This is a genomic window from uncultured Sphingomonas sp. (assembly GCF_902806265.1).
Lineage (GTDB): Bacteria > Pseudomonadota > Alphaproteobacteria > Sphingomonadales > Sphingomonadaceae > Sphingomicrobium.
Map to the genome: position 1 here is coordinate 1 of NZ_CADCVZ010000015.1, position 111,747 is coordinate 111,747.

The window sequence follows — 111,747 nt, forward strand, 5'->3', positions numbered from 1 at the left end:
TCAAGGGCAGCGCTGCCATGCACGCTGGGATTGATCTCGCCGGTCCGGTCGGAACCCCGATCTACGCCACCGCCGACGGCACCGTCAGCGACGCTGCCTGGAACTCGGGCGGCTACGGCAACCTCGTTAAGCTTCACCACGGCCGCGGCATCGAAACCCGCTACGGCCACCTCTCGCAGATCCTGGTCCGCCCGGGCCAGCGGGTGAAGCGTGGCGACATGATCGCCCGCATGGGCTCGACCGGCCGCTCGACCGGCTCTCATCTCCACTATGAAGTCCGGATCGACGGCCGCGCGGTGAATCCGATCCCCTTCATGAAGTCGACCGACTACCTGCTCGCCATCCGCAGCCGCGGCACCGGCCCCTCGATGGACCAGGTCGCGCTCGGCGGCCCCACTGCCGGTAAGAAGTAAGCTGAAGCGACCGAGCGCGGCGCTAGGATTGCTTCGGCAATCCTGAGCAGCGCGGAGAGAGCGCTTTGGCCGGGCGGCCTGCGCCGGTCAGGCGATAGGACCGACGGCTAGGATTCAATCCGTGCCGGCTCTTCAACTTGTCGAGACGCCACTCGGACCTTACCTCTTTCAAGGTGACCGTTACCCTGACCAACAGCGCTGCCAAGCGCGTCGCAGCGATCGCGCAGCGCCAGGGCAAGTCCCCCATGCTGCGCCTGTCCGTTGACGGCGGCGGCTGCGCCGGCTTCACCTACAGGTTCGCGCTGGCGGAAGGGGTCGACGGTGACGACACGGTCGCCGAGACTGATGGCGTGAAGCTCGTCGTCGACCCGATGAGCCTGGAATTGGTGCAAGGCTCCGCGGTCGACTTCGTTGAGGATCTGGGCGGCGCCGCCTTCAAAGTTCAGAATCCCAACGCGGCCAGCGGCTGCGGCTGCGGCTCAAGCTTCTCGATCTAGCGTCATCTCCGCAGGCCGGGACTTCTGGCGTCCCGCTAATCTCGCGGAACCCGCCTTGCGCCGGGATGACGACTTCCCCCGTGCGCGCTAAGCGCACCCGATGAAACTCGCCACCTTCAACATCAATGGCGTCCGCGCGCGCCTGCCGCGCCTGCTCGAATGGCTGGAGCGCGAACAGCCCGACATCGCTTGCCTGCAGGAGCTCAAGTGCGCCGATGAGGCGTTGCCGGTCGCCGACATTGAGGCGGCGGGCTACGGCGCGGTCTGGCACGGGCAGAAGGGGTTCAACGGCGTCGCCATGCTTGCGCGCGGCCGCACGCCCGACCTTCGCCGGATCGGCCTGCCCGGCGATCCCGACGATACCCACAGCCGCTACATTGAGGCGGAAGTTGACGGTTTGATCGTCGCCAGCCTCTACCTGCCCAACGGCAATCCGGTCGGGACGGAGAAGTTCAGCTACAAGCTCGCCTGGATGGAGCGCCTCCGCGCCCACGCCGCCGAACTGCTGAAGGAGGAGCGGGCGGTGGTCCTCGCCGGCGACTGGAACGTGCTGCCCGAGGACCGCGACGTCTTCTCCGCCAAGGCTGCCGCAAACGACGCCCTGATCCAACCCGAGACCCGCGCAGCCTGGCGCCGCATCCTCTACCAGGGCTGGACGGAGGCCCTACGCGCGCTCCACCCCGCCGAAGACCGGCTTTATACCTTTTGGGATTACACCGCCGGCTGCTGGCAGCGCGACGCCGGTTTCCGCATCGACCATCTGCTGCTGTCGCCGATTGCCGCCGATCGCCTGGAAGCGGCCGGCGTCCACCGCTGGGCGCGCGGCGAGGAGAAAGCCTCGGACCACGCCCCGACCTGGATCAGCTTACGGGAGCCGGCCTGAAGCGGAGCAGCGGCTAGTGCGCTGATCTCTGCTCCACACCGACTCCCGTACGCCCGTCGAAACGGGTGGCTTTGGCTGTTTTACAGGACCAAGCCGGTCAGGTTGTGCACTCCGGTCACCGCCACGGTGAAGTCGGCCAGCCCGTCGCCGTTCACGTCGCCTGCGATGAAGCTATTGGTCCCGTCGTTGTAGACCCGCAGCTGCCCTGCGACCTTCGTGAAGGCGCCCGCACCGACGTTGGTGAAGCCCTGATCGCCGGTGACGAGTTCATTGGCGTCGATTTGGCTGAAGTCCAGCACGTCGCCGCTGCGCCAATCAGTGACACGGTCGTTACGCGCGTTGGCAGCCGAGTCGAAGATGAAGCGGTCGTTGCCGCTGCCGCCGGTCAGTAGGTCGGCCCCGCCGCGTCCGTTGAGCAGGTCGTTTCCACCCTGGCCGAGTAGCGCATTCCCGACCGCATCGCCGGACATCCGGTCGCCATAGGCGCTTCCGGAAACACGCTCGATCCCGATCAGCGTGTCGCCGCTAGCCTCGCCGTAAAGCTGCGTCGTCCGGGTCAGGTCGACGTCCACTGCCGCCCCGGACCATTTGTAATTGACGGTGTCCCGGCCGAGGCCGCCGCACAACACGTCCGTCCCACCTGATCCGACCAGCGTGTCGTTGCCCTCGCGAGCGTCGACCCGATCGTTGCGGGGCGTTCCCCTTAGCGTGTCGTCGCCGGCCGTGCCGACCAGCGTTGGCGCGCTGATAGTTGTCGGTGGCGGCAGCGGCGGCGGCGGCGGCGGCGGCGGGGGCGGCGGCGGCGGGACGGGCGTCTGGGTTGCGGTCGGCGTCACGCCGGGGATCGAATTATGTACCCCGTCAAGCGTGACCGTGAAGTCCGCATTGCCGTCGCCGTCAAGGTCGCCAGCGATGAAGGTTCTGGTCCCATCGTTGAACACCCGGAGCTGGCCGGCGACCTTGGTGAAGGCCTCCGAACCGATCGCGGTGAAGCCCTGCACTCCCGCGACCAGGCTGTTTGCGTCGACCGCGGTGAAGTCGAGGATGTCCCCTGCCTCCCAATCGGTGATCCGGTCGCCGTCAGCGTGGATCGCCGAGCCGAACACGAAGCGGTCGGTGCCGGTGCCGCCCGTCAGGACGTCGGCTCCGCCGCGCCCTTCGAGCACATCGTTGCCGGCCAGCCCCTTGAGGACGTTGGTGCCGGCGTCGCCCCGCAGCTTGTCCGCCTTCGCGCTCCCCGTGAGGTTCTCAACGGTGCGCAGAGTGTCGCCGGAGGCATCGCCGTTCACCTGGGTCGCCCGGGTCAGGTCCACGTCGACCCCTGCGCCGGACCAGTGGTAGCTCACGGTATCGACGCCATTGCCGCCGATCATGAGGTCCGCGCCGCCGGTGCCGTTCAGTACGTCGTTGCCGTCGCCACCATCCATGGTGTCGCTCCCCGACGTCCCGTTCAGCACGTCGTCGCCCGACGGGGCCGGCGGCGGTGGCGGTGGCGGCGGCGGTGGCGGCGGCGGCGGCGGCGGGGGCGGCGGTGCGACCTCGAAGCCGTCGACCATGTACTTCTGGAGCAGGTCGAAGAAGTTGGATTCACCCTTGGTCGGGCTGCCCATGAACATGGAGTAGGTCGCCGGCCACCAGAAGCCGCCGCCCCACGCGGTACCCGACACGCCGTTCGCCTCCATATACTGGATGGCGCGCTCCTGCACTTCCAGCCAGCGGGCATCGTTGCTCGGTACGCCGAATTCGCCGATGAAGCCCTTGAGATTGTTGGCCTTGAGCCAGTCGAAGAATGGCTTCAGCTTGTCCACCCCAACGTTCGCGTAGGCGCCTTCCTGGTCGTAGCTGCCGACATAGGTGCCGGACGAGTTCCGATCGAAATACTGGTGCGCTTCGTAGATGATGTTGTTGGCCGGATCGCGCAGGATGAAGTCGCGATTGATCGACATCCAGCTATGAGCGCCAGACCAGCCGTCGCCGTTGGCGTAGATCGCTTGGGTCGCGTCAACGGTCCGGATCGCGTCCACCGCCGCCTGGGCCGCGGCTTTCCAGATGCCGGCGCCGCCCATGTTGTGCGGCTCGTTCATGATGCCATAGCCGACCAGCGCGGGCGAATCCTTGATGGCGCCCGCGAGCTTCTGCCAGAAATCGGCGAACTGCGCGTTCGACACGCTGGCCGAGCCGATCGTCTGGTCGTTGTACCGGCCGTAATTATGCAGGTCGACGATGACCTTGACGCCAAGCGTCTGGGCATCGGCCAGGAACTGCTTCAGCCGCGCCAGCTCGGTCGGGTCGAGTGGGCCGCCCAGGGTGGGCTGCATCCGCTCCCAGCCGAACGGCAGACGGATGAGCTCAACACCACGGTCGGCGTAGTACTTGATCTCGTCGAAGTTCGGGTAATGATAGTCACGGCCATAAACATTCCCGTAACCGAATTCGGCCCCCGATAAATTAATGCCGATCATAGTATCCCCCCCGGGATGTTCTTGAGACAAGATACAAAACAATCATTTGTGTAGTCGCTAGGCGCTACCCATGAGTCAGTTCTACGTTGAAAGTGTTACTCGGTTCTTAGCGCGGCATTGCCCCGCAGGGCGGAAGGTTCAGCGAGCTGCCCTGGGAACTAAGATCACTAGCGATATTCTTGCGCTCATCGCGCAGTAGACGCGTCCGCAGGCCTACCGGAGCGCTTTCTCGTACACCCGGTAAACCTTGTTGATTCTGGCGCCGGGCAGCTGGGCGATGCTGATCATCCCGTCATTGTCGTCCAGCACCCACCCGATCTCCCCACGCGACGCACCATAGCTCTCGATGCACACGGCCCGCGTTCGCTCGATCATCATAAAAGCCAGCTGCCCCGCTAGCCGGCTGCCCTGGAGCGCCTTCGCCACCCCCATCAGCGGCACCCGTATCCGGCGCACCCGCGGCCGTCGGAGCCGCCACAGCAGCTTGGCCCAGCCGAACGGGAACAACCTCCCATCAAGATCGCGAATAAGCTCGTTGATGTCGGGGATGGTGATCATGAAGCCGCGCGCGACCCCGTCCACCTCCGCCACATAAACCAGATCTTCGAAGATGATCGGCTTCAGCTTCTTGCCCGCATAGGCGATCTCCGCCTCCGTTAGCGGAACAAAGCCCCAGTTGTCCGACCAGGCGTCGTTGAGCAGCCCAAGAATCAGCGGCGCTTCCTCGTCGAACCGCCGCTTGTTCACCCGCCGCACCCGGATTCGCCCGTTGCGCTGTCCGCTTTCCACCAGCCGCTGGATCAGCGGCGGCATCTCCACCCGGATGTCGAGCTCATAAGTATAAAGGTCCTTAACCCCGTGGTAGCCGGCCGCCTCCAGCCATCCGCGATATCCCCGCCGATGGTGGCCCATCATCGCGGTCGGTGGCTCGTCGAAGCCCTCGACCAGCAGCCCCGGCTGGTCCCAGATCGACAGGCTGATCGGCCCCAGCGCCCGGTTCATCCCCGCCGCCCGCAGCCAGTCCTCCGCAGTCCCGAGCAGCGCCGCCGCGGCCTCGGCGTCCAGCGCCTCCAACATGCCGATGAGCCCGGTACCCGCACCCATCTGCTCCAGCACCAGCGCGTCCACCTGCGCGCTGATCCGGCCGACCGCGCGCCCGTCGCGCTCCGCTAACCAGAAGGCGGCGCGGGCATGTTCGAACCACGGGTTCTTGCCCGGGGTGATCAGCGCCAGCTCCTCGCTCTTCAGCGGCGGCACCCACTGCGGATCCTCGCGGTAGACGTCCCACAGCAGGTCAACGAAGCGGCGGCGATCTGCCTTGGTGCTGACGGGGCGGATGACGAGGCTCATGGCAGGGGAGGGCTAGCCCCAAAGCTGACCCCGCGCCACCGCCCGCTACAATCCTCGCACCATCGGCCTGCCGCCGCCGCCCAGCATTAGCTCGGACAGCGCCCACACCATCGCGTCCGCCCGGTACGGCGACCCGCGGGCAGTATAGCCGCCGGGCGTGAAGCCGGTCAGCTCGTCCTCCAGTTCGGGGAAGAAGCCGGCCAGCCAACAGCGCCCGGACTCGAACAGCGCCGCCACCGGCTCCGCCCGGGCCGCCTTGCCGCGGGTGGCGTGCACCTTACGCACGGCCAGCATCGGCGCCGCGCCCTTCAATACGCTTAGCACCATGTCGCCGCCGTTGTTGGCCTCCGCCACCACCCGTTCGGCGCCCCAGCTGTCGGCCGCGGCGACGACCTTGCGGGCCCAGCGGTCCGGCCGCTCGCCGCGGCAGCTCGCATCCGCCAGCACCACCCCGCGCCCGTCCCGGGTCAGCCCGCACACCAGGATGCCGCAGGCGTCGCCTTCCGCGGTGGCGGGCGGGTCCACCCCGACCACCACCCGGACGCAGCCAAGCGGTCCGGGCATCAACCGCCGCGCTTCCAGCAGGTCGCGCGTCCACAGCGCGCCGTCCGCTTCCTCCAGCAGCTCGCCGTCCAGCTCCTGCCGGCCGAGGCGCGTCCCGGCATAAGCCGCTTCGATCGCCTGGATAAAGGCGGGCGGCAGGTCGACATTCTCCCGGGTTCGTCCGCCGCGCACCGCGACTCCGGGCAGCGCCTTGATCCGCTTGAGCAGGCCGGTGTTGCCCGGCGTGGTGGTGACCAGCACCCGCGGCTGCGGGCCCAGCCGCATCCCCATCATGAGGTTGTCCCAACTATTGTCGGCGTCGCGCCATTTGCCCAGCTCGTCGGCCCAGGCGAAATGATGCTGGGGGCCGCGCAGCCGCTCCCCATCGGCGCCCGAGAAAGCGTGGGCGACCGCCCCGGACTCGAACCGCAAGCTCGCTCCGGCTGGCCGACCATTTCAGCTTCTCGCCCGGTGGGTTGCAGCACAGCAGGCCGCTTTCTCCTTCCACCATCACCCGCGCGACTTCCTCCAGCGTCGCCCCGACCAGCGCGATGCGCGCGCCGGGATGACGGCGGGCCTGTTCCAGGATCCATTCGGAACCGCTGCGGGTTTTGCCGAACCCGCGCCCCGCCAGCAGGGGCCATACCCGCCAGTCGCCTTCCGGCTCCCACTGGTTCGTGCCTGCCGCGGCATCCCACGTCCAGGCAAAGGCACGCACGTCCGCAGGCGACAGGGCGGCCCAGACGCGGCTCTTGATCTCGTCCAGTTCCCGCGACAGCCGCCGCAGCAGCGTCAGGTAGCGCTTCACGCCTCCGTGCCCTGTCCCGGCTCCTTGCCCTCGAGAGGGACGTCGGTGAGCAGCTTCATGCGCCGCATCACCTCAAGCCGCTTGGTCGCCTCAGAAAGGTCCGATCGCTTGGGCAGGACGTCGCCGGGCGCTTGCCCCATGCTCTGGCGATGCCGTTGCAACATCGCGTGGGCCAGCTTGGCGTCCATGCCGCTCATGCGCGCGGTCGCGTCATCGTCCGTTTCGATTCCGTCCAGCAGTTCGCGCGCGCGCCGGACCAGGTCGGCCTCCAGCGCCGCATAGCCCTGCTCCTGGGCGGCCACCCAGGCGTCCTGAAAAGCTTTGCTCCGCCGCCGCAGCCGGTACACGGTGGTGGTGTCCACCCCAGCCGTCTATGCCGACATCCGCACGTTGCAGGTCGACGCGAAACAATCGAGGAACGCCTTTCGCTTGACCGCGCTGAATGCACGCCCCGGTGCCTTCCGCGCCTGCAACAGCCGTCCCTTGCCCCGCGCTGATCGCCGGCTCCGCTTCTTTGCCCATCTGGTCCCCTCCCGCTCGTGCAACGAAAAGGTGATTACGTTTTGTCAAATACGTAATTCCCAACGAAAAAGCCGTAGGGCCCCCGGCCCACGGCTTTACGAACTCCAACGTGCAAGTAAGTACCGAAACAGCGTTACGCTGTCAAGCCAAAACTAACCAAAAAGGTTCATGTAGGTTCAGCGCGAGGGCGGCCCGGCTGCGCCCTCGCTCCTGGACTTCCTAAAGCACCAGCCCCGTCAGGTTGTGCAGGCCCGCAACCGTGACGGTGAAGTCCGCTACGCCATCGCCGTTCACGTCGCCGGCGATGAAGCTGTTGGTGCCATCTTCATAGACCCGCAGCTGCCCTGCGACCTTGGTGAAGGAACCCGACCCAATGTCGATAAAAGCCTGGTTGCCCGTCACCCGTTCGTTGGCATCGATCCGGCTGAAGTCGAGCAGGTCGCCTCCGCGCCAATCGACTACCCGATCGCCATTGGCGCTGCCTGTCGAATCGAAGATGAAGCGATAGCTGCCGCTGCCGCCGATCAGGACGTCTTTGCCGCCCCGACCGTTGAGCGTGTCGTTGCCGCCGTTTCCGTTGAGCGAGTTCGCGCCGGCGTCGCCGCTCAGCAGGTCGCTCTTCGCGCTGCCTGCAACGGACTCGATCCCGATCAGTGTGTCGCCGGAGGCATCACCATTCCGCTGGGTCGCCCGGGTCAGGTCGACATTCACTCCGGCGCCGGACCAATGATAGCTGACGGTGTCGATGCCCGAACCTCCGGCCATCACGTCCGCGCGCCCGGTTCCCACCAGCACGTCGTTGCCTTCGCGGCCGTCGATGCGGTCGGCGTTCGGCGTTCCGCTCAGCCGGTCGTCTCCCGCCGTGCCGACCCGGGTCGGATTGCTGATGGTGGTGGTCGGCGGCGGTGGCGGCGGCGGCGTGGTTACGTCGTCAGTGTCGTTGTCACTGCCGCCGTCTGCGCCGCCGTCATTGTCGTTGTCGGTCCCGCCGTCATTGTCGTTGTCACTGCCGCCGTCATTGTCGTTGTCGGTGTCGCGGTCACCGTCGTCGCCACTGTCGCCGTCATTGTCGTCGTCACTGTCGCCGTCACTGTCGCCGCCGCCCATGAGGTCCTTCAGTGCCTCGAAGTAGTCAGTCTCACCCTTAGTCGGGCTACCCATGAACATGGAATAGTTCTGGGACCACCAGAAGCCGCCGCCCCAGCCAGTGCCGGCAATGCCGTTTGCCTCCATGTACTCGATGGCGCGCTCCTGCACCTCCAGCCAGCGGTCGTCGTTGCTCGGTACGCCGAACTCGCCGATGAAGCCCTTGAGATTGTTGGCCTTGAGCCAATCTACGAAGGGTTTCAGTCGGTCCACCCCGACGTTCGCGTAGGCGCCTTCCTGATCGTAGCTGCCGACATAGGTGCCGGACGAGTTCCGATCGAAATACTGGTGCGCTTCGTAGATGATGTTGTTGGCCGGGTCGCGCAGGATGAAGTCCTTGTTGAACCTCAGCCAGCTGTGGGCTCCCGACCAGCCATCGCCGCTAGCGTAGATCGCTTCCGTACCGTCAACCCTGCGGATCGCGTCTACCGCGGCCTGCGCAGCGGCCTTCCAGATACCGGCGCCGCCCATGTCATGCGGCTCGTTCATGAGGCCGTAGCCGACCAGCGCGGGCGAGCCCTTAATGGCGCCCGCGAGCTTCTGCCAGAAATCGGCGAACTGCGCGTTCGACACGCTCCCCGAACCGATCGTCTTGCCATAGTACCGGCCGTAGTTGTGCAGATCGACGATGACGTTGACGCCTACGCTATGCGCATCCGCCAGAAACTGCTTCAGGCGACCAAGCTCGATCGGATTCAGGGGACCGCCGGCAGTGGGCTGCATTCGCTCCCAATCGAATGGGAGCCGGATCAGCTCCGCGCCGCGCTCGGCGTAGTACTTGATCTCGCCGATCCCCGGATAATGGTAATCACGGCCATAGGTGTTGCCGGAGCCGAACTCGGCTCCCGACAGATTGATTCCGATCATCTGGTCCCCGCCCGATTATAGGATTTAATTGCAAGGGAAAGCAGGCGCTGCCCTTTCCTCCCGCGGGCCCGCTACCTCGCAAGGTCGTCGCACAACAGCAACGATTACTAAGTTGTCGGCCAAGCGTGAGGTGGGCCGGACGAAGAGGCTTCCTGTCTTCAACAATGGTTAACAAGGTTCGCTTGTTAACAGCCGATTAGCTTGCGCGACCCGCGCCGGGAGCGGCGCTGCCGTTCTGCGCTTAGCCTCAAACACCTGGCGCTGCCTTGTTGGTGCCGGATTTCGACCCTAACTCCCCGCACAAGGACAGTAATCCATGGCAGATCTTACCTTCCATTTGGGCGGCCTCGCACGCGCTGCTAACCATCGCACTATCGGTGGGCGCGCTCGCGCGATTGCAGATGACAAGGCGATGCTGCGTGTAGCGGCCGATCTTACTCGCGACCTCAACGTCCCGAATCGGTCGTTCTACTGGTGCGATCTGGCTGGCTCGGCCGCGCTGGGGTACCTTGCGCTAGGCGTCGCAGTGGTAAGCAGGGATGCCGTTGCCCTTCTGGCAGGCGTTATCGCGATGCTAGTGCTGTACCGGGCTGGCAGCTTCATTCACGAGGTCACCCATATCAAGCATAGCCAACTGCCGGGCTTCCGCCGCGCATGGAACCTGCTGATCGGCGTTCCCCTGCTGGTGCCGTCCTTTCTCTACGAGGGAGTCCACAACCTCCACCACGCCAAGACGCGCTACGGCACCTCGGAGGACCCGGAGTATCTCCCGCTGGCCTCCATGAAGCCGTGGACGCTGCCGCTGTTCCTAGTGACCTCGGCGCTGGCCCCGATTGCCCTGTTGATCCGCTTCGCCCTGCTTGCTCCCTTGTCGCTGGTCAGCCGTTCGTTGCGCGATGCGGTTGTGGGTCGGCTGTCGGGACTGCAGATTAACCCGCACTTCCGCCGCCGTCCTCCAGAGGGTGAACTCAAGCGGCGCTGGCTGGTGCAGGAAGCCGCCTGCAGTGTCTGGGCGATCACGATCCTTGGCCTGGTCGTTTCCGGCACGCTGCCGCTGCGCGAGTTCGGGATCTTTCTCGCGATCGCAGCCGGCGTGATGTTCCTTAATCAGGTCCGGACGCTGGTGGCCCACCTGTGGGAGAATGAGGGCGAACAGATGTCGGTTACGGCCCAGTATCTCGACAGCGTCAACGTCCCCCCGCCCGCGACCCTGCCGGTTCTATGGGCGCCCGTGGGCCTGCGGTATCATGCGCTGCACCACCTACTACCCGGCGTACCCTACCACAATTTGGGCGAGGCGCATCGTCGCATCAGCGCCGCGCTCGATGGTGACAGCACGTTTCACGAGACCAATCACCGCGCGTTGTTGCCCTTGGTTCGCCGGCTCGCGTCGTCCACCCTGAGGCGCTAGCCGCTACTTGAGCGCAGCCAGCAGCTGCTCCGGGCTGCGCACATTCAAAGGCTGACCGTTGAGGCGGTAGGTCGGGGTTCCCGACACACCAGCCGCCTTGGCTGCCGCCTGGGTCTTCTGCAGCCAGCTAAGCCCGGCCGGGTCGGCAACGCAGCGGTTGGCGGCAACGGGCGTCAGGCCGTGCCGAGCCGCGAGCGTGCCCATGCCGGTGACTGCCACCACCTGCCGGTTGAACGCGCCCACGCCCTGTACCTTGGCGGCATCGAGCGCTGCGCGACGGGTCGCGTCCGCCATCGCGCCGCGCAGCCGCTCGGTGATCGCCTCGCTGTTGCGGTAATAATCTTGGATAAAGGCGAAGCGGTGGGACGTCGGAATGCAGCGCACTACCAGCGTGGCGGCGACGTCGTGCGGGAAGATGAGGTAGGGGCGGTATTCGAATTGTACCCGGCCGGTCTTCACCTGCGCCATGATCTGCTCGTCCGCCGCCTGGCTGAAGTGCGCGCAGTGCGAACAGTTGAGCGAGGCATACTCAACCAGCTTGAGCGGTGCGGCAGCTTGGCCAGTCCGCCAGCCGATCGCCGTGTTGACAACGGTGCGCGACCAGTCCCTTGGTGCCGCCGCAGTGATTGCAACGGCTATGCCGAGTAACAAAACAAGCTTCATCTGCGACTACTCCTCGCTCCGGATCAGCACGGTTTCGCCGATAAGCAAGAACAACACAAAGGGCGCCCAGGCCGCAAGCACGGGCGGGTAGGCCCCCACGTTGCCCATGGCGAGGGCGAAATTATCGGCTACGAAGAAGCCAAAGCCGAGTCCCATTCCAACTGCCGCCCGCAGCAGAACCTTTCCCGAACGGGCGAGGCCGAAGGCTGCCACTCCGGCGAGGAGCGGCATGAGCAGGGTGGACAGCGGATTGGACAGCTTGTGCCACAAGGCCGCTTCCGCCGCGGCGGTGGGTCGACCGGCAAGGCGTAACTCCTCCACCGCTTGGCGGAGCGAAAAATAGTCGGTGCCATCCGGGTCCACCTTGGCGAGGGTGAAGCGTTCGGGCTCGACGCCCTCCAGCGCGGTGAGTTCCGGTAGGCGGCGCTGAAAGTTCATGCCGCTGTCGTACAGTCGAACCCCCCCAAGGCGCCAAGCATCGCCTTGCGGCACCGCCCGGTCGGCATCGATGATCCGGACGACGCTCTCCCCCTCGCGATCGAAGACGGTAAGCCGCTCCAGCCGAGTCGCCGGGCCGCGTCCGGCCACCATCCGCACGCGCACCATGTCTTCACCGTTGACCAGCCAGACGTTGCTCAAAATTCCGCTCTCGGGCGGCAGCGGGCGATAATCGTTGTCGTCCCAGGCGCTCAGCGTCCGAGTAGCCTTGGTAACCACTAACTCGTTGAAGGCGAACGAGACTGCCGCCAGCGCGATACTGGTGACGATGAGGGGAGCGATGATCTGGTGGGCCGACAGGCCCGCGGCCTTCATCGCGATGACTTCGCTGTTCTGATTCAACGCAGCAAAGCTGATCAGGGTGCCAAGCAGAAAGGAGAAGGGAAACGCGAAGGAGATGAGCTGCGGCAGGCGCAACGACACATATCTCCACAGCTCCGGTTCGCCATTTCCCGGCACATCCAGGATCTTGCCGCTTTCCGACAGCAGGTTGAGCGTCATCAGCACCAGGCTGAGGCTCAGCAGAACGGCGAAGCTGCGGGTCAGGAACAGCTTGACCGTATAGAAGGCGAGCCGCCGCGAGGGAAAGAAGTGGAGATTGATCATGCCCCGGCTTCGGCCTCGCGACCAAATTGCGGGAGCAGCCCGCGGATTGCCTTGCCGACCTTGCCGGCGGCGCGCTCCAGACTGCCGATCGGCTGCCCCCCGGGCTTGGTCGCCAGGGTTCGGTACATCCAGACGATCAGCGCCGCGAACAGGAGGAACGGTACCCAAAGCGCGATTTCCGGCAGGATCTTGCCGCGCGTTCCCGCGCCTTCCGCCCACTGGTTGAGCTTGTGATAAGCCACCACCAGGACGATCCCGACGAAGATGCCAAGCGAAGAGGCGCTGCGTTTGGGCGGCACCGCAAGGGCCACCGCGAGCAGCGGGATGAGCAGCATCATCGCCACCTCGACCAAGCGGAAGTGAAGATTGGAGCGAGCGGCAAGCTCGGCCTCTTGGTTCTTCGCCGTTCCTCCGTAACTCTCGCTCAAGAGTTCGGGCAAGGTGCGTTCATCCACCTCGTCCTCGGCCGCTCCGCGAGCCCGGAAGCGGTCAACTTGCGGGAGGTTGATCGGCAGGTCGTAGCTCTGGAAGGACAGGGTGCGCGGCGTCTGGAACTTGGCGCTTTGCTGGATGAGGCGACCGCGATCGAGCCGGAACAGGATGGTGTCGGGATCGTCCGTCGACAGGAAGCGGCCATGCTGGGCGGTGGCCACGATGCTGGTGCCGGAGTTGTCGTCCGCCTGGACGAAGATACCATGGAGTTGGGTGCCATTGCGTTCACTGCGATCGATCCGCAGCGTGAAGCGCTTGGAGAGCGTGTTGAACTCGCCGACCTTGAGGCTGGCGCCGAGCGCACCAGACCGAAGATCGAACCGCAGCCGCTCATACCCATAATGAGTCCACGGCTGGAGCCAGCCGACGATGAACAGGTTGAGCAGCAGCAGCCCGACGGCAAAGGCGTAAGGCACCCGCAGCAGCCGCCCAAAGCCGGCGCCCACCCCGCGTAGTGCATCCAATTCGGATGAAACCGCCAGCTTGCGAAAGGCCAGCAGCACGCCCAGTAGCAGCCCGATGGGAATGCCCAAGGCGAAATACTCCGGCAGCAGATTAGCGAGCATCCGCCACACCACGCTGACCGGGCCGCCCGAATTGATCACGAAATCGAACAAGCGCAGCATCTTGTCGAGCACCAGCAGCGCCGCGGCGAGCACCAAGGTCCCGAGCAGCGGCACCAGGACGGACTTGGCGATGTAGCGATCGATCAGCGAAAGGCCGCGCACGGTTTGCGTCGCTCCCACACCATGATTTGGCCGCAAATCACAGCAACATAACAGGTGGACGGTGGCGAGCCCAACCGTCCGTGTTGCGCGTGCTTATAGCGGGATCGATGAACGAGACCATGCCAAAACATCGGTGGCCATCGAGCCGGGTGACGGTGGCGCTCACACCGGCATGTGTCGGACAGCAGCTTGGCTCCCTGGCTCCGTGTGACTGAGGGCGCCATGGCAGCAAAGCGCATCGCCCTCCTGTCGAATCCGAATTCCACCGGCAACCTGTTGCAGTTGCCTCGGATACGGTCGTTCTGTGCCGATCACCCGGACATCTTCCATTACGAAGTCGAGCATGCCGAGCAGATCGGCGAGGCCCTGAAGACCATCGCTCGGGTGCGCCCCAAGCTGCTGGTCATCAACGGCGGGGATGGCACGGTACAGGCCGCGCTGACCGAGTTGCACAATGGCGGACACTTCGGGAGCACGCGTCCTCCGGTAGCGGTGCTGCCTAACGGGAAGACGAACCTCATCGCGCTGGATCTTGGCGCGCGCGGCGATCCGGTCGACGCGCTGAAGCGGTTCATGGACATCGCCAGGAACGACCTGGGAGATCACCTCGTCGCGCGGGAGCTCATTGCGCTGCGCTGCGGCTCGGGCGAGCAGCGTCCGGTGATTGGCATGTTCCTGGGCGGGGCGGGGCTGGCCGATACCATGCTCTACTGTCGGCACCGGATCTATCCGCTGGGTTTGCCCAATGGGCTAAGCCACTTCATTACCGCCATTGCCGTGATCATGCGCGGACTGTTTGGCATCAAGGCGAGCTTCCTCCCGCCGGCGCCCGCACCGCTTCAGGTATCCGGACCCAACGGCGGCCCGATAAACGGGCGCTTTGCACTGCTCGCGGTCACCACCCTCGAGAAGCTGCTGCTGGGCAGCCAGCTGCGGGCCGGTGCGGGCGGTGGGCCCTTGAAGATGATCGCGATCGAACAGCGGCCTGGTTCGCTGCTGCGCGGGCTGATGGACGGCCTGGCCGGACGCTTTGCCAATCGGCCCCTGCGGGGCGTCCATGTGGAGGAGGCCAACGAGATCAGCATCGAGGGCGAGAGCTCGAGCGTGATCCTCGACGGCGAGACCTTTCAGGCAAGCGTCGGCCGTCCGATCCACCTGAGCCCCGCTTCCCCCTTGTCGTTCGTGCGGCTGGCAGCCTGAAGGCAAGCGATGAGTGGACTCGAGCGCCTCGTCCGCGAGGAACTACTCCAGCCGGTGGATTCCCGAGTGGAAGGGGTCGCCGCCGCGATCGCGCAGCGCCATGGCGCTGCGTCCCGCGCGGTGCTGTTCTACGGCTCGTGCCTGCGGGAACGGCAGCTCGATGGGCTGATGCTCGACTTCTACCTGATCGTTTCCGACTATCGCGCTGCGTACACTTCCGGCTGGCTAGCTCAGGCGAACCGCTTGATTCCGCCTAACGTGTTCCCATTCGCGCACAACGGTCTCGCCGCCAAATATGCGGTGCTGAGCGAGGCTGACTTCCACCGTCTGAACGGACCGGAAACGCGCAGCGTGTCGGTGTGGGCACGGTTCGCGCAGCCCTCGCGCCTTGTCTGGTCGGCAGACGAGGCTGCGGCCCGCCGTGCGGTCGCGGCAGTGGCGCGGGCCGCCCCAACCTTGCTCAGCGCGGCGCTTGCCGAACTGCCGAACGACCAGCCGCCGTTGGAGCTGTGGCGCGGAGCCTTTGCCCTGACCTACTCCGCGGAGCTTCGGGCGGAGAAGAATAGCAGGGGTGGCAGCGTGGTCGACGTCGATCCCGCGCGCTACCGGCGCTTCACCGGGCCGGCGCTTTCCGCTGCGCGGGCCGAGGGTCGGCGGCGGGCGGGCGGCTGGCGCCGCCGCCGGGTGGAAGGCAAGCTGCTGTCCGTGCTCCGGCTCGCCAAAGCGAGTACGACGTTTGCCGGCGGCGCCGAGTACATCGCCTGGAAGATCAATCGCCATGCCGGCACGGATATTCGCTTGGCGCCGTGGCAGAAGCGCTGGCCGCTGCTGGCCGCCATTACTCTTGCGCCAAGACTGATTCGCTCGAAGGCGGTCCGTTAAGGTAGCTTAGCCGACGGCTCGGCTGACTTCTGGACTATCCCGGTGAAGGGCGGTCGCGACGGCGGCCGCCAGTCCGCTTACGGTGAACGGCTTACGCAGCAATTCGTGGCCGACCATGTCACCACTATCGCCCTCGCCGACGTAACCGGTGACGAACAGTATGGCGGTATGCGGTCGTCGCGCCTTGAGCTCGCGGACAAGCTCCGGACCCGCCATCTCGGGCATGATCACGTCGCTGATGACGAGGTCGAAGTCCTGGCTATCGAACAAGGCGATCGCTTCCGCACCGGATGAGCAGGCGACCGGCCGATAGTCGAGGTCCTCCAGCGCACCGACAGTAGCGGCACGAACTCGGGGATCGTCCTCGACCAGCAGGATGCGTGCGCCAGGGACTGTTGGCTCGGTTTCGGTCCGGCGCTGCATGGCGGGATGCATCCTGATCTCGGCCGGTTCCACCTGCGTTCGCGGCAGGTAGATCGACACGGTTGTTCCAACGCCTACTTCGCTCTCGATCCCGACTTCGCCCCCCGACTGGTGCGCGAACCCGAAAATCTGCGACAAGCCGAGGCCAGTGCCCTTGCCGACTTCCTTGGTCGTGAAGAAGGGCTCAAATGCGCGCTCCAGCACCTCGGGGGTCATGCCGGTGCCGGTATCCCGCACCGAAATGCGAACGTAATCGCCCGCGCGGACATCCCCGACTTCGTTCGCGGCCAGGGTGACGTTCGCGGTGGTGATCTCCACCCTGCCTTCGCCGTCCATCGCGTCCCGCGCGTTCACCGCCAGGTTGACGATGGCATTCTCCAGCTGATGTGGGTCAACGAAGATGGGCCAGGCGCCTCCCGCGAGCCTCACGTCGACCCGGACTCGCTCGCCCAGGGTCCGATCAAGCAGCTCGGACATGCCCGAGACGAGTTCGCGCGGGTCCGTACGGATCGGCAGCAACGGTTCAGATCGAGCAAAGCTCAGCAGCCTCCGGGTGAGGGCGGCAGCGCGCGTGGCCCCTTCCATCGCATTGTTGAGGTGCGTGGTAACCTCGCGCCGCGGGCCATTCAGCCGGCGCATGGCAAGGTCGATCCCGCCGACCACCACGGCCAGCATGTTGTTGAAGTCGTGCGCGATGCCGCCCGTGAGCTGTCCGACCGCCTCCATCTTCTGGACTTGGCGAAGCTGTGCCTCGGCGGCTTCGCGCTCCTCGGCCTCCGCCTTCAGGGCGGCATTGGCGGCGGACAGCTCCTGCGTGCGCAGGGCCACTGCCCGCTCGAGCGTTTCCGCTTCCCGGCGCGATGCGCTGTTCTGCCGAAGAGCCTGGATCGACACGAAACTGAGGGTGATCGCCGCCAGGCCGACCACCACGCCAAGCCAGGACAGATAATCCGTCAAGCGGTCGGCTTCGGCCGAGAAGAACTGGGTGCGCAGCATGCTTCGGCGAAGCACTCGCCGTTCCGCGTCGGCGATCTCCACCAGCTTCTCGCGCAGGTCCGGTCCGGTTTGCGAGCGTGACGCGGCATAGAACAGCGGCGCGCCGCCCTGGCCCGCCTTGGCCAGCGCAGCACGGGCAGCGGGGGCGATCTCTTCGCCGCGGTCAAGGTAAAGCTGCTCGAGCTCGGCGACCCGGCGGAGCTGGCCGGGGTTGCGCCGGACGGCCTGCTCGAGTTGCTGGATCTGGTAGCCCGCTCGAGTCCATTGATCGCCGTAATAGCGGCCGCTTGTCTTGAGCTCCTCGTCGAGAACGAAGCGGCCGAGCGCCGCCTCCGCCCGGGACAGGGTGGCGTCGACCGTGCGTACCAGCAGGGTCACATCGTAGGCGTGGCGTTCCTGCTGCAGCGCCATGTCGCGGGCCTTGTTGGACACGGCGACGAGCAACACCATGCCGAGCAGGATCAGCGTCGCGAACAGCCCGCCGGCCGCGGCCCCGACGCGCCGCCAGTCGAAGCGATCTTCTTCACCTCCGACATACATACCGTAACTTTAGGCTGCCTACTTCGCTTCGGCTAGCCCTGTTGCGGGATCGGGTGTGGTTTGGAGGCTGGCATTCAGACCCCGTGTGCTAATCGGCCCCATGCGCTTGCCCTTGTCTATCGCTCTTCTTGCAGTTTCGCTTGCCGCAATCTCCGGCGAGGTCCGCGCGGCGGAGCCGATCCTGCAGGCTCCCAGCGCAGCTTTGGCGGCCGACGCGGCGAGCTATGCCGAGGCAATGGCTGTTCCTGCGCCCGAGGCGGAGCGCCGCCTCGCGCTCCAAGGGGCAAGCGTCGTCGTAACCGAGCGGTTGAGGGCACAATTTGGGGACCGGCTGGCCGGCCTGTTCATCGAGCATAGTCCGGAATGGCGGGTGGTCGTACTGCTCAAGGGAGAGCAACCCACAATAAGGCTGCTCATGCCTACCGGGCACCTCAAGGTTCCCGTGGAACTGCGCGGCGGCGCTGCGGCAAGCCGGGCGGAGGTACTTGGCGCAATCGACCGGCACCGCGGGCAGATCGCGGCGGTGGTCCCAGGCTCCCGCGGCATGGGGCACGATCCGCGCACGGGCGAGCTCGTGGTCATGCAGCGCATGTCGAGCGTGATCCGTCCCGCGGCCGAAGCCGAAGCGGAGCTTCGCCGGCTGACCGGCGTGCCCACTCGCCTCCGGCGATTGCAGGCGAGTTTCGAGAATGCCGGGGCGGCGGGCGGCTCGCGCGTCGAAGGCTCGGACGGCAGCGGGCGGCGCTGGTTCTGCACCACGGGTTTCCTGGTCACCGATGGTAGCCAATTGGGAGTGACCACTGCGGCGCACTGTCCCGACGCCCTGACCTACCGTGGTCCGGACGGGGAAGAGCGCCTGCTGAAGTTCACCGGGGGCTGGGGCACCGCCTACCGCGACGTTCAGGTGCATACCGGGGTGGGCCGCGCCGAGCCTTTGTTCTTCGCCGACCAGGCGCGCTCGGTCGCGCGGCCGGTCACCGGCTGGCTGACCCGGCCAATGACCCGCGCCGGCGACTGGGTGTGCAAGCGCGGGGAAGCCAGCGGAGCGAGCTGCGCCCTCGTTGAAATGACCGACTTCGCGCCGCCGGGCGAGCTGTGCGGCGGACTTTGCTCCACCAGTTGGGTGACGGTGAAGGGACCCCAATGCAACCGCGGTGACAGCGGCGCGCCCGTATTCATCGGGACCACTGCGCTGGGCGTGCTGAAGGGCGGCGCCTTTCTGACCGGCGGAGCCTGCGCCTTCTACTATTATATGTCGGTCGACTATCTGCCCGGAGACTGGCGGCTGGCGGTCAGCCGATAACGCCCGTCTTGCGGCCCGCCGCTCCGAACATGCCGAGGATCTCGCGGACCTGTTCGCCGGTATGTTCCGCGCACAACGAGCAGCGGAGCAGAGTCATGCCCTGCGGGGTCGCCGGGGGCCGTGCGAGGTTCACGTATAGGCCCTCATGCAGCAGCGCTTCCCACATCGCCGCCCCGCGCTCGAGGTCGGGCATGGTGACCGCGATGATCGCGCTCTGCGGCTCGTCGGTGCCGAGCTTGAAGCCGAGGTCCTTGAGCCCGCCATGCAGCTGGCGGCTGTTCTCCAGCAGGTGCGCGCGCTTGCTGCCGCCGTGCATCAGCTTGCGGATGGAGGTGGCGGCGGTGGCGACCACACTGGGCGGCAACGAGGCGGTGAAGACGTAGGGACGGCAGACCAGGCGGAGGATCTCGAACTTGGGGTGGTTCGATACGCAGAAGCCGCCAACGGTGCCGACCGACTTGGAGAAGGTGCCGATGATGAAGTCGACGTCGTCGATGACGCCCTGCGCTTCGGCGACGCCCCGGCCGTGTTCGCCGATGAAGCCCATCGAATGCGCCTCGTCGACCAGCACCATCGCGCCCGCGGCCTTGCAGACGGCGACCATCTCCTTGAGCGGCGCGGTGTCGCCGAGCATGGAGTAAACGCCTTCCAGTACCACCAGCTTGCCCGCGTCCGGCGGCAGGCGCTTCAGCCGCTTTTCGAGCGCTTCGACGTCGTTGTGACGGAAAGCGACGATCTGCGCGTTGCCGAGCGCGCAGCCGTCGTAGATCGACGCGTGGCTGTCGGTGTCGAGGATGATAAAGTCATCCTTGCCCGCCATAGTCGAGATGATGCCGAGGTTCGCCTGGTAGCCGGTCGAGAACACCATGGCATGGTCCATGCCGTAGAACTCGCGCAGCGCGTCCTCGCACTCGCGGTGGCCCTGGTAGGTGCCGTTCAGCACCCGGCTGCCGGTCGTGCCCGAGCCATATTCGTCCAGCGCGTGCTTACCTGCCGCGATCACGTCGGGGTCGAAGGTCATGCCCATGTAGTTGTAGGTGCCGAGCAGGATGGTGCGGCGCCCGTTGCAGATGGCGACGGTCGGGCTTTCGACCCGCTCCATCACCAGGTTGAACGGGTCGGTCAGGCCGGTCGAAAGCAGCTGCTCGCGCTGCCCGATGAGCGGGTCGAACTTGCTGAACAGGTCGCGTGCCGCCGGCCCGTCCGGAGCGCCGCCGACGGTCATCTCGATGCCGGGATCGGTCACTTGGACCCCTGTAGTTCGCCCACCGCGTCCACCAGCTGTTCGACCGTCTCGATCTCGGCCGCGCGGTTCATGGTGATCAGCACGTCGAACTCGTCCTCGACCGCAGCCACGAAGTCCATCACGGTGAGGCTGTCCCATTCGAGGTCCTGGGCGAAGCGGGTCTCCTCGGTCACCTCCACGCCCTTCTTGTTGAACTCGGTAATGAGCCGAAGGATGGTCTGCAGCCGTTCGTCGCGGTCGGTCATGGGGCAAGCGTCCTAGTGTTCGGCGGTGGCGATGACAACGAAGTGCGGCGACAGTCGGGCAGAGGCGGTTACGGAGTTGCGACCGCAGTTCTCTTGAAGGGACTGGATTGCTTCGTCGCGTCGCTCCTCGCAATGACGAGGCGATGGACGACCTTCCACCTTACGCCGGTTTATTGAAGCTGCGAACCGAAGTGGGGGCGGACGGCTCGCCGTTGTTCGTCATGCCCTTCCACGACGATGTGGTCGGCCGGCCGATGTACCTGCACGGCGGGGCCATCGCCGGCCTGCTGGAGTTTGCAGCCTATGGCACGCTGCGGCGGGCGCTGGACGGCGGCGCGGTAACGATGAAGCCGATCACGGTTACGGTGAACTTCATGCTCGGCGGGCGCGATCGGGAAACGTACGCCTCGGCGGTGGTCGAGCGGCTCGGGCGAAGCGTCGCCAATGTGGAGGCGTTCGCCTGGCAGGAAGATGCCAAGCGACCGATCGCGAGTGCGCGGATCAACTTCCTGCTGGAGCGGTGATGTGCTCCTGCGAAGCAAGAGCCCAGTGTTCTTCCAGGCTACAGCTAAAGGAACTGGGCTCCTGCCTACGCAGGAGCACTAATACCCGCTCAGCTCCGCGACCTGCCGGGCGTGGTAGCGCCAGTCACCCCATAACTGCCCGAGCACAGCTTCCCGCTTCATGTAGAGCCCAATGTCGTGCTCGTCTGTCATGCCGATGCCGCCGTGCATCTGCACCCCTTCCTGGACGGCGAGCTGGGCGGAGCGCGTGGCCTTGGCCTTGGCGACATGGACCATCAGCTCCGCCTGCGGCGCGTCACGGTCGAGCAGCTCGGCCGCCTTCCACGCCGCCGCGCGGGCGATTTCGACTTCGCTGTGGAGGTGGGCCGCGCGATGCTGCAGCACCTGGAACTCGCCGATCAGCCGGCCGAACTGGCGGCGGGCCTTGAGGTAATCGACAGTCATGTCCGACGCGCCCGCGGCGACTCCGACCAGCTCGGCGGCGGAGCCAGCCCGGCCGGCTGCAAGAGCGCGGGACAGCGGCGTCCAGCCGTCGTCGACCTCACCGACTACCGCATCGGCGTCGACCGCGACATCGTTGAAGGCGAGGCGCGCAGCCTTGCTGGAGTCGGCGAGGTTGACGTTCTCGACCTCAAGGCTGTGCGCGCCGCGTTCCACCGCAAACAGGGTGAGGCCCTCGCGCTCGCCCACCCCGCCGGCGGTCCGTGCCGCGACCAGAATCAGGTCGGCGGAGGCGCCGTGCACCACGAACTGCTTGGCGCCGTTCAGCACGAAGCCGTTGCCCTGGCGCCTGGCCTCCAGCGCGACTGCTTCGGGCGCATGGTGCTTGCCTTCGTCGATCGCCAGCGCGGCCACGGTCTCGCCCGCCAGAATGCCGGGGAACCAGCGTTCGCCCTGCGCCGTCCCTTCCAGCGCCTTCGCCGCCGCCACAGCCGTGGTCAGAAAGGGCGAGGGCGTCAGGTTGCGCCCGATCTCCTTCAGCACCAGCGCCGCCTCGGTCGCGCCAAGCCCGAGGCCGCCCTGGTCCTCGGGGATGACCACTCCGGTCAGCCCAAGCTCGGCGAATTGCTTCCACAGGCCGTGGCCGAAGCCGTCCTTGCAGCCCGTACCACGCCAGTGGCGCAGCTGCTTCTTGATGGTGCCTTCCTCGGCCAGGAAGGTCCGCGCCATGTCCTGCAGCTGCCTTTGATCGTCCGTGAGCAGGGTCATTCGTCAGGCTCCCGGCAGGCGCAGGATGTGTTTGGCGACGATGCCGAGCTGGATCTCGCTGGTGCCGCCCTCGATCGAGTTAGCCTTGGTGCGGAGCCATTCGCGCGCCGGTTTCCCACCGCGAGTGCGCTCGCTCTCCCACTCGAGCGTGTCCGAGCCGCCAGCGGCCATGACCAGCTCGTGGCGGCGCTTGTTCAGCTCGGTGCCCGAGTATTTCATCATGCTCGGCATAGCCGGGTGCGCTTCGCCAGCCTTGAGCTGATCCATGAAGTGCTCGCTCATCGCGGTGAAGGCGAGGGCGTCGATGTCGAACGCGGCCACCTCCGCGCGCAGGAACGGGTCTTCGATCTGACCAAGCTGCTTGCCCAGCAGCGCCGATCCGCCGCCGCCTAGGCCCATGCCGCTGATCATTTCGCGCTCGTGTTGGAGGAGGTATTTGGCGACGTCCCAGCCGCGGTTCACTTCGCCCACCACCTGATCCTTGGGCACCTTCACGTCATCGAAAAAGGTTTCGCAGAAAGGCGAATAGCCGCTGATCAGCAGGATCGGCTTGGTCGAGACGCCCGGCGAGTCCATGTCGAACAGGAGGAAGCTGATCCCGCCCTGCTTCGACTCGGTGCTGGTGCGGACCAGGCAGAAGATCCAGTCGGCCTGATCGGCGTAGCTGGTCCAGACCTTCTGGCCGTTGACCAGCCAATGGTCGCCCCGATCTTCGCACTTAGTTTGAAGGCCGGCGAGGTCGGACCCGGCGCCGGGCTCGGAATAGCCCTGGCACCAGCGGATCTCGCCGCGGGCGATCTCGGGGAGGAAGCGGCATTTCTGCTCCTCGGTGCCGTACTTCAGCAGCGCCGGGCCGAGCATGGAGATGCCGAAGCTGTAGAGCGGCTGACGGGCGCCGATCGCGCGCAGCTCCTCGCGGAGTATCTTCGACTCGGCCGGCGACAGGCCGCCGCCGCCGTAGTCCTTTGGCCAGTCGGGCACGGTCCAACCGCGCTCGGCCATCACCTCAAGCCACTGGCGCTGCGCATCGGAGGAGAAGGTCCACTTGCGCCCGCCCCAGCAGGCGTCGTCCTCCGACCTTGGCCGCGTTCGCATCTCGGGCGGGCAGTTCGCCTCCAGCCAGGCGCGGATCTCGCCGCGGAACTCCTCGAGGTCGGCCATCGGACTTGTCTCCCTTCGCCCCGCGTCCTAGCGCATTTTTCCGCAGCGCGAAGGAGCACAAGTGGACTTCGATCACACCGACCGCCAGGCCCACTTCCAGGGTCGCGTCCGCGAGTTTATCGACGCGCATGTCCGGCCGCGCCAAAAGGACTATTACGCGGAGATCGGCCAGGGCGACCGGTGGCAGCCGCTGCAGCTGATCGAGGAGCTGAAGGCGGTAGCGCGGCAGCAAGGGCTGTGGAACCTGTTCATGCCGCCGGGCGGCGCGCTGCAGCACGTCGACGAGAGTTTCGATTTCCAGGGCGAGCAGCTGACCAACCTCGAATATGCGCTGTGCGCCGAGGAGATGGGCCGCATCGGCTGGTCGAGCGAGGTGTTCAACTGCTCCGCGCCCGACACCGGCAACATGGAGGTGCTGCACCGCTACGGCACGCGGGCCCAAAAGGACGAGTGGCTCGCGCCCTTGATGGGGGGCGAAATCCGCTCGGCGTTCCTGATGACCGAGCCCGGAGTGGCCAGCTCGGATGCCACCAACATCCGGTGCGAGATCCGGCGCGAGGGCGGCGACTACGTGATCAATGGGCGCAAGTGGTGGTCGAGCGGGGCGGGCGACCCTCGCTGCAAGGTCTCCATCCTGATGGGCAAGACGGACACGGAGGCGCGAAAGCACCAGCAGCAGTCGATGATCCTGGTGCCGATGGACTCGGCGGGCGTGACGGTCGAGCGGGCGCTCAACGTCTACGGTTACGACGACGCGCCGCATGGGCATATGGAGATCGAGCTCAAGGAGGTGCGCGTGCCGGCGGACAACCTGCTGCTGGGCGAGGGCCGCGGGTTCGAGATCGCGCAGGGGCGGCTGGGGCCGGGGCGCATCCATCACTGCATGCGGACCATCGGGGCGGCCGAGGAAGCGCTGGGGCTGATGGTGCGGCGACTGCAGAGCCGGGTGGCGTTCGGCAAGCGCCTGTCGGAGCACTCGATCTGGGAACAGCGAGTGGCGGAAGCGCGGATCGAGATCGACTGCTCGCGGCTGCTGTGCCTCAAGGCCGCGGACCTGATGGACAAGGCCGGCAACAAGGCCGCCAAGGCCGAGATCGCGATGATCAAGGTCAAGGCGCCGCAGATGGCATTGAAGATCATCGATGACGCGGTGCAGGCGCACGGCGGTGCGGGGGTGAGCCAGGACACGCCGCTGGCGTCGAGCTGGGCGGGCATCCGCACGCTGCGGCTGGCGGACGGGCCGGACGAGGTGCACAACCGGGCGATCGCACTGATCGAGTTCGGCCGCCACGCCCCGGTCGATCCGCAGGTGCCGTGAGGCGTCATCCCGGCGCAGGGCTCCCATCAAAGTAGTACTTTGATGGGGCGCGTAGGCCGGGATCCTATTCGAGCTGCGGCACGCTATTGGCTTGAGATCCCGGCCTGCGCCGGGATGACGGAGGAAAGATGGATCAGTCCCTGTTCGACCTGACCGGCAAGGTCGCCATCGTCACCGGCTCCTCCCGGGGCATCGGCCGGGCCATCGCCGAGGGCATGGCCGAGCAGGGCGCCACCGTCGTCATCTCCAGCCGCAAGCAGGACGCCTGCGAAGAGGTAGCAGGCGAGATCAACGCCAGGCATGGCGAGGGCACCGCGGTCGCGGTCGCTGCCAGCATCTCGGACAAGCAGGCGCTGCAGAACCTCGTCGACGAGACGCGCGCGCAGCTCGGCCGCATCGACGTCCTCGTCTGCAACGCCGCGTCCAACCCCTATTTCGGCCCGATGGCCGGGATCACGGACGATCAGTTTCGCAAGATCATGGACAACAATGTGCTGGCCAACCACTGGCTGACCAGCATGGTCGCGCCCGAGATGCTAGAGCGGGGTAGCGGCTCGATCATCATCGTGTCTTCGGTCGGCGGGCTGACCAGCTCGACGGTGATCGGGGCCTACAATATCTCCAAGGCCGCGGACCTGCAGCTGGTGCGCAACCTGGCGGCGGAGTTCGGGCCCAAGGGCGTGCGGGTGAACGCCATCGCGCCGGGGTTGGTGCGGACCGACTTTGCACGGGCATTGTGGGAGAATCCGGAGATCCTCAAGCGTGTGACCTCCGTCGCGGCGCTGAAGCGCATCGGCGAGCCGCGCGAACTGGCGGGCGCGGCGGTGTTCCTGGCGAGCGACGCGGCGAGCTTCGTCACGGGGCAGACGCTGGTGGTGGACGGCGGCTCGACCTTCGGAGCGGGACTATGAGCATCGAACCCGAAGACCGTCACCACCCACGGCTGGAGGGCAAGGTCATCGTGGTGACCGGCGCCGGCTCGGGTATCGGCAAGGCGACAACCGATCTCTTTCGCGAGCATGGCGCGACCGTGATCGCCGCCGACCTACAAGGGGCTGAGCACCAGGCCGACGCGGGCAGCGAGGAGGATGTGCTCCGCCTCATCTCGATGGCGCGCGAGGAACATGGCGCGCTGCACGGCTTCTTCGCCAACGCCGGCATCTCGGGTGGGCTCGCCAGCATCTTCGAGCAATCGCCGGAAGACTGGCAAAAGATCCTGCGGGTCAACCTGATCGGGCCGTTTCTGGCGATCAAGCATGCCGCGCCGGTAATCAAGGAACAGGGCGGCGGCTCCATCATCTGCACCGCCTCGGTCGCGGGCATCCGCGCGGGGGCGGGCGGGCCGGCGTACTCGGCGTCCAAGGCCGGCGTCATCAACCTGGTCAAGGTCGCCGCGACCCAGCTTGCCGGATCGAACGTGCGGGTCAATGCGATCTGCCCGGGGCTGATCGAAACGGGCATGACCAAGCCGCTCTACGACATGGCCCGCGCCGGCGGAAAGGCGGAGCTGATCGGTCAGCTCAATCCGCTGAAGCGCGGCGGCGAGCCGCCCGAGATCGCCCGCGCGGCCCTGTTCCTCGCTTCGGACGAGTCGAGTTACGTCAACGGACATGCGCTGGTCGTGGACGGCGGGCTGTCCGTGTCGCACCCCTTCCATCGGCAAGTCTACGGACAAACCAGTTTCTAACTTCGGAGCAAGAGATGACCTCCCCCATCACCACGGAAAAGCACGGCCACGTTCTCATCATCCGCTCCAACAACCCGCCGGTGAACTCGCTCGGCCATGCGGTGCGCGAGGGGCTGGTGCGCGGGATCGAGGAAGCGGAAGCGGACGAGAGCGTCGCCGCCGCCGTGATCATCGGCGAGGGCAAGACCTTCTTCGCGGGAGCGGACATCAGTGAGTTCGGAACGCCCAAGGCGTTCGCGCAGCCCATGCTGCCGCAGGTCGTCGACATCATCGAGAACTGCTCTAAGCCGGTGGTGGCGGCGATTCATGGGACGGCGCTGGGCGGCGGGCTCGAGGTGGCGCTGGCGTGCCACTACCGGGTGGCGGTGCCCTCGGCGAAGCTGGGTGTGCCGGAGGTGAAGCTGGGCCTGCTGCCGGGCGCGGGCGGGACGCAGCGGCTGCCCCGGGTGGCTGGCGTGCGACACGCGTTGGAAATGACGACTAGCGGCACTCCGATCGGCGCCAAGGACGCATCCGACGCCGGCTTGGTCGACCGGATCATCGAGGGCGACCTGCTGCAGCATGCGGTGGCTTACGCGACGGAGGTGGCGCAGGTGCGGCCGCTGCCTCGGTCGTCGGAGCGTCAGGACAAGATTGAGGGCACCGACCCCGCGATCTTCGACGAGTTCGTGCGGGCGAACCCGCGCACCTTCAAGGGCTTTGAAGCACCCCTCAAGAACCTCGAAGCGGTGCGGGTCGCGACGAAGAAGCCCTATGCGGAAGGAGTGCAGGAAGAGCGCCGCCTGTTCATGGAGCTGATGAGCGGCACGCAGGCCAAGGCCCAGCAGTATTTCTTCTTCGCCGAGCGCAAGGCAGCCAAGATCGAGGGCGTCGGCGAGGACGTGCGCCCGCGCGAGATCAGGCGCGTCGGCGTGATCGGCGCCGGGACCATGGGGGGCGGCATTTCCATGAACTTCCTGTCGGCCGGCATCCCGGTGACCATCGTCGAGATGGCGCAGGACGCACTGGACCGCGGCACCGGCGTGATGCTCAAAAATTATCAGGCGAGCGCTGCCAAGGGGAAGCTCACCGCCGAGCAGGTCGGGACGGCGATGGGGCTGCTCAAGGCGACCTTGAACTTCGACGAGCTCGCCGACTGCGACCTCATCATCGAGGCGGTGTTCGAGCAGATGGAGATCAAAAAGGAGATCTTCTCGCGCCTGGACAAGATCGCCAAGCCGGGCGCGATCCTGGCGTCGAACACCAGCTACCTCAACGTCGACGAGATCGCCGCTGCGACCTCGCGGCCGCAGGACGTGCTCGGGCTGCACTTCTTCTCGCCGGCCAACATCATGAAGCTGTTGGAGGTGGTGCGCGGCGCCAAGACCGCGCCGGACGTGCTGGTCACCGCCATGAGCCTCTCCAAGCAGATCAGGAAGGTCGCGGTGGTGGCGGGCGTCTGCTACGGCTTCATCGGCAATCGCATGCTCATTCCGCGGCAGACGGAGGCGACCAAGCTGCTGCTGGAGGGCGCCACTCCGGCGCAGATCGACAAGGTGCATGTCGACTTCGGCATGCCGATGGGGCCGTTTCAGATGGCCGACCTCGCGGGCGTCGACATCGGCTGGCATCGCGACCCCACCCGTATCGAGAACATTCGCGATGCGCTCTGCGCGGTCGACCGTTGGGGCCAGAAGAAGGGCGCTGGCTTTTACGACTATGACGAGAAGCGGAAGCCTTCGCCCAGCCCCAAGGTACAGGAGATTATCGAGGACTTCCGCGCCAAGGCCGGGGTGCAGCCGCGGGAGATCAGCGACCAGGAGATCGTCGAGCGCACGCTCTACACCATGGTCAACGAAGGCGCGAAGATCCTGGAGGAAGGCATGGCCCAGCGCGCGTCGGACGTCGATGTGGTATGGGCCTACGGCTATGGCTGGCCGGTCTACCGGGGCGGACCGATGTTCTGGGCGGACACGGAGGGATTGCCGAAGATCGTCGAGGGCCTGCGCCGGCAGGAAGGGCGCATGGGCAGCAATTTCAGCTTCTCGCGGCTGCTGCTCGACAAGGCGGAGCGCGGCGAGAAGTTCGCCGGGCGCTGAGGGCGGTCGGGGCGGTTGCTGCAATGCACCATTTCGGCTAACGCGCCCGCGACTTTTCCAAGGACAATCTGATGAACCTTCGCAACGTGGCGATCATCGCCCACGTCGATCATGGCAAGACGACCCTCGTCGACCAGCTCTTCCGCCAGTCCGGCACCTTCCGCGACAACCAGCGGGTGGAGGAGCGGGCGATGGACTCCAACGACCTGGAGAAGGAGCGGGGGATCACCATCCTTGCCAAGTGCACTTCGGTCGAGTGGCGCGGAACCCACGTCAACATCGTCGATACGCCGGGCCACGCCGACTTCGGCGCGGAGGTCGAGCGCATCCTGTCGATGGTCGACGGCGTGATCCTGCTGGTCGACGCCGCCGAAGGGCCGATGCCGCAGACCAAGTTCGTGACCGGCAAGGCGCTGAGCCTCGGCCTCAGGCCGATCGTCGTCGTCAACAAGATCGACCGCCCCGACGCGCGCCCGGCCGAGGTGCTGGACGAGGTGTTCGAGCTGTTCCTCAACCTCGAGGCGAACGACGAGCAATTGGACTTCCCGGTGCTCTACGCCTCGGGTCGCGCGGGCTATGCCGGCGAACAGGACACGGTGCGCGAGGGTGACCTTACGCCGTTGTTCCAGAAGATCGTCGATCATGTCCCGGCCCCGGCGCTCGACCCTCAGGGCGAGTTCAAGATGCTGGTCACCCTGCTCGACCGGGACAACTTCCTGGGCCGCATCCTGACGGGCCGGATCGAGAGCGGCACGCTCAACATCAACGATCCGATCCGCGCGGTCGACGTCAACGGCAAATCGGTCGAAGACGGCCGCGTCACCAAGCTGTTTGCTTTCCAGGGATTGGAGCGGGTCGCGGTGGAAACCGCCAAGGCGGGCGACATCGTCGCGATCGCGGGCCTGATGAAGGCGACCGTGTCCAACACCATCGGTACGCCGCAGATCACCGAGCCGCTGCACGCACGCGAAATCGATCCGCCGACCCTGTCGATGACCTTTGCGGTCAACGACAGCCCGTTCGCCGGCAAGGACGGCGACAAGGTCCAGAGCCGGGTCATCCGCGAGCGGCTGGAGCGCGAGGCGGAGGGCAACGTCGCGATTCGCATCAGCGAAACGCCCGGCGGCGAGGCGTTCGAAGTGGCGGGCCGCGGCGAGCTTCAGCTCGGCGTGGTGATCGAGACCCTTCGCCGGGAGGGTTTTGAGCTCAGCATCAGCCGACCCCGGGTGTTGTTCCGCGACGGTCCGAACGGCCGCGAGGAGCCGTACGAGACGGTCGTGATCGACGTGGATGACGAGTTCGCGGGAACGGTGGTCGAGAAGATGGCGCAGCGCAAAGCCGAGATGACGGACATGCGCCCATCCGGCGGCGGCAAGACCCGGATCACCTTCTCCGCACCATCGCGCGGCCTGATCGGCTATCATGGCGAGTTCCTGTCCGACACGCGCGGCACCGGCATCATGAACCGGCTGTTCGAGAAGTACGGCGCGCACAAGGGGCCGATCAGCGGGCGCCAGAACGGCGTGCTGATCTCGATGGAGACGGGTGCGGCAGTGGCCTATTCGCTCAACATGCTGGAGGAGCGCGGGGTGCTGTTCATCTCGCCTGGCGATATGCTCTACGAAGGCATGGTCATCGGCGAGAACGCCAAGACCCAGGACCTGGAGGTCAATCCTCTGAAGTCCAAGCAGCTCACCAACTTCCGGGCTTCGGGCAAGGACGAGGGCATCCGCCTGACTCCGCCGCGGAGGATGAGCCTGGAGCAGGCGATCGCGTACATCCAGGACGACGAGCTGGTGGAGGTCACGCCCAAGGTGGTGCGGCTGCGCAAGCGCTTCCTTGACCCGCACGAGCGCAAGCGGCAGTTGCGTAAGGCCGAAGCGGCCTAGGCTTCGAGTTGCTGTTCCACTTCGGGCCAGGTTCCTTCCGCTCGTCCTGCCGAGCCAACGACTGACCCCCAGTGTGGTTGAGTTGCCGCACGCTACGGGTATCTGGGGTCCAGCGATTGAAAGCGAGGGGTTCGGCGATCCGCTGAGCCGTAGAGCGAGACGGACGCAAGGTACGGTTGCTGCCCTTCGTTGTGGGTGCACCCGATCCTTCGGCCGCCAGAGACTGAGACAGAATGACCCTTTGGACGTGGGCGCGGCGTGCGTCGGCCCTGGCCGCTGCCTGTTTGTTGGCGTTTGGCGCAGCGGATGCTGCTCAGGCGCAAGCGAGCGGGACTCCAGCTACCCCGGCGGCAGCTTCGTCAGCACCCGTGTCGATCGCGGTCCCGTCCCAAGCGCTGGGCAGCGTTGCGACCGCAGCTGCTCCAGTGACTTCGCTGAAGGCAGCTGCAGCCACTGCGGCTGCTCCCGTCGCGGTCAGCCATACCGGGCTCTGGCCGCTCGTCTGGGCCAATCTGGCGGGCTCCGCGCTCGACGAGGAGCTGTCCTGCATCGCCACCGCCGTGTACTTCGAAGCGCGCGGCGAACCGTTCGACGGGCAGCTGGCCGTGGCCCAGGTAGTGATCAACCGGGCCCGCAGCGGACGCTACCCGCCGAGCTACTGCAACGTGGTCAGGCAGCCGTGGCAATTCTCCTTTGTCCGCGGCGGACGCTTCCCGCCGGTCGATATGTCCAGCCCGAGCTGGTCCTACGCGCAGGCGATCACGCGGATCGCGAGCAACCGGCTGGCAAGTGCGCTTCCCACGGACGTTCTGTGGTACCATGCCGACTATGTCGCGCCCGTTTGGGGCCGTCGATTGAGCCGAGTCGAGAAGATCGGCGCCCACATCTTCTATCGATCCTGACCGAACGGAACTGGGACAGGCGTTAACAGCCCGGAAACCATGATCGCGCGGTGCGTTGAATGAACAACTGTTCGTTCGCACGCGAGAAACCTCCATGTTCAAGCGCCTGGCCTGTGTCGCTGCCGCCCTGCTCGCGGCGCCGGCTGCGGCAACCGGATTTGCCGAGCTGCCGCCGGCCGCGGCGGTGGCTGCCTTCACGGCGGAGCGGGGCGAGGCGCCCTTGTGGCTGCGCGATGGCCCCGACGGACCTGCCGTTCGGCGGCTAAACGCAACCCTGCGCCAAGCTCCGCTTGATGGCTTGGCGATCGGACCGCGGCTTGCCGCCGCGAGCGCAGCGGCGGTCGAGCGGGCGCGGGGCGGCGGTGCCGTGGAACGGGCGGAGGCCGAGCGGATGCTGTCGGCCGCCTGGGTGATGTACGTCCAGGCCCTGCACTGGCCGACCGCGGGCATGATCTACGCCGACAGCTCCGTTGCGCCCAAGATCCCGGCGCCCGCGGCGATCCTGGCGCAGCTTGCCTCCGCGCGATCCCTTGCCGGGCATGTCGAGCGGGTGTCGGCGGTCAACCCGCTATACGCCGACCTCCGCGCGGCGTTGGCGAAGGAAGCCGATCCGCAGCTCAGACGCACCCTCCAGGCCAATCTCGAGCGCGCGAGAGGGCTGCCGGCCGGCGGGCGCTATATCCTGGTGGATCTGGCCGCGCAGCAATTATGGATGATGGAAGACGGCCGGCCGGCGGACAGCATGAAGGTGGTCGTCGGCAAGGCGGAGATGAAGACCCCGTTGATCGCCGGAACGGTCCGAGCTGCGACGCTGAACCCTTATTGGAACGCGCCCGCCGATCTTGTTCGCCGAAGCATCGCGCCGGCTGCGGCGGCCGGTGGCGCTGCCTATCTCCAGGCCAAGGGCTATGAGCTGCTATCGGGCTGGCAGGCCGACGCTCGGCAACTGTCGCCGGCTGAAGTGGATTGGCAGGCTGTAGCCGACGGCCGGACGGAGGTGCGCGTCCGGCAGAAGCCCGGCCCGGGCAACATGATGGGCGCGGTCAAGTTCGAGTTCGCCCGGGCGCAGGGCATCTACCTCCACGATACGCCCGACAAGTCGCTGTTCGCGCGCGAGGTCCGGACGTTCAGTTCGGGCTGCATCCGGCTGGAGGATGCAGCGCGGCTGGGGCGGTGGCTGGTGGGCCGCAAGCCGGTTGCGAAGGAGGACGTGCCGGAGCAGGTGGTGAACTTGCCGCAGGCGGTGCCGGTGTACGTGACGTATCTGACCGCTCGGGTCGAGGATGGGCGGGTGGCGGTGGCGGCGGATGTTTATGGGTTGGATGGGGCGGCTGCGCAGCGGTTGGCGTCGCGCTAGTCTCGGGAGAGCCGTCGCGGAGTGGATCCGCGACGTCGATCCTGTCGCGCCTGCGGCTCGCAGGTCGGCCGGCCTTCCGCGACTCTCGGCTAAGCACCGCTATGCTGCGCAAGCCTGCGCTTAGCCTCGGCGCTGCAGGCTTGGATGCCCGACGTGGATTCGAACCACGATTGACGGAGTCAGAGTCCGTAGTCTTACCATTAGACGATCGGGCAGCGCTTGAAGGCCGCTCACCTAAGTTTCGCGCCGGTGCCTGTCAACTTGCGCGCCCTAGCAACTTCCGCTTAAGCTGGCGGCAAGTCAGCCGCTCCCCCGCATCGTACGTGAGGGGCGGTGAAGGAAAGAACAGGCGATATCCATGGCGCAGTCTGCCGCCAGCGCGCCGCTGCCTTCCTCGTCCGGAAGGGCGGACATCGACAAAACAGCCGGCCGGGCCGCCCCCAGGCACACCTATGCGGCCATCGATCTTGGCACCAACAATTGCCGGTTGCTGGTCGCTCGGCCGACGAACGACGGCTTTACCGTCGTTGACGCCTTTTCCCGGATCGTCCGCTTGGGCGAAGGTCTGGCGCAGAGCGGGCGGCTGTCGAGCGAGGCGATGGACCGGGCGGTGGACGCGCTGGCGGTATGCTCCGACAAGCTCAGACGGCGGCGGGTGTGCTTGGCGCGATCGGTCGCTACGGAGGCCTGCCGCCGCGCGGTCAACGGCCGCGAGTTCATCGACCGGGTCCGGCAGGAAACGGGACTGGCCCTGGAGATCATCCCTCCCCAAGAGGAGGCACGGCTGGCGGTGCTCGGGTGCCACAAGCTACTGGAGCCCGGCGACGGACCGGCGCTGATCTTCGACATCGGCGGCGGTTCGACCGAGCTGGTGCTGGTCGGCCCGGGCGAGGAGGACCATGCGCCCCGGATCAAGGCATGGTGGAGCGCGCCATGGGGCGTGGTTTCGCTGACCGAAAGCGAAGGGCGGGCGGCGCTCGAAGGGAGCGAGCGGGTGCCGGCCTATCGCCGCATGCGGGAGCGGACCCGCCATGCCTTTTCACGCTTCGCCGAACTGCTGCCCAAGGATGCGGCGAACATCCGGCTGCTGGGGACCAGCGGCACGGTGACGACCCTGGCGTCTGTGCACCTCGCATTGCCGAGCTACGACCGCCGGGCGGTGGACGGGCTGCACGTGCCGATCGGGGCCATGCGCGACATCAGCACCGCCATCTCGGAGATGAACTTCGCGGAACGCTCCTCCTTGCCGTGCATCGGGGCCGAGCGGGCCGACCTGGTGGTGGCGGGCTGCGCGATCCTGGAGGCGATCCTCGACATCTGGCCGGCCGAGCGACTCGGCGTCGCCGACCGCGGCATTCGCGAAGGCATCCTGCGCAGCTTGATGGCCCGCGACGGCCACGCGCTTTGAAGCGGATCAAGACGGCCAGGGGGCGCAAGGTCGGGTCGACCCGGTGGCTCGAGCGGCAGCTCAACGATCCGTACGTCAAGCGCGCGAAGGCCGAGGGCTACCGTAGCCGCGCGGCCTACAAGCTGCTCGAGCTGGACGAAAAGTTCGGCCTGCTCAAGGGCGTCCGGAGCGTCGTGGACCTCGGCATCGCACCTGGGGGATGGAGTCAGGTGGTCCGCAGGAAGGTGCCCGCGGCGAGGGTCGCGGGCATCGACCTGCTACCGACCGATCCGATCGACGGCGTGACCATCCTGCAAATGGACTTGATGGACGAGGCCGCTCCGGGAGCGTTGCGCGAAGCGCTTGGCGGCCCGGCGGACCTCGTCATGTCGGACATGGCGGCGAACACCGTCGGTCACCCGCAGACCGATCACCTGCGAACCATGGGGCTGGTCGAGGCGGGGCTGGAGTTCGCGTGCGAAGTGCTGCGACCCGGCGGCGCTTACGTCGCCAAGGTGCTCGCGGGCGGTACGGACAACCAGCTGTTGGCTGCGCTCAAGCGGCATTTCGCCAGCGTCAAGCACGCCAAGCCGCCGGCCAGCCGCAAAGATTCCAGCGAATGGTATGTAGTGGCGCAGGGCTTCAAGGAAACCGCCGAGTAGCCGCCAATCTTCTGAAGCTCAGCAGGAACCAAGCAGTGGGGCGGATCGTCACACGGCCATGCCCAACTTCACCGAGCAAGCCGACCAGATCAGCTACGATGAGGCGCCCCCGCCGCCGCAGCGCGACAGCTTCGAGCGAAAGGTGTTCCGGGCCACCGTTATCGTGCTCGCGACGCTGGCCGGAGCCTACATGCTGTGGCTGCTCGTGGATCTGCTTCTGCTGCTTTTCGCCTGCGCTCTGGTTTCGCTGATCCTGCTAACGATCACCAACGTCATCCGACGCCGCACGCGCTCGCCGTTCGGCCCGGCGCTTGGGCTCACCGTGCTCGGCCTGCTGATCCTGCTGGCGGGCGCGTTCACCTTCTTCGGCGCGACCATGCAGGGTGAATTCGCGGAGTTCGGCCAGCGCCTACCGCAGGCCTGGGCCGACGTGCAGGCGCGGCTGCAGCGCTCGGCTACGGGGGCCGCGATCCTGGAGCGGGCGCAGCAGCTGGCACCTACCGGCCAGACGCTGGTGAACGCCGCTACTGCCGCGCTCGCAGCGGTCGGCGGCGCCTTGTCGGGGCTGGCCATCGTTCTGGTGGGGGGCCTCTACCTCGCGGCGCAGCCGACGCTGTACGCAGGCGGACTGCTGCGGCTGGTGCCAACGCGCTCGCGGGCTCAGATCGCCGAAACCCTCGATGCGATCACCGTGTCCTTGCGCAATTGGCTCAAAGGGCAGGCGCTCGGCATGCTGTTCGTCGGTCTTGCGACCGGCCTTGGCCTGTGGCTGGTGGGTGTTCCGGCCGCTTGGGCGATCGGCTTGGTCGCGGGCCTGGCGGAATTCGTACCCTATCTCGGCATCTTCGTCGCCGGCATTCCGGCCGTGGTGCTCGGCTTCGGCCAAGGCACCGATACGGGCTTATGGACGATCGGCGTGCTGCTGGCAGTGCAGCAAATCCAAGGCAACCTGGTCATGCCGTTGCTGCAGAACCGGATGGTCGACCTCCCGCCGGCCGTCACGATCTTCGGCATCATCGCGGCCGGGATCCTGTTCGGCGTGGCCGGCGTGCTGCTGGCGACGCCGCTGACGATCGTCGTGCTGGTGCTGGTTCGCCGCCTGTACCTTCACGAGGAGAAGCACGAGGTGCTGGCCAGCAGCGATGCCCCGGCCGCGCCACCGCCGCTGCCAACCGCGCCGGGCAACTAGCGGGATCGAACGCGTTGCGGTGTCAGCGGGCTGCCGATCAGGCTCGCTTCGCCCGGACGTCCGCGATGGCCTGCCTCAGAACCTCGTACTCGACGGCGCCGTTGAACACCCGGTCGCCCACCACGAACAGCGGAGTTCCGCTGCCGCCCAGCGCACCGGCGATCTGGAAGTTACGCTTGAGCTCCGTGTCGATCTCGGGCGACTGCTGCGGCTGGGGTGCGATGCCGGCCGCGGTGGCGGCCTGCTGCAGCGTCTGGGGCGACGGCCGGCCAGCGGCGTAGAGTGCGTTGTGAAACTGGGCGAAGCGCCCGGCCTTGCTGGCGGTGAGCGACAGGCGCGCCGCGGCTTCGCTCTCCGGCCCGAGGATCGGGAACTCGCGATAGACGACGCGCAGCTTGGGATCTTCGCGCACCAGCCGGTCAAGGATCGGCAGGCTGGCGCGGCAGTAGCCGCAGGCATAATCGTAGAACTCGACCAGCGTCACGTCGGGGTTGGGCGAGCCTTCCCAGGAAGAGCCGAACGGCGTCTCAAGCGCGGCGCGGTGCTGCTCCACGACCGGGGCCATCTGCTTGTCGCGCAGGAGGTCGGCGGTCTGGATCAGGACCTCCGGCTGGCGAATAAGAGAGTTGCGCACCAAGCCGTCGAATAGGCCTGACTGCGCGGCGACCAGCATCGCGACCAGTGCGAGCACCGCGCCGACCACTCCTCCCAGGATCGCCGCGCCGGTTGACGATCCCGTCCGCTCTCCGCTCACCTGTTGCCCTTGCCCTTCTTCTTGGCGACTTCCGCCCGCGACACCATGGCGATGTCCTGCGCGCGAAGATAGTCGGGCGTGCCGGCCGGAATGCCCTTGAGCGCCGTCTCCGCGCTGACCAGGGCGAGCTTGGGTTCGTCCTGGAGGTTGAAGCGCTCGGCGCTGGCCAGAGCGGCACGGGCGCGGTCGCCCTTGCGGTCGTAGACGATACCGAGTTGATACCAGGCGAAGGGATTGTCGTTGTCGCGGCCGACCGCGCCCTTGAGCACCCGTTCGGCCTCGGAAAAGTTGTCCGACTTCTCTGTGGCGATCAGCGCATGGCCGAGCATGGCCGCGATCATCGGCTGGTCGGGCGCGGCGGCCACCGCCTGGCGCAAGGGAGCGATCGCCTCCTGCGGCTTGCCCGATTCGAGCAGCACCTGGCCCTTTAGTTCCAAGAAGAAAGGATCGGCAGGCGCGGTCTTGAGCAGCGCGTCGGACTCGGCCAGCGCTTTGTCGCGGAAGCCCTGGCGGTGGTAGGCGTAAGCCCGGGCATAATGGGCGGGGACAGAGCGGTTCGACTCCGGATAGTTGCGGATCACTTGCTCCGGCTGCGACAGGTAGCCGATCAGCTTGGCGCGAACCCGCTGGAAGCGCGCCTCCAGCTTGGGATCGGTCGGGCGAGTCCAGGCGGGATCGCGCTCGTACAAGCCCTTGAGCGTGGAGATGCGCTCGCCCGACAGCGGGTGGGTGCGGTCGTAGCTGTCGGTGGCGTAGATCGCCAGGCGGAACTCCTGGTTCTGCAGCTTCTTGAAGAAGTCGAGCGAACCCCGGCCGCTTACGCCGGCCTTGCTGAGGTAAGCTGCGCCCGCGAGGTCGGCGGAGCTTTCCTGCGCGCGGCTGAAGGAGAGGAAGCTGCCTTGCGCGATCTGCTGTCCGGCGGCGAGCACGCCCATGGCCGCTTCGCCCGCGCCGGCCGCCATCGCCAGCCCGCCCAGCACCAGGCTGAGGATGGAGATGGCGCTGGCCTTGCCCGCCCCTTCGTAGATGCGGATGGCGTGGCCGCCGGCGACATGGCCCAGCTCGTGCGCGATCACGCCCTGGACCTGGTTGGCGTTGTCCGACGCCATCAACAGGCCGGAATGGAGATAGACGTTCTGGCCGGTCGCAACGAAAGCGTTGATCTCGGGGTCGTTGAGCAGGACGACCTTGACCGACCGGGGGTTGAGCTGGGCGCCCTCGATCAACGGTGCCGACATGTCGGCGAACAGCTGTTCGGTCTCGCTGTCGCGCAGGATCGACTGGGCAGCCGCCGGCTGGGCGGCGGCGGCGGTCGCTGCCAGCGCAATCGCCAGCCCGCGAACGGAGGAAAACACACGTCCCATTGCGCGGCCTTCTCGTTTCCGGCCTGAACCGCAGGTGAAACGGGCGGCACCCCGGCCAAGCGACCGGGGCGCGCCTTCGCTCACCCGAACGTCCGCTGCCACCAACCGCGCCGCGGTGCCGCTTCAGCCCCGTCCTGCAGGTCGGGCACGGCGTCGTTGCTCGCTTCCGGAGTTGAGGCCGGCTGCTCGATCGCCACCGCGAGTTCCGGTTCAGCCGAAGCTTCCGTCTCGGCCGGAACGGGCTCATCCGCCGGCGCGACCTCGGGCAAAGCTGCCACTACCGGGAGCTCTTCCTGCACCGCCGCCGGCTTTCTTGCACGCGAGCGGCGCTTCGGCTTGGGCGCTTCCTCGGCCGCCTCCGCACGGGCAACGTCGGCCGGCGCCTCGGGAGCGGCGGCCTCCAGCGGCAGCGCGTCGGAGGCTTCCGGCGCGCTCTCGGACGCGGCGACCTTGCGGGCGCGTGGACGCCGCCGCGCCTTGGGCGGCTCGGCCTCCTCGGCCTCGACGCTGCCGAGCGGCTCGGTCGCGGGTTCGACCGGAGCGATCGGCGCGTCCTCCGACGGCACCGGCTCCTTCATCGGCGCGTCTTCGGGAGAGGGCGGCTGTGGTGCGTCTTCCGGTTCGGCCTGGGGCTCGCCGCCGTCTTCGCTCAGCCGCGGTTCGCCCGGCGAGCGGCGTCCGCCACGACGGCGGCGGCGGCCGCGGCGGCCTCCGTCTTCCTCGCGGCCCTCGGCCTCGACCGAGACCGTGTCGCCATCGGCCTCGCCGCCGTCGAGCGCAAGAACGGGCTCGTCGGTGCGCTGTTCGGTGTCGAAGTCTGCATCCGCTTCGACGGAGTCGCGGGACGTCCCAGCCTCGTTGCGGTTGCGCCCACGCCCACCGCGACGGCGGCGGCGGCGGCGGCGGCCGGGGGCATCGCTCTCCTCGCCGGCGAAGGAGCCGGCAACCTCGGTTTCCTCCTCCTCGTCTTCCTCTTCCTCTTCGATAAGCTCGACCTCGTCGACCTCCGGCTCGTCCTCGATCGGCGGCGCGGCGAGTTGCGGGCGGATCGGCACCACCGGGCGCGGGCCGGAGCTTTCGACGCTCATTCGCGCGCCTTCCAGGCTCTCGTCGACCAGCACCTCGACCATCACGCCGTAGCGCGCCTCAAGGTCCGCCAGCTCGGCGCGCTTCTTGTTGAGGACGTAGACCGCGGCTTCGCGGCCCGCGCGCAGGCAGACCTTGTCGCCCCGGCCGCGCGCGGCCTCGTCCTCCAGCATGCGCAGCGCCTGCAGCCCGGCGGAGGACGCGGTGCGCATCAGGCCCGTTCCCTCGCAGTGCGGGCAGGCCTTGGTGGAGGCCTCGAGCACGCCGGTGCGCAGCCGCTGGCGGCTCATTTCCATCAGGCCGAAGCTGCTGATGCGGCCGACCTGGATGCGCGCGCGGTCGTTCTTGAGCGCTTCCTTCATCGCCTTCTCGACCTTCCGCACATGGCTGGACTGTTCCATGTCGATGAAGTCGATCACGACCAGGCCGGCCATGTCGCGGAGGCGCAGCTGGCGGGCGATCTCGGCCGCCGCCTCGATGTTTGTGGCGTAGGCGGTCTGCTCGATATTGTGCTCGCGGGTCGAACGGCCCGAGTTGATGTCGATGGAGACCAGCGCCTCGGTCGGGTTGATGACCAGGTAGCCGCCCGAGCGTAGCTGCACTAGCGGCTGGTACATGGCGCCGAGCTGGTCCTCCACGCCGTAGCGCTGGAACAGCGGGGTGGCCTCGGCATGCTGCCGGACCCGGCGGACGTGGCTGGGCATCAGCAGTTTCATGAAGCCCCGGGCGGCGCGGTAGCCCTCGTCGCCCTCGATCAGCACTTCCTCGATGTCGCGGTGGTACAGGTCGCGGATGGCGCGCTTGATGAGGTCGCTGTCGCGGTAGATCAGCGCGGGCGCGGAGGAGCCGAGGGTGGTCTCGCGCACCTCGTCCCACAGGCGAGCGAGATAGTCGAAGTCGCGCTTGATCTCTACCTTGGTGCGCTGCAGCCCGGCGGTGCGGACGATCAGGCCCATCGAACTGGGCAGCTGCAGGTCGGACATGATCGACTTCAGCCGCTTGCGATCGGCACCGTTGCTGATCTTCCGGCTGATGCCGCCGCCGTGCGACGTGTTGGGCATCAGCACGCAATAACGGCCCGCGAGGCTGAGATAGGTCGTCAGCGCTGCGCCCTTGTTGCCGCGCTCTTCCTTGACGACCTGGACCAGCAGCACTTGGCGGCGCTGAATCACGTCCTGGATCTTGTAGCGGCGCCGCAGGTTCTGGCGCTTGCGGCGCAGCTCGTCGGCGGCGGCTTCATCGGCCGACGGCTTGCGGCCGCGCGAACGTGGGCGGTCATCGCCATTCTCTTCGGCGGCTTCGCGATCCTGCTCGCTGTCTTCGCTCAGTTCTTCCGGCTCTTCGGGGTGGTCGTCGTCAGAGCCGTCGTCCTCATGGTGGCCATCGAGCGGCTCGAGATCGTCGACGGCGGAGCGCAGGCGCTCCTCCTCCGCGGCATGCTCGGCTTCCTCGCGCAGCAGGGCGTCGCGGTCGGCCTTGGGGATCTGGTAATAGTCCGGGTGGATCTCGCTGAAAGCGAGAAAGCCGTGGCGATTGCCGCCATAATCGATGAACGCCGCCTGCAGCGACGGTTCGACCCGGGTTACCTTGGCGAGATAGATGTTACCCTTGAGCTGCTTGTGCTCGGCGGATTCGAAGTCAAATTCCTCGATCCGGTTTCCCTGGACGACGGCGACCCGGGTTTCCTCCGGGTGGCGCGCGTCGATCAGCATGCGCGTGGTCATTGAATAGTCTCCAGGCGCGTGAACCCGGCGGAGCCAGGCGTCGCGCACGTGCTTGATCCATGGCCGGCGCGGACGGACCGGCGGCGATGGGGATGATGATGGATTGTGCCTCTGCTGCGTGAAGCCTTCCGCCAACCTCGGGAAGAGACGCGCCGTCCGGCTCGGGTAGGAGCGCGGAGCGGGCGAACTTGGGTGTCATGCAGCGTCAACCTGTGAATGCCGGGTGCGCGCAAGTGAGCGAGCAAGCCGCGGCGGTCCGGATGGGACGATACCCAGCGAACCGTGACGGGGCGTAGCATTCACTTCGTCCGCCCGCAACATGCCGGGCTTTCGCCAGCGCGAGCTATCGGTTAGATTTCCACCGGGAGCGGGAGGCAGGAAGCGATTGCGGGGGTTCGACGGGCGACGAAAGCAGCTGCTGGCGGGTGGGGGCGCGCTCCTGCTCTGCCTGGTGGTGGCAGCGGCGCTGGAGCATGCGCGGGCCGCCGGGACGGGCTTCGGCATCGCGGGAGCAGCGCGGCAGAGAAGCACCACTTTGACGCTGCCGCCAGCGCTGGCGAACGTCGCGGTGACCGAAGCGCGCCGTCCCGGCCGCCCGCTAGTGCTGATCGATCCCGGGCACGGCGGCGGCGACCCGGGGGCGACAGGCGTGTCGGGCGCCGTTCGCGAGAAGGACCTGACCCTGATGCTCGCGCGCGAGCTGCGCGACCGGCTTGCGGCGAACGGTCGGGTGCGGGTGGCGTTGACCCGGGATGCGGACGCGAGCGTTCCGCTGGACACGCGCGCGGCGATCGCCCGCAGCCTGGGCGCCGACCTGTTCCTGTCGATCCATGCCGACAGCGCCGCGAACCCGCTGGCCCGCGGTGCAACCGTCTATTCCTTGTCGGAAGTCGCCTCCGACGCCGACGCGGCGCGCTTCGCCGCGATGCAGAGCGTGGCGGCAGGTGCTGCCGGCGCGGCGGAAGGCAGCGTTCGCGCGCTGCTCGCCGACCTGGCGGTTCGCGACGAGATGAACGCGTCGGCCGATTTCGCGGTGCGGTTGCTGGGCAAGGCGCCGGGCCGCATCGCGCTTCGTCCCGAGCCGCATCAGTTCGCCGCCTTTCGCGTGCTCCGGCGCGCCGAGGCCCCCGCGGTGCTGTTCGAGGCGGGCTACCTCAGCAATGCGGAGGACGAAGCGATGCTGCAAAACCCGGTCGTCAGGCGCGGCATGGTGAGCGCGCTGGCCGGAGCGATCGAGACCGAAATGGCGCTGGCGCAGACAAGCCGTTGACCATTCAGCTTTTCGTAAGCGCGGGGAACGGCTAAGCAGGACCGAGATGGACGCAATCTCCACCCGTCGACAACCCAATTGGGTGCACCATCACCAGCGCGTCGCGAACCGCCTTCGCGGCTGGTGGTCGCGTGCCTGGCTGCGGCGCCTGACCTACCTGCTGCTGTTCGGCTATCTCGCCTTTGTCGGGGTGTGGTTCGCCTTCGCCTCCGGCCTGCCTTCGTCGCAGTCGCTGCTCGCCTACAAGCCGCCGCTGCCGAGCAACATCCGCGGCTACGACGGGCAGCCGGTGCAGACCTTCGCCCGCGAGCGGCGGGTGGAGCTGAACTTCGACGAATACCCGCCGGTGGTGGTCAACGCGATCATCTCGGCGGAGGACAAGACCTTCTTCAGCCATGGCGGGATCGACTATCCCGGCCTGGTCGGCGCGGTGGGCGACTATGCCAAGCGCTCGGTCAGCGGCGGGCGGGCGCGCGGCGGGTCCACCATCACCCAGCAGGTGGCGAAAGCGCTGCTGCAGGACGACGAATATGCGATTAGCCGCAAGATCCGGGAGGCGATCCTGGCGTTCCGGCTGGAGAATACGCTAAGCAAGGAGCAGATCCTCGAGCTGTACCTCAACCAGATCTTCCTGGGCCGTAACGCTTACGGGATCCAGGCGGCGGCGCGCGCTTATTTCGACAAGGACGTCGCCGACCTGACGCTGCCCGAGGCCGCTTACCTCGCGGTGCTGCCCAAGGCGCCGTCCAACTACGATCCGATCCGGGCGACGCAGCGGGCCTTGGAGCGGCGCAACTATGTGCTCGGCGAGATGGTCCGCAACGGCTACATCACCGAGGCGCAGCGCTCCGCCGCAGCCGCCACCCCGCTCGGCACCATCCCCTACGGCTCCAACGTCAAGTTCCGCGAGCAGGGCGGCTACTTCACCGAGGAAGTGCGGCGCGCCCTGGTGGGCAAATATGGCGAGGATGCGAAGACCGGGCCGAACAGCGTCTACGCCGGCGGCCTGTGGGTTCGCACTTCGGTCAACCCGGTCATGCAGGACGCGGCGGCGGCTGCGCTGCGCGAAGGCTTGGCCAAGTTCGACGGTGGCCGCGGCTGGCGTGACCTGGGCCTGACCATCGACGTCAGCGATAATTGGCGGGGACAGCTCGACCGGACTCCGGTGGGCACGGGCTTTCCAGATTGGCGCAAGGCGGTGGTGCTGGAAAAGAGCGGCGGCAGTGCTGACATCGGCTTCGCCGACGGCAGCACCGGCACGCTGCCTGCGTCCGCGGCGCAGCAGCCCAAGCGCGGGGTGGGCGGATCGGCCTTCTCCCACTTGCGGCCGGGCATGATCATTATTGTCAAGCAGCTCGGCACCAGCAGCTACGCCCTGCGCTCCATCCCCGAGATCGGCGGCGGGTTCGTGGCGCAGGAGGTGCGCACGGGCCGGGTGCTGGCGATGCAGGGCGGGTTTGACGCGATCGGCTCATCCTACAACCGGGCGACCCAGGCGCTGCGCCAGCCGGGCTCGACCTTCAAGCCGCTGGTCTACGAGGCGGCGCTGGAGAACGGGATGACGCCGGCGTCGATCATCCCCGATGCGCCTTTCTGCGTGTGGCAGGGCGCGGGGCTGGGCAACAAGTGCTTCCGCAACTTCGACGGGCGCAATTACGGCGCCAAGACCATGCGCTGGGGCGTGGAGCAGTCGCGCAACCTGATGACCGTGCGCGCGGCCAGCCGGACGGGGATGGGCAAGATCACCGATGCGGCGCGTAAGCTGGGGGTGGGCGACTATCCCGATTACCTGTCGATCGCGCTGGGCGCGGGCGACACCACGGTGATGAAGCTGACCAACGCTTACGCGATTCTGGCCAACCACGGGCGCGCGCTAACTCCGACGCTGATCGACTACATCCAGGACCGCGAGGGCAAGGTCATCTTCCGCACGGATAATCGCTGCGAGTTCATGGGCAACTGCAACGCCGGCGACTGGGATGGCAGCGCGATGCCGCGGCCGCCATCGCGCTCCAAGCAGCTGCTCGACCCGCAGGCCTCGTTCCAGATGGTGCATATCCTGACGGGCGTGGTCGAGCGGGGCACGGCGACGGTGCTGCGCGACCTCAACCGGCCGCTGTTCGGCAAGACCGGCACCACCTCCGGCCCGACCAACGTATGGTTCATCGGCGGCACGCCGGACGTGGTCGCGGGCACCTACCTTGGCTACGACCAGCCCCGCTCCATGGGCGGCGGCGCACAGGGTGGGCGGCTCGCCGCGCCGATCTTCAAGCAGTTCGCCGAGGTCGCGTTCAAGAACCAGCCGCCCGTGCCGTTTGTGGCGCCGGCTGGCGTCCGCATGGTGCGGATCGACCGCAACTCGGGACGGCGGGTGTTCGGGGCCTTCCCGCTGAAGGAGGATCCCAAGTCGCCGGTGATCTGGGAAGCGTTCAAGCCTGAGACCGAGCCGCGCCGCTCGATCCGCCGCGATCATGCGTCCGCGGCTCAAGCGACTGCCGGACGGCCACGCGCGCGTGCCGCCACCGCCGCAGCGCCACCACGCCCGCGCCCTGCCGCCCGCCGTGAGGCAGCGCCGCAGCCGGCGCCGTCCGACGACTTCTTGCAGAGGCAGGGCGGCATTTATTGACGCTTGCCGTCATCCCCGCGAAAGCGGGGGCCCAGCCAACCAGGACACTCTGGGTCCCGCTTGCGCGGGAATGACGAGTGAAGAGCGAGAGTGTGAATAATGCGCGCCGAAGCGCAGGCCCATATCGACCGGATCAACGCCGCCTCCCAGCTCCTGCGCCGCTTCCTAGATTGGGATCGCGCGCTGAAGCGGCTCGACGAGCTCAACGCCAAGGTCGAGGACAGCGACCTGTGGAACGATCCCAAGGCGGCGCAGGACGTGATGCGCGAACGCCGTCGGCTGGAAGAAGCGATCGGCGCGACGCGCAAGCTGGAGACCGAGCTCGCCGACACGGTGGAGCTGATCGAGCTGGCCGAGGCCGAGGGCGACGGCGGGATGGTCGAGGACGGCGTCCGCAGCCTCGAGGACCTCGCCGAGCGCGCCGACCAGGACAAGGTGGCGGCGCTACTGGCGGGCGAGGCGGACGCCAACAACAGCTATGTCGAGGTGAACGCAGGTGCGGGCGGGACCGAAAGCCAGGATTGGGCCGGCATGCTGCAACGCATGTACTCGCGCTGGGGCGAACGGCATGGGATGAAGGTCGAGCTGGTCGACCATCATTCGGGCGAGCAGGCGGGGATCAAGTCGGCGACGCTGCTGGTCAAGGGCGAGAACGCCTATGGCAACCTGAAGACCGAAAGCGGCGTGCACAGGCTGGTGCGGATCAGCCCCTATGACGCCAACGCGCGCCGCCACACCAGCTTCGCAAGCGTTTGGGTCTATCCTGAGGTCGATGACGATATCGACATCGAGATCAACGAAAGCGAGCTGCGGATCGATACCTACCGCGCGTCCGGTGCGGGTGGGCAACACGTCAACACCACCGACAGTGCGGTGCGGATCACCCACATCCCCACCAACATCGTCGTAGCCTGCCAGAACCAGCGCAGCCAGCACAAGAACCGCGCAGAGGCGATGAAGCAGCTGAAAGCCCGGCTGTACGAAGCCGAGCTGCAGCGCCGCGAAGCCGAGGCCAACGCCGCCAATGCCGCCAAGACCGACATCGGCTGGGGCCACCAGATCCGTTCCTACGTGCTCCAGCCCTATCAGCTGGTGAAGGACCTGCGCACCGGCGTGACTTCCACCGCGCCGGGCGATGTGCTGGACGGCGATCTCGATCGATTCATGGCTGCCGCCCTGTCGCAGCGGGTCACGGGCGAAAAGGTCGAGGTGGAGGACGTGGACTGATGCAAGCTCCCTTGTCTGCGTTCGTCCCGAGCCCTCTGGCTGCCCGCCTGCGGCAGCCGCTCACGACAAACATCGTCGAGGGACGCTAGTGCATACCGTCCGTCAGCGTGCCTCGACTTTGCTCGGCACGAACGGCGTTCTTCTGCTTGTTGCGCTTCTGCTCACCGCCTGCCGGGCCGAGCCGCAACCGCGTTCGTCCTTTCCGCCATCGGGGCGCGACGTCGCGCCGATCGTGTCGGACGCTTTCTCCACCGAAGACGTTCGCGACCGCGCCGGCGAGTTCGAGCAGGTGGTGGAACTGGCCGACGTGAAGCCGGGCATGTGGGTGGCCGACATCGGCGCTGGCGAGGGCTATTATACGGTGCGGCTCGCTCCCATCGTCGGCGCACAGGGACGAGTGCTGGCGCAGGACATCATGCCTGAGACCCGCGACCTGCTGGCGCAGCGGGTCGAGCGTGAGGGGCTGGAGAATGTCGCCGTGCGCCTGGGCGAGCCTGCGGATCCCAAGCTGCCGCCGGCCAGCTTCGATCGAATCTTCCTGGTGCACATGTACCATGAGGTGACCGACCCTTACTCCTTCCTGTGGCACCTGCGGACTGGGCTGAAGCCGGCTGGCGAGGTGGTCGTGGTCGACGCTGACCGGCCCGTCAAGCGCCACGGCATCCCGCCCGCGCAGCTCAAGTGCGAGCTGGCGGCGGTCGGGCTTCAGCTGCAGCGCGTCGAGCGGCTGCCGGGAGGAGACAGCTATTTCGCCGCGTTCAGGCCCGGCGGACCGAGGCCCGAGCCGGAGGCGATCAAGCCGTGCGGGCCGGCGGCCAGCGGCCCCGCGGCTGACTAATACCTCGAACTGCTGTCAATCAGAGTCGCGTACCGTCCTGAACTCCTCGCACTCGGACGCGCTCCCGAGACTTCCCAAGCGCCGTTCGGGCGGTTAAGTCTCGGGCATGACACGGAAAATCGGCTTAGCGGCATTGCTGGTGGCGGCTCCTGTATTGAGTGGCTGCGTGGTGCAGGCCGGCTTGGCTGCGGCGGAACTGGTGCGCTACCTTCCCGAGACCGAGCGGCGCAGCAATACGCACCTCAGGCCCGCAGCGACGGAGGCATGCACGAAGCGCGCAGGGCAACATGGCTCAGTCCACATTGTCGACGTTCAGCAGCAACGCGCCGACCGGCTGGTGGTATGGGGATCGGTCACTGACGCTCAGCAGCGGCGGCGCACGTTCGAATGCCACTACACCACCGCCCTGGTGCGCTTCAGACTTCGCGAGATCGGCGCCCGTAGCTAGTAGGGCGGCTCTCAGCTCCCCTGTTTTCCACTGCGGCGGCGGTTGAAGAGCACACTCGCTCCAGCCTGCGTCCGAGCGCGCCTCCGTTTATTAGAGCAGCCCCATTCGGCGCATGCTGGTGCAGGAAAGGGGGTGAAGACCAGATGATCGATCACCGCCAGATCCAGCGCGGCCGCTGCTCCGGCCAGCTCGCGGGTTGCCCTAACAACCTCGGGATCGCGCCGGGAGCTTCGCCCCGCGTGATTGTGGGCGAGGATCAGGCCGGCACTGCCGAACAGGGCGGCGTCGCGGAGGATCGCGCCGACCGGCATCTCAGCGTGGCGATCGCCGCTATAGCTCGCGAGGTGGAGGCAGCGCGTCCGGCCGTCGACATGCGCGACCCACAGGCTCTCACGGCCGCTGTCCTGCAAGGAGGGTGCGAAGAACGCCTTGCTGGCCTCGACTCCCGTGAGGGTCGCTGGATCGTCGGCACGCTGATGCAACATGGTTGAAAGGCTATCCGCGGGAGGGTGCCCCGGCTACCGGAACAAGCTCCATTCCGGCGGCTCCGCTAATTCCGGAACGGAGGGGAGCTGGTCAGCGCTTCCGGCCTGGCTCGCGGCGGGCTAAGCTCCGACTATGCAAGCCTATCATGAATTGATGCGTTGGGTGCTGGACGAGGGCCTGCCGCAGGACGATCGGACGGGCACCGGCACCTTATCGGTGTTCGGCGCGCAGATGCGGTTCGACCTGGCGCAGGGTTTCCCCCTCCTTACGACCAAGAAGCTCCACCTGCGCTCGATCATCATTGAATTGCTGTGGTTCCTGCGGGGCGACACCAACGTGCGCTGGCTGCAGGAGCGCAAGGTCAGCATCTGGGACGAGTGGGCGGATGAGACGGGCGACCTCGGCCCCGTGTACGGCAAACAGTGGCGCGACTGGGCGACCGCGGATGGACGGCACATCGACCAGATCGCAGAGCTACTGAAGCTCATCCGCGGCGATCCGGCTTCGCGGCGGCAGATCGTGACCGCCTGGAACCCGGGCGAGCTCGGGCGGATGGCGCTGGCACCGTGCCATTGCCTGTTCCAGACCCAGGTGGCAGCCGGGCGGCTGAACCTGCAGCTCTACCAGCGCAGCGCCGACCTGTTCCTGGGCGTGCCGTTCAACATCGCCTCCTACGCGCTCCTGACCCACATGCTGGCGCGGGAGTGCGGGTTGGAGCCCGGCACGTTCGTGTGGACGGGCGGCGACGTGCATCTTTATTCCAACCACCTGGAGCAGGCGCGGCTGCAGCTGACCCGGGAGACACGGCTCTTGCCGCAGCTGCAGATCAAGGACCGCGGCCAGGACCTGTTCGGCTACGAACTCGAGGATTTCACCGTCAGCGGTTACGACCCGCACCCGCATATCGCGGCGCCGGTAGCGGTGTAGGAGAAAATAACGCACCCGTTATGGAGCCACTCCGGGGAAAGCGCGTTTGTTCAGTCGCTAGACAGGAGATTGTACCATGATGCGTAAGGTAATGACCCTGGCCCTGATCGGCGGCAGCCTCGCGATTGCGGCCTGCAACACGGTCCGCGGCGCAGCAGCAGACGTCAACTCGGCCGCCAACACGGTCGACAACGCGACCTGATCCGAGCCATGGTCATTTCGCTTTTTCAGTGGAGATGACCATGGTTCGTAAGCTTGTAACGGTGGCGTTGATCGGTGGAGCGTTGGGTCTTGCGGCCTGCAACACCGTTCGTGGAGTTGGGCAGGACCTCGGTACCGCGGCCAATTGCACGGAGAACACCATTCAGGGCACGCGCTGCTAAGCGGCACGGGCTAGCAAGCCAAAAAAGAGAGCCCCGCCGGCGATGAGCCGGCGGGGCTTTTCTTTGTCGGCCCTTTCCGAAGTGCGCCAAGGTGCACCGCCGGGAGGTGGCCCACGGGAGCCGGAGGAAGCTCGCTCCCAGCCGCCTGCTGCGCGGCCGCCTGCTCTCCCGCGGTGGGCTTCGCCACTGCGGGAGAGCAGCTAGTCGACCTACCCCTGCAGGTAGTCGCCCGCGTCGGCGTCGGTGCCGGTACCGGAGGTCACCACCTCGGCCAGGGGATCGTCGCTCATGCCCGCGGTGTCGTCACGGGGCGAACGGGCAAGTTCGGCCGCCCTTAGTTCCTCCGCCGAGTCCGGAGCAACGAGCGCGTCGGCCATTCGCCGCTGCGCCGCGCGCAGCGCCGTGTCGCGGCTGGTCGCCGCCACCCGCAGCCGGTTCATGCCCGCACCGGTCCCCGCCGGGATGAGCCGGCCGACGATCACGTTCTCCTTGAGGCCATTCAGGTTGTCGATCTTGCCCTGCACCGATGCCTCGGTGAGGACGCGCGTGGTCTCCTGGAACGATGCCGCCGAGATGAACGAACGGGTCTGGAGCGAGGCCTTGGTGATGCCCAGCAGCACCGGCTTGCCCGCCGCGGGCTTCTGGCCCTTGGTAAGCCTGGCGTTCGCCTCGTCCATTTCCTCGCGGTCCACCTGCTCTTCCTTGAGCAGCGTGGTGTCGCCGCCGTCGGTGATCTCGACCTTTTGCAGCATCTGGCGAACGATCACCTCGATGTGCTTGTCGTTGATCTTCACGCCTTGCAGTCGGTAGACCTCCTGGATCTCGCTGACGAGATACTCGGCCAGCGCAACTACGCCGAGCACTTCCAGGATGTCGTGCGGGTCCGGGGAACCGCCGACCAGATTGTCGCCGCGCTTGACGAAGTCGCCTTCCTGCACGTCGATCACCTTGGACTTGGGCACCAGATACTCGACCGGATCGCCACCGTCGTCGGGGATGATCGCGATCTTTCGCTTGGCCTTGTAGTCCTTCATGAAGTTCACGCGGCCGGAGACCTTGGCGATGATCGCGTTCTCCTTGGGCTTGCGCGCCTCGAACAGCTCGGCGACCCGCGGCAGACCGCCGGTGATGTCGCGCGTCCGCGCGGCTTCCCGCGGCATGCGCGCCAGCACCTCGCCGGCCTCGACCTGCTGGCCGTCGTCGATCGCGACGATTGCACCCGGAGCCAGGCGGTAGACGCCCGCTTCGGTGGCATCCTGACCAAGCAGGGTCAGGCGTGGACGCAGATCCTCCTTCTTCGACTTGGCCATGTCCTCGGTGACGACCCGCTGCGAGATGCCGGTCGACTCGTCGGTCTGCTCCGTCATGGTGCGGTTCTCGGTGAGGTCCTGGTACTTCACGATGCCCGCGCGCTCGGTGATCACCGGGCTGAAGCTCGGATCCCACTCGGCGATACGGTCGCCCTTGCTGACGATGTGCCCGCTTTCACACAGCAGATGTGCGCCATAGGGCAGGCGGTGGGTCGAAAGCTCGCGCCCGTCCATGTCGAGGATGGCGATCTCGCCCGAGCGAGACAGCGAGATATGCCGGCCGCGCGGATCGGTGATCGTGGGCATGTCCCTGAGCTCGATCGTGCCGTCGACCGGCGCCTCCAGGTTCGACTGCTCGTTGAGCTGGGCCGCGCCGCCGATGTGGAAGGTCCGCATCGTCAGCTGCGTCCCCGGCTCACCGATCGACTGGGCGGCGATAACGCCGACCGCCTCGCCGATGTTGACCGGCGTACCGCGGGCGAGATCGCGCCCGTAGCACTTGCCGCACACGCCCGACTTGGACGCGCACACCAGGGGCGAGCGGATCTTGATGCCCTGTAGGCTGGCCGCCTCGAGCTTGGCAACCATCGCCTCGTCGAGCAGCACGCCTTCCTTGACCAGCGTTTCGCCGGTCTTGGGATCGGCAACCTCTTCCGCCGTGGTCCGGCCCAGCACGCGATCGCCGAGCGAAGCGATCACCGCGCCACCCTGGACGATCGCCCGCATCTCCAGCGCCTGGTCGGTTCCGCAATCCTCCTCGATGATCACGGCGTCCTGGGACACGTCGACCAAGCGGCGGGTCAGGTAGCCCGAGTTCGCCGTCTTCAGCGCCGTGTCGGCCAGGCCCTTGCGGGCGCCGTGGGTCGAGTTGAAGTACTCAAGGACGGTCAGGCCTTCCTTGAAGTTGGAGATGATCGGCGTTTCGATGATCTCGCCCGAGGGCTTGGCCATCAGGCCGCGCATGCCGGCGAGCTGCTTGATCTGAGCCTGCGAACCACGCGCGCCGGAGTGCGCCATCATGTAGATGGAGTTCACCGGAGTCTCGCGGCCGTCGGCGCCCTTGGGCGTGGCCTGGATTTCCTTCATCATCTCTTGCGCGACGCGGTCGCCGCAGCGCGACCAGGCATCGATCACCTTGTTGTACTTTTCCTGCTGGGTGATCAGGCCGTCCTGGTACTGCTGCTCATAGTCCTTCACCAGCGCGCGGGTCTCCTCGACGAGGGGCTCCTTGGCGGCGGGGATGACCATGTCGTCCTTGCCGAAGCTGATCCCGGCCTTGAACGCGTGGCGGAAACCAAGCTGCATGATCGCGTCGGCGAACAGCACCGTCTCCTTCTGACCGGTGTGGCGATAGACGATGTCGATGACGTCGCCGATCTCCTTCTTGGTCAGCAGGCGGTTGACCGTCTCGAACGGCACCCGGTGGCTCTTCGGGAGGGTCTCGGCGAGCAGCATGCGGCCCGGCGTGGTCTCGAACCGCTTCATGTAGGTCTTGCCGGCCTCGTCCGTCTGCGGAACGCGGCTGACGATCTTGCTGTGCAGCGTCACCGCACCCGCGGACAGCGCGGCGTGCACTTCCTGCATGTCGGCCAGCAGCATGCCCTGGCCCGGCTCACCGTCCTTCTCGATCGAGAGATAATAGAGACCCAGCACCATGTCCTGCGAAGGCACAATGATCGGCTTGCCGTTGGCGGGGCTGAGGATGTTGTTGGTGCTCATCATCAGCACGCGCGCTTCCAGCTGCGCTTCGAGGCTCAGCGGCACGTGCACGGCCATCTGGTCGCCGTCGAAGTCGGCATTGAAGGCGGCGCAGACCAGCGGGTGCAGCTGGATCGCCTTGCCCTCAATCAGCACCGGCTCGAACGCCTGGATGCCGAGGCGGTGGAGCGTCGGCGCGCGGTTCAGCAGCACGGGATGCTCGCGGATCACCTCGTCCAGGATGTCCCAGACTTCCTTGCGCTCCTTTTCGACCCATTTCTTGGCCTGCTTGAGGGTCATGGACAGACCCTTGGCGTCCAGGCGCGAGTAGATGAACGGCTTGAACAGCTCGAGCGCCATCTTCTTGGGCAGGCCGCACTGATGGAGCTTGAGCTCCGGCCCGGTGACGATGACCGAGCGGCCCGAATAGTCGACGCGCTTGCCGAGCAGGTTCTGGCGGAAGCGGCCCTGCTTGCCCTTGAGCATGTCGGACAGCGACTTCAGCGGCCGCTTGTTGGCGCCGGTAATGGTGCGGCCGCGGCGGCCGTTGTCGAATAGCGCATCGACCGCTTCCTGCAGCATGCGCTTCTCGTTGCGGACGATGATGTCCGGCGCGCGCAGCTCCATCAGCCGCTTCAGGCGGTTGTTGCGGTTGATGACCCGGCGGTAGAGGTCGTTGAGGTCCGACGTCGCGAAGCGGCCGCCGTCCAGCGGGACCAGCGGGCGCAGCTCGGGCGGGATCACGGGAACGACGTCCAGGATCATCCACTCGGGCCGGTTGCCGGACTCAAGGAAGCTCTCGACGACCTTGAGCCGCTTGATGATCTTCTTGGGCTTGAGTTCGGACTTGGTGACCGCCAGCTCTTCCAGCAGCGCCTTGCGCTCGCCTTCGAGGTCGAGGTCCATCAGCATGATCTTAACGGCTTCCGCGCCGATCCCCGCCGAGAAGGCGTCCTCGCCATACTCGTCCTGCGCGTTCAGCAGCTCGTCCTCGGTCAGCAGCTGGAACTTCTCCAGCGGCGTCAGGCCGGGCTCGATGACGACGTAGCTCTCGAAATAGAGCACGCGCTCCAGCTGCTTCAGCTGCATGTCGAGCAGCAGGCCGATGCGGCTCGGCAGCGACTTCAGGAACCAGATGTGGGCGACAGGGGCGGCCAGCTCGATGTGGCCCATGCGCTCGCGGCGGACCTTGGATACGGTCACCTCCACGCCGCACTTCTCGCAGACGATGCCCTTGTACTTCATCCGCTTGTACTTGCCGCACAGGCATTCGTAGTCCTTGATCGGACCGAAAATGCGCGCGCAGAACAGGCCGTCACGTTCGGGCTTGAACGTGCGATAATTGATGGTCTCGGGCTTCTTGATCTCGCCGAAAGACCAGCTGCGGATCTTGTCGGGCGACGCGATGCCGATCTTGATCTGGTCAAAGGTCTCCGGCTTGACGACCGGGTTCGCGAAGGGGGTCAGTTCGTTCATTTGTTACTCCTGAGCCCCGCAGGGCCTGAGTTCGAAACTTGTTTTCTCGTCTTGCTGAACTCGTTCCGGCATCCATCCCTCAGCGCGAACCGCAGCTCGGGCGAAAGGATGGACCCTGAAACAAGTTCAAGGCGACAGCGCTAGGCCGTCACTCCGCCGCCAGCGCCGGCGGCTCGTCGTCCAGATTGTCAACGCTGTTCAGTTCGACGTTGAGGCCCAGCGACCGCATCTCCTTCACCAGCACGTTGAAGCTCTCGGGAATGCCGGCTTCGAACGTGTCGTCGCCCTTGACGATCGCCTCGTAGACCTTGGTGCGGCCGATCACGTCGTCTGACTTCACCGTCAGCATTTCCTGCAGCGTGTAGGCGGCGCCGTAGGCCTGGAGCGCCCACACCTCCATCTCGCCGAAGCGCTGGCCGCCGAACTGCGCCTTGCCGCCCAGCGGCTGCTGGGTGACGAGGGAGTAGGGGCCGATGGAGCGCGCGTGGATCTTGTCGTCCACCAGGTGGTGCAGCTTCAGCATATAGATATAGCCCACCGTCACCTTGCGATCGAACGGCTCGCCGCTGCGGCCGTCGAACAGGGTGACCTGGCCCGACGGATCGAGACCCGCCTTCTCCAGCATGAAAGCCACATCCGGTTCGCGCGCACCGTCGAACACCGGAGTCCCCATCGGCAGGCCGCCGACCAGGTTGCGGGCAAGCTCCATCACGCCGTCGTCGTCGCGCGCGTCGATGGCGCCGTCGTATTGCTCGCCGTACATATCCTTGAGCTTGGTTCGAACGTCACCGACGTCTTGTCCGGCCAGCCCGGCACCGCGGTGGTGCATCTCCTCGAGCATGTCTCCGATCTGCTTGCCCAGGCCGCGCGCGGCCCAGCCCAAGTGCGTCTCGAAGATCTGCCCGACGTTCATGCGTGAAGGCACGCCCAGCGGGTTGAGCACGATGTCGACCGGGGTGCCGTCCTCCAGAAACGGCATGTCCTCGTTCGGCAGGATGCGGCTGATCACGCCCTTGTTGCCGTGACGGCCGGCCATCTTGTCGCCCGGCTGCAGCTTGCGCTTCACCGCTACGAACACCTTGACCATCTTCAGCACGCCCGGGGGCAGCTCGTCGCCCGCCTCCAGCTTGCCGACGCGGTCCTCGAACTTGCGGGTGATCACGCCCGCGGCCTCGTCGTACTGCGCCTTCAGCGCCTCGATATCGGCCTGGCGGGCGTCGTCCTTGACGGCGATCTTCCACCAGTCGTGCTTCTCGACCGCCTCCAGCGTGGCATCATCCAGGGTCGCGCCCTTCTTGAGGGTCTTGGGAGCCGCGGTCGCGACCTGACCGAGCAGCATTTCCTTGAGGCGCGCAAAGGTCGCGCGGTTCAGGATCGAACGCTCCGACTCGGCATCTAGCCGCAGCCGGTCCTTTTCCTCGGTCTGGATGGCGCGGGTACGGTCGTCGATGTCGATGCCATGGCGGTTGAACACCCGCACCTCGACCACCGTGCCGGTGACGCCCGGCGGCAGCCGGAGCGAGGTGTCGCGCACGTCCGAAGCCTTTTCGCCGAAGATCGCGCGGAGGAGCTTCTCCTCCGGTGTCATCGGCGACTCGCCCTTGGGCGTGATCTTGCCGCACAGGATGTCGCCCGGCTCGACCTCGGCGCCGATGTAGACGATGCCCGCCTCGTCGAGGTTGCGCAGCGCTTCCTCGCCGACGTTGGGAATGTCGCGGGTGATGTCCTCCGGCCCAAGCTTGGTGTCGCGGGCCATGACCTCGAACTCTTCGATGTGGATCGAGGTGAAGACGTCGTCCTTAACGATCCGCTCGGAAATCAGGATCGAGTCCTCATAATTGTAGCCGTTCCAGGGCATGAACGCGACGAGGACGTTGCGGCCGAGCGCGAGCTCACCGAACTGGGTCGAGGGACCGTCCGCGATGGTGTCGCCGGCCTGCACCGTGTCACCCACCTTCACCAGCGGACGCTGGTTGATGCAGGTGTTCTGGTTGGAGCGCTGGAACTTCATCAGCGTGTAGATGTCGACACCGCTATCGCCCGGGCGAAGCTCGCCGGTGACGCGCACGACAATGCGGGTCGCGTCCACCTGGTCGACAATGCCGGGACGGCGGGCGGCGATGGCAGCGCCCGAGTCGCGGGCAACCGTTTCCTCCATGCCGGTGCCGACGAGCGGCGCGTCGGCTTGCAGCAGCGGCACCGCCTGGCGCTGCATGTTGGAGCCCATCAGCGCCCGGTTGGCGTCATCGTTCTCAAGGAACGGGATCAGCGAAGCCGCGACCGACACCAGCTGCTTGGGGCTGACGTCCATCAACGTGATCTGCTCGCGCGGCGCAATCAGGAAGTCGCCCGCCCGCCTCGAGGAAATGATCTCCTCGGCGAAGCTGCCGTCCGGATTGATCTCGGCATTCGCCTGAGCGATGGTGTGCTTGGCTTCTTCCATCGCCGATAGATAGACGACCTCGTCGGTCACCTTGTGGTCGACGACCTTGCGGTACGGCGTTTCGATGAAGCCGTACTTGTTGACCCGGCTGAAGCTGGCGAGGCTGTTGATTAGGCCGATGTTCGGCCCTTCCGGAGTCTCGATCGGACAGATGCGGCCATAGTGGGTCGGATGGACGTCGCGAACCTCGAAGCCCGCGCGCTCACGAGTCAGACCGCCGGGCCCGAGCGCCGAAACGCGGCGCTTGTGGGTCACTTCGGACAGCGGGTTCGTCTGGTCCATGAACTGCGACAGCTGCGAGGAGCCGAAGAACTCCCGCACCGCGGCCACCGCCGGCTTGGCGTTGATGAGGTCGTTCGGCATGACGGTCGACACGTCGACGCTGCTCATCCGCTCCTTGACCGCGCGCTCCATCCGCAGCAGGCCGACGCGATACTGGTTCTCGAGCAGCTCGCCGACCGAACGGACGCGGCGGTTGGCGAGGTTGTCGATGTCGTCGATGTCGCCCTTGCCGTCCTTGAGGTTCACCAGCTCCTTAACCACCGCCAGTATGTCCTCGCGGCGGAGCGTGGTGACCGTGTCCTCGGCGTCGAGGCCGAGGCGCATGTTGAGCTTGACCCGGCCCACGGCCGACAGGTCGTATCGCTCCGGATCGAAGAACAGGCCGTAGAACAGCGCGTCCGCGGTCTCGCGGGTCGGCGGCTCGCCCGGGCGCATTACGCGATAGATGTCGCTCAGCGCCTGGTCGCCGTCCTCGGCCTTGTCGGCCTTCAGAGTGTTGCGGATCCAGGGACCGGTGTTGACGTAATCGATGTCGAGCAGCTCGAGGCGGTCGACGCCGGCCTTGTCGAGCTTCTCCAGCTTCTCGGCATTCACCTCGTCGCCGGCCTCGATGTAGATCTCGCCCGTGCTCTCGTTGATCAGGTCATAGGCGGAGAAACGGCCGAAGATCTCCTCGGTCGGGATGATAAGGTTTTGAAGGCCTTCCTTGGCCGCCTGGTTGGCGCGACGGGGAGTGATCTTCTCGCCGGCCTTGAACACGACCTCGCCCGAGTCCGCGTTAGCGACGTCGTAGGTCGGCTTCTGGCCGCGCCATTGCTCGGCGACATAGGGAATTTGCCAGCCGTTCGGCCCGCGGCCGTAGCTGACGGTGTTGTAGAACTCGGCCAAGATGTCCTCGGACGACAGGCCAAGCGCGTGCAGCAGCGCCGTCACCGGCAGCTTGCGCTTGCGGTCGATGCGGACGTTAACGATGTCCTTGGCATCGAACTCGAAATCGAGCCAGCTGCCCCGGTAGGGGATTACGCGCGCGGCAAACAGATACTTGCCCGAGGCGTGGGTCTTGCCGCGGTCATGGTCGAACAGCACGCCCGGCGAGCGGTGCATCTGCGACACGATGACGCGCTCGGTGCCGTTGACGATGAAGGTGCCGTTCCACGTCATGAGCGGCATGTCACCCATGTAGACGTCCTGCTCCTTGATATCGATCACCGACTTGGCTTCGGTGTCGGGATCAATCTCGAACGAGGTCAAGCGCAGGGTGACGCGCATCGGCGCAGCGTAGGTCAGGCCACGCTGGCGGCATTCCTCGGTGTCGAACTTCGGCTCCTCCAGGACATAATGGTCGAAGTCGAGGTGCGCGGTGCCGGCGAAATCCTGAATCGGGAAGACCGAGCGCAGCGTCTTCTCGAGGCCCGAAACATAGCCGATGCTCGGGTCGGAGCGGAGGAACTGTTCGTAAGACTCGCGCTGAACCTCGATGAGGTTCGGCATCTCGCTGATCTCGTGGATGTTGCCGAAGATCTTGCGGATGCGCCGCGAGTTGGTCTTGACCCCACTGGAGGTGTTGTGGGGAGCGTCGATCGCCTTGGTCGCCATGTGTTTCCCTGCGCTTGGGGCGCACGGCATCGCCGCGGGCCCCGTCAAGTCCGGCGCGGTTCCTGTAAACTCCCCGCCATACGTGCAGGCCGATGCGCGGTGCGGCCCGTGTCCCGGCGGGGACAGGAAAAAGCTCCGGACGCACGACCTTGTGCGGCGGAGCCGATATGTGTTGGATAGCTCCTATATACGCCGCCGCCCGGCGATTGGAAGGGGCAAAGCAACCAAAGCCGTTCCGGGCAGTTAGCGGGGCGACCAGCCGTTCACAGGAGTTCCCATGCGCTTAGCCTTGCTCGCCCCCGCTGCCCTGTTGCTCGCCGCCTGCGGTCAGACCACCGGCGAGATCGCGCAGGAGGATCCGGCCGAGGCGCTGCGCAACGCCGCCAACCAGTCGGATCCCGCGGCGGCCCAGGTCCTGCGGGAACGGGCCAACCAGATGGAGGCGACCGGCACCAACAGCTACCAGGCGGCGGAGCAGGCGCTGCAGCAGGGTGGGGTCGCGCAGGTCGCGAACGCGCAGGGCGCAGCGTCCCGACCGCCTTCCGGCAGCGTTCAGGCTCGCCCGAACCTTCCGCAGAACTCGAACCGGAAGGACGGTACCGTGCCACCCGACCGGATGGTCGGCACCACTAAGGAGCCTGGCATGCAGATGGGCGGGGAACAGAAACAACCCCAGCCGAGCGGCGGGCAGCGGTAAGGCGACAGGCATTCATGGCAAAAAGGGCGGCCCCGGTGGGAGCCGCCCTTGTTCTTTGCTGAGCTAGGACCCCCGCGGTGGCGAGGGTAACTCTGCGCAGCCCCTTGCGGGGCCACTTAGTTACTTCAGCTCGACGGTGCCGCCGGCGTCCTCGATCTGCTTCTTGATCTTCTCGGCCTCGTCCTTGCCGATGCCTTCCTTGACGGCCTTGGGAGCACCCTCGACCAGCGCCTTGGCTTCGCCCAGGCCCAGGCCGGTGATGGCGCGGACTTCCTTGATGACGTTGATCTTCTTGCCACCGTCACCGGTGAGGATCACGTCGAATTCGGTCTTCTCTTCCTCTGCAGGGGCAGCCGGGCCACCCGCGGCCGGGCCGGCAACGGCGACGGCAGCGGCGGCCGAAACGCCCCACTTCTCTTCCAGCGCCTTGGCGAGGTCCGCAGCCTCAAGGACGGTAAGCGCCGACAGCTGGTCGACGAGGTTCTGAATGTCAGCCATTTTCTACTCCTGTGCGGGGCAAGGCCCCTTTTATCGTGCGTTGATGAAAGCTTATGCGGCTTCCGCGGCGTCAGCCGCGTAGGCGCCGAAGACCCGTGCCAGCATCGCGCCCGGCTCGTTGATGGTCCGCGCGATCTTGCTCGCAGGCGCTTGTACGAGGCCCACGATGGTTGCGCGAAGTTCATCCAAGCTCGGGAGCTCGGCCAGCGCCCTGATCCCGTTCACGTCCAGAACGGTGTCGCCCATCGCTCCGCCAAGAATCTCGAACTTGTCGGTCGTCTTGGCGAAGTCCACCGCCACCTTGGCGGCGGCGACGGGGTCGGGCGAGGTGGCCAGCGCGGTTGGGCCCTTCAGCAGGTCGCCGATGGGCTGGTAGCGCGTGCCGTCCAGCGCGATCAGGGCAAGGCGGTTCTTCGCAACCTTGAACTGCGCCCCGGCGTCGCGCATCCTTAGGCGCAGATCGGTGGACTGAGCCACCGACAGGCCGAGATTGCGGGTGACCACCACCACGCTGGTCTCGACGAACACCTGCTTCAGCTCGGCAACCAGATCCGCTTTTTCATTGCGATCCATGCCCACTCCAATGTTTCACCCGCGACGGTGTCGCGGGCGAGGTTCAAACAACTTGGGGGCAACCGCCTCCAAGCACTGTCCGTGGGGTCGGGTGATCGAGGTGCGGTGCAACGCACGAACGGGCGCAAGCAAGCGCCCGGATGATCTCTCTTCCCCGTCTAGGTTGGCGATTAAGGCCTTGCGGCCACCAACTGTCTCGGACGGCGCCCCGGCAAGCCGGAGCAGCGCGGGCCTATAGCGGATAATCGCAGCGGATCAAGCTGCCTGCTGCGCTTCGGGGAAGGTGGGGCCGCGGCGGAACTGAAGGAGGACAGCCGCGGCCCGAGGGAGGACAAGTCAGAAGGCCGAGGGCGCCCGTACGGCAATAGCGACTTCGGGCAGGCTGGTGGTGCCGCTCGCTGCAAGCTGCTCCGCCCGAGCGATCGCCCGCGCCATCTGCGGCTTGGCTCCCTGCCAGGCCACCGACCGGCATGCCTGGCGCTGGGTGCGCAGGCCGGTGAAATCGAGCGGCGCACAAACCATGCCAACTGCCGAGCGCACGCGGGAAGTCAGCCTTTTCTGACCGGAAGCGTTGGCCAGGTTGAGGTCGCGGTGGCTGACCCGTTCGGTGATCTGATCGTCCTGAGTCCGCTCGCCGATCACCTGGAGCGGAGCCTGCGCGCTGGCAGGGGCGGTTGCCGCTGCAACGGCGAGCGTGAGGGACGCCGTGAGGAAAAGCTGCTTGGTCATGTTCGATCTCCCGCTGTATTCGGGAGGGGCATGCGACCGTTGGGTCTGGCGTGCATCTGTTGTTCGGCGAGCAAGAGGCCCAGGATCGGCAGGCGGGAAATGCCGTCGCAAACCGCCAGGAGCCGTCGACGGAGCGACAAACGGCTGGCTCCGCGCTCGAACCCGCATGCGCTTTGATCGTTGAACCGGTGAGACTTCAGTCAGGGAGGATCAGCATGTCCGGTTACCGCGGCGACGGCTATGGGGCGCACGGCGATCACGGCGACGAGACTTTCCGCTTCGGCGAAGGCGACGACAAACGAGGGCGGCGAGGGCCCGAACCGGACGGCGATCGATCGTTCTGGAATCGGGAACCGCGCCAGGGCGCCGGGCGAGGCAATCTGATGGGCCACTCGGAAGAACGGGTACGGGAATGGCTCGGCCGCGAAGATGGAATGCGGCCCGGTGGCGAGAGGCTGGCCGACGATCCCCGCGCGGTCGCCGCAGCCGACGATTGGCGCCGCCAACATGGCCGCGAGGGCTACGAGGGCAGCTATGCCCGGCACGACGAGCCTTATGGGAGCTACCGCCAGCGCCACCTCGACGAGCTCGACCGCGACTATCACGCGTGGTGCCGCGAGCAGGAACAGCAGTTCGGCCGCGATTTCGGCAGCTGGCGTCAGCAGCGTGCGGGGCGGACGACCGACGGGTCAGTGGAGTTCGGTTCGGAAGAATAACACCCGTTGCTGTGTGGATGACCGGCAATGAGCGACTCGCGGGAGCGGGGCGCTTAGCTGAGCTGGCGTCCGCTGTGCGGACCGGCGCCCTGCCATGCTACGCGCCTCGCTCCGGCGCAGGGGCAGAGGGACTCGAACCCACGACCCTCGGTTTTGGAGACCGATGCTCTACCAACTGAGCTATACCCCTAGGCGCGGCGGGGAGGTAGCTTGGCCGGGAACGCGGTGCAAGGGGCGTGCTTGAAGCCTTCGCCCAACCGCGCTACATCGCCCTTCGTTCGAGGTCCGGCGGAGCCATCCGCGGACCTCGTTTTTCTATCTGCCAGAAAGTTGGAGCAGCCGTGGCCAAGACGTCTCCAGGCGAGTTCATCCGCCAGGTCCGCGTGGAAGCGCGCAAGGTGGTGTGGCCGACGGGCAAGGAGACCTGGGTGACGGCGGTGATGGTGTTTATCATGACTGCGCTGCTTGCCGCCTTCTTCTTCGGCGTCGACAGCTTCTTCTCCGCGATCGTCCAGTTCCTCCTCGGCCTCCTCGGCTGATCCTCACTTCCGTAGGTTAGAACCCCATGTCCCGCTGGTATATCATCCACGCCTATTCCGGTTTCGAGAACAAGGTTCGCGAGTCGATCCAGAGCGAGGCCAGGCGCCTTGGACTCGAGCAGCTGGTCGAGTCGGTCGAGGTCCCGACCGAGAAGGTGACCGAGATCCGGCGGGGCAAGAAGGTCACCTCCGACCGCAAGTTCTTTCCCGGCTATGTGCTGGCCAAGCTGGCGATGAACGACGACGTCTACCATCTGGTGCGCAACACGCCCAAGGTAACGGGCTTCCTGGGGCCGAACGGCAAGCCGCAGGCGATCAGCGAAGCGGAAGCGGCGCGCATCCTCAACACCAAGGAGGAGGCCGCAGCGGCCGCGCCCAAGGCCAAGATTAACGTCGATTATGAGATCGGCGATGCGGTCAAGGTGTTGGAAGGGCCGTTCGCAAGCTTCAACGGAACTGTGGAGGAGCTCGACTTCGACCGCGGCCGGGTCAAGGTCGGCGTGTCCATCTTCGGTCGCGCGACGCCGGTGGAGCTCGAGTTCGAGCAGGTCGAGCGGGTCAAGTAGGGCAGCCCGCCCGCCAAGCTTCCGGTCAAACGGGAGGATGCGGTTCGCACCCTCCCAGACTCATAGTCAGCTAATGCGTTGACCCTCACCGCCATCCCGAAGCGTCCGACGCGTCATTGTCGGATTGACCGCACCCTTGCGTCCGCCGACCCAGGCGGCGAGTGCGCCGAGCATCAGCGCGATCGCGCTGACCAGCGCTGCGGTCGAGGCTGCATTGGCGGCGGTGTCGGCAGCACGCGGCGCGGACTGCTGCAGCTGATTGCCGAGCTGTTCCACATTGGTGTTCTGAGTGGCGGAAGCGACCCCGGACTGGACCGTGTCGGCCGCGGCATTGGGGTTGTTGGCCGCGGCGGTGGCCACGGTGCTGGTCGCATTGCCGAGTGCCCGCATGGCGCCGCCGACCAGGCCACTGATGGCGCTGGTCAGCAGATAGATCACGATCAGCGAAGTTACTGCCCAGGCGGTGAGCCCGTGCCAGCCGCCGGTAGACTCGCGCGGCTTGCCGGCCAGCCGGCCGGCGGTCCATCCGCCGAGGAATGACGCGATGATCCCGGACAGCACCCACCAAATCCCGGCCCCGATGCCCAGCCCGCTGGCACTCGGGTTGTCGGCCGTACCCGGGTCCAGCGTCGCCAGGCCGATCCCCACGCCCAGCATGTTGAGCAGCAACTGGCTGATCAAGCCCACCGCCACGCCGGCGAACACGGCGCCCCAAGCGATCTGGTTGATCTCAACGGTGCGCAGGTCCTCAGCCGGGGCTACCGGGCTGTAGTGCGGTGCGTCCTTGTCGCCGCGCGCACGCGGGGTATCCGGATTACGATCCATGGCTATGCTCTCCCTGTTCTTGGCTTGAGCGATCCCTGACGCGGATGGTTCCTAACGCTCGCTAGCTGGTTACTAGGCAAACGGCCGAGGCGCTGCTAAGGGCACCGCCTTCCGACATCATCGGAGCCGTGCGGGAGGACGCCCAGGCGTTCGCTTGAACCGCTTAACTTCGCGCGCTTGGCTGCTGTTGCACGTCCAGGCGCCACAGAAACGAGAGTGACATGGCCAAGAAGATTACCGGCTATATCAAGCTGCAGGTGCCAGCCGGCGCCGCCAATCCGTCTCCGCCGATCGGCCCAGCCTTGGGTCAGCGCGGCGTCAACATCATGGAATTCTGCAAGCAGTTCAATGCGGCGACGCAGGAGATGGAGAAGGGCGCGCCGACCCCGACGGTGATCACCGTCTACGCCGACCGCTCTTTCTCTTTTGCGATGAAGACCCCGCCGGCGAGCTTCCTGCTCAAGAAGGCGGCCAAGCTGAAGTCGGGCTCCAAGGAGCCGGGCAAGGTCAGCGCCGGCACCATCAAGCGCTCGCAGCTGTCCGAGATCGCGGAAGCGAAGATGAAGGACCTCAACGCCAACGACGTCGAGGCCGCAACGAAGATCATTGAAGGCTCGGCGCGCGCCATGGGCCTCCAGGTGGTGGAGGGCTGAACATGGCCAAGCTGACCAAGAAGCAGAAGAACCAGGCCGACCAGGTCGACCGTGAGAAGCTCTACGCCGTGGACGAAGCGATCGGCCTGGTGAAGAATCTTGCCACCGCCAAATTCGACGAGAGCGTCGAGGTGGCGCTCAACCTCGGCGTCGATCCGCGCCACGCCGACCAGATGGTCCGCGGCGTCGTCAACCTGCCGAAGGGCACCGGCAAGTCGGTCCGCGTGGCGGTGTTCGCGCGCGGCGCTAAGGCCGAGGAAGCCACCGCAGCGGGCGCTGACGTGGTCGGGGCCGAGGACCTGATGGAGACCATCCAGAACGGCCAGATCGACTTCGAGCGCGTGATCGCCACCCCCGACATGATGGGCGTGGTCGGGCGCCTGGGTAAGGTGCTCGGTCCCAAGGGACTGATGCCCAACCCGAAGCTCGGCACCGTCACCATGGACGTGACCAAGGCGGTCACCGACGCGAAAGCGGGTCAGATCGAGTTCCGCGTCGAGAAGGCGGGCATCATCCACGCCGGCATCGGCAAGGCGAGCTTCGCTCAGGAAGACCTGCGCGCCAACTTCGACGCGTTCGTCGACGCCATCGTCCGCGCCAAGCCGGCGGGCGCCAAGGGCAAGTACGTCCAGAAGGCGGCGATCAGCTCGACCATGGGTCCGGGCGTGAAGGTCAGCCTCGAAGAGGTGGCTGGAGCCTGATGCGTCATCCGGCGAAGGCCGGGATCTCTCCACAGCAGAGTGGCGCAGATCGACAGGGATCCCGGCCTGCGCCGGGATGACGGAAGGGGTCGGGGCAGCGATGCTCCGGCCCTTTCCTTTGCCCCGCGCGTTTCCGCCCGTGAAGGAGACAGCCATGATCGACGATCCCCGCGACCCTACTCCGCCCGAAGCCGACATCACGGAGGACGATCCGGAGTTCGGCAACGCGCATCCCTTGTCTTCGCCGGGCGAGCTGGCGGGGACGGCGGACCGGGCGCTGGCGGCGGAGCTGGCGGCGCTTGATCCAGACCCGGACGAGCTGGACGAAGGCGGGATCGGCCCTGCCGCGGGCGACGAACTGGCGAGTAGCTGAGGTCTGGGGCGCAGCCGCCTTTCGTCTCGCGCGTTGGATGCGTGAGAAGGAGATAACCATGACCCAGGATGTATCGAACAAGGGCGGCGGGCTGAACGAACGGGCGCTGGAGCCTGCCACCCGTGAGCCGCTCGGCGGCACGGGCGGCAGCTCGGGCGGCGGAACGATCGGCGGCAGCGGTGATCCCGCGGGCGCAACCGCGGACCAGATGGACGCCGGGCCTGACGGCGTGCCGACCTCGGCTCAGTCCGAGCTGGCCGGAATCATGCACGACCCGGTCGCGGGCGAAGCAGCGGCGCTCGGCGCGGCCGACGGCAGCCTGGCCGATGCGACGGGCGTCGGCGGCACCCTCGACCAGACCTTCGGCGACGCAATCGGCGCGGCGGCGGGCATGGACGTCGGCTCGGGCACGCCGGGCGACAAGGGCGACCTCGGCGGCGGCGGCGCAACGCTCGGCCAAGGCGGCGGCGCCGGGCCGGCAGGGAGCGGCTCGCCGGGAGGCGATAGCCGCCGTTGACGCCGGGGCATGTCGTCCTGCTGGGCGACTCGATCTTCGACAATGCGTCCTATGTGCCGGGCGGGCCCGATGTGGTGCGGCAAGTGCGCGGGACCCTGCCGCCTGGCTGGAAGGCTAACCTGCTGGCCGTGGACGGAGCAGTGGTGGACGGGGTCGCGCGGCAGCTCGGCCGGCTGCCGGACGATGCCAGCCTACTGGTGGTGAGCGTCGGCGGCAACGATGCGCTCGGGGAGTCGCACCTCCTCCGGCAGGGTGCGCGCACGGTAGGCGAGGCCGTCGGCCTGCTCGCCGCGGCCCAGCGGGACTTCACCCGGCGCTACGACGCGATGGCCGAACTCGTCGCCGCACGCGGGCTGCCGGTCGCGCTGTGCACCATCTACGACGGCAACTTCCCGCCGCCGGAAGGCACGGTGATCCGCGCCGCACTGGCCCTGTTTAACGATGTGATCACTCGGGCGGCGTTCGCGCGCGGGCTGCCGCTCATCGACCTGCGGCTGATCTGTGACCGGGCGGAGGACTATGCCAATCCGATTGAGCCCTCGGTCGCCGGCGGCGCCAAGATCGCCGGCGCCATCGCGGCGTTCGCCACGGGAACGGCCGCGGGATCGATGGTGATCGCCCAGCCGCGCGGCTAAGCGGGCGCGATGTCAGGCCGCGAGCAGTTCGACGCTATCATCCTGGGTGCGGGTGGAGCCGGGCTGATGTGCGCCGGCGTGGCCGGGCAGCGCGGTCGGCGCGTGCTGGTGCTCGACCACAATGACGAGCCTGGCCGCAAGATCCTGATCTCGGGCGGCGGACGGTGCAACTTCACCAACCTCGGCACGGTGCCGGACCGCTACCTGTCCGCCAACCTGCATTTCGCCTGGTCCGCGCTCAGCCGTTACACCGCGCACGATTTCCTCGCGCTGGTCGAGACGCACGGCATTGCCTGGCACGAGAAGACGCTCGGGCAGCTGTTCTGCGACGGCTCGGCGCGGCAGATCGTCGCCATGCTGCTGGACGAGTGCGCCATGGGAGCGGTCGCCGTGCGACTGTCGTCCCCGGTCCGCTCGGTGGATCATGCCGACGGGCGCTTCCGTGTCGCGGCTGGCGAAACGGTGGCGGAAGCGCCGAAGCTGGTGATCGCTACCGGCGGTCCCTCGATTCCGAAGCTCGGCGCTAGCGGCTTTGCCTACGAACTGGCCAAGCGCTTCGGCCTCAAGCTGGTCGAGCCGCGCCCGGCGCTGGTGCCGCTGACGCTCGGTGGCGAGGAAGCGCTGTTCCGTACCCTGTCGGGAGTAGCAGCGACCGTCGAAGCGCGCTGCAACGGCGCGAGCTTTCGCGAAGCCGCCCTGTTCACCCACCGCGGCCTCAGCGGTCCCGCGATCCTGCAGGTCAGCAGCTATTGGCGCCACGGGCAGGCCGTCGCGATCGACTTTCTTCCGGACAGCGGGCCGGCGTGGCTGGTTGAAGCGAAGCGCACCCGGCCACGCGCCCGGCCGCGCACGGTGCTCGCCGAGCGCTTGCCCGACCGGCTCGCCGAGACGCTGGGCGAGCGTCTCGGACTTGCCGCGGAACTCGGCAGCCTGACGGACAAGGCGCTGGCGGAGGCGGGTCGCCGTCTCGCCGACTGGCGTTTTCAGCCGAGCGGGACCGAAGGTTTCGCCAAGGCCGAGGTGACGGTCGGCGGCATCGCCACCGAGGGCCTGTCCTCTAAGACGATGGAAGCGCGGCGCTTGCCCGGCCTTTTCGCCATCGGTGAAGCGGTGGACGTCACCGGCTGGCTCGGCGGCTATAATTTCCAATGGGCTTGGGCGAGCGGCTGGGCAGCGGCCCAGGCGCTGTAAGGCATTGCCGACGCGACGAAAGGGCGGACATTCGGGCGTTTCCGAGCGTTCCCTTTTCGACCGCGTTCCCCCTGACGCGGGCCGTTTGGAGGAGTTTATAATGGACCAGATGCAAGGCAGCGCCGACACCGGCACCAAGGACGATACCTACGACATCATCGCCGTGCTCTACCATGCGCTGCAGGGTGCGGAGAATTGCGAACTCTACGCCGATGACGCAGCCGACGATCAAGAGCTCCGGCAGTTCTTCGATCAGGCCGGGCAGCAGCAGCGCCAGCTTGCGGAGCAAGGCAAGCGCCTGCTCCACGACCGCCTGATGCGCGAAGTGCAGGGCGGCAGCAGCGGTTCGGGCAGCGCTTTCAACCAGTTCGGCTCGGGCGGGGGCAGCAGCTCCGGCATGAGCAGCGGCGGCTCGGGCATGGGCTCCGGCATGGCCGGCGGCGCGAGCTCGGGCATGAGCGGCGGCCAGGACATCGGCAGCACGCAGGACGGACAGGGCGGCGGCAGTGCTTACGCCTCGGGCGTCACGCCCAACGCGAGCACGGACGACCAGTCGACCGAGTTCGGCCAGAGCGCGCTCGGCCAGGGCCAGCGCCACAATGAAATGAGCACCGGTGGCGGCGGCACGTCGAGCTTTTAAGAATAGGAGCATGCTTTCCCTGCCCCGGCGGGGAAGGCATGCGTCCGACATCGAAGGGGTCCGTGGCTTAGGCGACGGACCCCTTCCTTATGGGTCGCTAACGCGGGTTGGCGGCGCGCTCGGCCTCGGCCGCCTGCTGCTGACTCTCGATGGCCGTGTCGATCAGCAGCGCGAGCGAGGCGGCAGCCTTGGTCTTCATCGCAAGATCGAGACTGTCGGCCACCTGGCGTCGATGGCGCAGCGCGCGGTATGATGGTGCAAGTTCCACGGGCTCCAAACGCTTCGAGTCCCCCAGCGTTGCAGACGTTACCGTTTCCCGTGCATGATCTGGCGGCGATGTCCGGCCCGTTCCACTTCGACCGTTACCTGCTCGACCCGGAAGATCGCCGACTGTCCCGCGCGGGACAGCCCGTGGAGCTCAGCGGGCGGTACCTGGACGCGCTGGTCCTGCTGGTGCGCGAGGCGGGCAAGCTGGTGACCAAGGACCGGCTGCTGGAGGAGGTGTGGCGCGGCGTTCCGGTGACGGATGAAGCGCTGACCCAGTGCATCCGAACGCTGCGCCGGCAACTGGGCGACAGCGCAGCGGCACCGCGGTTCATCGAAACGGTGCCCAAGCACGGCTACCGCTTCATCGCGGCCGTGCAGGAAGCCGGGGAAGGGCGGGTGTCGGAGCCGCCGGCCACGGAAGTCAGCGGGCCTCGGGTTGCATGGGAGAACGTGCTGCTGCTCGGCGGCGCGGGGATGGTCGGCAGCGGCCTTGGCGGGATCCTGGTCGGCCTGTTCTACGGGTTCGCCGCCGCGGTGCAGCCGCTGGAGCCGGGCATGGGCGCAATCTCCGTGCTGCTGGTGCTGGTGTGCCTGACCATTCTGCTGGGGCTGGCGGCGGGCGCGGGCGTGGGACTGGGGATTGCGGTCGCCCATCTCGCGGCGCCGCGGTCTCTGCCGTGGAGCGTCGTGGGGGGCGCGGCGGGAGGGCTGCTGGTCGGAGCGACGGTCAAGCTCGTCGGTCTGGACGCGTTCAACCTGCTGCTCGGCCAGTCGCCCGGCGACATCACGGGAGCGAGCGAAGGCGCGCTGCTTGGCGCGGCGGCCGGGTTTGCTTACAGCCTGGACCGCGGCTCGGTCCGCCGCACGATAGGGCTGGCCGCAGCTTCCGGCGGGGTCGCGGGACTGCTGATCGCGGCGGCGGGCGGGCGGCTGATGGGCGGCAGCCTCGACCTGCTTGCTCGCCAGTTCCCGGGCTCACGGCTGCAGCTTGGCCGCATCGGAGGCCTGTTCGGCGAGACCGATTACGGAGCCCTCAGTCGGCTGGTGACGAGCGGACTTGAAGGCGCCTTGTTCGGGGCGTTCACCATTGGCGCAATGGTGATCGCTCGCCGCAACCTGGCAGCGGACGGGCGCAGGCGTCAGGCGGCGATGTCGTAGGGCTGGATCTCGCCCGACAGGTACAGGTTGCGCGCCTTGGTGCGCGAAAGCTTGCCCGAACTGGTTCTCGGCAGGGTGCGCGGTGGGATCAGCTCGACCACGGGCGAGATGCCGGTGATGGCGCGGACCCGCTCCTTGATGTCGTTGCGCAGCTTGCCGCGCTCGTCCGGATCGGACACCCGGCAATGTACCAGCACCGCGGGCTGCTCTTCGCCGGACGGACCGGTAATGGCGAAGGCGGCGATGTCGCCGGATTTGAAGCCGGGCAGCTGCTCCACCGCCCACTCGATATCCTGCGGCCAATGGTTGCGGCCATTGATGATGATCATGTCCTTGGCGCGGCCGACGATGAAGATGTAGCCCGCGGACAGGTAGCCCATGTCCCCGGTGTCGAGCCAGCCGTCGGCCATGCAGGCGGCGGTCGCCTCCTCGTCGCGGAAGTAGCCGGCCATGACGCTGGCGCCGCGCACCCAGACCTTGCCTACGGCGCGGTCGGGTAGCGGGGCGCCGCGGTCGTCACGGATCTCGATAGCCATGCCCTCGACCGCCTTGCCGCAGTTGACCACCGCGCGGTAGCGGCGCGGGCGCTCCTGGGCGGAGGTGCCGAGGCCGCTGAGTTCGCTCTCCTCGACCAGCTCGAGCCGGATTCCTTCGCCCGGCGGCATCAAGGACACGGCCAGGGTGGCTTCGGCGAGGCCGTAGCTGGGGCAGAAGGCCTGCGCTTTGAAGCCCGCTCCGGCGAAAGCGTCCACGAACGCTTGCATTACGTCGGGCCGGATCATGTCGGCGCCGTTGCCGGCTATCCGCCAGCGGGACAGGTCGAAGCGGTCGGAGGCCTTGATCTGGCTCGACATGCGGCGCGCGCAGATGTCGTAGCCGAAGGTCGGCGAGTAGGAGAGGGTGGTGCCGGGATTGCGGCTGATGAGGTCGAGCCAGGCCAGCGGGCGACGGGCGAAATCTTCGGTCTTCAGATAATCGACGCTGAGCTGGTTGGCGAGCGGCGACAGCATGCAGCCGACCAGCCCCATGTCGTGGTACCAAGGGAGCCAGCTGACCACCCGGTCGGTGTCCTGCACGCGCAGACCAAGGCCGTGCGCGCGAAGGTTGTCGAGCAGCGCATGGTGGGTGACCGCCACCCCATGCGGGAAGCGGGTCGAGCCGCTGCTATATTGGAGGTAGGCGATCTCGCCCGGGTCGGCCGACGGCAGCTCAGCGGTTGCGGCGGCGACTTCGGCCAGGCTTTCCCAACTGCGACCAGCGACCTTAGCCCGCCCGGCGGCCTGTTCGGCGAACTCGGCAAGTTCCGCGGGATAAAGGAAGAGGCTGGGGGCGCTGCTCTCCAGCATAACCGTGAGCTGATCGACATAAGCGCCGCGACCGCCGAAGCTGGTCGGGAGCGGCAGCGGAACCGGCCACAGCCCGGCGTAGACCGCGCCGAAGAAACAGTCGGCGAACTCGGCTCCGGTTTCGGCGATTAGCGCGACCCGGTCGCCCTTACGCAGCCCGAGCGCCAAAAAGCGGTGGGCGGTTGCGAGCGCGTCCTGGCGCAGCTCGGCATAAGGGTAAGACCGCTCCAGGAGCCCACGCGCATCGTGGAAGTTCATCCCGCGGCGGCCTTTGGCAGCATAGTCGAGGGCTTCGCCCAGGGTGGCGAAGTCCGCAACGCGGCGCGGCTGGCGGTCCAGCGTGGGCGTGGCGCCCGGCGGTGCAAGGTCGGCTGCGGACGGATGATTGCGGTCGAGCACGCCGTGATCCTATGGTTAACAAGCACAAGTCGCACCGGGCGCGAATGCCCGAGCAATGGCGTTCAATGTCCCGGGATAGTGTGGCACAATCAAGGCGTGAGCAGAGGCGAGGGGGGCAGCAGGGAACGTGAGCGCGGGCGCCGGGCACCGCAGCCGCTGGACCCGGCCAAGCTGCAGGAACTGGCGCTACGCTACGTTTCCCGGTTCGCAACCACCCGGGCCAAGGCCGAAGATTACCTCCGCCGCAAGCTACGCGAGCGCGGCTGGAACGGCGAGGGTTCGCCGGACCCGGATGGGTTGGTGAGCAAGCTTGCGGCGCTGGGCTACATCGACGACGCCGCCTTCGCGCGGGCCAAGGCCGGTTCGCTGGGGGCACGCGGCTATGGGCTCCGGCGGGTCAGCCAGGCGCTTGCCCAAGCTGGGGTCTCCGAAGCGGACGGGGAGGACGCCCGGACAGTGGCCGGGGACGGCGCTGTGGAAGCCGCGGTGCTCTTCGCCCGCCGCCGTCGCATCGGGCCGTTCGCCACCGGGCCGGGCGATCCGGCGGCACGCGAGAAAGCGCTCGCTGCGATGATTCGCGCGGGCCACGGCTTTGCTTTGGCGAAGGCGATCGTGAACACTGCCCCTGGCGAACAGCTCGATCTCGACGACTTCGGCCCGCATTAATTGTAATCGCGGCGTAACGGCTTTGCCCCGAGGGCGCCGGTCGTGCTACTGACAGTATTGTGCAACCGGAGCCCGCCACGCGAGTCGCCGAACGAACATCCGTGGGAGGACCCATAAGTGCGCCCGGCGCGGAGCCGGTTCGTGCAACGGGGCGGGTCAAGTGGTTCGATGCCACCCGCGGCTTCGGATTTCTCGTTTCGGACGAGTTCGACGGCGACATCCTGATTCATTTCAGCGTTCTCAAGGATCACGGCCGGCGGAGCCTGCCGGAGGGAGCGCTTGTGGAATGCGAGGTGGTGCGGCAGAACCGCGGCCTTCAGGCGAGCCGCATTGTCGCCATCGACTTGAGCCAGGCCCCGAGCCCGAGCGTCTTCCCGGCCGCTGCTGCGGCTGAACGCTCGGATCGCCAGGACCTGCTCGACGGGGCGGGTGCGTTCGAGATCGTGGAGGTGAAGTGGTTCAACCGCGTAAAAGGCTATGGGTTCGTCAATCGTCCAGGCGATCCCGGGCAGGACATCTTCCTCCATATGGAGACCGTGCGCCGGGCCGGGATCGCGGATCTGCAGCCCGGGCAGGGCCTGAAGGCCCGGGTCGCGGAAGGACGCAAGGGTCTGACCGCAGTCGACGTACAGCTGTCCGCTTGAGCCTCGCCGCGGCGCTTCTGCCGCTCCACTTCATGTCCGCCGCCTGTCAGTCGCAGGCTAGCGAGGCGCAGTTGCAGCGCTCGGTTGCTGGTCTCCAGCAGGTGCCGCTCACCGTGACGACCGCCGCGGGCAAGGTCCACCGGTTCACCGTGGAGGTGGCGCGCACGCAGGAAGAGCAGGCCCAGGGGCTGATGAACCGGCAGTCGGTTGCAGCTGATGCCGGCATGATCTTCCCGATGGTTCCGCCGCGCCCTGCGAGCTTCTGGATGAAGAACACGCTGGTTCCCCTCGACATAATCTTCGTCCGCCCCGACGGCACGATCGCCAGCATCGAGGAGAACACGGTGCCGCTGAGCCTCGAGCCGGTGATGAGCACCGAACCCGTGGCCGCGGTGCTGGAGCTGGCCGGCGGGCGCTCGGCGGAGCTGGGCATCAAGGGCGGCGACCGGGTGAGCTGGCCGCGCTGAGCCTTGCGCTCCGCCGCCAACCGCGTCACAGGCTGCGCCCCATGGGATTTCTCGCTTCGATCTTCACCTGGTGGAACGGCGCGGGCCTGACCACCCGGCTGATGACCCGGCGCCACGGCCGGGAGGTGGGGCGCGACGAGCTCGGCAACATCTACTACCAGCACCGCAGGGATTTGAACCGCCGCTGGGTGATCTACCATGGCGCCAACGATGCCAGCCGCACGCCGCCTGGCTGGTCGACCTGGCTCCGCGGGCAGATCGACGACGTGCCCGACAAGGCATTGCCCCCGCGACGGCCGTTCGAGAAACCCGCGGTAGCGAACCTGACGGGCACGGGAGAAACCTACCGGCCGTCCGGCTCCTTGTCGCGGGCCGGGCAGCGCCCGGCGGCGACGGGCGACTACCAGGCCTGGACCCCGGATTAAGCATGCGCGCGGTTCCGGCGATCCTGATGAGCGCGCTGGCGCTTGCGGCGTGCGACCAGCTGCAGCAGCGGCAAACGGAGCAGCCAGCCAAGGCGCCCGCGGCGCCGGCCGCGGCGCCCACCGCCCCGGCCCAGCCCACCGCCGTAGCTCAACCCGGGACCACCCCGATGAACAAGCGGGTGGCGGTGCTCGGCTTCCTCAACAAGCGCAACGGCATCGCCCGTGACCTGACCCTGCGCCCGGGCCAGGCGATCCGGATCAAGGACGCGATCGTGCGGCTGCGGGCATGCGAGACCACGCCGCCGTGGGAGTTCGACCGGCTGACCGGCGCGTTCGTGCAGCTCGACGTGCAGCAGCCGGGCGGCGGCTGGCGGCGGGTGTTCAGCGGCTGGCTGTACAAGGAGTCGCCCTCGCTCAACGTGGTCGAGCATCCGGTCTACGACGTCTGGCCCAAGAGCTGCACGATGAGCTTCCCCGCGGCCCCGGACATGCCTGACCCGCCCGCGGAGACGAGCGACTCGTCCAGCGCGTCGAACCGGGCGGCGAAGCGCAGCGCTTCGGACAGCAACCCGACGTAGGTGTCGCGCGACACGGTGACCGCGCCGAGGCTGGCGAGATGGTCGGTCATGAACTGGCAGTCGAGCAGTGAGTAGCCGCCGACCTGCAACCGTGCCATCAGCCAGGCCAGCGCGACCTTGGACGCGTCCGTCGCCCGGCTGAACATGCTTTCGCCGAAAAAGGCCCGGCCGAGCGCCACGCCATAGATGCCGCCGACCAGGCGGTCGTCCTGCCAGACCTCGACCGAGTGGGCCGCCCGGCGGGCGTGCAGCGCAAGCATCGCCTCTTCGATCTGACCGTTGATCCAGGTTTCCGGTCGGTGCGCGCAGCCGCGGATCACCCCGGCGAAATCGCGGTTGGCGGTGACGGCAAAGCGGTCCGAGCGGAGCGTGCGGGCGAGGGAGCGGGAGAGGCGGAAGCCGCCGACAGGGATGATCGCCCGTTCCCGCGGCTCGACCCAGAACAGGTCGGGCGCGTCGCGGCTTTCGGCCATCGGGAAGATGCCGGCCGCGTAGCCGCGCAGCACTAGGTCGGGGTCGAGGGTGGTCACGGACCCGCCCTACAGGATCGCGTGCACCTCGTCCTGCGGGCGGCACAAGCGGACGCCGCCGTCGGTCTCGACCAGCGGCCGCTCGATCAGGATGGGGTGCCGCACCATGGCGTCCAGGATCGCCTCGTCGCCGACGCCCGGCTCCAGCAGCCCGAGTTCGGCGACGAGCGGCTCCTTGGCGCGCAGCCCCCTGCGCGGGGTGAGGCCGGCGCGGGCGTAGAGGCGGCGGAGCTCCTCGCGGGACGGCGGGTCCTCCAGATACTCGACCACCCGCGGCTCCACCCCGGCCTCCCGCAGGATCGCCAGCGTCTTGCGCGAGGTGCCGCAGGCGGGGTTGTGGTAGATGGTGGCAGTCATGCGTGCCCCAGCTTGACTCGGTTGACCGTGGATCGCGGTTTCGGCGTGACCTTCGTGACCTCGCCGCCAACTCGCTGCTCGCGAAGGATGATGCGGCTGGGGGCGTGAGCGACGCGAGACATGCTGCGCGGCATGGCACAATGCGAGGGCTGTAGGACAGGCTTTTGTCCAGCGCTGCAGGTCTTGGGTTCGCCACGATTGGCCGGTAAGGGACCCGCCATGCTGAGCATCAACGGTATCACGGTGCGCCTTGGCGGGCGCACGATCATCGATCGCGCATCGGCGGCGATCCGCCCGAACAGCCGGGTGGGCCTGATCGGCCGCAACGGCGCGGGCAAGTCCACCCTGATGAAGGTGATGATCGGCGAGCTCGAACCCGACGAGGGCGAGATCGACATGCCCCGCCGTACGAGGCTCGGCTACATCGCCCAAGAAGCGCCGAGCGGCACCGCCACGCCGTTCGAGACGGTTCTGGCGGCCGATGCGGAGCGGGCCGCGCTGATGGACGAGGCGGAGACCTGCACCGACATGGACCGGCTCGGCGATGTGCATGAGCGGCTGCTGGCGATCGATGCCTATACCGCGCCCGCCCGAGCGGCCCGGATCCTGCTCGGCCTCGGCTTCGACGAGGAGATGCAGGCCCGCCCGCTGGATAGCTATTCCGGCGGCTGGAAGATGCGCGTCGCCCTGGCCGCGCTGCTGTTTTCCGAGCCCGACCTCCTGCTGCTCGACGAGCCGTCCAACCACTTGGACCTGGAAGCCACGCTGTGGCTCGAAAGCTTCCTGAAGAGCTATGCCGGAACCCTGGTCGTGATCAGCCATGAGCGCGACCTGCTGAACAATGTCGTGGATACCATTCTCCACCTCGATCGGGGAAAGATCGACCTGTACTCGGGCGGCTACGATGATTTCGAGCGGCAGCGGGCAGAACGGGCGGCGCAGCTCGCGGCCGCCAAGGCGTCGCAGGATGCCCAGCGCGCCCGGCTTCAGGATTACATCGCACGGAACAGCGCGCGGGCGTCGACCGCGAAGCAGGCCCAGTCGCGCGCGAAGATGCTTGCCAAGATGCAGCCGATCGCCGCCTTGGCCGAGGATCCGACCCTGAGCTTCGCTTTCCCGAGCCCGACCGAACTCAAGCCGCCGCTCATCACGCTCGAGATGGCTGCCGTCGGCTATGCGGATGCGAGCCCGGTCTTGCGCTTCCTCAACCTGCGGATCGATCCCGACGACCGGATCGCCCTGCTTGGCCGCAACGGCAACGGCAAGACGACGCTGGCGCGCCTGCTGGCTGCCCAGCTCGCCCCGATGGAAGGCGGAATGAATGCCTCGGGAAAGATGCGGGTCGGCTACTTCACCCAGTACCAGGTGGAAGAGCTGCATGGCGACGACACGCCGCTGCAGCACATGATCCGCGCCATGGCGGGAGCGACGCCCGGCGCCGTCCGCGCGCAGCTCGGCCGCTTCGGCTTCTCGGGCGACAAGGCGACCACGAAAACCAACAAGCTTTCAGGGGGCGAGCGGGCGCGCTTGGCGCTTGCGTTGATCACGCGGGAGGCGCCGCACCTACTGATCCTCGACGAGCCGACCAACCACCTGGATGTCGATGCGCGGGAGGCGCTGGTCCAGGCGCTGAACGATTACGATGGCGCGGTCATCCTCATCAGCCACGACCGTCACATGGTGGAATTGACGGCGGATCGGCTGGTCCTGGTCGAGAATGGTGCGGCGGTCGACTACCCCGGCAGCATCGACGACTACATCGACCTGGTGCTCGGGCGTAACCAGCCGAAGGTCGAGGCGAAGCCGAAAGCGGCCAAGGTCGATCGCAAGGCCGAGGCGAAGGCGCGTGAAGACGCCCGCGCGCTGAAGAAAGCGGCGGCTGCCGCCGAAGCGGAAAGCGCCCGCCTGGCAGCCGAGTGCTCGGCGATCGATCGCGCCATGTTCGATCCGAGCGCGGCCGACCCGAAGCTCGCGTCGCTACCGATGAGCGAATTGTCGCGACAACGGGCGAAGCTGTCGGCGGAGTTGGTGCTCGCCGAAACGCGTTGGCTGCAAGTCAGCGAGCAGATCGAACGGCAAGCTGCCTGAACCGCAGGTGCGGCGCTGAACGTTGATAGGCTTGCGGGTGACTGTGCTTGCGCGGTGCGTGGCGACTCACCCGTGCCGGCAGGCGATGGGCTTGGCGCGAGGGAATGCTGAGCCGGGCTACTCCGCCGGGTTCTCTTCCAGCCAGCGTTCGAGCCATTTGATGGTGTAGTCGCCGCGCTCGAAGGCGGGGTCGCGGATTACCCGTTGATGCAGGGGTATGGTGGTCTTCATGCCTTCAACCACATATTCCTCCAGCGCTCGGCGGAGGCGCATGATGCAGCGTTCGCGGTTGCTGCCGTAGACGATCAGCTTGCCGATCATGCTGTCGTAGTAGGGCGGCACGCGGTAGCCGGCGTAGAGACCGCTATCGACCCGGACGTGCATGCCGCCGGGCGCGACATAGTTCTTCACCAAGCCGGGCGAGGGGGCAAAGGTCTGCGGGTCCTCGGCGTTGATGCGGCACTCGATCGCATGGCCCTTGAGGGTGATCTGGTCTTGGCGGCAGGACAGGCCTTCCCCCTGCGCGACGCGGATCTGCTCGCGGACCAGGTCGATGCCGGTGATCATCTCGGTGACGGGATGCTCAACCTGAAGTCGGGTGTTCATCTCGATGAAATAGAACTGGCCGTCCTCGTAGAGGAACTCGACGGTGCCGGCGCCGCGATAGCTCATGTCGGCCATGGCGCGGGCGACGATCCCGCCCATCTTCGCGCGCTGCTCGGCGCTGATCACGGGGGACGGGGCTTCCTCGATCACCTTCTGGTGGCGGCGCTGGATGGAGCAGTCGCGCTCGCCCAGATGCACCGCATTGCCGTTGCCATCGCCGAACACCTGGAATTCGATATGGCGCGGGTCGCCGAGGTATCTCTCCATGTAGACGGTGTCGTCGCCGAAGGCGGCGCGGGCCTCGGACGCGGCCTGCATCATCAGGCTTTCGAGCTGCTCTTCGGAGGGCACCACCTTCATGCCGCGCCCGCCGCCGCCCGACGCGGCCTTGATCAGGACGGGATAGCCGATCTCGTTGGCGATCGCGTGGGCTTCCTCGACGCTGGTCAGCGGGCCGGGGGAGCCGGGAACGAGGGGAAGGCCGAGCTTGGCCGCGGTGCGCTTGGCCTCGACCTTGTCGCCCATGACGCGGATGTGCTCGGGCTTAGGGCCCACCCAGATAATGTTGTGGAGCTCGACGATCTCCGCGAACTGCGCGTTCTCGGACAGGAAGCCGTAGCCGGGGTGGATGGCGTCGGCGTGGACGACCTCGGCGGCGGAGATGATGTTGGGGATGTTGAGGTAGCTGTCGGCCGCCGCGGGCGGGCCGATGCACACCGTCTCGTCGGCCAGGCGGACGTGCATGGCGTCGGCGTCGGCGGTGGAGTGCACGGCGACGGTCTTAATGCCCATTTCGTGGCAGGCGCGGTGGATGCGCAGCGCGATCTCGCCCCGATTGGCGATCAGGAGCTTGGTGATCTTGCGCATGGTTATTCGATGACCACCAGCGGTTGGTCGAACTCGACCGGCTGGGCGTTGGCGACGAGCAGCTGGCGGACGATCCCGCCGCGCGGCGCGGTGATCGGGTTCATGACCTTCATCGCTTCCACGATCAGCAGGGTATCGCCTTCCTTGACGGTCTCGCCGGGGGTAGCGAACGGCTTGGAGCCAGGCTCGGCGGACAGGTAGCAGGTGCCGACCATGGGCGAGCGGACTAGGTCGCCGGCGGGGAGGGACTCGGCGGCGGCGGAGGCGTCGCTGGCGGCCGCGGTCGGGGTGGAAGGATGCGCGGGAGCTGCCGCTGCGATCGGCGCGGCGACCGGCGCGGCGTAGGCGACCGGGGCCGCGGCCATGGTGAGCTCGCGGCGGACGCGGATCTTGCGGTCGCCGTCCTCGACTTCGATCTCCGTCAGCTCGTTGGCGCTCAGCAGCTCGGCCAGCTCGCGCACCAGCGCGCTGTCCACGCGCATCTGCTTGCCGCTGCCGCTGCCGCCCGTTTCGTCAGCCATGTACTGTCCCATGTTCGTTTCGGCGGCGCTCCTGTCAGAGCCGCGCGGCCGCGTCCAGTGCCAGCCGGTAGGAAAGCGCGCCGAAGCCGCTGATCGTTCCCTTGACAACCCCCGCGATAAGGCTGCGGCGGCGGAAGCTTTCGCGGGCATGCGGGTTGGACAAGTGGACCTCGATCACGGGGGTGGCGATCGCCGCAACGGCATCGCGCAAGGCAACGCTGGTGTGGGTGAAACCGCCGGCGTTGAGGACCACGGCGTGCACCCCCGTTGCAGCGGCTTCATGCAGCCAGTCTATCAGATGGCCTTCGTGGTTGGATTGGCGGACGTCGAGCTCAAGGTCGAGTTCGCGAGCCTGCTCGGTGAGCGCGGCGGCGATGTCGTCGAGCGTGTCGCGGCCGTAGATGTCGGGCTCGCGGCTGCCCAGCAGGTTGAGGTTGGGGCCGTTGAGGACGAAGACCTTGCGCATTGCGGCAGGGGCGTGCGCCACCTAGATGGTCCAAGTCAAATGAACGAGCTTTCCACCTGCATGATCAAGGTCAACGGCGAGCACCGGCGGGTGGCGGCGGGGACCAGCGTGGCCGGCCTGGTGCAGGAGATCGGCTTCGATCCGGCGCGGGTGGCGGTGGAGCGGAACCTGGCGATCGTGCCGCGCTCGACCCTGGCCGAGGTGCAGGTCGAGGATGGCGACGATTACGAGATCGTCCACTTCGTCGGTGGAGGTTGAGATGAACGTACAAACGCAGATCGAGGCCGACAGCTGGAGCGTCGCGGGGCGGAGCTTCACCTCGCGGCTGATCGTCGGCACCGGCAAGTACAAGAGCCTGGAGGAGAACGCGGCGGCGGTCGCGGCTTCGGGTGCGGAGATCGTCACCGTGGCTGTGCGGCGGGTCAACGTCAGCGATCCCAGCGCGCCGATGCTGACCGACTATATCGATCCCAGCCAAGTGACCTACCTGCCCAACACTGCCGGCTGCTTCAGCGCGGAGGAGGCGATCCGCACGCTGCGGCTGGCGCGCGAAGCGGGCGGCTGGAGCTTGGTCAAGCTGGAGGTGCTGGCGGAAGCCAAGACGCTCTACCCTGACATGATTGAGACGGTGCGCGCGACGGAGCTGCTCTCGAAAGAGGGCTTTGAGGTGATGGTCTACTGCACCGACGATCCGATCATGGCGCGGCGGTGCGAGGATGCGGGCGCAGTGGCGGTGATGCCGCTGGGCGCGCCGATCGGGTCGGGGCTGGGGGTGCAGAACCCGGTGACGATCCGGCTGATCGTGGAAGGGGCCAAGGTGCCGGTGCTGGTCGACGCGGGCGTCGGCACGGCCAGCGATGCGGCGGCGGCGATGGAGCTCGGCTGCGACGGGGTGCTGATGAACACCGCGATCGCCGAGGCCAAGAACCCGGTGCTGATGGCGCAGGCGATGAAGGCCGCGGTTGAAGCCGGGCGGCTCGCTTACCGGGCCGGGCGCATGGCCAAGCGGCGCTATGCCGATCCGTCGAGTCCGCTGGCCGGCCTTATTTGATCGCGACTACGACGTGCGCCGACAGGCGCGAGTCGAAGCCGTGCGGTCCTTCGAGTTCGCGCAAGGCGTCGCGGGCCGCATCCGTGGCGTCCTGCAGCCGCGTGGGATCGCGTTCCTCGATCTCGGACTTCAGCGGCGTGCCTTGCACTATGCCGACTGCCGCGTCTTCGGGCGTCGTGCCGGGCGCGCTCGCAAGCGCGACGGTCTCGAACTCCATATCGCTGAAGCCGGCGGCCAGCAGGTCGTGTTCGATTCGCGCCGGGTCGGAGTAGCCGAACGGGGTTCGCGCTAGGAAGCTCGGCGGATCGTCCGGGAACATGGCCGCGATCCGGCGGCCGATGATCCTCGATACCGGATTGTGGTCGAGACCGTTCCATATGACGAGCAGGTAGCGGCCGCCGCTCCGGAGAACGCGGTAGGCCTCCCGGTTCGCCCCGGCCTTGTCGGGCATGAACATCAGCCCGAATTGGCAAACGACGAGGTCGAACTCGGCCTCGCCGAACGGTAGCTGCTGCGCATCCGCGGCCTTCAGCCGCAGCCGGTCGGAACGAAGCCGCTGCGCTGCCTGGTCGAGCATGGCCTGGTTGAGGTCGGTGGCGACGATCCGCGCCGCCGGGCAGGCTTGCAGCAGAACTTCGGTGACCAGGCCCGTGCCCGCGGCAGTTTCCAGGATGCACTCGGCCCCCAGTTTCGCGGCGCGGCGGCCGACTTCCTCCGCATAGGGTTTGAACAGCAAGGGACCGAGATGGCGGTCGTAGATCGCCGGGATCGAGCCGGCGAACGCGCTATCGGTATTGAGCATGGAACGGCACTCCTGGTTCCGCTTTCCTGCTCCTGCATCATGTCAGATTTTGCGGCAGCGCGCGAGCGGATGATCGAGCGGCAGATTGCCGGGCGGGGGCTGCGCGATCCGCGGCTGCTTGAAGCGTTCAGTGCTGTGCCGCGCGAGCTGTTCGTGCCGCGCGAGCTTGAGGAGCGCGCTTACGATGACTGCGCGCTGCCGATCGAGTGCGGGCAGACGATCAGCCAGCCGTACATCGTTGCGCTGACAGTCCATGCGGCGGAGATCGGGCCGGACCACCGAGTGCTCGAGGTGGGCGCAGGGTCGGGGTATGCGGCGGCGGTGATGAGCCGGTTGGCGCGCGCGGTGATCGCGGTGGAGCGCATCCCCGCGCTGGCGCGGCTGGCGGACGAGCGGATGCGGAGCCTCGGCTTCGACAACGTGCTGGTACTGTCCCGCGACGGCTCGCTTGGCTGTCCGGGGCAGGCGCCGTTCGATGCAATCGTCTGCGCGGCGGCCGGGCCGCAGGTGCCGCAGGCCTGGCTGGAGCAGCTCGCGCCCGGCGGCCGGATCGTCATGCCGGTCGGCGCGATCGAGGGTGTGCAGCAGCTCGTCCGGGTGACCCTGGACCGCGATCGCCAGCCGCATCGTGAGGAGCTTGAGCCCGTCAGGTTCGTTCCCCTGATCGGAGCCCAAGCCTATGACGAGCCTGACCCAAGTTGAGCCTGCCGAGCTGATCCGCGATGCGGCGGTACCGCTGCCTGACATCGACGATCCCGGCTTTGCCGAAGCGTTCGACCGCTACGCCGACGCGCGGGTGATTTTGCTAGGCGAGGCCAGCCACGGGACCAGCGAGTTCTACCGGGCGCGAGCGGCAATCACGCGGCGGCTGGTCGAGCGGCACGGCGTCAACATCGTTGCGCTGGAGGCGGACTGGCCGGACGCCGCGAACCTCGACCGCTATGTGCGGCACCGCGGTCGGCGGGTGGGCGAGGGAGCATCCGACGAGGATGCTCCGTTTCAGCGCTTCCCGAGCTGGATGTGGCGCAATGCCGAGTTCGACGGGCTGGTGCGCTGGCTGCACGGCCACAACCGGCTGCTGAGCGACGGCGCGCAGGCGGGCATCTACGGGCTCGACCTTTACAACCTGCACGGGTCGATGCAGGCGGTGATCGGCTTCCTGGAGGAGCGTGATCCGCAGCTCGCGGCTGAAGCGCGGGAACGGTACTCGTGCCTTGCCCCGTTCAGCCGCAATCCCGCGCAATATGGAGCAATGGCGAAGTCGGCGGGCTTCGGCTTCTGTGCGGACGGAGCGGTCGCAATGCTGACCGATCTCCTGGAGCGGCAGTGCCTCGGCGGGGACTGCGACGAGTGGCTCGACGCCGCGGCGAACGCGCGCTTGGTCAAGAACGCCGAGGGCTACTACCGCGCCATGTTTCTTGCCTCTGAGGACAGTTGGAACGCCCGCGACACGCACATGTTCGAGACGCTCTGCCAACTGCTCGAGGCCAAGGGACCGAACGCCAAGGCGGTCGTCTGGGCGCACAACAGCCACATCGGCGACGCACGGGCGACCGGCATGGGACGCGAGCGCGGCGAGCTCAACATCGGGCAGCTGGCGAAGGAGAGATTCGGCGAGCAGGCGCGGCTGATCGGCTTCGGCACGCACAGTGGGACGGTGGCGGCGGCGGACGACTGGGATGCGCCGATGAAGGTCAAGCAGGTGCGGTCGAGCGTGGAGGGCAGCCATGAGCGGCTGTGTCACGACGCGGGCGTCGGACGTTTCCTGCTCGACCTGCGCGAGGATGGCCCCGCGCCGACGCGCGAGGAGCGGCTGGAGCGCTACATCGGGGTGATCTACCGGCCCGAGACCGAGCGCTGGAGCCATTATGTCGAGAGCGTGCTCGCCGAGCAGTTCGACGGCTGGGTGTGGTTCGATGAAACGCGGGCGGTGACGCCGCTCAGCGACGTACACGGCGCGGGTGAGGACGAGTTGTGGCCGTTCGGTCTTTAGCCGCGCGCCTTTGCCCGCAGCGCGGAGATCGTTGTCTGGTTGCTGATCACCTCGACGTCCGTCTTCACGTGGAGCAGGCGGATGCCGCGGCGCTCCTGCGCACGGGTGAAGGCGGGGGCGAAGGCTTCGGTGCGTTCGACGGTCTCGGCCCAGGCCCCGTATGCGCGGCCTAAGGCGGCGAAATCGGGGTTGGTGAGGTCGGTGGCGGACAGGCGCTCGGGATAGTCGCGCTCCTGGTGCATGCGGATGGTGCCGTAGCTGCCATTGTCCACCACGATCACCAGCAGGTCGGCGCCGTACTGGGCGGCGGTGGCGAGTTCCTGGCCGTTCATCAGGAAGTCGCCGTCACCCGCGACGCACAGCACCTGGCGATCGCGGAAGCGTAGCGCGGCAGCAACCGCGGCGGGGAGGCCATAGCCCATGGACCCGCTGGTCGGGGCGAGCTGGCTCGGGCAGCCGGCATAGCGCCAGTAGCGGTGGACCCAGCCGGAGAAGTTGCCGGCGCCGTTGCAGACGATCGTGTCGGCGGGGAGCTGCTCTCGGAGCGCCCGCATCGCAACGCCGAGATCCATCGCGACGCCCTCGCGTGCTTGAGGCTCGCTCCACTCGAGCCATTCGGCATGCGCCTCCTCGCCGGCGCCGAAGCGCACGAGGTCCGGGTCCATCCAGGTGTCGAGCATCTGCGCGAACTCGCCCATGTCGGCGCAGATCGGCAGGTCGGCGTGGTAGACGCGGCCGAGTTCGTTGGGGTCGGGGTGGACGTGGACCAGCGTCTGACCGGGGTGATCGGGGGTGACGAGGGTGTAGCCGTCGGTGGTCGACTCGCCGAGCCGAGCACCGACCACCAGCAGCAGGTCCGCGGCCTTGATCCGCGCGGTGAGCTTCGGGTTGGGGCCGTAGCCGGTGTTGCCGGCGTAGACGCGGCAGCTGTTCGGGACGGCGTCCTGGCGGCGGAAGGCGGCAGCGACGGGGATGCCGTTGCGCGCGGCGAAGTTGGCGAAGTGGTGGGCGGCGGCGGGGCCCCAATCCGCGCCGCCGACGATGGCGACGGGTGCAGCGGCGTCCTTCATCAGCTCGATCAAGGCAGCGACGGCGCTCGGGTCTGGGCTCTCCGCAACTGGCGGAACGGGCGGTCGGTCGGGTACCGCCACCTCATCGCGCAGCATGTCCTCGGGTAGCGCGAGCACGACCGGGCCGGGGCGGCCGGCGGTGGCGACGCGCCAGGCACGGGCGACATATTCGGGGATGCGGGCGGCATCGTCGATCCGGGCCGCCCACTTGGCGATCGGCCCGAAGAAGACGGGGAAGTCGATCTCCTGAAAGCCCTCCCGGTCCTTGTCGCGGCGGTCGAGGTCGCCGACGAACAGGATCATGGGGGTGGAGTCTTGAAACGCGACATGCACCCCGGGGGTGGCGTTGGTCGCGCCGGGGCCGCGAGTGACAAAGGCGACGCCGGGCCGGCCGGTCAGCTTGCCGTCGGCCTCCGCCATGTAGGACACCCCGCCCTCCTGCCGGCACACCACCCTGTCGATCTCCGGCGTGTCGTGCAGCGCGTCGAGCACGGCGAGGAAGCTTTCCCCCGGGACGGTGAAGATGCGGTCGCAGCCCTGGATGCGGAGCTGGTCGACCAGGATGCGGCCGCCGGTGCGGAGGGGTGGGGAGTCGGGCATGGCCGCGGCTCTACCCGGCGAGGCGCTGCTCCACCAGCCGGATCGCCTCGGCCACCGCCGCGTCGCGGTCGAGCGTGGTGGTGTCGAGCAGTAGCGCGTCCTCCGCCCGGGCGAGCGGGGCAGTGGCGCGGTGGCTGTCGCGCTCGTCGCGGGCGCGGATGTCGAGCAGGACGTCCGCAAGGTGGGCGGTGAGGCCGCGATGCTCCAGCTCGTTGAGGCGCCGCTCGGCCCGGGCATCGGCGGAGGCGGTGACGAATAGCTTGGCGTGCGCAGCCGGCGCGATCACCGTACCGATGTCGCGGCCGTCGAGCACTGCGCCGCCGGACTGCCCGGCGAAGTCGCGCTGGCGTTCGAGCAGGGCTTCGCGGACGGCGGGGTAGGCCGAGATGCGGCTGGCGACGCCGCCTACGGCCTCGGCGCGAAGCTCGGGATCGTCGGCCAGGCTGGCGATGCCGTCGCACGCGCGCAGGGCCGCGAACTCGCTTTCGGGATCGCCGCCCCAGCGCAGCAGGTTCAGCGCGACGGCCCGATAGAGGGTGCCGGTATCGAGGTGCGGCAGGCCGAAGCGTGCGGCCAACGCACGGGCGACGGTGCCCTTGCCGCTGGCGGCCGGGCCGTCGACGGCGATCACGAGGTCGGGGGGACGGCGCATCGGCGGCGGCTTTGACAGCCACCCGCCGCTATGGCAAGGCGCCGCCGATTTCGCCGGCGACCCTCGTCCGCCGGCTCCATGAACTGTTGGAGTTTTCACGATGGTGAAGCCCGAATGGGGCGCCAAGCGCATGTGCCCCAAATGCTCGACCCGTTTCTACGATCTCGGCAAGGACGATCCGGTGACCTGCATCGAGTGCGGCAACGCCTGGATGCCCGAGCCGGTGCTGAAGTCCAAGCAGCCCCTGCCGTTCGAGACCCCGGCCGCGGCCGCTGGTGTGGTGCCTGAGCCCGCAGCGGCCGACCAGGATCTGGGTGCGGAGGATCTCGCCATTCCCGACGAGGACGAGGAGCCGAGCGCGGACGACGAGGTCGATCTGGGCACGGGCGACGATGACCTGGGCGTCGAGACCGCGGACGACGACGAGGAGAATCTGTAGGTTCGGGTCACCTCTGCGCGGGCCTGGGCTCCCGCAGATGGATGGCGCGCTTATGACCTGAGATCCTGGCCTCCGCCGGGATGACGAAGAGGGTTTGACGCGCGCTTAAAACCGCTTAAAGCGCGCGGAACACGGGGCCGTAGCTCAGCTGGGAGAGCGTCGCAATGGCATTGCGAAGGTCAGGGGTTCGATCCCCCTCGGCTCCACCATTCCATCCATCGGCCGCCGAGCGCCTGCGTTAGCCTCGCCAGCACAAACGAAAGCGGCGGCGCCTTTCGACGCCGCCGCCCGTGAGCTTCGCTCTAACCTCGATTAATCGAGGTTGGTCGCGACGTTGTTGAACGTGCCCGACAGATTGTCGCCGATCAGGCCCAGCGCGCCGATCGCGGCGACCGAGATGAGAGCCGCAATCAGGCCGTACTCGATGGCCGTTGCACCGCTGTTGTCCTTGATGATCTTGAGAAACTTCGCCATGTCCGGTCTCCTGGTTCCACACTATGGGGCTCGTTACCCCCCCACCGGCGGCCCAAAGAGCTCGTCGGTTGAGACCTTTCTACGGTTGAACGGTTGAAGACTTCTTAAAGCGGCGGGTTAACAATTCTTCAGGCGTTGGCAGCCGCTTACCAGCCCTCGAACATGCGCTCGACTTCGCGTGCGACGTCCTCCAGCCAGGCCGGCGGCTGATCGGTCCAGTCCTCCGGCAGCGGAGTGCGGCGTTCGGCCGGCCGCGGGGCCGGGCGGGGCGCCTGATAGTCGGATGGGAGCGCGGTGGAGGTGCGCCCATCGACCGCGAGTGCGGGCGCCATGAAGCTACGCCAGATCTGCGCGGGTGCGGTGCCGCCGCTGACCGACTTGCCCAGCGACTTGTTGTCGTCGCGGCCGACCCACACGCCCACCACCAGATCGCCCGCGAAACCGACGAACAATGCGTCGCGATTGTCCTGGCTGGTGCCGGTCTTGCCGAACGTCGGCGTGGCCAGCGCCGCGCGCCGGCCGGTGCCTTCGTTGGCGGAAGCCCACAGGAGGTCGAGCATCGGCTTCCAGTCGCGGCCGCGGTCGAGCCGGCCGCCCCGGCCGAAGAAGCTGGCGGCAAGCTTCTGGTCCTCGTTGCCGGTCGCCGGCAGCCCGGTCGCCTTCACTGGATAGCGGCCGGAGGCGACGGCCGCATAGGCGGAGGTCAGTTCCAGCAGGCTGACGCCCGCGGTGCCGAGCGCCACGCTGGGCGAGTTGGGCAGCGGCGTGGTGATGCCGAGGTCGCGGGCGGTGCGCAACACGTTCTCCCGGCCGACCGCCTCCGACAGGCGCACCGCCGCGGCGTTGCTGGAGCGGGCAAAGGCTTGGCGCATCGTAAGCTCGCCGCGGTACACGCCGTCGTTGTTCGCCGGGCTCCAGCCGTCGATGGTGAGCCGAGTGTCCGATATGCGGCTGTTCGGCGTCCAGCCCGAGCGGAGCGCGGCGAGGTAGACGAACAGCTTGAAGGCGGAGCCGGGCTGGCGACGCGCCTGGGTCGCCCGGTTGAATGGCGAGCTTTTGTAGCTCTTGCCGCCGACCATCGCGACGACCCGGCCGTCGGGGCGCATCGCTACCAGCGCCGCCTGGGCATTGCCGATCTCGGCGTTGCTGATGGCGCGAACCGCGATCTTCTGCAGGTCGGCGTCCAGGGTGGTACGAACCTTGACCTGCCCGAAGTCGCTTTCGAAGGCCTGGCTGGCGGACGGGGCCACCCAGTCGGCAAAGAAGGTGCCGGTGGGGACCCGGTTCGAACGTGCGATCGGGCGTGCGGCCTTGGTCGAGCGGGCGCGTGCCTCCGTGATCACGCCGGTGTCGGCCATGGCGGCGAGCACCAGCCGGGCGCGCTTCTGCGCCGCGGGCAGGTTCTTGGTCGGGGCAAGCCGCGAGGGCGCCTGCACCAACCCGGCGAGCATGGCGGACTGGGCGAGCGTGAGCCGGCTCGGCTCCCGCCCGAAATAATGCTTCGACGCCGCGCGCAGGCCATAGACGCCGTCGCCGAAGTAGACGGACGAGAGATAGCGCGAGAGGATCTCATCCTTGGTCAGCCAGCTTTCGAGCCAGAAGGCGATGATCACCTCCTGCGCCTTGCGCTTGAGGCTGCGGTCGGACGACAGGAAGCTGGTCTTGGCGAGCTGCTGGGTGATGGTGGAGCCGCCCTGGCGGACTCCGCCGGCCGAGAAGTTGGTGACCATCGCGCGTCCGATCGCCCGCGGATCGATGCCCCAATGGCGGAAGAAGCGGCGATCCTCAATCGCGACGAACGCGGCAGGGGTGAGCGGATCAAGGCGGGAGGCGACGACCGGCGCTTCCTTGACCGCGCCGCGCCGGGCGATGGGCGTGCCCTCCGCCGACAGCAGCAGCATGGCCGGGTCCTGCAGCGGCTCCATCGCGCGCGACAAGGGCGCGGTGATGATCAGCCAGCCGACGATCAGCAGCAGCACCGCGAAGAAAGCGGTGAAGCCCATCCGCCACCAGCGCCGCCTGGGCCTGGGCTGCGGGACATCGGCATCGGAATAGTCGGCATATGGCCGCGGCGGCGGCGCAAAGGGGTCGGGCAACTCCTCGATGTTAGCGCCGTTGCGCTGCCAGGGAGAGTCGCGATCGGCCATCTTACGGGGTGCGCCACCTTGTCATACTGCCTTGCTCCACTAATACAGCAATGCGAGCTTGGCTAGAGAGCTTGGGTGTAACGGGCGGCGGCGCTAGAGCAAGGACGATGAAGGGCATCTGTATCGGCCGACTGCTGTGCGGTGCCTTGGGTGCGGCCGCGCTGACGCTCGCCGGATGCGAGGAGCGGCAGGAAGGGCCCGTCCGAGTGACGGTGATCGGCGAGGCGCTCAGGATCGTCGATCCGGCGGCGCTGCCGCTCAGCCGTCCGACGGAAGTGCTGCTGGGCAACGCGGCGCAGGGCCTGGTGGGATTCGACGCGCAGGGGAATATCGAGGCGGGCCTCGCCGAGCGGTGGAACGTCAGCGACGATGGGCTGAGCTACATCTTCCGGCTGCAGACGGGCGAGTGGCCGTCGGGGCGGAAGATCACGGCCTACGACGTGGCTCGAATGCTCCGCCGGCAGCTCACCCCCGCGAGCCGAAATCCGCTCAAGGATGCGTTCGGCGCGGTCGACCAGATCGTCGCGATGACCGACCGTGTGCTGGAAATCCGCTTGAGGGCGCCCCGGCCGCACTTGCTGCAATTGCTGGCCCAGCCGGAGTTCGCGCTGGTTCGCAATGGCGAAGGGACGGGGCCGTTCGCACTTGCGGAGGACGGCGCCGAGGGAGTCGAAGCGCCAGTTCGGCTGGAGCGCGACCTTGGCGATCCCGGCGATCGCGGCGAGCAGCCGAAAGAAGTGGTGGAGCTCGGTGCGGCCGAGATCGTGCCGGCCGTACGCGGCTTCCTGGCGGGGCGAACCCACATGGTCCTGGGCGGGACCTTCGTCGACGCGCCCTATGTAGCGGGGACGCGGTTGCCGCGGGGCACGCTGCGGTTCGACCCGGCCGCGGGACTGTTCGGACTGATCCCTGCGCGGGAGGGCGGCCTGCTCGCCAATCCGGAGGTCCGCGCGCTGCTGGACGAGGCGATCGACCGGCAGGCGCTGGTTGCGGCGCTGGGGGCGCCCGACCTGGAAGCGCGCGCCGGCGTGCTGCAGCCGGGGCTGGACGGGAACATCGCGCCAGCGGTGCCGCCGTGGGCCGCCGTGCCAATCGCCGAGCGGCGGGCCGACCTGGTCGCGCGCGGCCGCGCGCTGTTCGAGCCGGAGGATGGCGAGCCGCCGACGCTTCGCGTCTTCTTGCCCGAAGGACCCGGCAGCGACATCGTCATTCGGCGGCTGCAAGCGGACTGGGGCCCGCTCGGGCTGCAAGTGGAGCACGCGGAGCGGGCGCGAGGCGCCGACCTCCGGCTGCTCGACGTGGTCGCGCCGTCCGTGTCGCCGGCCTGGTATCTCCGCCAGTTCCGCTGCGAGGTGGCGCCGATCTGCTCGGAGGAGGCGGACGAGTTGCTGGCCGCAGCCCGGCTCGCCCCGGTGGCGGCGCAGCGTGCAGCACTGTTCGCCGATGCCGAGCGGTTGATCCGCGAGCAGACCCTGTTCCTGCCGATCGCCGCTCCGGTCCGCTGGTCACTGGTATCGCGCGCGCTGCCGGGCTTTGCGGAAAACCGCTTCGCGCGGCATACGCTGACCGACCTCCGCAACCCACCAGGCGAGAACCGCTGACATGGCCATCCGGCCCGAACCGCTGAACCGTTCGCCGCTGCCGCCCTTCGGCCGGGATCCGCAGGCCGTGCGGGAACGGCTCGAACGGCTGGAGAAGCTGATGGAGCGGCTGGTCACGGTGCCCGGGACGAACAAGGGTGTCGGTCTGGATGTGGCGCTCGACTTCGTGCCGGTGGTCGGGCCGACGATCGCCGCGGGCATCGGCGCCTACCTGGCGTGGGAAGCCAAGAACCTCGGCATGTCCAAGTGGCAGATCACGCGCATGGGCGGCAACATCGGCGTCGATTGGGCGCTTGGCATGATCCCGTTCGTGGGCGCGGTGCCCGACTTCTTCTTCCGCTCGAACACCCGCAACCTGCGGATGATCAAGCGGTATCTCGACAAGCACCATCCGGGCACGAAGACGGTGGACGTGGAGGCCCGGGGACGCGGTTGAGCGATGTCCGCTTTCGACCCATTGCGGACATTCAAGCGCTGCGAAAAAGCAACGAAGCAGCAGTCAGGGGTCGCCCTATCCGACGAGACGCGGTCGGCCAGCGAGCTCTGCCTGCACAGTTTAGGAGGCGCGAGGATGAGCGAGCATCACGGAAGCTGCCACTGCGGGCGGGTTCGGTTGACCCTGCGCGATGAGCCGTCCGACGCCGGCGAATGCAATTGCTCGATTTGTCGGCGCACGGCCGGGCTCTGGCACTATTGCGCCCCCGACGCCGTAACTGTGGAGGGAGAAGGCGTTTCGTACCAGCAGGGCGATCGCGCACTCGACCTGTGGCACTGCCAGACTTGTGGCTGCACGACGCACTGGACGCCGACCGATCCGGCTTACAGGCGCATGGCGGTAAACCTCAGGATGTTTGACCCAGCGCTGCTGCGCGAGCTGCCGCGTCGCCTGATCGATGGCGCGAGCTACTAGCGCATTCTCTGTTGTCTGCTTTCCACCCATAGCCGACGTTCGTGTATCGCAGGCGCGGGCCTAGCTTCCGCCGATCACCGGCCGTCCCACGTCGCCCTGCCCGACCGTGCGGCCCGCCATCTCCAGCATGCGCTCGAGGGGCACGCGGGCGCGGTCCATGAGCTCAGGCGATAGCTCGATGCGCGGCTCGAGGTCGCGCAGGGCGACGTAGAGCTTCTCCAGCGTGTTGAGCGCCATGTAGGGGCACATGTTGCAGTTGCAGTTGCCGTCGCCGCCGGGCACGCCGATGAAGGTCTTGTGCGGCGCGGCCTTCTCCATCTGGTGGATGATGTGCGGCTCGGTCGCGACCAGGATGGTGTCGCTGTCACTGCGGATGGCGAAGTCGAGGATCGCCTTGGTCGAGCCGACGAGCTCGGCATGGTCGACGATGTGCGGCGGGCATTCGGGATGGGCCGCGACCGGCGCGCCGGGGTGTTGCGCCTTGAGCTTCAGCAGCTCGGTTTCGGAAAACGCCTGGTGGACGATGCACACGCCCGGCCACAGCAGCATGTCGCGGCCGGTGCGGCGGGCGAGATAGCCGCCGAGGTGCCGGTCGGGGCCGAAGATGATCGGCTGCTCGGGCGGGATCTGCTGGAGGATGATGTCGGCCGAGGAGCTGGTGACGATGATGTCGCTCAATGCCTTCACCGCCGCCGAACAGTTGATGTAGGTCAGCGCGATATGGTCCGGGTGCGCCGCGCGGAAGGCGGCGAACTGGTCGGGCGGGCAGCTGTCCTCCAGGCTGCAGCCGGCGTCCATGTCGGGCAGGATCACCGTCTTTCCCGGTGACAGGATCTTGGCGGTCTCGGCCATGAAGCGCACGCCGCAAAAGGCGATCACGTCCGCGTCGGTGGCGGCGGCCTTGCGTGAGAGGTCGAGGCTGTCGCCGACGAAATCGGCGAGGTCCTGGATCTCCGGCTTCTGGTAGTAGTGCGCGAGGATGACGGCGTTGCGCTCGGTCTTGAGCCGCTTGATCTCGGCGAGGAGGTCAACGCCCCTCAGGTTGTGCACGGGTGCGGTCATGCCTGCGTATATGTAGGTTGCGGCGTCCAAACGGAAGAGTTTAGCGACTTGCCGCGCGCTCCTCGAGCACGTCCGCAATGGAACGGCTGACGTCCCAGCGCTCGCCGTCGCGTGGCTGGCCGTCCGTGGGGGCGCGCACCACCACCGTGACGTTGCCCAGCCCGGCGGCTTGGAGCGGCGCCTGCAGGTTGCGGGCGATCGCCTCGCGGCCAGCGCGGGTGGCGGCGGCGAGGTTCTCCGGCTTGGCCGCCTCGGCCGCCGCTTGCTGCCGCGCGCCGATGGCTACGCCCTGCCGCAGCTTCGTCTGCATGTCGCGGGTGATCAGTGGTCCGTCGTAGGCGACCACCTGTCGGCTTTCGTCGATGTTGGGCGTCTCGGGCGTGGCACCCGGCGCCCGGACGAGCAGGGTCCGGGTCCGCTCGTCCCATACATAATCGTCCAGGCCAAGGTCGCCCATGTTGACGAAGTAGGCCACCGACCAGGGCTGCCGCACCGCCATCTCGCCCTGGAGGATGTCGCCGATGCCGCCGCGGGTTTCGCGCTTGGTCGTCACCGTGCCGGAGAGGCGGTAGACCTGCAGCCGGTTGCGGTTCTCGCGCAGCGCGACGACCAGCCGGTCAAGGTCGCTTTCCTCGACCTGCTGCTGCACCTGCCGATCCTGGTGGCGGGCGAGGTAGTAGCCGAGGCCGATCAGCGCGGCGATGGCCAGCAAGCCCCAGAGCAGGTTTCGCACCCGGAGTCGGGAACGGCGGGGGCGGTCTATGCGAGTGGTTTCCATTGCTCGTTGTCGTGCTGAACGAGCCCGCGCTCCTGAAGGTCCAGCAAGTGGGCGAGTACGGAAGCGCCCGCGGCGGGGATCAGGCGCGGGTCCAATGCGGGGTAGGCGGCGGCGACGATCTGCTCGACCGTGCGGTCGCCTTCGTCCAGGCGGCGGCGGACCTGGGCCTCGCGCTGCAGCCGATGGTTCAGCATGCCGCGGACCAGCCGCTGCGGGTCGGTGACCGGGTCGCCATGTGCGGGGTAGTAGATGCGGTCGGCGCGGGTGCGGAGCTTGTCCAGGCTGCGCAGGTAGTCGCCCATGTGCCCGTCGGGCGGGATGACGACGCTGGTCGACCAGCCCATCACATGGTCGCCGCTGAACAGGGCGCCGCTGCCTTGGTCGGCGAAGCACAGGTGGTTGGAGGTGTGGCCGGGTGTCGCGATCGCGGTCAGGGTGCGGCCGTCCACGGCGATGCTCTCGCCGTCCGCCAGCACGCGGTCGGGGCGGTAGTCGCGATCGAATGCTTCCGCGCCCGGGCCGAGGTCGGCGAGCGGGAGGGCGCCGCAGCCGACCACCGGTGCCTCCGTTCGCTCGCGGAGGCTTGCTGCTGCCGGCGAATGGTCGCGGTGGGTGTGGGTGACCAGGATGGCCATGACGGGGCGGCCGGCGATGGCAGCCAGCAGTGCGTCGATGTGCGCGGCCTCGTCGGGGCCGGGGTCAATCACCGCCAGCTCGCGGGTGCCGACCAGGTGCACCTGCGTGCCGGTCGCGGTGTAGGGCGATGGGTTGGGCGCGAGCAGGCGGGCGATGCCGGGCTCGGCCTCGATCAGCTGACCATAGGGCGCGTTCATGGGTGGAGCTTGCTTCAGGCCGCCGCGGCGAGCGGGGCCGGGCCGCTGCTGCCGAGCGCGGCTGCACGGCGGGCGAAAGCGGCCGGCAGCACTTCGCCGAACAGCACGTCCATGCTGTGCCTCCAGCTGAACTCGCCCGCGACATGCGCCCGGCCGCGGGCGCCGGTTCCGCGAGGATCGTCGCGCCAGACTTCAAGGATGTTGGCGGCCATCGCGTCGGGGTCGGCCACGGGCCCGAGCTTGCCCATGCCTGCAAACACCCGCTCGAGCATCGCGCCTGCCGCTACTCCGACCACCGGCAGACCCGATGCCTGCGCCTCGATCACCGATACCCCGAAGGTCTCGTTGGGCATGGCGGAGACGTAGATGTCGCTGGACGCCAGCCAGCGGGCGAGGCTCGGGCGGTCGGTGACGAACCCCGGCGTGATGATCCGGGGATCGCCGAGCGCTTCGAACTGCTCGCGTTGCGGACCCTGGCCGAGGATGACCAGCTTGGCGCCGAGGTCGGAGGGCAGGCGGCGAAAGGCTTCCACCACGAGGTCCGGCCGCTTTTCGATATCCAGCCGGCCGACGTAGATCAGCAGCGGCTGGTTGTCGTCAAGGCCCAACTCGCGGCGCAGGTCCAGGTCGCGATTCTCCGGTCCGAACGCCTCCAACTCCACGCCGAGCGGCAGGATATGCACCGGATCAACGCCAAGCGAGCGGAGCATGTTGCCGCCCCCATGATCGGACAGGGCGTAGACCGCATCGAACTGCCGATAGAGCCGGCCGCAGTAGTTATAACAGAGCCGAGCCGCGGCGCCGCCCACGGCCGCTCCGAAGGTTTTGGAAAACGGCCGTCCGGCGTAGACGGTCGGGAAGTCGGTCATGTAGCCGGCCACCAGAACGGTATGCGGATGCCGCATGCGATGGGCGAGCGCGGCCCAGGGCAGGTTGTAAGCGTCCTGGCATTCGATCGCATCGGGCCGGAAGCGCTCAAGTGCCTCGCGCACGGCCGGGTTGCGGAGGAGCAGCCGGTAATTGGGGCTGAACGGCACGGCCGGCGACTTGATCCACACGGTGGTGGCGCGGCCGTCCGCCTCCACCCGGTCGCAATCGCCGGGCAGAATCAACAGGTGCCGATGCGGCGTGTTCTCCAGAATGTGCGCGCGCTTGGCCCGGAGATAGGTGCCGACGCCGCCGCCCACCGCCGACCAGCTCTGCGTCAGGTCGCAGTAGAGGCGCGCACCGCCTCGCGGTTCAAGCATGGGGCCGTGCATGGGGTCACCGTCTAGCGGAACGGCCCGCCCGACGGCAAACTGTCGATGGAATTTACAAAAGCTTCCGACGCATACAGAGGGCTGCAGGCGAAAAGAGCCGAAAACTGCGGTTCCGATCTAGTTGGCATGGAGGGTGCTTAGTAAGAGCGTCCACCTTGGTTCCCACACCAAGCTAGAAGGGACGGTGCCGCGGATCTGGTCCCCGCGCGCCGTCCCTTCTTTCTTTTGCTCAGGCTTCGGCCGTGACCAGCTGCTGCAGCTCGCCGTTCTCGAACATCTCCATCATGATGTCGGAGCCGCCGACGAACTCGCCATGCACGTAGAGCTGGGGTATGGTGGGCCAGTTCGAATAGGCCTTGATGCCTTGGCGAACCTCCTGGTCCTGCAGCACGTCCACCGTTTCGAACGGCACGCCGAGGCGGTCGAGGATCGCCACCGCCCGGCTGGAAAAGCCGCACTGCGGAAACAGGGCGGTGCCCTTCATGAAAAGCACCACGTCGTTGCTCTTGACGAGCTGGTCGATGCGGCTGGTTGCGTCGGTCATTCTTTTTCTCCGTCAGGGCACCGCGGTTTCGAGCTGCAGTGCATGAAGTTCGCCGCCCATGCGCCCGCCGAGCGCGGCATAGACCCGCTGGTGCTGGCGGACGCGCGGCAGTCCGGCGAAGCTCGCCGACACCACGCGCGCGGCATAATGATCGCCGTCGCCGGCGAGATCGCGGATGGTCACCTCCGCGTCCGGGATGGCGGCGCGGATCAGCGCTTCGATATCTTGGGCGGCCATCGGCATGGCTATTGCGTGTCCACCAGCTGGCGCTTGGCTTCGGCCGTCTTGAACCCAAGCTGCTCGCGGATTTGGGCGTCGTCGGCATCCACGCCGGCACCCGTCAGGTCGCCAAGCAGTTTGCGAATCACGTTCTCGTCACCGCCCTCCTCGAAGTCGGCGCGCACCACATCCATGGCGTAGGAGTCGGCCTCGGCCGGCGACAGGTTCATCAGCTTCGCCGCCCATAGCCCAAGCAGCTTGTTGCGCCGGGCGAGCAGGCGAAAGCGCATCTCCTCGTCATGCGCGAACTTGGTCTCGAAGGCGCGTTCGCGATCGTCAAAGGTGGTCATGGCCTCACCGTCCCCCTGTTCGTTCACCCGCAGATAGGGCGCGCCGGGGCGGCAGGCAACGTGTCAGCTGGGAAGGTCCGGACTTTGGTTGAGTCCGGCCGGGATGTCGAAGTGCAGCACCTCCTCGCGCGTGCCAAGCTTGTCGTACAAGGCTACGGCGGGCAGGTCGGGCGGGTCGGCCTGGACGAAGATGACCTAGGCGTTCGTGCTGCCGGCATAGTGTTGGAGCCAGCCGATGAGCGCGGTGGCGACGCCCTGCCGGCGGTGCGCTTCCTCGACCGCCAGGTCATAGATGTAGAGCTCGCTGCGCTCCCGCTCGAACTTCTTGAGCTCGTAGGCGGCCAGCGCTCCGACCGGCTCTTGGTTGAGCGTGGCGAGCAGAGCGACGAAGGTCGTGTCGGCCAACCGTTCTTCGATGTACACATCGCTCGGCGGCGCTGAACCGTAGTGCTCGGCGTCGTCGAAGGCGCGAGCGAACAGCCGGTTCATCGCCCGGAACGCCTCGAAGTCGCCGGGTGTGAGACGCCGGACTTCCAGGCTCACCCGATCTCCACCACCAGCTTGCCGATCACTTGGCGGGCGGCGATGGCGGCGATCGCCTCGCCCGCGCGCTCGAGCTGAAAAGTGGCGCTGACCTTGGGGCTGATCTTGCCGGCGTCCCATAGCTGGAACAGCTCGGCGACGTGGGCGGCGTTCGCTTGCGGGTCGCGCATGGCGAAGGCGCCCCAGAACACGCCGCACACGTCGCAGCTTTTGAGCAGGGTCAGGTTGAGCGGAAGCCGGGGAATCCCGGCGGGGAAGCCGACCACCAGGTAGCGGCCCTCCCAGGCGATGGCGCGCAGCGCCGGCTCGGCATAGTCGCCGCCCACCGGATCGTAGATGACGTCCGCTCCGGCGGGCCCGACCGCGGTCTTGAACTGGTCGGCGAGCGCTTTCTGGCCGTCGCGGTCAAAGGGGCCTCGTGGGTAGACGATGGCGTCGTCGGCACCGGCAGCGCGGGCAGCCTGCGCCTTGTCCTCGGACGAGACGGCGGCGATCACCCGGGCGCCACGAGCCTTGCCGAGCTCCACCGCGGCGAGGCCGACCCCGCCGGCTGCGCCCAGCACGAGCACGGCCTGCCCGGCTTGCAGGCGGCCGCGGTCCCATAGGGCATGGATGCTGGTCGCGTAGGTGAGCAGGAGCGCCGCGCCTTCGGTGAAGCTGCGCTCGGTGGGCAGTCGAAAGGCGCTGGCGGCGGGGATGGCGATCTGCTCCGACAGACCGCCGAAGCCCGGGACGGCGATGAGGCGGTCGCCTTCGCTCCAACCCTCAACGCCCTGGCCGACGCCGATCACCACACCACCGATCTCGCCCCCCGGCGCGAAGGGGCGGGGCGGCTTGAGCTGATACTTGTCCTCGATGATCAGCACGTCGGGGTAGTTGATGGCCGCCGCGCGGACGCGGACCAGGAGCTGGCCGGGGCCGGGCTGCGGGTCGGGGAGGTCGGTAACCTGGAGGGTTTCGGGGCCACCGGGTGCGTGGCTCAAGAGTGCGCGCACAATGCTCTCCTACGTCATGCCGGACCTGATCCGGCATCCGCCTTCTTCGAGCCGGCCATGAAGGAAGGCGGACCCCGGCTCAAGGCCGGGGTGACGATTACTGCTGCCGCGCGCGATAGTCCGCCACCACCTGCGCCGCCGTCATGCCGTCGAAGGTCGTCCGGGCGAGTGCGGCCTTGTCGTCGTCGGCGAAGCGGCGGGTCCCGACGCTGGCGAGCGCGCGGTCGTAGTCGAGGCGGTCGCCCACGGGCAGGTCGGAGCGGGCCGCCTCCGTGGTCCGCTGAAAGGATTGCGGCGAAGAACCGTCGATCGCCGTCGCCTGTTCACCACCGTCGCAGCCCGCGAGCAGCAGCGCGAGGGCGGCGGGCCACCTCACTCGACGTAGTTGGCCGTGGTCTTCTCGCGCACTTCTTCCCGCGTCACCCCCGGCGCGAGTTCAATCAGCTTGAAGGGGGACTCGTGATCGGGCCGCTGGAACACCGCAAGATCGGTGACGACCATGTCGACGACGTTCTTGCCGGTCAGCGGCAGGGTGCACTCAGGAATGAACTTGGGGTCGCCGTTTTTGGAGGTATGCTCCATCACCACGATGATCTTCTTGACGCCGGCGACCAGGTCCATGGCGCCGCCCATGCCCTTGATCATCTTGCCCGGGATCATCCAGTTGGCGATGTCGCCATCCTGGCTGACCTCCATCGCGCCGAGCACCGTCAGGTCGATGTGCCCGCCGCGGATCATGGCGAAGCTGTCGGCGGAGCTGAAGTAGCTGGACGAGGCGAGCTCGCTGATGGTCTGCTTGCCGGCGTTGATAAGGTCGGGGTCGACCTGGTCCTCGTAAGGAAAGGGGCCGATGCCGAGCATCCCGTTCTCGGATTGGAGCGTCACTTCCATGCCGACGGGAATGTTGTTCGCCACGAGCGTCGGGATGCCGATGCCGAGGTTGACGTAGAAGCCGTCGCGCAGCTCCTTGGCGGCCCGCGCGGCCATCTGGTCGCGGGTCCAGCCCTTGGTTTCAACGGCGGTTGCCATCACGCGGCCTCCCTCTGGCGAACGGTGCGGAATTCGATCTTCTTGTCGTAGGGCGCGCCAAGGATCATGCGCTTTACGTAGATCGACGGCAGATGGATGGAGTCGGGGTCGAGGCTCCCGACCGGCACGATCTCCTCGACCTCGGCGACGCAGATGCGACCGCTGGTCGCCGCGGGCTGGTTGAAGTTGCGGGCGGTCTTGCGGAACACCAGGTTGCCGGCCTCGTCGGCCTTCCAGCCCTTGATGATCGACAAGTCGGCGCGGATGCCGCGTTCGAGGATGTAGGTCTCGCCGTCGAACTCCTTGTGCTCCTTGCCCTCCGCGACCTCCGTGCCGACGCCCGTTTTGGTGTAGAAGCCAGGAATGCCGGCGCCGCCCGCGCGAAGGCGCTCGGCGAGCGTGCCCTGGGGGCAGAACTCGACCTCCAGCTCGCCGGCAAGAAATTGTCGCTCGAACTCCTTGTTCTCGCCGACGTAGCTGCTGATCATCTTTTTGACCTGGCGCGTGCGGAGCAGCTTGCCGAGGCCTTCGTTGTCGATGCCGGCGTTGTTGGAGGCGATGGTGAGGTCGGTGACCCCGCTTGCCTGAATGGCGTCGATCAGCCGCTCGGGAATGCCGCACAGGCCGAAGCCGCCCGCGGCGACCGTCATGCCATCGCGGAGCAGGCCGTCGAGCGCGGCGGCGGCGTCAGGGTAGATTTTCTTCATGCCGTCTTAGTACCCCGGCGAAGGCCGAGGTCCAGTCCGAAAAGAACCGGCGTGAAGCGCGCGTTGACTATCGCAGCTTGGCCAGCACGCCCTGCAGCTGCATGGCATTGCTCATGTCGCCTTCGACCTTGAGCTTGCCCGTCATAAAGGCGGTCATGCCGTCGAGCTGGCCGCCGGCCATCGCCTGCCAGTCGGCCCAGCTGACCTTGATGGTGGTGTCCGCCGCGCCGTCGCTGCTTTCGCTCACCTGGTTGTTCTTGCCGTCAAGCAGCACCGAGCCCTCGTCGCCGCCGAAGTCGAGCTTGACGGTTTTGCCCGGCAGCCAGGCCTGGTTTTCCTGCATCTTGGCGACGAGTTCCTGCTTGGTCATGCGAATAGCTCCTTAAAAAACAATCTTGTCAGTAGCGGGCTAGCGGCGCGGCGCTTGGCGGGCAAGGGCGGGCGACCTATCTGCGGCGGATGGACGCACAGACTCGCTACGACGCCGACCTCCAGCTGTTCATCGACGGTGCCTGGCGCTCCGGCGAGGAGCGCGACGCCTTTCCGGTGGTGAACCCAGCCACGGGCGAGACCATTGCGGAGGTGCCGCTGGCGAGCACCGGCGACCTGGACGAGGCGCTGGCGGCGGCGGAGCGGGCCTGGCCCGAGTGGCGGGCGCTGGACGTGGAAAAGCGCGGGGCGATCCTTCACCGCACCGCGGACCTGCTGCGCGAGCGCGCGAAGCACATCGGCGCGCTGCTGACGCAGGAACAAGGCAAGCCGCTCCACGAAGCCAAGGCGGAGGTGATCGGCTCCGCACAGATGTTCGACTTCTATGCCGAGGAGGCCAAGCGCGCCTATGGCCGGGTGCTGGTGCGGCCGACCGGGCAGCGCTCCATCGTCATCCCGCAGCCGGTCGGGCCGACCGCGACCTTCACGCCGTGGAACTTCCCGATCTACCTCCTGGCCAAGAAGGTAGCGGCGGCGCTGGCGGCGGGGTGCACGGTGATCTCCAAGCCGCCGGAGGAGACGCCGGGCTGCACGGGGGCGATGGCGCGGGCGCTGGCCGACGCTGGCATTCCTAAGGGCGTGTTCCAGCTGGTGCATGGCGTGCCCGACACGGTCTCGCGGCACCTGATCGGGTCGCGCGTCATCCGTAAGGTGAGCTTCACGGGATCGATACCCGTGGGCAAGCATCTGATGAAGCTCGCCGCCGACGGCATGAAGCGGATCACGATGGAGTTGGGCGGCCATGCACCCGTGCTGGTGTTCGACGATTGCGACCTCGACAAGACGCTCGACATGGTGGTGCCACAGAAGTTCCGGAATGCTGGCCAGGTGTGCGTGTCGCCGACGCGCTTCTATGTGCAGGAGGGGATCTACGACGCCTTTCAGCGCGGCTTCGCGGAGCGGACCCGGGCGCTGAAGGTCGGGAACGGGCTGGAGCCGGATACGCGCATGGGACCGCTCGCCAACGGGCGGCGGGTGCCGGCGATCGGGAGCCTGGTCGAGGACGCGCGGGCCAAGGGCGCCAAGGTGCTGGCCGGCGGCGAGCCGGGTGAGGGCGGCTTCTTCTTCCAGCCGACGGTGCTGGCCGACGTACCGCTGGAAGCCGAGGTCATGAACAATGAGCCCTTTGGACCGCTCGCGCTGATGCGGCCGTTCGCCAGCGACGCGGAGGCGATCGAACAGGCGAACCGGCTGCCTTACGGCCTCGCGGCGTTCCTGTTCACGGAGAACGGCCGCCGGGCGAACATTATGGGCGATGCGATCGAGGCCGGGATGGTCGGGATCAACTCGTTTGCGATCTCGGTGTCCGATGCGCCGTTCGGCGGGGTCAAGGACAGCGGCTTCGGCTCGGAGGGTGGTCCCGAAGGGCTGCAGAGCTATCAGGTGACCAAGGCCATTCATCAGGCCTGACTTCTTCGACCGACGGCTGAAGCTCCGGCGGTCGCCGGAGAATGGGAGTTTGCGTGCCCGACCTCCTCATCCTCTACGAGCATCCCCTATGGTTCGAGCCGCTGTTCGCGGCCCTGGACCGGAGTGGCATCGACTACCAGGCGGTGCGGGTCACCGACCACCAATTCGACCTGGCGGGAGGACCGCCCGCGCCGGTGGTCTTCAACCGGGTCGCCATGTCGAGCTTCCTGCGGGAGCCGGAGCATCCGTTGTTTTATACGACCGCGCTGCTCGATCATTGGCGGCGTGGTGGCGCAACGGTGCTGAACGGGCCCGAGGTGCTGGCCATGGACACAAGCAAGGCGCGGCAGCTGTCGCTGATCCGGAGCCTGGGTCATGCAGTGCCGGACACGCGGGTCGTACATCGCGCGGCGGACTTGGCGGCGGCGAGTGAGGGCATGGCTTGGCCGCTGCTGGTCAAGGCGAACATCGGCGGGTCGGGCGCGGGGATCACGCGCTACGCCAGCCGCGAGGAGCTGGAGCGTTCGGTGGCCGAGGGCAGCACGCCGACCTCGATCGACCAGGTGCTGCTGCTGCAGGACTATGTGCCGCCGCGCGGGGGCACGATCCTCCGGCTGGAGACGCTGGCGGGCAAGTTCCTCTACGCGCTGGAGGTGGAGAGCGGCGGCGACAGCTTCGACCTGTGTCCGGCCGACGCCTGCCTCGCGCAGCCGGGCAAGGCAGCGATCCGCATGCAGGCGGTCGAGCCGGCTGCCGAGATCGTTAGGGTTGCCGAGGAGATCGCTCAAACGGTGGGTATGGACGTAGGCGGGGTCGAGGTGGTGATCGACGACCGCGACGGGAGCCCGCGCTTTTACGACATCAACGCCTTGTCCAATTTCGTCGCCAAGCCGCTGGAGGTGCTTGGCTGGGACCCGCACGACCGGCTGGTCGATTACCTGCAATCTGTCATCGCGAAGGTGCAAGCATGAGGTTCGGTTACTGGATGCCGGTGTTCGGCGGCTGGCTGCGCAACATCCCCGACGAGGGACCGGCCGCCACTTGGAGCCAGGTGCGCGACCTGACGCTGCGCTCGGAGGAGGCCGGCTGGGACCTGACCCTGATTGCCGAGCTGTTCCTGAACGACATCAAGGGTGTCGAGGAGCCCGCGCTCGACGCCTGGTCGACGGCGGCGGCGTTGGCGGCGGTAACGCGCAAGCTGGAGCTGATGGTCGCGGTGCGGCCGAACTTCCACCATCCGGCGCTGTTCGCCAAACAGGCGGCTAACATCGACCAGATCTCCGGTGGGCGGCTGTCCTTGAATGTGGTGTCGAGCTGGTGGGCGGAGGAAGCGCAGCAATACGGCTTGCAGTTCGACAGCCATGACGACCGCTATGGACGCACTGCCGAATGGCTGGCGGTGGTCGACGGGCTCTGGTCGGAGAAACGCTTCACCTTCGAAGGCGAACGCTATCAGGTGCGCGATGCGATTTGCGAGCCCAAGCCCGCGCAGTCGCCGCGGCCGATCATCTACGCGGGCGGGGAGAGCGAGGCGGCCAAGACGCTGATCGCGCGCGATTGCGACGCCTATGTCATGCACGGCGATCCGGTGGACGCGGTTGCGCCCAAGATCGCCGACATGTCGCGACGCCGGGAGGCGATCGGCGAGGGGCCGATGCGGTTCGGGATGGCCGCGTTCGCCATTGTGCGCGACACGGAGGAAGAAGCACAGGTCGAGCTCAAGCGGATCACCGCCATGCCGCCGAGCCCGCCGCCGGGCTTTGCCAACTTCGATCAATGGCTGTCGGGCACGCAGCTGGAGCGCGAGCTGAAGCTGCAGGAGTATAGCGTGTCGAACCGGGGGCTCCGGCCGAACCTCGTCGGCACGCCCGAGCAGATGGCCGAGCGCATCAGGGCTTATGAAGCGGTCGGGCTGGACCTGCTGTTGCTACAGCTCAGTCCACAAGCGCAAGAGATGGACCGCTTCGCCGAGCAGGTGATCGGACCGATGCGCGCAGGCCGGATCTGAGTCTCAGGGCTCGGGCGGCAGGCTGGTAGCCTCGCGCTCGCAGTTGCCGACCTCCAGCAGGTAGAAGCCGGTGGTCAGCAGGCTCGCGGCGAGGAACCAGGCGAAGCTGGCGATAATGTCGGGGGTCGGGCCGAACAGCGTCACGACCAGCGTCGCGATCGACAGGCCGAGCAGCAGCAGCAGCCCAAGCAGCAGGTCTGTCGCAGCCGAGATCAGGCTCCAGCGCCGCGGTCCTCCTTCCGCGCGCAAGCCGGCGATGCCGACGGTGATCGCACGGGCGAGCAGCCAAGCGGCGATCACATAAGCGGTGGGGAGCAGCGACGTTTCCGGCCGCAGCACGAACAGCACGCCCGCCAAGATCGTTACTGCGCCCGCAGCCATGGAGGGAAGGCGGGCCGCATTGCGCAGGGTGCCGGCCATCAGCTCGGCCACGCCTGCCGCGAGCAGGATGCCGCCGACCAGCATCGCGCCCGACCTTCGTTCCAGCAGCGGCAGGGCTGCGGTACCTGCCGCGAGCAGCAGGATCAGCCAGCCCGCGAGCAGCAGCGCCTGGTAGCGCTGGGTGCGGAAACGGGTTCGGACCACGGGCGCGTTCATTGCCGGCGTGCTTACCAGAAAATGGCGGGGTTCGTCATCCTTGCGGTGCCGATCATGGGCTTCCGCTTGCTCCGTGGAGGCTTCTCGGCTAAGGCGCGCGTCGTCCAGCGGGCAGGAGCTTCCCGCGGGCAAGCTCGTCTTTTCGGCGCGCGTGAAGCCACGGGCAACCCAAGAGGTCCCGTGCCGCACGCGCTGTTCGCGCTGAACGGCAGCTGCCCGGAGCTCACATCTGCGAGGACGCTTCGTTCCGGCATGGGGCCGGCGGGGCAGGACTTAGGGTTGCCAGGTCCGCCAGATGGAAAGCCGACCAACAGCGGTCCGGCTGGCGGCACACGACCAGAGATACGAGAGACACGAAAACTTATGGCCACTGCGGCTTTTCCGACCCGCGACGATTTCGCGGCACTCCTCAACGAACAGCTTGGCGGCGAGAACGAGGCCTTTGAAGGACGCGTCGTCAAGGGCACCGTCACCGGGATCGAGAACGACCTTGCGGTGATCGACGTCGGCCTCAAGAGCGAGGGACGCGTTCCGCTGCGCGAGTTCGCCGCGCCGGGTCAGAAGGCGGAGCTCAAGGTCGGCGACCAAGTCGAGGTTTATGTCGATCGGGTGGAGAACGCCAATGGCGAAGCCATGCTCAGCCGCGACCGCGCGCGCCGCGAAGCCGCGTGGGACACGCTTGAAAAGGAGTTCGAGTCCGGCAACCGCGTCGAGGGCGTGATCTTCGGGCGGGTCAAGGGCGGCTTCACCGTCGACCTGGGCGGCGCCGTCGCCTTTCTGCCGGGCAGCCAGGTCGATATTCGCCCCGTCCGCGACGTGCAGCCGCTGATGGACATTCCCCAGCCGTTCCAGGTCCTCAAAATGGATCGCCGCCGTGGCAACATCGTGGTTTCGCGCCGCGCGATCTTGGAAGAAACCCGCGCCGAGCAGCGCAGCGGCCTCATCCAGACGCTGGCCGAGGGTCAGGTGATCGAGGGCATGGTCAAGAACATCACCGACTATGGCGCGTTCGTGGACCTGGGCGGGATCGACGGCCTGCTGCACGTTACCGACATCAGCTACAAGCGGGTCAACCACCCGAACGAGGTCATCAACATCGGTGACACGGTGCGCGTGCAGATCATCCGCATCAACCGCGAGACCCAGCGCATCAGCCTGGGCATGAAGCAGCTGGAGAGCGACCCGTGGGAGGGCGCCGCGGCCAAGTATCCGATCGAGGGCGTGTTCCGCGGCCGCGTGACCAACATCACCGAATATGGCGCGTTCGTCGAACTCGAGCCGGGCATCGAGGGCCTGGTCCACGTGTCGGAGATGAGCTGGACCAAGAAGAATGTCCATCCAGGCAAGATCGTCAGCACCAGCCAGGAAGTCGACGTCAAGGTCCTGGAGGTCGATCAGGAGAAACGCCGGATCAGCCTTGGCCTGAAGCAGGCCCAGTCCAACCCGTGGGCGGACTTCGCCGACAAGCATCCGGTCGGCTCCACCGTTGAGGGCGAAGTCAAGAACGCCACCGAGTTCGGGCTGTTCATCGGCTTGGACGGGGATGTCGACGGCATGGTCCACATGTCGGACATCGCCTGGGGCGTATCCGGCGAGGATGCGCTTGGGCTGCATCACAAGGGTGAGCGGGTTCAGGCGCAGGTGCTCGACGTCGATGTGGAGAAGGAGCGCATCAGCCTTGGCATGAAGCAGCTGGAGCGCGGCGGCGTGTCGGCCGGCGGTGCTTCCGGCGGCGCCAGCAAGGGCGAGGTCGTTACGGTCACCGTGCTCGAGGTTCGCGACGGCGGGCTGGAGGTCCAGGTCGGCGACGACGGTCCGACCGGCTTCCTCAAGCGTACCGACCTAGGCCGCGACCGCGACGAGCAGCGGCCGGAGCGCTTCCAGGTCGGGCAGAAGTTCGATGCCATGGTGATCGGCACCGATCGGTCCAAGAAGCCGAACTTCTCCATCAAGGCGATGCAGATCGCCGAGGAAAAGCAGGCGGTCGCGCAATATGGTTCGTCCGACAGCGGCGCTTCGCTGGGCGACATCCTGGGTGCGGCGCTCAAGGAAGCGGGCACCAAGAAGTAGGCCGGGGAACGGGAGCGCCGCATCGGCGCGCTCCCCCTGTCCCGGCGGTGGCAGAGGTCCGCTTGCGCTTGCGGCGGACTTCTGACAGCTTGGGATCGGGGTACAGCGTTTTACGGCCAATCAGTTGGGGACAGGCGGGATGATCCGGTCGGAACTGGTGCACAAGCTTTGCGGCGACTTTCCGGACCTCACGCAGCGTGAGGTGGAGAGCGTCGTTTCGGCGATCTTCGACACCATCACCGAGCAGCTGGCGCAGGGTGGCCGGGTGGAGCTCCGCGGCTTCGGCGCTTTTTCGACGCGTGGCCGCGATGCCCGGGTCGGCCGCAATCCGCGCACCGGCGCCAGCGTTGAAGTGGATGCCAAGCGCGTGCCCTACTTCAAGCCGGGCAAGGAGATGCGCGAGCGGCTGAACCTTTCGGAGATGACCGAAGAGGTCGCCGACTAGCTGTCGCGGGGCGTCACCCCAGCGGAGGGTGGGGTCCAGAAGACATCAGCCACGTCGCTGATCCGCGCCTGAATGCCAGCCCGCGCTGGGATGACGAAGGATGCTTGACCGGCCGTCCGCTCGGCCCAACAAGCCGGCCTGTGCGGACGTGGCGGAATGGTAGACGCTGGAGACTTAAAATCTTCTGCCCCTTGGGCGTGCGGGTTCGAGTCCCGCCGTCCGCACTCGCAGCTTGGTGCCGAGCGCTAGGCTGAAACCAGCTCGCGCGCCGGCACCGATTCGCGCAGGAGCTGGTAGGAGCGGACCCGCGCGGAATGATCGTGAATCTGCGCCGTCACCATCAGCTCGTCGGCGCCTGTTCGTTCCACGAAATTCTCCACCCGGCTCCGGACGGTTGCAACGCTGCCGATTGCCGAGCAGGCGAGCACATGGTCGAGCGTCGCGCGGGCGTGCAGCGGCAGGCTGTCGAGGTAGCCCGGCCTGGTCGGCGGGAGCTTGCCGGGCTGGCCCGAGCGCAGGTTGACGAACGCCTGCTGGATGGAGGTGGCCAGCAGCTCAGCCTCTTCGTCGGTGTCGGCGGCGATGCAGTTGAAGCCCAGCATGACATAGGGCCGTGCAAGCTGTTCCGATGGCTGGAACCGCTCGCGGTAGATGCGGATCGCATCATCCAGCTGCGCCGGCGCAAAATGGGACGCGAAGGCGTAGGGCAAGCCCAGGGTGGCGGCCAACTGGGCCCCGAACAGGCTGGAGCCGAGGATCCAGATAGGGATGTGGAGGCCTTCGCCGGGAATCGCTCGAACCCGGCCGTTCTCACCTGCGAAGTAGCCCATGAGCTCGACCACGTCGCGCGGGAACTGGTTCTCGTCCGACTGGAGGCTGCGGCGGAGCGCATAAGCGGTCGCCCCGTCGGTGCCCGGCGCCCGGCCGAGGCCCAGGTCCACGCGCCCCGGGTAGAGCGACGCCAGCGTGCCGAACTGCTCCGCGATCGTCAGCGGTGCGTGGTTGGGCAGCATGATGCCGCCGGCGCCGATGCGGATGGACGACGTGTGCGCGCCGACAAAGGCCAGGGCGACGGCGGTAGCGGCGCTGGCGATCCCGGGCATGCCATGATGTTCCGCCATCCAGAAGCGGTTGTAACCGAACCGCTCCGCCGCCTGCGCCAGATCGGCGGAGTTGCGGAGCGCCTGCGCGGCGTCCTCGCCCTCCGGGACCGGGGCGAGATCGAGGATGGAAAGCGGGACCATCGTCCTAAGCTGGGGTGGGGCAGGCCCCGTTCAACCAGCCGTGGCTGCTTGCACGGTGTCGATTGTCGCGAGGCTCGCGAAGCTGTGAAATCCCGGCTTGGGACATAGGGACCGCTGCGGGCGAGCTGGCGTTTTGAAGATGGTAAACACCGCGTTAGGACTTTCGCTCATGCGCCGCCGCTTTGCTTCCGTCCCCTCACCGCAGACCGCACCCGAAATGGGGATCGCCGACGGGCGGATGGAGGAAGGCTGGACCGGCAACCTCAAGCTGTTCGGCCTGACTTACGCGGCGGGGTTCCTGTTCGTCAGCCTGCTGATTGTCTGACGGAGTGACCGCAGGCGAGGTGGAGCTTCCAGCCTAGCCAGGCCGACACGACGGTGCCGACCGCCACCAGCAGCAGGGTGCCGGCCACCGATACGCCCAGTTGCACCAGCGCCGTCAGCAGCAGGGTCGCACCGACCATTGCGCCGGCGTTGACGATGTTGTTGGCCGCCACCGTGCGCGCCGTTTCGGACTTAGGGACGGTGGTGGTGAGGAAAGCGTAGAGCGGCACCACGAACATCCCGCCCGCGACGGCGACCCCGAACAGGTCGACTACCACCAGCCACGCCCAGCGGTTGTCGAGGAAGCCGCGGAGGTCGAGCAGCTGCGATGATGGCGGCCAGCTCCGGCTGAGCAGGAAGAGGCCGAGCACGAACAGCCCCATGACCAGCGCCGATGCGGGCGCGAAGCGGGCCGACACGTCGCCCCTAAGCAGGCGGTTGATAGCGACGGAGCCGACCGCGACGCCGACCGAGAACACCGCCAGAAACAGGGTAGCGACGCTCTGGTCGCCCGAAAAGACGTTTTTGACGAGGGGCGGGAACTGGGCGGCGAGCACGGCGCCCATCGCCCAGAAGAAGCTGATCGCCATGATCGCCATGAACAGGCGCGGGATGTGCATGGTGGCTTTGATCAGGCGGACGGATGCGCGAAGGATGTGCCAGTCCATCCCGGGCTCGGGAAACTCGGGATCGTCCGGCACGTCCGACGGCGGGGCCGGGGGAACGAACTGTCCGGCGACTCGCCCGATGATCGCCACCAGCAGCACCGCCGCTGCTGCCCATTCGGCATGGTAGCTGCCGTTCGGCCGTTGCAGCACCAGCAGGCCGCCGAGGATCGTTCCGCCGAGAATGCCGATGTAGGTGCCCGCTTCCACCAGGCCGGTGCCCGCCAACACCTCGTCCTCGCGCAGGTGCTGGGGCAGGATCGCGTATTTGATCGGCCCAAAGAAGGTCGAATGAACGCCCATGGCGGTAAGCGCGGCGAGCAGCAGCGGGATGTTGTGCAGCAGCAGCCCGGCCGCTCCGAACACCATGATGGCGATCTCTGCGGTCTTCACCAGGCGGATGATCCGCGCCTTGTCGATCGCGTCGGCGAGCTGGCCGGCCAGCGCCGACAAGAGGAAGAAGGGCAGGATGAACAGACCACCGGCGACCGCGCTGAAGGTCGCTTCCTGCTCGGCGCTGCGATAAATGCCGTAAATCACCAGCAGCACCATGGCGGTGCGAAACAGGTTGTCGTTGAACGCGCCCAGGAACTGGGTGACGAAGATCGGCAGGAATCGGCGGCGGAGCAGCAGTCTGGACGAGGCTTCGGTCAAGTGGCGGGCCCTTGGGGATGCGCATGGACGCGCAGAGGCGCGGGGCAGCCATAACGGCTCGGATGCGCTCGGCAAGGGCGGGGTCCGCCCCAAGCTTTTGCAAAGCGGGCAGCACGGCCTAATAGGCGGGGGCTGACATGCTCTCGCTGCCCAACCTCCTGACCCTGTCGCGCATCCTGGCGGTGCCGATCCTGGTGTTCCTGCTGTGGCGGCCGGCGCCGCTCGATTACGCGATCACCTTTGTGCTCTACTGCATCGTCGGTATTACCGATTACTTCGACGGCTATCTCGCGCGGGCGCAGGGGCAGATCAGTCGGCTGGGGCAGTTCCTGGACCCGATTGCCGACAAGGTCATGGTCGCCGCCGTGATCATGATGCTGGTCTCCACCCGCAAGTCGAGCGGCGAGCCGATCATCCATGGGCTGCATATCCTGCCGGCGCTGACCATCCTGCTGCGCGAGATGATCGTGTCCGGGCTGCGGGAGTTCCTGGCGCCGCTGCATGTATCGATGCCGGTGAGCCGCCTGGCCAAGTGGAAGACAACTTTTCAGCTGGTCGCCTTGGGCGCGCTGATCCTGGCGGGGGCGGTGCCGCGGGAGGAGTGGGTGCATGCCGTGGGCCTTGCCAGCCTGTGGGCAGCGGCAACGCTGACGCTGATCACGGGTTGGGACTATCTGCGCACCGGCATCAAGCACATGGATTGAAGGGGAGAGGTCATGGCCAAGAAGACCAAGAAAGCGAAAAAGCACGACGAGAAGCTGGCCCTGATTGCCGGTCCGGACGGCGGCGGCGCCCAGAGCGAGGGCGCCGGCAAGGACAAGAAGGCGAAAAAGGCTAAGGCCGACGGCAGGGGCAGCGGCCTGGAGAGCCTGGCCAGACTGGCCGACCATCCGTTGGTCGGCGACCTGATCGCGGTCGGCGCGCTGGCGGCGGTGGCGGCGATCGCCGAGAGCGGCAAGGACGACACGGCCAAGGTGAAGTCGGCGAATGCGGTCAAGGCGGCCGGCAAGGCAGCGGCTGCGGCGATCGGTGCGCGGCTCCTCAAGGAGGTAAGCGGGAGCGGCGGCGCCAAGAAGCCGAACGGGGTCTAGGCGGGCCGGCGAAGCAGGGTGAGGCGCGCGCGGGCGCTGTCGCGCTCGGTCTTGAGCAGCAAGGTCCCGGGCTCGACGCGGTCGCCCCGCGTAGTTTCGACCGCCAGCCATCCACCGGGCGCAAGCCACCCGGTCGTTTCGACCGCGCGCACCACGGTGCTGCCCGCTCCCGCAGTATAGGGCGGGTCGGCGAGGATGAGGTCGAAGGCGGGTCCGGGCGGCAGCCGCTCGGCGGAGTGCGCCACGACCGTGATCGCAGCGCCGAGCGCCCGGGCGTTGGCGCCGATGGCCGTGCGGGCGGCCGCGTCCGTTTCCACAAAGGTGGCGTGAGCGGCGCCGCGGGACAGGGCTTCGAAGCCCAGCGCGCCGCTTCCGGCGTACAGGTCGGCGACGCGCAGGCCATCGAAGCTGCCAAGGCGGCTGGCGAGCATGTTGAACAGCGTTTCGCGGGTGCGGTCAGCGGTCGGGCGGGTGGCCAGGCCCGGCGGCGCGGTCAGCGGCCGCCCTCGCCAGCGGCCCGCGATGATCCTCACGCCAGGGTGCGGCGGAACTGGAACAGCTCTTCCCGCTGGACCTCGCCCACTTGGCCGGGCTCCAGGTCCTCGATCGTGAAGGGTCCGTAGGACGTGCGGATCAGGCGGGAGACCTGCAGCCCGAGAAAGGCGAGCACCCGCCGCACCTCGCGGTTCTTGCCTTCGGTCAAGGCCAACTCGATCCAGCAGTTGCGGCCGGTGCGACGCTCCAGATTGGCGTCGATCGACCCGTAGCGGACGCCCTCGATCTCCACCCCTTCCGAGAGCGCTTCCAGCTGGGCCTGGGTGACTTCGCCGAACGCCCGGGCGCGATAGCGGCGGACCACGCCGGTGCTGGGCAGTTCCAGCTGCCGCTTCAGCTCGCCGTCGTTGGTCAGCAGCAGCAGCCCTTCGGTCATGAAGTCGAGCCGGCCGACCGGCACGACCCGCGGCAGGCCGGACGGCAGCCGGTCGTAGATGGTCGGCCGCCCCTTGGGATCGCGCTCGGCCGTGAGGCAGGAAGGCGGCTTGTAGAAGCGCCACAGCCGGGTCGCGGCGGGCGCGCGCACGGGCTTGCCGTCGACGGTGACGCCGGTGAGGCTCTCCAGCAGGGTGGCGGGCGTGGTCAGCGCTTCCCCGTTCAGCGCGACCCGTCCGTCCGCGATCATCCGCTCGACGTCGCGGCGCGAGGCGATGCCGGCGCGGGCGAGCAGCTTAGCGATCCGCTGTGGGCCGGCGTCGCGCGGCGAAGGCGGTCCGCTGCGGGCGCCCTGCGCCGGGTTGCGCCGATTCCGCGCCGGTCTTTGCGGCACCGCCAAGCCGTTCGTTCGTTCCGGGGGCAAAACTCTGTTCCTTCGTGGGGGTGCCTGGTGCTGTTCGGCAAGCGCAAGCGGATCGTCAAGCGCATCCTCATCGTG

The 111,747-nt window shown here is 67.4% G+C and carries 110 protein-coding genes, 4 tRNA genes and 4 pseudogenes; 62 read left to right on the plus strand and 56 right to left on the minus strand.

Translation table 11 applies throughout. The annotated features are described in order from the left end of the window. The 3 genes from QZX62_RS03710 to xth all read left to right on the plus strand — a co-directional run. On the plus strand, positions 1-413 hold a 413-nt coding region (locus QZX62_RS03710; protein WP_294172218.1), incomplete at its 5' end, for a M23 family metallopeptidase. 173 nt (positions 414-586) lie between these two features. Beyond that, positions 587-910 (plus strand): iron-sulfur cluster insertion protein ErpA, encoded by a 324-nt coding sequence (erpA, locus tag QZX62_RS03715; RefSeq protein WP_294172219.1) that lies wholly within the window; start codon positions 587-589, stop codon positions 908-910. Between the two features lie 100 nt (positions 911-1,010). After that, entirely contained in the window at positions 1,011-1,793 is a 783-nt protein-coding gene (xth, locus tag QZX62_RS03720) for an exodeoxyribonuclease III (RefSeq protein WP_294172220.1), read from the plus strand. 80 nt (positions 1,794-1,873) lie between these two features. On the opposite strand, the gene QZX62_RS03725 is transcribed toward xth, so the two are convergent. From QZX62_RS03725 to QZX62_RS03750, 6 genes are all read right to left on the minus strand, one after another. After that, positions 1,874-4,255, minus strand: coding sequence for a cellulase family glycosylhydrolase (locus QZX62_RS03725; RefSeq protein ID WP_294172221.1), 2,382 nt, complete (start codon positions 4,253-4,255; stop codon positions 1,874-1,876). A gap of 213 nt (positions 4,256-4,468) precedes the next feature. Continuing rightward, a complete protein-coding gene (locus tag QZX62_RS03730; protein WP_294172222.1) occupies positions 4,469-5,605 on the minus strand; it encodes an N-acetyltransferase in 1,137 nt (378 codons plus the stop codon). A gap of 45 nt (positions 5,606-5,650) precedes the next feature. Next, entirely contained in the window at positions 5,651-6,523 is an 873-nt protein-coding gene (locus tag QZX62_RS03735) for a terminase family protein (RefSeq protein ID WP_294172409.1), read from the minus strand. Continuing rightward, a complete protein-coding gene (locus QZX62_RS03740) occupies positions 6,456-6,956 on the minus strand; it encodes a hypothetical protein (protein ID WP_294172223.1) in 501 nt (166 codons plus the stop codon). Before QZX62_RS03740 ends, QZX62_RS03735 begins: the two co-directional genes overlap by 68 nt. Next, complete coding sequence (locus QZX62_RS03745) at positions 6,953-7,318, minus strand: hypothetical protein (RefSeq protein WP_294172225.1); 366 nt, start codon at positions 7,316-7,318, stop codon at positions 6,953-6,955. Before QZX62_RS03745 ends, QZX62_RS03740 begins: the two co-directional genes overlap by 4 nt. Before the next feature lie 379 nt (positions 7,319-7,697). Beyond that, complete coding sequence (locus tag QZX62_RS03750) at positions 7,698-9,491, minus strand: cellulase family glycosylhydrolase (RefSeq protein ID WP_294172226.1); 1,794 nt, start codon at positions 9,489-9,491, stop codon at positions 7,698-7,700. A gap of 316 nt (positions 9,492-9,807) precedes the next feature. Between QZX62_RS03750 and QZX62_RS03755 the strand changes: the two genes are divergently transcribed. Further along, complete coding sequence (locus QZX62_RS03755; protein WP_294172228.1) at positions 9,808-10,902, plus strand: fatty acid desaturase; 1,095 nt, start codon at positions 9,808-9,810, stop codon at positions 10,900-10,902. Between the two features lie 3 nt (positions 10,903-10,905). Here the strand turns inward: QZX62_RS03755 and QZX62_RS03760 are convergent, their stop codons facing one another. The 3 genes from QZX62_RS03760 to lptF are packed head-to-tail and all read right to left on the minus strand — an operon-like array spanning position 10,906 to position 13,889. After that, positions 10,906-11,565, minus strand: a complete 660-nt coding sequence (locus QZX62_RS03760) for a thioredoxin domain-containing protein (RefSeq protein WP_294172229.1) — start codon at positions 11,563-11,565, stop codon at positions 10,906-10,908. 6 nt (positions 11,566-11,571) lie between these two features. Continuing rightward, on the minus strand, positions 11,572-12,669 hold the full coding sequence (gene lptG / locus QZX62_RS03765; protein WP_294172231.1) for an LPS export ABC transporter permease LptG: 1,098 nt from the start codon (positions 12,667-12,669) through the stop codon (positions 11,572-11,574). After that, the gene (gene lptF, locus QZX62_RS03770; protein WP_294172233.1) at positions 12,666-13,889 is read right to left on the minus strand and encodes an LPS export ABC transporter permease LptF; all 1,224 of its coding nucleotides are present in this window, start codon (positions 13,887-13,889) and stop codon (positions 12,666-12,668) included. The genes lptG and lptF overlap by 4 nt, the downstream gene beginning before the upstream one ends. 222 nt (positions 13,890-14,111) lie before the next feature. Here lptF and QZX62_RS03775 point away from each other — a divergent pair, with 222 nt between their 5' ends. Together QZX62_RS03775 and QZX62_RS03780 are read left to right on the plus strand one after the other, a co-directional pair. Next, the gene (locus QZX62_RS03775) at positions 14,112-15,089 is read left to right on the plus strand and encodes a diacylglycerol kinase family protein (RefSeq protein ID WP_294172235.1); all 978 of its coding nucleotides are present in this window, start codon (positions 14,112-14,114) and stop codon (positions 15,087-15,089) included. A 9-nt stretch (positions 15,090-15,098) separates the two neighbouring features. Beyond that, positions 15,099-15,971: a hypothetical protein gene (locus QZX62_RS03780; RefSeq protein ID WP_294172237.1), complete on the plus strand. Its 873-nt coding sequence runs from the start codon at positions 15,099-15,101 to the stop codon at positions 15,969-15,971. Between the two features lie 6 nt (positions 15,972-15,977). Here the strand turns inward: QZX62_RS03780 and QZX62_RS03785 are convergent, their stop codons facing one another. Then, on the minus strand, positions 15,978-17,930 hold the full coding sequence (locus QZX62_RS03785) for an ATP-binding protein (protein WP_294172239.1): 1,953 nt from the start codon (positions 17,928-17,930) through the stop codon (positions 15,978-15,980). 112 nt (positions 17,931-18,042) lie between these two features. On the opposite strand from QZX62_RS03785, the gene QZX62_RS03790 reads away from it, so the two are divergent. After that, entirely contained in the window at positions 18,043-19,233 is a 1,191-nt protein-coding gene (locus tag QZX62_RS03790; protein ID WP_294172241.1) for a hypothetical protein, read from the plus strand. Here QZX62_RS03790 and QZX62_RS03795 read toward each other — a convergent pair. Together QZX62_RS03795 and QZX62_RS03800 are read right to left on the minus strand one after the other, a co-directional pair. Continuing rightward, entirely contained in the window at positions 19,223-20,458 is a 1,236-nt protein-coding gene (locus QZX62_RS03795) for an aminotransferase class I/II-fold pyridoxal phosphate-dependent enzyme (protein WP_294172410.1), read from the minus strand. The genes QZX62_RS03790 and QZX62_RS03795 overlap by 11 nt on opposite strands. A 17-nt stretch (positions 20,459-20,475) precedes the next feature. Further along, positions 20,476-20,724 (minus strand): acyl carrier protein, encoded by a 249-nt coding sequence (locus QZX62_RS03800; RefSeq protein WP_294172243.1) that lies wholly within the window; start codon positions 20,722-20,724, stop codon positions 20,476-20,478. Between the two features lie 143 nt (positions 20,725-20,867). Between QZX62_RS03800 and QZX62_RS03805 the strand changes: the two genes are divergently transcribed. Continuing rightward, entirely contained in the window at positions 20,868-21,248 is a 381-nt protein-coding gene (locus QZX62_RS03805; protein WP_294172245.1) for a PaaI family thioesterase, read from the plus strand. A gap of 78 nt (positions 21,249-21,326) precedes the next feature. On the opposite strand, the gene QZX62_RS03810 is transcribed toward QZX62_RS03805, so the two are convergent. Then, on the minus strand, positions 21,327-22,457 hold the full coding sequence (locus tag QZX62_RS03810) for an acyl-CoA dehydrogenase family protein (protein ID WP_294172247.1): 1,131 nt from the start codon (positions 22,455-22,457) through the stop codon (positions 21,327-21,329). Between the two features lie 3 nt (positions 22,458-22,460). After that, a complete protein-coding gene (locus QZX62_RS03815; RefSeq protein WP_294172250.1) occupies positions 22,461-23,618 on the minus strand; it encodes an acyl-CoA dehydrogenase family protein in 1,158 nt (385 codons plus the stop codon). 61 nt (positions 23,619-23,679) lie between these two features. Between QZX62_RS03815 and QZX62_RS03820 the strand changes: the two genes are divergently transcribed. From QZX62_RS03820 to QZX62_RS03850, 7 genes are all read left to right on the plus strand, one after another. After that, positions 23,680-24,936 (plus strand): acyl-CoA dehydrogenase family protein, encoded by a 1,257-nt coding sequence (locus QZX62_RS03820; protein ID WP_294172252.1) that lies wholly within the window; start codon positions 23,680-23,682, stop codon positions 24,934-24,936. Between the two features lie 128 nt (positions 24,937-25,064). After that, a complete protein-coding gene (locus QZX62_RS03825) occupies positions 25,065-25,847 on the plus strand; it encodes an SDR family NAD(P)-dependent oxidoreductase (protein WP_294172254.1) in 783 nt (260 codons plus the stop codon). Continuing rightward, positions 25,844-26,623, plus strand: a complete 780-nt coding sequence (locus QZX62_RS03830) for an SDR family NAD(P)-dependent oxidoreductase (RefSeq protein ID WP_294172256.1) — start codon at positions 25,844-25,846, stop codon at positions 26,621-26,623. The genes QZX62_RS03825 and QZX62_RS03830 overlap by 4 nt, the downstream gene beginning before the upstream one ends. Before the next feature lie 14 nt (positions 26,624-26,637). Continuing rightward, positions 26,638-28,701 (plus strand): 3-hydroxyacyl-CoA dehydrogenase NAD-binding domain-containing protein, encoded by a 2,064-nt coding sequence (locus tag QZX62_RS03835; RefSeq protein WP_294172258.1) that lies wholly within the window; start codon positions 26,638-26,640, stop codon positions 28,699-28,701. Between the two features lie 71 nt (positions 28,702-28,772). After that, positions 28,773-30,590, plus strand: a complete 1,818-nt coding sequence (typA, locus tag QZX62_RS03840; protein ID WP_294172260.1) for a translational GTPase TypA — start codon at positions 28,773-28,775, stop codon at positions 30,588-30,590. Between the two features lie 425 nt (positions 30,591-31,015). Beyond that, the gene (locus QZX62_RS03845) at positions 31,016-31,492 is read left to right on the plus strand and encodes a cell wall hydrolase (RefSeq protein ID WP_294172262.1); all 477 of its coding nucleotides are present in this window, start codon (positions 31,016-31,018) and stop codon (positions 31,490-31,492) included. 94 nt (positions 31,493-31,586) lie between these two features. Next, positions 31,587-32,849, plus strand: coding sequence for a L,D-transpeptidase family protein (locus tag QZX62_RS03850; protein ID WP_294172263.1), 1,263 nt, complete (start codon positions 31,587-31,589; stop codon positions 32,847-32,849). Positions 32,850-32,990: 141 nt separating this feature from the next. Here the strand turns inward: QZX62_RS03850 and QZX62_RS03855 are convergent. Continuing rightward, positions 32,991-33,064: transfer RNA gene (locus QZX62_RS03855), tRNA-Gln, on the minus strand. 143 nt (positions 33,065-33,207) lie between these two features. Here QZX62_RS03855 and QZX62_RS03860 point away from each other — a divergent pair. The 3 genes from QZX62_RS03860 to QZX62_RS03870 are packed head-to-tail and all read left to right on the plus strand — an operon-like array spanning position 33,208 to position 36,087. Beyond that, positions 33,208-34,257: a Ppx/GppA phosphatase family protein gene (locus QZX62_RS03860; protein WP_294172264.1), complete on the plus strand. Its 1,050-nt coding sequence runs from the start codon at positions 33,208-33,210 to the stop codon at positions 34,255-34,257. Beyond that, positions 34,254-34,898 carry an RlmE family RNA methyltransferase gene (locus QZX62_RS03865; protein WP_294172266.1) on the plus strand — a complete coding sequence of 215 codons (645 nt, stop codon included), beginning with the start codon at positions 34,254-34,256 and terminating at the stop codon, positions 34,896-34,898. The genes QZX62_RS03860 and QZX62_RS03865 overlap by 4 nt, the downstream gene beginning before the upstream one ends. Positions 34,899-34,956: 58 nt before the next feature. Beyond that, on the plus strand, positions 34,957-36,087 hold the full coding sequence (locus QZX62_RS03870) for an AI-2E family transporter (protein WP_294172268.1): 1,131 nt from the start codon (positions 34,957-34,959) through the stop codon (positions 36,085-36,087). Positions 36,088-36,124: 37 nt separating this feature from the next. Here the strand turns inward: QZX62_RS03870 and QZX62_RS03875 are convergent, their stop codons facing one another. The 3 genes from QZX62_RS03875 to QZX62_RS03885 all read right to left on the minus strand — a co-directional run bounded on the left by QZX62_RS03875 (position 36,125) and on the right by QZX62_RS03885 (position 41,015). Beyond that, positions 36,125-36,841, minus strand: a complete 717-nt coding sequence (locus tag QZX62_RS03875) for a DsbA family protein (protein WP_294172269.1) — start codon at positions 36,839-36,841, stop codon at positions 36,125-36,127. After that, a complete protein-coding gene (locus tag QZX62_RS03880; protein WP_294172271.1) occupies positions 36,838-38,205 on the minus strand; it encodes a M48 family metalloprotease in 1,368 nt (455 codons plus the stop codon). The genes QZX62_RS03875 and QZX62_RS03880 overlap by 4 nt, the downstream gene beginning before the upstream one ends. A gap of 80 nt (positions 38,206-38,285) precedes the next feature. Next, on the minus strand, positions 38,286-41,015 hold the full coding sequence (locus QZX62_RS03885; RefSeq protein ID WP_294172272.1) for a ribonuclease E/G: 2,730 nt from the start codon (positions 41,013-41,015) through the stop codon (positions 38,286-38,288). 385 nt (positions 41,016-41,400) lie between these two features. Between QZX62_RS03885 and QZX62_RS03890 the strand changes: the two genes are divergently transcribed. From QZX62_RS03890 to QZX62_RS03910, 5 genes are all read left to right on the plus strand, one after another. After that, positions 41,401-42,285, plus strand: a complete 885-nt coding sequence (locus QZX62_RS03890; RefSeq protein ID WP_294172273.1) for an N-acetylmuramoyl-L-alanine amidase — start codon at positions 41,401-41,403, stop codon at positions 42,283-42,285. Positions 42,286-42,331: 46 nt separating this feature from the next. Beyond that, positions 42,332-44,911, plus strand: a complete 2,580-nt coding sequence (locus QZX62_RS03895; protein WP_294172274.1) for a penicillin-binding protein 1A — start codon at positions 42,332-42,334, stop codon at positions 44,909-44,911. A gap of 99 nt (positions 44,912-45,010) precedes the next feature. Then, complete coding sequence (gene prfB / locus QZX62_RS03900) at positions 45,011-46,138, plus strand: peptide chain release factor 2 (RefSeq protein WP_294172275.1); 1,128 nt, start codon at positions 45,011-45,013, stop codon at positions 46,136-46,138. A 157-nt stretch (positions 46,139-46,295) separates the two neighbouring features. Beyond that, positions 46,296-46,976, plus strand: a complete 681-nt coding sequence (locus QZX62_RS03905; protein WP_294172411.1) for a methyltransferase domain-containing protein — start codon at positions 46,296-46,298, stop codon at positions 46,974-46,976. 106 nt (positions 46,977-47,082) lie between these two features. Continuing rightward, a complete protein-coding gene (locus tag QZX62_RS03910; RefSeq protein WP_294172277.1) occupies positions 47,083-47,424 on the plus strand; it encodes a hypothetical protein in 342 nt (113 codons plus the stop codon). Between the two features lie 11 nt (positions 47,425-47,435). Here QZX62_RS03910 and QZX62_RS03915 read toward each other — a convergent pair whose 3' ends face one another. Next, on the minus strand, positions 47,436-47,909 hold the full coding sequence (locus QZX62_RS03915) for a JAB domain-containing protein (protein ID WP_294172279.1): 474 nt from the start codon (positions 47,907-47,909) through the stop codon (positions 47,436-47,438). A 133-nt stretch (positions 47,910-48,042) separates the two neighbouring features. Between QZX62_RS03915 and QZX62_RS03920 the strand changes: the two genes are divergently transcribed. The 3 genes from QZX62_RS03920 to QZX62_RS03930 all read left to right on the plus strand — a co-directional run bounded on the left by QZX62_RS03920 (position 48,043) and on the right by QZX62_RS03930 (position 49,220). Continuing rightward, positions 48,043-48,837: a thymidylate synthase gene (locus tag QZX62_RS03920; protein WP_294172281.1), complete on the plus strand. Its 795-nt coding sequence runs from the start codon at positions 48,043-48,045 to the stop codon at positions 48,835-48,837. Positions 48,838-48,913: 76 nt separating this feature from the next. Next, positions 48,914-49,039, plus strand: a complete 126-nt coding sequence (locus tag QZX62_RS03925) for an entericidin EcnA/B family protein (RefSeq protein WP_366926144.1) — start codon at positions 48,914-48,916, stop codon at positions 49,037-49,039. A gap of 40 nt (positions 49,040-49,079) precedes the next feature. Beyond that, the gene (locus QZX62_RS03930) at positions 49,080-49,220 is read left to right on the plus strand and encodes an entericidin EcnA/B family protein (protein WP_294169089.1); all 141 of its coding nucleotides are present in this window, start codon (positions 49,080-49,082) and stop codon (positions 49,218-49,220) included. Positions 49,221-49,429: 209 nt separating this feature from the next. Here the strand turns inward: QZX62_RS03930 and rpoC are convergent, their stop codons facing one another. Further along, positions 49,430-53,704 (minus strand): DNA-directed RNA polymerase subunit beta', encoded by a 4,275-nt coding sequence (rpoC, locus tag QZX62_RS03935; protein WP_294172283.1) that lies wholly within the window; start codon positions 53,702-53,704, stop codon positions 49,430-49,432. A 148-nt stretch (positions 53,705-53,852) separates the two neighbouring features. Next, entirely contained in the window at positions 53,853-58,025 is a 4,173-nt protein-coding gene (gene rpoB / locus QZX62_RS03940) for a DNA-directed RNA polymerase subunit beta (RefSeq protein ID WP_294172284.1), read from the minus strand. 277 nt (positions 58,026-58,302) lie between these two features. Here rpoB and QZX62_RS03945 point away from each other — a divergent pair, with 277 nt between their 5' ends. After that, on the plus strand, positions 58,303-58,722 hold the full coding sequence (locus QZX62_RS03945) for a hypothetical protein (protein ID WP_294172285.1): 420 nt from the start codon (positions 58,303-58,305) through the stop codon (positions 58,720-58,722). Between the two features lie 120 nt (positions 58,723-58,842). Here QZX62_RS03945 and rplL read toward each other — a convergent pair whose 3' ends face one another. Beyond that, positions 58,843-59,220: a 50S ribosomal protein L7/L12 gene (gene rplL / locus QZX62_RS03950; RefSeq protein ID WP_294172286.1), complete on the minus strand. Its 378-nt coding sequence runs from the start codon at positions 59,218-59,220 to the stop codon at positions 58,843-58,845. A gap of 51 nt (positions 59,221-59,271) precedes the next feature. Then, the gene (gene rplJ / locus QZX62_RS03955) at positions 59,272-59,793 is read right to left on the minus strand and encodes a 50S ribosomal protein L10 (RefSeq protein WP_294172288.1); all 522 of its coding nucleotides are present in this window, start codon (positions 59,791-59,793) and stop codon (positions 59,272-59,274) included. Between the two features lie 38 nt (positions 59,794-59,831). On the opposite strand from rplJ, the pseudogene QZX62_RS11835 reads away from it, so the two are divergent. Beyond that, positions 59,832-59,888, plus strand: a pseudogene (locus QZX62_RS11835) (hypothetical protein); the annotation flags it as partial. A 241-nt stretch (positions 59,889-60,129) separates the two neighbouring features. Here the strand turns inward: QZX62_RS11835 and QZX62_RS03960 are convergent. After that, entirely contained in the window at positions 60,130-60,522 is a 393-nt protein-coding gene (locus QZX62_RS03960) for a UrcA family protein (protein ID WP_294172290.1), read from the minus strand. 215 nt (positions 60,523-60,737) lie between these two features. Between QZX62_RS03960 and QZX62_RS03965 the strand changes: the two genes are divergently transcribed. Then, positions 60,738-61,238 carry a hypothetical protein gene (locus tag QZX62_RS03965; RefSeq protein WP_294172292.1) on the plus strand — a complete coding sequence of 167 codons (501 nt, stop codon included), beginning with the start codon at positions 60,738-60,740 and terminating at the stop codon, positions 61,236-61,238. Between the two features lie 117 nt (positions 61,239-61,355). Here QZX62_RS03965 and QZX62_RS03970 read toward each other — a convergent pair. Further along, positions 61,356-61,428 (minus strand) — tRNA-Trp (locus QZX62_RS03970). A gap of 151 nt (positions 61,429-61,579) precedes the next feature. Here QZX62_RS03970 and secE point away from each other — a divergent pair. Continuing rightward, positions 61,580-61,777: a preprotein translocase subunit SecE gene (secE, locus tag QZX62_RS03975; protein WP_294172294.1), complete on the plus strand. Its 198-nt coding sequence runs from the start codon at positions 61,580-61,582 to the stop codon at positions 61,775-61,777. A gap of 26 nt (positions 61,778-61,803) precedes the next feature. Then, entirely contained in the window at positions 61,804-62,343 is a 540-nt protein-coding gene (nusG, locus tag QZX62_RS03980; RefSeq protein ID WP_294172296.1) for a transcription termination/antitermination protein NusG, read from the plus strand. A 66-nt stretch (positions 62,344-62,409) separates the two neighbouring features. Here the strand turns inward: nusG and QZX62_RS03985 are convergent, their stop codons facing one another. Continuing rightward, positions 62,410-63,168, minus strand: a complete 759-nt coding sequence (locus QZX62_RS03985; RefSeq protein ID WP_294172299.1) for a hypothetical protein — start codon at positions 63,166-63,168, stop codon at positions 62,410-62,412. A 221-nt stretch (positions 63,169-63,389) separates the two neighbouring features. On the opposite strand from QZX62_RS03985, the gene rplK reads away from it, so the two are divergent. The 7 genes from rplK to QZX62_RS04020 all read left to right on the plus strand — a co-directional run bounded on the left by rplK (position 63,390) and on the right by QZX62_RS04020 (position 67,878). Further along, positions 63,390-63,821: a 50S ribosomal protein L11 gene (rplK, locus tag QZX62_RS03990; protein WP_294172300.1), complete on the plus strand. Its 432-nt coding sequence runs from the start codon at positions 63,390-63,392 to the stop codon at positions 63,819-63,821. Positions 63,822-63,823: 2 nt separating this feature from the next. Beyond that, complete coding sequence (gene rplA / locus QZX62_RS03995) at positions 63,824-64,522, plus strand: 50S ribosomal protein L1 (RefSeq protein WP_294172302.1); 699 nt, start codon at positions 63,824-63,826, stop codon at positions 64,520-64,522. Between the two features lie 154 nt (positions 64,523-64,676). Further along, a complete protein-coding gene (locus QZX62_RS04000; protein ID WP_294172304.1) occupies positions 64,677-64,895 on the plus strand; it encodes a hypothetical protein in 219 nt (72 codons plus the stop codon). Positions 64,896-64,953: 58 nt separating this feature from the next. Continuing rightward, a complete protein-coding gene (locus tag QZX62_RS04005; RefSeq protein ID WP_294172306.1) occupies positions 64,954-65,412 on the plus strand; it encodes a hypothetical protein in 459 nt (152 codons plus the stop codon). Continuing rightward, positions 65,409-66,047, plus strand: coding sequence for an SGNH/GDSL hydrolase family protein (locus tag QZX62_RS04010; protein ID WP_294172308.1), 639 nt, complete (start codon positions 65,409-65,411; stop codon positions 66,045-66,047). Before QZX62_RS04005 ends, QZX62_RS04010 begins: the two co-directional genes overlap by 4 nt. 9 nt (positions 66,048-66,056) lie before the next feature. Next, entirely contained in the window at positions 66,057-67,238 is a 1,182-nt protein-coding gene (locus QZX62_RS04015; protein WP_294172310.1) for an NAD(P)/FAD-dependent oxidoreductase, read from the plus strand. 100 nt (positions 67,239-67,338) lie between these two features. Then, positions 67,339-67,878 carry a hypothetical protein gene (locus QZX62_RS04020; protein ID WP_294172312.1) on the plus strand — a complete coding sequence of 180 codons (540 nt, stop codon included), beginning with the start codon at positions 67,339-67,341 and terminating at the stop codon, positions 67,876-67,878. A 97-nt stretch (positions 67,879-67,975) separates the two neighbouring features. Here the strand turns inward: QZX62_RS04020 and QZX62_RS04025 are convergent, their stop codons facing one another. Further along, complete coding sequence (locus QZX62_RS04025; RefSeq protein WP_294172314.1) at positions 67,976-68,101, minus strand: hypothetical protein; 126 nt, start codon at positions 68,099-68,101, stop codon at positions 67,976-67,978. Positions 68,102-68,196: 95 nt separating this feature from the next. Between QZX62_RS04025 and QZX62_RS04030 the strand changes: the two genes are divergently transcribed. Beyond that, positions 68,197-69,303: a transcriptional regulator gene (locus QZX62_RS04030; RefSeq protein ID WP_294172317.1), complete on the plus strand. Its 1,107-nt coding sequence runs from the start codon at positions 68,197-68,199 to the stop codon at positions 69,301-69,303. On the opposite strand, the gene QZX62_RS04035 is transcribed toward QZX62_RS04030, so the two are convergent. After that, the gene (locus QZX62_RS04035) at positions 69,285-71,048 is read right to left on the minus strand and encodes a fatty acyl-AMP ligase (protein ID WP_294172319.1); all 1,764 of its coding nucleotides are present in this window, start codon (positions 71,046-71,048) and stop codon (positions 69,285-69,287) included. The two genes, QZX62_RS04030 and QZX62_RS04035, sit on opposite strands and share 19 nt — an antisense overlap. Positions 71,049-71,144: 96 nt before the next feature. Between QZX62_RS04035 and QZX62_RS04040 the strand changes: the two genes are divergently transcribed. From QZX62_RS04040 to QZX62_RS04060, 5 genes and pseudogenes are all read left to right on the plus strand, one after another. Beyond that, positions 71,145-71,714: a RecX family transcriptional regulator gene (locus QZX62_RS04040; RefSeq protein WP_294172321.1), complete on the plus strand. Its 570-nt coding sequence runs from the start codon at positions 71,145-71,147 to the stop codon at positions 71,712-71,714. A gap of 101 nt (positions 71,715-71,815) precedes the next feature. Next, positions 71,816-72,358 carry a cold-shock protein gene (locus tag QZX62_RS04045; protein WP_294172322.1) on the plus strand — a complete coding sequence of 181 codons (543 nt, stop codon included), beginning with the start codon at positions 71,816-71,818 and terminating at the stop codon, positions 72,356-72,358. Positions 72,359-72,390: 32 nt separating this feature from the next. Next, complete coding sequence (locus QZX62_RS04050) at positions 72,391-72,825, plus strand: DUF192 domain-containing protein (RefSeq protein ID WP_294172324.1); 435 nt, start codon at positions 72,391-72,393, stop codon at positions 72,823-72,825. A 41-nt stretch (positions 72,826-72,866) separates the two neighbouring features. Continuing rightward, positions 72,867-73,250 (plus strand): NADH:ubiquinone oxidoreductase subunit NDUFA12, encoded by a 384-nt coding sequence (locus QZX62_RS04055; protein ID WP_294172326.1) that lies wholly within the window; start codon positions 72,867-72,869, stop codon positions 73,248-73,250. A gap of 167 nt (positions 73,251-73,417) precedes the next feature. Beyond that, positions 73,418-73,651, plus strand: a pseudogene (locus QZX62_RS04060) (DUF2155 domain-containing protein); the annotation flags it as partial. Positions 73,652-73,686: 35 nt separating this feature from the next. On the opposite strand, the gene aat reads toward QZX62_RS04060, so the two are convergent. Both aat and arsC read right to left on the minus strand, forming a co-directional pair. Next, entirely contained in the window at positions 73,687-74,358 is a 672-nt protein-coding gene (gene aat / locus QZX62_RS04065; RefSeq protein ID WP_294172328.1) for a leucyl/phenylalanyl-tRNA--protein transferase, read from the minus strand. 9 nt (positions 74,359-74,367) lie between these two features. Next, the gene (gene arsC, locus QZX62_RS04070) at positions 74,368-74,715 is read right to left on the minus strand and encodes an arsenate reductase (glutaredoxin) (protein WP_294172330.1); all 348 of its coding nucleotides are present in this window, start codon (positions 74,713-74,715) and stop codon (positions 74,368-74,370) included. A 219-nt stretch (positions 74,716-74,934) separates the two neighbouring features. Between arsC and QZX62_RS04075 the strand changes: the two genes are divergently transcribed. Beyond that, positions 74,935-76,803 (plus strand): ABC-F family ATP-binding cassette domain-containing protein, encoded by a 1,869-nt coding sequence (locus QZX62_RS04075; protein ID WP_294172332.1) that lies wholly within the window; start codon positions 74,935-74,937, stop codon positions 76,801-76,803. Between the two features lie 117 nt (positions 76,804-76,920). On the opposite strand, the gene accC is transcribed toward QZX62_RS04075, so the two are convergent. The 3 genes from accC to aroQ are packed head-to-tail and all read right to left on the minus strand — an operon-like array spanning position 76,921 to position 79,263. Then, positions 76,921-78,276, minus strand: a complete 1,356-nt coding sequence (gene accC / locus QZX62_RS04080; RefSeq protein ID WP_294172334.1) for an acetyl-CoA carboxylase biotin carboxylase subunit — start codon at positions 78,274-78,276, stop codon at positions 76,921-76,923. A 2-nt stretch (positions 78,277-78,278) separates the two neighbouring features. Beyond that, entirely contained in the window at positions 78,279-78,797 is a 519-nt protein-coding gene (gene accB / locus QZX62_RS04085) for an acetyl-CoA carboxylase biotin carboxyl carrier protein (RefSeq protein WP_294172336.1), read from the minus strand. A gap of 34 nt (positions 78,798-78,831) precedes the next feature. Next, entirely contained in the window at positions 78,832-79,263 is a 432-nt protein-coding gene (aroQ, locus tag QZX62_RS04090; RefSeq protein ID WP_294172339.1) for a type II 3-dehydroquinate dehydratase, read from the minus strand. 39 nt (positions 79,264-79,302) lie between these two features. Here aroQ and thiS point away from each other — a divergent pair. Continuing rightward, positions 79,303-80,314, plus strand: a pseudogene (thiS, locus tag QZX62_RS04095) (sulfur carrier protein ThiS). On the opposite strand, the gene QZX62_RS04100 reads toward thiS, so the two are convergent. Further along, entirely contained in the window at positions 80,307-81,116 is an 810-nt protein-coding gene (locus QZX62_RS04100; protein WP_294172342.1) for a methyltransferase domain-containing protein, read from the minus strand. The pseudogene thiS and the gene QZX62_RS04100 overlap by 8 nt on opposite strands. 39 nt (positions 81,117-81,155) lie before the next feature. Between QZX62_RS04100 and QZX62_RS04105 the strand changes: the two genes are divergently transcribed. Continuing rightward, positions 81,156-81,818: a protein-L-isoaspartate(D-aspartate) O-methyltransferase gene (locus QZX62_RS04105; RefSeq protein WP_294172343.1), complete on the plus strand. Its 663-nt coding sequence runs from the start codon at positions 81,156-81,158 to the stop codon at positions 81,816-81,818. Next, on the plus strand, positions 81,796-83,109 hold the full coding sequence (locus QZX62_RS04110; protein WP_294172344.1) for an erythromycin esterase family protein: 1,314 nt from the start codon (positions 81,796-81,798) through the stop codon (positions 83,107-83,109). Before QZX62_RS04105 ends, QZX62_RS04110 begins: the two co-directional genes overlap by 23 nt. Here QZX62_RS04110 and QZX62_RS04115 read toward each other — a convergent pair. Continuing rightward, positions 83,106-84,779 (minus strand): thiamine pyrophosphate-binding protein, encoded by a 1,674-nt coding sequence (locus QZX62_RS04115; RefSeq protein ID WP_294172346.1) that lies wholly within the window; start codon positions 84,777-84,779, stop codon positions 83,106-83,108. The two genes, QZX62_RS04110 and QZX62_RS04115, sit on opposite strands and share 4 nt — an antisense overlap. Positions 84,780-84,789: 10 nt before the next feature. Then, the gene (locus QZX62_RS04120) at positions 84,790-85,431 is read right to left on the minus strand and encodes a d(CMP) kinase (protein WP_294172349.1); all 642 of its coding nucleotides are present in this window, start codon (positions 85,429-85,431) and stop codon (positions 84,790-84,792) included. A gap of 100 nt (positions 85,432-85,531) precedes the next feature. Between QZX62_RS04120 and QZX62_RS04125 the strand changes: the two genes are divergently transcribed. After that, positions 85,532-85,870, plus strand: coding sequence for a TIGR02300 family protein (locus QZX62_RS04125; RefSeq protein ID WP_294172352.1), 339 nt, complete (start codon positions 85,532-85,534; stop codon positions 85,868-85,870). Between the two features lie 133 nt (positions 85,871-86,003). Further along, a tRNA-Ala gene (locus tag QZX62_RS04130) sits at positions 86,004-86,079 on the plus strand. Between the two features lie 103 nt (positions 86,080-86,182). On the opposite strand, the gene QZX62_RS04135 is transcribed toward QZX62_RS04130, so the two are convergent. Next, positions 86,183-86,344 carry a Flp family type IVb pilin gene (locus QZX62_RS04135; protein ID WP_294172354.1) on the minus strand — a complete coding sequence of 54 codons (162 nt, stop codon included), beginning with the start codon at positions 86,342-86,344 and terminating at the stop codon, positions 86,183-86,185. 146 nt (positions 86,345-86,490) lie between these two features. Next, the gene (locus QZX62_RS04140) at positions 86,491-88,491 is read right to left on the minus strand and encodes a transglycosylase domain-containing protein (protein ID WP_294172356.1); all 2,001 of its coding nucleotides are present in this window, start codon (positions 88,489-88,491) and stop codon (positions 86,491-86,493) included. Between the two features lie 107 nt (positions 88,492-88,598). Here QZX62_RS04140 and QZX62_RS04145 point away from each other — a divergent pair, with 107 nt between their 5' ends. From QZX62_RS04145 to QZX62_RS04155, 3 genes are all read left to right on the plus strand, one after another. Further along, positions 88,599-90,092: an ABC transporter substrate-binding protein gene (locus QZX62_RS04145; protein WP_294172357.1), complete on the plus strand. Its 1,494-nt coding sequence runs from the start codon at positions 88,599-88,601 to the stop codon at positions 90,090-90,092. 1 nt (position 90,093) lies between these two features. Then, positions 90,094-90,528, plus strand: coding sequence for a DUF4112 domain-containing protein (locus QZX62_RS04150; RefSeq protein ID WP_294172359.1), 435 nt, complete (start codon positions 90,094-90,096; stop codon positions 90,526-90,528). A 135-nt stretch (positions 90,529-90,663) separates the two neighbouring features. Continuing rightward, positions 90,664-91,002, plus strand: coding sequence for a GFA family protein (locus QZX62_RS04155; protein ID WP_294172364.1), 339 nt, complete (start codon positions 90,664-90,666; stop codon positions 91,000-91,002). A 60-nt stretch (positions 91,003-91,062) separates the two neighbouring features. On the opposite strand, the gene nadA is transcribed toward QZX62_RS04155, so the two are convergent. From nadA to QZX62_RS04220, 13 genes and pseudogenes are all read right to left on the minus strand, one after another. Further along, positions 91,063-92,064 carry a quinolinate synthase NadA gene (gene nadA / locus QZX62_RS04160; RefSeq protein ID WP_294172366.1) on the minus strand — a complete coding sequence of 334 codons (1,002 nt, stop codon included), beginning with the start codon at positions 92,062-92,064 and terminating at the stop codon, positions 91,063-91,065. Between the two features lie 40 nt (positions 92,065-92,104). Continuing rightward, positions 92,105-92,797: a hypothetical protein gene (locus QZX62_RS04165; protein WP_294172368.1), complete on the minus strand. Its 693-nt coding sequence runs from the start codon at positions 92,795-92,797 to the stop codon at positions 92,105-92,107. Between the two features lie 26 nt (positions 92,798-92,823). Beyond that, positions 92,824-93,675 (minus strand): MBL fold metallo-hydrolase, encoded by an 852-nt coding sequence (locus QZX62_RS04170; RefSeq protein WP_294172369.1) that lies wholly within the window; start codon positions 93,673-93,675, stop codon positions 92,824-92,826. Between the two features lie 14 nt (positions 93,676-93,689). Then, on the minus strand, positions 93,690-94,922 hold the full coding sequence (locus QZX62_RS04175) for a glycosyltransferase (RefSeq protein WP_294172370.1): 1,233 nt from the start codon (positions 94,920-94,922) through the stop codon (positions 93,690-93,692). 241 nt (positions 94,923-95,163) lie between these two features. Next, the gene (grxD, locus tag QZX62_RS04180) at positions 95,164-95,478 is read right to left on the minus strand and encodes a Grx4 family monothiol glutaredoxin (protein ID WP_294172372.1); all 315 of its coding nucleotides are present in this window, start codon (positions 95,476-95,478) and stop codon (positions 95,164-95,166) included. 12 nt (positions 95,479-95,490) lie between these two features. After that, a complete protein-coding gene (locus QZX62_RS04185; protein WP_294172375.1) occupies positions 95,491-95,721 on the minus strand; it encodes a BolA family protein in 231 nt (76 codons plus the stop codon). A 2-nt stretch (positions 95,722-95,723) separates the two neighbouring features. Beyond that, positions 95,724-96,047, minus strand: a complete 324-nt coding sequence (locus tag QZX62_RS04190) for a DUF1476 domain-containing protein (RefSeq protein ID WP_294172377.1) — start codon at positions 96,045-96,047, stop codon at positions 95,724-95,726. 63 nt (positions 96,048-96,110) lie between these two features. Then, positions 96,111-96,536 (minus strand): annotated as a pseudogene (locus tag QZX62_RS04195) (GNAT family N-acetyltransferase). 50 nt (positions 96,537-96,586) lie between these two features. Further along, on the minus strand, positions 96,587-97,585 hold the full coding sequence (locus QZX62_RS04200) for an NADPH:quinone oxidoreductase family protein (RefSeq protein WP_294172388.1): 999 nt from the start codon (positions 97,583-97,585) through the stop codon (positions 96,587-96,589). Positions 97,586-97,682: 97 nt separating this feature from the next. Next, entirely contained in the window at positions 97,683-97,961 is a 279-nt protein-coding gene (locus tag QZX62_RS04205) for a hypothetical protein (protein ID WP_294172390.1), read from the minus strand. Continuing rightward, the gene (locus QZX62_RS04210; protein ID WP_294172392.1) at positions 97,958-98,614 is read right to left on the minus strand and encodes a 3-oxoacid CoA-transferase subunit B; all 657 of its coding nucleotides are present in this window, start codon (positions 98,612-98,614) and stop codon (positions 97,958-97,960) included. Before QZX62_RS04210 ends, QZX62_RS04205 begins: the two co-directional genes overlap by 4 nt. Next, positions 98,614-99,321 (minus strand): CoA transferase subunit A, encoded by a 708-nt coding sequence (locus tag QZX62_RS04215; protein ID WP_294172393.1) that lies wholly within the window; start codon positions 99,319-99,321, stop codon positions 98,614-98,616. The genes QZX62_RS04210 and QZX62_RS04215 overlap by 1 nt, the downstream gene beginning before the upstream one ends. A gap of 67 nt (positions 99,322-99,388) precedes the next feature. After that, positions 99,389-99,691, minus strand: coding sequence for an SCP2 sterol-binding domain-containing protein (locus QZX62_RS04220; RefSeq protein WP_294172394.1), 303 nt, complete (start codon positions 99,689-99,691; stop codon positions 99,389-99,391). An 89-nt stretch (positions 99,692-99,780) separates the two neighbouring features. Here QZX62_RS04220 and QZX62_RS04225 point away from each other — a divergent pair, with 89 nt between their 5' ends. The 3 genes from QZX62_RS04225 to QZX62_RS04235 are packed head-to-tail and all read left to right on the plus strand — an operon-like array spanning position 99,781 to position 103,228. Further along, a complete protein-coding gene (locus tag QZX62_RS04225; protein WP_294172396.1) occupies positions 99,781-101,220 on the plus strand; it encodes an NAD-dependent succinate-semialdehyde dehydrogenase in 1,440 nt (479 codons plus the stop codon). Between the two features lie 53 nt (positions 101,221-101,273). After that, positions 101,274-102,191 carry an alpha-L-glutamate ligase gene (locus QZX62_RS04230; RefSeq protein ID WP_294172397.1) on the plus strand — a complete coding sequence of 306 codons (918 nt, stop codon included), beginning with the start codon at positions 101,274-101,276 and terminating at the stop codon, positions 102,189-102,191. Beyond that, positions 102,188-103,228, plus strand: a complete 1,041-nt coding sequence (locus tag QZX62_RS04235) for an LLM class flavin-dependent oxidoreductase (RefSeq protein ID WP_294172398.1) — start codon at positions 102,188-102,190, stop codon at positions 103,226-103,228. Before QZX62_RS04230 ends, QZX62_RS04235 begins: the two co-directional genes overlap by 4 nt. A gap of 3 nt (positions 103,229-103,231) precedes the next feature. On the opposite strand, the gene QZX62_RS04240 is transcribed toward QZX62_RS04235, so the two are convergent. Further along, a complete protein-coding gene (locus QZX62_RS04240; RefSeq protein WP_294172400.1) occupies positions 103,232-103,813 on the minus strand; it encodes a DUF308 domain-containing protein in 582 nt (193 codons plus the stop codon). A 375-nt stretch (positions 103,814-104,188) separates the two neighbouring features. Here QZX62_RS04240 and rpsA point away from each other — a divergent pair, with 375 nt between their 5' ends. The 3 genes from rpsA to QZX62_RS04255 all read left to right on the plus strand — a co-directional run bounded on the left by rpsA (position 104,189) and on the right by QZX62_RS04255 (position 106,564). After that, the gene (gene rpsA / locus QZX62_RS04245) at positions 104,189-105,895 is read left to right on the plus strand and encodes a 30S ribosomal protein S1 (RefSeq protein ID WP_294172401.1); all 1,707 of its coding nucleotides are present in this window, start codon (positions 104,189-104,191) and stop codon (positions 105,893-105,895) included. Positions 105,896-106,034: 139 nt separating this feature from the next. Continuing rightward, positions 106,035-106,340 carry an integration host factor subunit beta gene (locus QZX62_RS04250; protein WP_294172402.1) on the plus strand — a complete coding sequence of 102 codons (306 nt, stop codon included), beginning with the start codon at positions 106,035-106,037 and terminating at the stop codon, positions 106,338-106,340. Between the two features lie 142 nt (positions 106,341-106,482). Next, positions 106,483-106,564, plus strand: a tRNA-Leu gene (locus QZX62_RS04255). 21 nt (positions 106,565-106,585) lie between these two features. On the opposite strand, the gene QZX62_RS04260 is transcribed toward QZX62_RS04255, so the two are convergent. After that, positions 106,586-107,584 carry an LLM class flavin-dependent oxidoreductase gene (locus QZX62_RS04260; RefSeq protein ID WP_294172403.1) on the minus strand — a complete coding sequence of 333 codons (999 nt, stop codon included), beginning with the start codon at positions 107,582-107,584 and terminating at the stop codon, positions 106,586-106,588. A gap of 169 nt (positions 107,585-107,753) precedes the next feature. Between QZX62_RS04260 and QZX62_RS04265 the strand changes: the two genes are divergently transcribed. Continuing rightward, complete coding sequence (locus QZX62_RS04265; RefSeq protein ID WP_294172404.1) at positions 107,754-107,909, plus strand: hypothetical protein; 156 nt, start codon at positions 107,754-107,756, stop codon at positions 107,907-107,909. Here the strand turns inward: QZX62_RS04265 and QZX62_RS04270 are convergent. Then, on the minus strand, positions 107,890-109,227 hold the full coding sequence (locus QZX62_RS04270; protein WP_294172405.1) for an MFS transporter: 1,338 nt from the start codon (positions 109,225-109,227) through the stop codon (positions 107,890-107,892). The genes QZX62_RS04265 and QZX62_RS04270 overlap by 20 nt on opposite strands. A 137-nt stretch (positions 109,228-109,364) precedes the next feature. Here QZX62_RS04270 and pgsA point away from each other — a divergent pair, with 137 nt between their 5' ends. Both pgsA and QZX62_RS04280 read left to right on the plus strand, forming a co-directional pair. Next, positions 109,365-109,931 (plus strand): CDP-diacylglycerol--glycerol-3-phosphate 3-phosphatidyltransferase, encoded by a 567-nt coding sequence (gene pgsA / locus QZX62_RS04275; protein ID WP_294172406.1) that lies wholly within the window; start codon positions 109,365-109,367, stop codon positions 109,929-109,931. A 12-nt stretch (positions 109,932-109,943) separates the two neighbouring features. Continuing rightward, positions 109,944-110,318 carry a hypothetical protein gene (locus QZX62_RS04280; RefSeq protein ID WP_294172407.1) on the plus strand — a complete coding sequence of 125 codons (375 nt, stop codon included), beginning with the start codon at positions 109,944-109,946 and terminating at the stop codon, positions 110,316-110,318. Here the strand turns inward: QZX62_RS04280 and rsmD are convergent. Together rsmD and QZX62_RS04290 are read right to left on the minus strand one after the other, a co-directional pair. Continuing rightward, positions 110,315-110,851: a 16S rRNA (guanine(966)-N(2))-methyltransferase RsmD gene (gene rsmD / locus QZX62_RS04285; RefSeq protein ID WP_294172408.1), complete on the minus strand. Its 537-nt coding sequence runs from the start codon at positions 110,849-110,851 to the stop codon at positions 110,315-110,317. The two genes, QZX62_RS04280 and rsmD, sit on opposite strands and share 4 nt — an antisense overlap. Next, complete coding sequence (locus QZX62_RS04290) at positions 110,848-111,672, minus strand: pseudouridine synthase (RefSeq protein ID WP_294172412.1); 825 nt, start codon at positions 111,670-111,672, stop codon at positions 110,848-110,850. Before QZX62_RS04290 ends, rsmD begins: the two co-directional genes overlap by 4 nt. Positions 111,673-111,747 lie beyond the last annotated feature (75 nt).

Bases quoted from the DNA above. Each gene is read 5' to 3' on its own strand.
- xth (WP_294172220.1), top strand. From the start codon at position 1,011: ATGAAACTCGCCACCTTCAACATCAATGGCGTCCGCGCGCGCCTGCCG.
- QZX62_RS03725 (WP_294172221.1), bottom strand. From the start codon at position 4,255: ATGATCGGCATTAATTTATCGGGGGCCGAATTCGGTTACGGGAATGTT.
- QZX62_RS03730 (WP_294172222.1), bottom strand. From the start codon at position 5,605: ATGAGCCTCGTCATCCGCCCCGTCAGCACCAAGGCAGATCGCCGCCGC.
- QZX62_RS03750 (WP_294172226.1), bottom strand. From the start codon at position 9,491: ATGATCGGAATCAATCTGTCGGGAGCCGAGTTCGGCTCCGGCAACACC.
- QZX62_RS03755 (WP_294172228.1), top strand. From the start codon at position 9,808: ATGGCAGATCTTACCTTCCATTTGGGCGGCCTCGCACGCGCTGCTAAC.
- QZX62_RS03760 (WP_294172229.1), bottom strand. From the start codon at position 11,565: ATGAAGCTTGTTTTGTTACTCGGCATAGCCGTTGCAATCACTGCGGCG.
- lptG (WP_294172231.1), bottom strand. From the start codon at position 12,669: ATGATCAATCTCCACTTCTTTCCCTCGCGGCGGCTCGCCTTCTATACG.
- QZX62_RS03775 (WP_294172235.1), top strand. From the start codon at position 14,112: ATGGCAGCAAAGCGCATCGCCCTCCTGTCGAATCCGAATTCCACCGGC.
- QZX62_RS03780 (WP_294172237.1), top strand. From the start codon at position 15,099: ATGAGTGGACTCGAGCGCCTCGTCCGCGAGGAACTACTCCAGCCGGTG.
- QZX62_RS03785 (WP_294172239.1), bottom strand. From the start codon at position 17,930: ATGTATGTCGGAGGTGAAGAAGATCGCTTCGACTGGCGGCGCGTCGGG.
- QZX62_RS03795 (WP_294172410.1), bottom strand. From the start codon at position 20,458: ATGACCGTCGGCGGCGCTCCGGACGGGCCGGCGGCACGCGACCTGTTC.
- QZX62_RS03800 (WP_294172243.1), bottom strand. From the start codon at position 20,724: ATGACCGACCGCGACGAACGGCTGCAGACCATCCTTCGGCTCATTACC.
- QZX62_RS03805 (WP_294172245.1), top strand. From the start codon at position 20,868: ATGGACGACCTTCCACCTTACGCCGGTTTATTGAAGCTGCGAACCGAA.
- QZX62_RS03810 (WP_294172247.1), bottom strand. From the start codon at position 22,457: ATGACCCTGCTCACGGACGATCAAAGGCAGCTGCAGGACATGGCGCGG.
- QZX62_RS03815 (WP_294172250.1), bottom strand. From the start codon at position 23,618: ATGGCCGACCTCGAGGAGTTCCGCGGCGAGATCCGCGCCTGGCTGGAG.
- QZX62_RS03825 (WP_294172254.1), top strand. From the start codon at position 25,065: ATGGATCAGTCCCTGTTCGACCTGACCGGCAAGGTCGCCATCGTCACC.
- QZX62_RS03830 (WP_294172256.1), top strand. From the start codon at position 25,844: ATGAGCATCGAACCCGAAGACCGTCACCACCCACGGCTGGAGGGCAAG.
- QZX62_RS03835 (WP_294172258.1), top strand. From the start codon at position 26,638: ATGACCTCCCCCATCACCACGGAAAAGCACGGCCACGTTCTCATCATC.
- typA (WP_294172260.1), top strand. From the start codon at position 28,773: ATGAACCTTCGCAACGTGGCGATCATCGCCCACGTCGATCATGGCAAG.
- QZX62_RS03850 (WP_294172263.1), top strand. From the start codon at position 31,587: ATGTTCAAGCGCCTGGCCTGTGTCGCTGCCGCCCTGCTCGCGGCGCCG.
- QZX62_RS03860 (WP_294172264.1), top strand. From the start codon at position 33,208: ATGGCGCAGTCTGCCGCCAGCGCGCCGCTGCCTTCCTCGTCCGGAAGG.
- QZX62_RS03870 (WP_294172268.1), top strand. From the start codon at position 34,957: ATGCCCAACTTCACCGAGCAAGCCGACCAGATCAGCTACGATGAGGCG.
- QZX62_RS03880 (WP_294172271.1), bottom strand. From the start codon at position 38,205: ATGGGACGTGTGTTTTCCTCCGTTCGCGGGCTGGCGATTGCGCTGGCA.
- QZX62_RS03885 (WP_294172272.1), bottom strand. From the start codon at position 41,015: ATGACCACGCGCATGCTGATCGACGCGCGCCACCCGGAGGAAACCCGG.
- QZX62_RS03895 (WP_294172274.1), top strand. From the start codon at position 42,332: ATGGACGCAATCTCCACCCGTCGACAACCCAATTGGGTGCACCATCAC.
- prfB (WP_294172275.1), top strand. From the start codon at position 45,011: ATGCGCGCCGAAGCGCAGGCCCATATCGACCGGATCAACGCCGCCTCC.
- QZX62_RS03910 (WP_294172277.1), top strand. From the start codon at position 47,083: ATGACACGGAAAATCGGCTTAGCGGCATTGCTGGTGGCGGCTCCTGTA.
- QZX62_RS03915 (WP_294172279.1), bottom strand. From the start codon at position 47,909: ATGTTGCATCAGCGTGCCGACGATCCAGCGACCCTCACGGGAGTCGAG.
- QZX62_RS03920 (WP_294172281.1), top strand. From the start codon at position 48,043: ATGCAAGCCTATCATGAATTGATGCGTTGGGTGCTGGACGAGGGCCTG.
- QZX62_RS03925 (WP_366926144.1), top strand. From the start codon at position 48,914: ATGATGCGTAAGGTAATGACCCTGGCCCTGATCGGCGGCAGCCTCGCG.
- QZX62_RS03930 (WP_294169089.1), top strand. From the start codon at position 49,080: ATGGTTCGTAAGCTTGTAACGGTGGCGTTGATCGGTGGAGCGTTGGGT.
- rpoC (WP_294172283.1), bottom strand. From the start codon at position 53,704: ATGAACGAACTGACCCCCTTCGCGAACCCGGTCGTCAAGCCGGAGACC.
- rpoB (WP_294172284.1), bottom strand. From the start codon at position 58,025: ATGGCGACCAAGGCGATCGACGCTCCCCACAACACCTCCAGTGGGGTC.
- QZX62_RS03945 (WP_294172285.1), top strand. From the start codon at position 58,303: ATGCGCTTAGCCTTGCTCGCCCCCGCTGCCCTGTTGCTCGCCGCCTGC.
- rplL (WP_294172286.1), bottom strand. From the start codon at position 59,220: ATGGCTGACATTCAGAACCTCGTCGACCAGCTGTCGGCGCTTACCGTC.
- rplJ (WP_294172288.1), bottom strand. From the start codon at position 59,793: ATGGATCGCAATGAAAAAGCGGATCTGGTTGCCGAGCTGAAGCAGGTG.
- QZX62_RS03960 (WP_294172290.1), bottom strand. From the start codon at position 60,522: ATGACCAAGCAGCTTTTCCTCACGGCGTCCCTCACGCTCGCCGTTGCA.
- QZX62_RS03965 (WP_294172292.1), top strand. From the start codon at position 60,738: ATGTCCGGTTACCGCGGCGACGGCTATGGGGCGCACGGCGATCACGGC.
- nusG (WP_294172296.1), top strand. From the start codon at position 61,804: ATGTCCCGCTGGTATATCATCCACGCCTATTCCGGTTTCGAGAACAAG.
- QZX62_RS03985 (WP_294172299.1), bottom strand. From the start codon at position 63,168: ATGGATCGTAATCCGGATACCCCGCGTGCGCGCGGCGACAAGGACGCA.
- rplK (WP_294172300.1), top strand. From the start codon at position 63,390: ATGGCCAAGAAGATTACCGGCTATATCAAGCTGCAGGTGCCAGCCGGC.
- rplA (WP_294172302.1), top strand. From the start codon at position 63,824: ATGGCCAAGCTGACCAAGAAGCAGAAGAACCAGGCCGACCAGGTCGAC.
- QZX62_RS04000 (WP_294172304.1), top strand. From the start codon at position 64,677: ATGATCGACGATCCCCGCGACCCTACTCCGCCCGAAGCCGACATCACG.
- QZX62_RS04005 (WP_294172306.1), top strand. From the start codon at position 64,954: ATGACCCAGGATGTATCGAACAAGGGCGGCGGGCTGAACGAACGGGCG.
- QZX62_RS04015 (WP_294172310.1), top strand. From the start codon at position 66,057: ATGTCAGGCCGCGAGCAGTTCGACGCTATCATCCTGGGTGCGGGTGGA.
- QZX62_RS04020 (WP_294172312.1), top strand. From the start codon at position 67,339: ATGGACCAGATGCAAGGCAGCGCCGACACCGGCACCAAGGACGATACC.
- QZX62_RS04050 (WP_294172324.1), top strand. From the start codon at position 72,391: ATGTCCGCCGCCTGTCAGTCGCAGGCTAGCGAGGCGCAGTTGCAGCGC.
- QZX62_RS04055 (WP_294172326.1), top strand. From the start codon at position 72,867: ATGGGATTTCTCGCTTCGATCTTCACCTGGTGGAACGGCGCGGGCCTG.
- arsC (WP_294172330.1), bottom strand. From the start codon at position 74,715: ATGACTGCCACCATCTACCACAACCCCGCCTGCGGCACCTCGCGCAAG.
- QZX62_RS04075 (WP_294172332.1), top strand. From the start codon at position 74,935: ATGCTGAGCATCAACGGTATCACGGTGCGCCTTGGCGGGCGCACGATC.
- accC (WP_294172334.1), bottom strand. From the start codon at position 78,276: ATGCGCAAGATCACCAAGCTCCTGATCGCCAATCGGGGCGAGATCGCG.
- accB (WP_294172336.1), bottom strand. From the start codon at position 78,797: ATGGCTGACGAAACGGGCGGCAGCGGCAGCGGCAAGCAGATGCGCGTG.
- aroQ (WP_294172339.1), bottom strand. From the start codon at position 79,263: ATGCGCAAGGTCTTCGTCCTCAACGGCCCCAACCTCAACCTGCTGGGC.
- QZX62_RS04100 (WP_294172342.1), bottom strand. From the start codon at position 81,116: ATGCTCAATACCGATAGCGCGTTCGCCGGCTCGATCCCGGCGATCTAC.
- QZX62_RS04105 (WP_294172343.1), top strand. From the start codon at position 81,156: ATGTCAGATTTTGCGGCAGCGCGCGAGCGGATGATCGAGCGGCAGATT.
- QZX62_RS04110 (WP_294172344.1), top strand. From the start codon at position 81,796: ATGACGAGCCTGACCCAAGTTGAGCCTGCCGAGCTGATCCGCGATGCG.
- QZX62_RS04115 (WP_294172346.1), bottom strand. From the start codon at position 84,779: ATGCCCGACTCCCCACCCCTCCGCACCGGCGGCCGCATCCTGGTCGAC.
- QZX62_RS04120 (WP_294172349.1), bottom strand. From the start codon at position 85,431: ATGCGCCGTCCCCCCGACCTCGTGATCGCCGTCGACGGCCCGGCCGCC.
- QZX62_RS04125 (WP_294172352.1), top strand. From the start codon at position 85,532: ATGGTGAAGCCCGAATGGGGCGCCAAGCGCATGTGCCCCAAATGCTCG.
- QZX62_RS04135 (WP_294172354.1), bottom strand. From the start codon at position 86,344: ATGGCGAAGTTTCTCAAGATCATCAAGGACAACAGCGGTGCAACGGCC.
- QZX62_RS04140 (WP_294172356.1), bottom strand. From the start codon at position 88,491: ATGGCCGATCGCGACTCTCCCTGGCAGCGCAACGGCGCTAACATCGAG.
- QZX62_RS04145 (WP_294172357.1), top strand. From the start codon at position 88,599: ATGAAGGGCATCTGTATCGGCCGACTGCTGTGCGGTGCCTTGGGTGCG.
- QZX62_RS04150 (WP_294172359.1), top strand. From the start codon at position 90,094: ATGGCCATCCGGCCCGAACCGCTGAACCGTTCGCCGCTGCCGCCCTTC.
- QZX62_RS04155 (WP_294172364.1), top strand. From the start codon at position 90,664: ATGAGCGAGCATCACGGAAGCTGCCACTGCGGGCGGGTTCGGTTGACC.
- nadA (WP_294172366.1), bottom strand. From the start codon at position 92,064: ATGACCGCACCCGTGCACAACCTGAGGGGCGTTGACCTCCTCGCCGAG.
- QZX62_RS04170 (WP_294172369.1), bottom strand. From the start codon at position 93,675: ATGAACGCGCCCTATGGTCAGCTGATCGAGGCCGAGCCCGGCATCGCC.
- QZX62_RS04175 (WP_294172370.1), bottom strand. From the start codon at position 94,922: ATGCTTGAACCGCGAGGCGGTGCGCGCCTCTACTGCGACCTGACGCAG.
- grxD (WP_294172372.1), bottom strand. From the start codon at position 95,478: ATGACCGACGCAACCAGCCGCATCGACCAGCTCGTCAAGAGCAACGAC.
- QZX62_RS04185 (WP_294172375.1), bottom strand. From the start codon at position 95,721: ATGCCGATGGCCGCCCAAGATATCGAAGCGCTGATCCGCGCCGCCATC.
- QZX62_RS04190 (WP_294172377.1), bottom strand. From the start codon at position 96,047: ATGACCACCTTTGACGATCGCGAACGCGCCTTCGAGACCAAGTTCGCG.
- QZX62_RS04210 (WP_294172392.1), bottom strand. From the start codon at position 98,614: ATGGCAACCGCCGTTGAAACCAAGGGCTGGACCCGCGACCAGATGGCC.
- QZX62_RS04215 (WP_294172393.1), bottom strand. From the start codon at position 99,321: ATGAAGAAAATCTACCCTGACGCCGCCGCCGCGCTCGACGGCCTGCTC.
- QZX62_RS04220 (WP_294172394.1), bottom strand. From the start codon at position 99,691: ATGACCAAGCAGGAACTCGTCGCCAAGATGCAGGAAAACCAGGCCTGG.
- QZX62_RS04225 (WP_294172396.1), top strand. From the start codon at position 99,781: ATGGACGCACAGACTCGCTACGACGCCGACCTCCAGCTGTTCATCGAC.
- QZX62_RS04235 (WP_294172398.1), top strand. From the start codon at position 102,188: ATGAGGTTCGGTTACTGGATGCCGGTGTTCGGCGGCTGGCTGCGCAAC.
- rpsA (WP_294172401.1), top strand. From the start codon at position 104,189: ATGGCCACTGCGGCTTTTCCGACCCGCGACGATTTCGCGGCACTCCTC.
- QZX62_RS04250 (WP_294172402.1), top strand. From the start codon at position 106,035: ATGATCCGGTCGGAACTGGTGCACAAGCTTTGCGGCGACTTTCCGGAC.
- QZX62_RS04260 (WP_294172403.1), bottom strand. From the start codon at position 107,584: ATGGTCCCGCTTTCCATCCTCGATCTCGCCCCGGTCCCGGAGGGCGAG.
- QZX62_RS04265 (WP_294172404.1), top strand. From the start codon at position 107,754: ATGCGCCGCCGCTTTGCTTCCGTCCCCTCACCGCAGACCGCACCCGAA.
- pgsA (WP_294172406.1), top strand. From the start codon at position 109,365: ATGCTCTCGCTGCCCAACCTCCTGACCCTGTCGCGCATCCTGGCGGTG.
- QZX62_RS04280 (WP_294172407.1), top strand. From the start codon at position 109,944: ATGGCCAAGAAGACCAAGAAAGCGAAAAAGCACGACGAGAAGCTGGCC.